This is a genomic window from Mycolicibacterium moriokaense (assembly GCF_010726085.1).
Taxonomy (GTDB): Bacteria; Actinomycetota; Actinomycetes; order Mycobacteriales; family Mycobacteriaceae; genus Mycobacterium; species Mycobacterium moriokaense.
Genome location: NZ_AP022560.1, coordinates 3530811 through 3644645, shown reverse-complemented (window position 1 = coordinate 3644645; position 113835 = coordinate 3530811). Strand labels below are relative to the sequence as shown.

Here is a 113835-nt window from a genome sequence, read left to right as displayed (position 1 = left end):
AGCGCGCGTGCCTCGTCGAGCAGTACGGCCCGCAGCTCCGGTGCGAAGGCGTCGGCGAGATCGGGCTGTGCCGCCACCAGCCGCTGCCACGCCGGATCGACCAGCGCCATCGCGGTGGCGCGCCCGCGCTGGGCCGCGGGCAGCGCGTACAGCTGCTCCAACGCGGCGTGCACGACGGACCCGCGCACCTGGGCCGACGACGACGGTTCGGGCAACCGGTCGATCGCGCGGAACCGATAGAGCAGCGGGCACTGCTTGAAGTCGGCGGCCCGGGACGGCGACAGCGCTGGACGCCGGACGGCGGCGGGATCCGGCGTATCTGTCACGGTCTCAGCGTATGGCGACACCCCGACAAATTTTGGCAACCCCGCGCACCCGTCGCGGCGCGTTGACTGGCAGGCTGAACTGCTGTGAACAGGACCGGACCCTTCGCCATCGGTGATCGAGTGCAGCTCACCGACGCGAAGGGCAGGCACTACACGATGGTGTTGACCCCCGGCGGGGAGTTCCACACACACCGCGGAGTCATCGCCCTCGACTCCGTGATCGGGCTGCCCGAGGGCAGCGTGGTCAAGTCCACCAACGGCGACCAGTTCCTGGTGCTGCGCCCGCTGCTGGTCGACTACGTGATGTCGATGCCCCGCGGCGCACAGGTCGTCTACCCGAAGGACGCCGCCCAGATCGTCCACGAGGGCGACATCTTCCCCGGAGCACGCGTGCTCGAGGCCGGCGCCGGCTCGGGTGCGCTCACGTGCTCGCTGCTTCGCGCCGTCGGACCCGAGGGGCACGTCACCTCCTACGAGGTGCGCGAGGACCACGGTGAGCACGCAGTGCGCAACGTCACGACGTTCTTCGGCGAGCACCCGGCCAACTGGGAGCTGGTGATCGCGGACCTCAGCGACTATTCGGGACCGGAAGTGGACCGGGTGGTGCTCGACATGCTGGCGCCGTGGGAGGTGCTGGAGTCGGTCGCCGACGCGCTTGTCCCAGGCGGCGTGCTAATGATCTATGTCGCGACGGTGACGCAGCTGTCCCGGACGGTCGAGGCGTTGCGCGAACAGAAATGCTGGACCGAGCCCAGGGCGTGGGAGAGCCTGCAGCGCGGGTGGCACGTCGTCGGGCTTGCGGTGCGTCCACAACACACGATGCGCGGCCATACGGCATTTCTGATCAACGTGCGCAAATTGGCGCCGGGCGCCGTTGCGCCAATGCCGTTGCGCCGCAAGCGTCAACTCGGCGGGAGCATCTAATCGTCGGTGCTGCGCCGCACACCGCGCCGCACGGACAACAGCTCCACATCGGGGCGCGACGCCACCAGCCGCTCGGCGGCGTCGAGCACATCCACCAGATGTCCGTGGTCGGCCGCCACCACCGCCATGCCGATGACCGCACGCCGGTACAGATCCTGAGACCCGGTCTCGGCCGCCGACACCGTGAAGCGGCGCTGCAGTTCAGCGATCAGGGGGCGGACGATCGAGCGCTTCTGCTTGAGCGAACGCACGTCCCCGAGCAGCAAGTCGAATTCGAGCCAGCCGATCCACATCCGAGGAATCGCGGTCAGCGCGGGGGTTCCGCGGGTGCGGGCGGTGCAGGCGAAGCCGAACTGCGGCTCGGCGCAGGGGAGTTCTCACCCAGCAGCTCGTCGGCAGTGCGACGCGCCAGCTGCCAGGAGCCGTCGGCCAGGGTGAACTCCATCGGATACGTGAAGTCGCCGGCCTGGGGGTTCTCGGTCTTGAGCGTCACCAGCGCCGACACCCTGTCCGTCGACCCCTGGACCCACCGCAGATCCCTGGCCTCGAAGCTCACCGGGTCGTAGCCCGCCTGGCGCAGCGCGACACCGAACTTGTCCATCGCGGCGGCGTCGGTCGGTGCGGCGTCTTCGATCAGCGCGGTCTTCTCCGCCCCGGGGACGGCGGAATCGGCGATCCGGTTCAAGACGTCGGACAGCGCCGTCGGCGGGGGAAGGGGCGCCACAGGTGCGACCGGCGCCGGCGCGGGCACGACGGGCGGCGGAGCTTCGGCCACCGTTTCAGACGCGAGGTCAGACGCCAGGTCAGACGGTGCGGGCTTCTCGTTGCGGTCGGCACCACATGCGCAAAGCCCGAACGTCGCCGCGATCGCGACGGCGCTCAGGATTGCGGCACTTCGGTGCCCGGACTGCTTAGCCGACAGCAGACATCAACGCCATGAGCGACTGCTTGGACATCTGCCAGCCGGTGGGGCTGGGGCCGGGCACGAACGCGATGTTCTGGCTCGCGACCCCACCGTTGGCGGCGGTTGCGGTGACGTCGGCGGTCACCACGGGACCGTTCTGGTCGATGTTCGCGAGGGTGAACGACAGCGGGAACTTCCCCTCGGCCTGTGCCTCGCGCAGCTTCGTGTCGGCGACGCGGCCTTCGATGCGGCCGATGCCACCCTGGATGTACGGCGCCTTTCCTGCGGACAGACCCGGGCCACCGAGCGCCTGAAGCGTCGCGAGCAGTGGGCCCTCCAGATCGGGTGCGGGCGTCTCGGGCATCGGAATGTCCCAGGAGACCGGCGCAACGCGCGGCGAGTTCATCACATCTGGGGATGCAATGGACGTCACACCCACCGCGGCTCCGGCGATCACCGCGGCGGCTGCCGTGCCGCTAACGAGGGCTTTCAGGGTCACGATTGTCCTTTCGATAGGCCCAACTAAGGAATGAGGCTAACAAGTGCTGCTGGTGTGTCGAATTCCTAGAGCGCACACAATGGCTGAATCGCCGGTAGCGTTGAAGGTGTTACTGCACCAACATTCGGTGCGGGGAGGAGCGCACAATGAGCGAGTCCGAGCGTTCTGAAGGGTTTGGTACACCCCGCGAGTCCGGCATGTCCAGCGACGATGCCGCAGAACTCGAAGAGTTGCGCCGTGAGGCGGCCATGTTGCGTGAGCAGCTGGAGAGTGCCGTAGGGCCGCAGAGCGGTCTGCGCAGCGCGCGCGATGTCCACCAGCTCGAGGCCAGGATCGATTCGCTCGCGGCCCGAAACGCCAAACTGATGGAAACCCTCAAGGAGGCGCGGCAGCAGTTGCTCGCACTGCGTGAGGAGGTCGACCGACTCGGTCAGCCGCCAAGTGGATACGGCGTGCTGCTGTCAGTTCAGGACGACGAGACCGTCGACGTGTTCACCTCCGGGCGCAAGATGCGGCTGACGTGCTCGCCGAACATCGACACCAAGACTCTCAAACAGGGCCAGACGGTCCGGCTCAACGAGGCGCTGACCGTGGTCGAGGCGGGTCACTTCGAGGCCGTCGGTGAGATCAGCACGCTGCGCGAGATCCTTGCCGACGGGCACCGCGCGCTGGTGGTGGGGCACGCCGACGAGGAGCGCATCGTCTGGTTGGCCGAGCCCCTGGTGGCGGCGGAGGGCCTGTCGGACGACGAGACCGGCGACGGCAGCGACGAGCGTCCGCGCAAGCTGCGTCCTGGTGACTCGCTGCTAGTCGACACCAAGGCCGGGTACGCGTTTGAGCGCATCCCGAAGGCCGAGGTCGAGGATCTGGTCCTCGAGGAGGTCCCCGATGTCAGCTACAACGACATCGGCGGCCTCGGCCGGCAGATCGAACAGATCCGCGACGCGGTCGAGCTGCCGTTCCTGCACAAGGAGCTCTACCGGGAGTACTCGCTGCGTCCGCCCAAGGGCGTGCTGCTGTACGGCCCGCCCGGCTGCGGCAAGACGCTGATCGCCAAGGCTGTCGCCAACTCGTTGGCGAAGAAGATGGCCGAGGTCCGCGGCGACGATGCCCGCGAGGCCAAGAGCTACTTCCTCAACATCAAGGGCCCGGAGCTGCTGAACAAGTTCGTCGGCGAGACCGAACGTCACATCCGGCTGATCTTCCAGCGGGCGCGTGAGAAGGCGTCCGAGGGCACCCCGGTGATCGTGTTCTTCGACGAGATGGACTCGATCTTCCGCACCCGCGGTACGGGCGTCAGCTCCGATGTGGAGACGACGGTGGTCCCGCAGCTGCTGAGCGAGATCGACGGTGTCGAGGGTCTGGAGAACGTCATCGTGATCGGCGCCTCCAACCGCGAGGACATGATCGACCCGGCGATCCTGCGGCCCGGCCGGCTGGACGTCAAGATCAAGATCGAGCGTCCGGATGCCGAGGCGGCAATGGACATCTTCAGCAAGTATCTGGTCGAGGATCTGCCGGTGCACGCCGACGATCTTGCCGAGTTCGGCGGCGACCGGGCGGCCTGCCTGAAGGCGATGATCGAGAAGGTCGTCGACCGGATGTACGCCGAGATCGATGACAACCGGTTCCTGGAGGTCACCTACGCCAACGGTGACAAGGAAGTCATGTACTTCAAGGACTTCAACTCCGGCGCCATGATCCAGAACGTCGTCGACCGCGCGAAGAAGAACGCGATCAAGTCGGTGTTGGAAACGGGGCAGCCTGGTCTTCGCATCCAGCATCTGCTCGACTCGATCGTCGACGAGTTCGCCGAGAACGAGGACCTGCCCAACACCACGAATCCCGATGACTGGGCACGGATCTCGGGCAAGAAGGGCGAGCGGATCGTCTACATCCGCACGCTGGTCACCGGCAAGTCGTCGAGCGCCTCACGCGCGATCGACACCGAGTCGAATCTGGGCCAGTACCTGTAAGGGGAACCGGCCCAGATCGAGTCGGCTCAGCAGAGGTTGTTGGCCGCCGCTTCGTAGAACGTCTTCGCGTCCTTCGGTTCCACACCGTCAGTCGTGTTGTCTGAGATCGTCTGCAACGTCTCGGACTCGGGCACACCGTTGGCGATGTCGCTGCAGATCTGGTTACCCAGTGCCACCGCGGCATCGACGGGTCCGTCCCAGCCGTTGTTGGCAAGGTCGACGATGAAACTGTCCTGATCTGCGTAGGCCGGTGCCGCGACAGCGAGGCCCAGTGCCAACGTCGCGAACGAAGCCACCACGAGCTTCTTCATGGTTGTAAATCCCTTCACCCTTGGTTGCGCACCGTTTGCCGAGGCCTGGGCGTGGTCACGAGACCACTCGGGACGTTGCTTGGCGCAGTCTAGAGCAGCGAGTTTTCATCCGCACCCCGAATCAGCGCCGACGTCAATTTCTCGGCATGTGGCGGTTGAGCTGGGCAAACACCCCAGCAAACTTGCCGACCGGTTCGACGCGCTGCGAAAGAACCCGCAATTTGCGCACGCCCGCGGGCTGTGAGGACATAATTTCGCGGTATGCCGCAAGACCCTGGAAACGACGTCACCCTGAGCGGTGACGTATTCGGAAAGCGCTACGGCGAAGTACTTCTGGTCCGGCCCGGGGAATCGGGACCCGAGGCGACCGTGTACAACACGTTTCCACTCAACAACTGTCCGGCCGAACTGTGGGACAAGCTCGATGCGCAGGCCATCGCCACGGAGAACAACGCGGTGGCCGCTCTGCTCAACGGGCCGCGGTACTGGTTGATGAGTGCTATCGGTAAGCGTGACCGAGAGGACTTGGAGCACAAGACTTTCGGTGGTCTGGAGATGATTCGGCAGGCGACGGTGAAACTGTCCTCGATGAATCCGGCGCCATACCAGCCGAACCGGGTGGACCGTAAGGCGCTCTTCGTCTTCGACGCCGGCCGCGAAATCTATGAACTCATCGACCCGGATGGCAGGCGTTGGGTCATGCAGACATACAGCCAGATCGTCGATCCGACGTTGTCGCTGGCCGACCTTCCAGGCCTCGCGGGCCGCCTCTCGCTGCCGCCGGGCTGGCGGTACGAAGCGCGCACGCCGACCGAGACGCTGCGTGTCGACACCACCGGCCGGGATGCCAGCGTGACCCAGGACGATCTGAAGAACAGCTACTCACTGCAGTCGTCCCAGTAACGAAGGCGCGGAGGCTATTCGGAGGGTTTCCTCTTCCCGTCCATCTCGAGATAGGCGTCGCGCCCAGCCAGGCTCACCGCCACATCGGAGACCAGCGGGTCGAAGAACCGCTCTCGGTAGATCGGGTCGACACTGGTGCTGACGGTGAAGTACAGACCCGACAGCACCGCCACGAACAGCGAGACGTGGACAACGGTCTGCGCCACCGGCACATGGATGCCGAACCAGGTTCCCGCGCAAGGTGGTTCACCGACCGGACAGACCGCCTCCGACGCCCACAGCACCGCCACCTCGTCGGGCACCGCGACGATTCCGAGAGCCACGAAGAACGCGAACAGGCCCGTCGTGAAGAGAACCACCTGAATTGCCTGCGCCACCACCATCACCGCGACGACGTTGACCTGCTCGGCCAGCGACAGCGGAGTGCGCGCGGGGGAGTGACCGTCGGCGATGGCCAGTGGCGTGCCCTCGAGGAGTTTCGCCGGGTCCGTCTGCTCGGCCCGATCGTTGCGCAGTGCCATCACCTCATCACGGATGGTGGTCACCATGAAGATGATCGCGACGAAGGCCAGGAATCCGATGGTCTGCCAGAGCCGTTCACGTGTCATCCGAGATGCCAGCTGCCACAGTTCGCCGGTGAAGTACACCACGACGGTCAGCATCAGCAGGGGCAGCGCCCGACTCATCAGGGTGCCGAGCGCACCGAACTGAAGCCAGGCGAACCTGAACGCCCACAGGACAATTGAGCCGATGCCGAGGTACGTCAGCCAGACCGCCAGGACTGCGACCACCACGAAGAAGACCATCTCCGCCGCGGCGATCCCGGAGAAGCCGCTGTCGGCGAACGGCAGCCCGAACACGAACAGCGCCATCACGAGCAGCGCAGCCGACATTCGCCCCGCCTCACCGCGTGTCGTGCCGGATCGGTGCAGCAGGTGGAGAGCGAACGGTGCCGCGACGAGCAGCAGGGTGAGTGCGCCGAGCCGGATCGCGTAGCCGTAGTCGGGTTCGTCCTCCGACAGCTCCGCCAGCGTCATGGTCAGCGCGATCACCGCCCCGATCCCGCTGACCATCGGCGCCGACCGCTCGATCAGTGCGTGGGAGCGCACCCGCCGCGTCAGGACCAGCGGCAGCCCGCGATGGAGAAACCACTCGTGGACGCTCCGCATGTCGGGCACGCGGTTATTGTGCGCGAAATACCGTCGGAGAACGCGTCAGCGCGCCGGAACGGCTGCCCGGTACCGACTTCGGGCGACCAGCGTCAGCCGCAGGTCCTCGCTGAGCGGATCGAGGAACTGCTTGCGGTACTCGCCGTCGCCCGCGGACCTGGCGCTGACGTACATGAACGTCAGCGCGCCGAGAAACATCGTCACGTGAATCAACGGCTGCGGCACCGGGATCGTCATACCGAGGACGGTGCCGTCGCTCGGCCCCTTGCCTTGTGTCAGGGCTCCCAACAGATCCGGTGAGATCAGTATCAGACCGAGCACCAGGAAGATCAGCGCGATGACGACGGCGACCACGAAGATCTGTGCGAGCTGCGAAACGGCCAGCACGAACATGACATTGAGCCGCTCGGCGCGGTTGAGGGCCTGCGTCTGCGACGGATCGGGCATCGCCGAAAACGGCGTACCGGCCAGTCGGGTATCCCGAACGGAAGCATCGGGTGCCTCGATGACCGGCTCGAACCGGTCGACGGTGACGGCGACCACGAACGCGGCCGCGACCAGGCTGAGGAACACGATCGCGAGCCACATCCGGGGGCGTGACACGTTGGCCGCCATCAGCCATACCGGCGAATTGAAGAACACGAGAATGGTCAGCAGCATCACCGGAAGTGCGCGGATCATCAGCGATCCCACGGCCGCGAGATGCGAGATGGTCATCCGTGCGGTCCACGACATGACGGAACCCAACCCGGATGCCGTCAGCGCCAGAATCGCCGCGATCACCACCGCTTCGAAGATGAGATCGGCGAGCAGCCGGTCGCTGGGTCCGCCGATGACGCCGCCTGCGACCCCGACGACCACCGAGACGGCGGCGGCGACAGTGCGGCCGTGCACGGTGGAGATTCTCGACACCAGCCAGCCGACCAACGACGCGAGCGGCAGGACGAGGACAAGCAGCCCCAACACGAACCACTCCGTGCGGGTCGGCTCGCCCTCGATGTTGATCGTGTGCTTGCCGGTCACCTGGACGACGACGGCGGAGTTGACCATGAACACCGCGAAGGCCGCCAGCGCGGGCGCCGATCGGGGCCAGAGTCGACGGACCAGCCGGCCGGGGCGCAGCACGGCGGGCAGACCGTGGTCGAGGAACCAGGCGTCGGCGGCCCGTCGCTGTTCGACGTCAATCATGCAGCGCCCGCCGCCGTGGGTTGCCGGTGAGCTGAATAGCCGCGCGCCACAACACCAATCCGCTCTGGACGCCGACGGCAATGGACATCATCGAGATCAACGTAGCGGTGAACATGGCGGTGCTGTGGGTACCGAGCAGCTGTGTCATGCCCATGAAGCCGAGCGACCCGGGCACGAGTAACCAGAAGCCCGGCAGCACCAGAGACACCGTGGGTGGGGTGTTCGGGCGGTGCGATATCGCCAATGCGAACAGGATCAGGGTCAACCCGCCGCCGAACCCGCTGGCATAGCTGCCGAGCAGGGCATTGCCCAGCCACTGGCCCGCGTAGGCGGTGTAGAGCATGAGCAGCATCCACGGCAGAAACCTAGTCGGCGGGCCGAAGTTCAGCATGGCACCGAGGCCGTAGACGGCCACGCCGAGAAACGGCGCCCAGGGGCCGAGCCGGTTCATCTCGGTCGTGACCAGATTCGAGTCGGCGATCCCGGCGACCTGTGCGGCGATCAGGATGCCGAACGCCAACTGCACGATCTGCATGAAGCCCGCGACGAGCCGGCTCGCCCCCGACACCACATGGCGAGTGGACAATTCGATGACCGCCAGGGTGATCGCCGCCCCGGGCAGAAAGACGGCCAGCGGGGCGGCCAGGGCACGCAGGCTGTCGATACCGACATGCCAGTGCCGGTTGAAGGTGAAGACGATGAGCGCCACCAGGAACGCACAGATCGTCGGCAGCATGTACCCGATGGAGTCGACACGCCTGCCCACCACTGACAGGGCGCCGACCAACAGCCCGAGTACCGCCGCCCCGACCAGGCTCCACGGCGTCGGCTGCAGGATCAGCGCCAGCCCCATGCTCTGCACCGCGTACCCGATGATGGTGAGCCAGACCGGAAATCGCTTGTCCAGGTTGCGGATTCGCTCCAGCTCCGCCATGCCCTCCTCGGGGTTGACCGTTCCGGACGGTGCCCGCGCGACGAGCTGTGCAAGCGGGAACGACTGGTCGTAGCGCAGCACGTAGTCGGTGTTGGCGATGTAGAGGCTGTCACCGAGAGGGCTGCCGACCTGGACGTAATTCGGCAGCGCGAGAAAGTGGTTGTCGAGGCCGTAGGCCTTCGAGGTCCCCTCCATCACGGCGCGCACCATGGTGACCGGGTAGTTGGCCGCCGACATCGTGGCGCCGAGTTCGGCCACGAACCTGCTCGCGGCCGCCCTGCGGTCAGCGGCGAGGTCGTCCTTCTCAGGCGGCACGGTCGCAGGCTACTGCGGGTCCCCGAAACCGGACAGCCTAGGCTGGCCACATGCAGCGGATTATCGGAACCGAGGTCGAGTACGGCATCTCGTCGCCGTCCGACCCCACCGCCAATCCGATATTGACCTCGACGCAGGCGGTGTTGGCGTATGCGGCCGCCGCGGGGATCCAGCGCGCCAAGCGCACGCGCTGGGACTACGAGGTGGAATCACCCCTTCGTGACGCCCGCGGATTCGACCTGAGCCGCTCGGCGGGACCGCCGCCGGTGGTGGACGCCGACGAGGTCGGTGCGGCCAACATGATCCTGACCAACGGCGCGCGACTGTACGTCGACCACGCCCACCCCGAGTACTCCGCACCCGAGTGCACGGACCCGCTGGACGCGGTGATCTGGGACAAGGCCGGCGAGCGGGTGATGGAGGCTGCCGCGCGGCACGTGGCCAGCGTTCCGGGCGCCGCCAAGCTGCAGCTTTACAAGAACAACATCGACAACAAGGGCGCCTCCTACGGGTCCCACGAGAACTACCTGATGTCGCGTCAGACGCCATTCTCCGCGGTCATCGCGGGGTTGACGCCGTTCCTGGTGTCCCGGCAGGTGGTCACGGGTTCCGGGCGGGTCGGCATCGGCCCGTCGGGCGACGAGCCCGGATTCCAGCTGTCGCAGCGGTCCGACTACATCGAGGTCGAGGTCGGCCTGGAGACCACCCTCAAGCGCGGCATCATCAACACCCGCGACGAACCCCACGCCGACGCCGACAAGTACCGGCGGCTGCACGTCATCATCGGCGACGCGAACCTGTCGGAAACCTCGACGTACCTCAAGCTCGGTACCACGGCGCTGGTGCTCGACCTGATCGAAGAGGGCATGGACCTCTCCGATCTGGCGCTGGCCCGGCCGGTGCACGCCGTGCACGTCATCAGCCGCGACCCGACGCTGCGTGCGACGGTCGCACTCGCCGACGGTCGGGAGCTGACGGGCCTTGCGCTGCAACGGATTTACCTGGACCGGGTGGCCAAGCTGGTCGACAGCCGGGACCCCGATCCGCGAGCGGCCGACATCGTGGAGACGTGGGCCAACATCCTCGATCTGCTCGAGCGCGACCCCATGCAGTGCGCGGAGATCCTCGACTGGCCCGCCAAGCTGCGGCTGCTGGAGGGCTTCCGGCAGCGGGAGAACCTCAACTGGTCGGCACCGCGGCTGCATCTGGTGGACCTGCAGTACTCCGACGTCCGCCTCGACAAGGGTCTGTACAACCGGCTGGTGGCGCGTGGGTCGATGAAGCGGCTGGTCACCGAACAGCAGGTGCTCGACGCCGTCGACAACCCGCCGACCGACACCAGGGCCTACTTCCGGGGCGAGTGCCTGCGGCGGTTCGGGGCTGATATCGCCGCGGCCAGCTGGGACTCGGTGATTTTCGATCTCGGCGGCGATTCGCTCGTCCGGATTCCAACCCTGGAGCCGCTGCGCGGGAGTAAAGCCCACGTCGGTGCCCTGCTGGACTCCGTGGACAGCGCCGTCGAATTGGTAGAACAGCTCACCAACTAAGTGCGCTATCCACAGCAAGATGTCCTTCGACCGGTAGGGTGGAGTAGCGGCGGGGCAGGTGGTAGCCCATCCGTCAACGGCACAGACATACGCAGGAGGCCTCGATGGCGCAGGAGCAGACCAAGCGTGGTGGTGGCGGCGGGGAAGACGACGACCTCACCGGCAACGCAGGCGCGGGCCAGGAGCGTCGCGAGAAGCTCGCCGAGGAGACCGACGACCTGCTCGATGAGATCGATGACGTGCTGGAAGAGAACGCCGAGGACTTCGTGCGCGCGTATGTCCAGAAGGGCGGCCAGTGACCTGGCCCCACCGCGAACAGCCGTCCATCTCATCCCCGCTACCAGGAGCACCGCCGCTTCCCGTGGACTTGTCGTCCTTTTCTGAGCTGCTGCGGCGGCAGGCACCCGAGCTGTTGCCCGTGAACCGGTACGCCGTGCCGTCCGACACCCCGTCGGATGCACTGCCGCACGGGACCACGATCGTGGCCCTCAAATACCCCGGTGGCGTCGTCATGGCGGGCGACCGCCGGTCCACGCAGGGCAATATGATCGCGGGCCGCGATGTCCAGAAGGTCTACATCACCGACGACTACACGGTGACCGGGATCGCGGGCACCGCGGCCATCGCCGTGGAGTTCGCCCGGCTCTACGCCGTCGAGCTGGAGCACTACGAGAAGCTCGAGGGTGTGGCCCTGACGTTCGGCGGCAAGGTGAACCGCTTGGCGACGATGGTCCGCGGCAACCTCGGCGCGGCGCTGCAGGGCTTCGTCGCCCTGCCTCTGCTCGCCGGCTACGACCTCGACGACCCCAACCCCGAAGCGGCAGGGCGCATCGTGTCCTTCGACGCGGCGGGTGGCTGGAACTACGAGGACGAGGGCTACCAGTCGGTGGGGTCGGGTTCGATCTTCGCCAAGTCCTCGATGAAGAAGCTGTACTCACAGGTCAGGGACGCCGACTCCGCGCTGCGGGTGGCGGTCGAGGCGCTCTACGACGCCGCCGACGACGACTCCGCGACGGGCGGGCCGGACCTGGTTCGGGGTATCTATCCGACCGCGGTGATCATCGGCGCCGAGGGGGCGGAGGAAGTGCCCGAGCAGCGCATCGCCGACTTCGCCCGGCAGATCATCGAAAGCCGTTCGCGGGCAGACACATTCGGCCCGGATGCCTCCCACCGGTCCACCGACGCACGGGGTGACCAGTGAGCTTTCCGTACTTCATCTCGCCTGAACAGGCGATGCGCGAGCGTTCCGAGCTCGCGCGCAAGGGCATCGCCCGCGGACGAAGCGTCATCGCGCTCGCGTACGCCGACGGTGTGCTGTTCGTCGCCGAGAACCCGTCGCGGTCACTGCAGAAGGTCAGTGAGCTCTACGACCGGGTGGGCTTCGCCGCCGTCGGGCGGTTCAACGAGTTCGACAGGCTGCGCCGCGGTGGCATCCAGTTCGCCGACACCCGCGGCTACGCGTACGCCAGGCGCGACGTCACCGGACGTCAGCTGGCCAACGTCTACGCCGAGGCGCTCGGCACCATCTTCACCGAGCAGGCCAAGCCCTACGAGGTCGAGCTGTGCGTGGCCGAGGTCGCGCATCACGGGGAGACGAAAGCCCCTGAGCTGTACCGGATCACCTACGACGGGTCGATCAACGACGAGCCCCACTTCGTCGTGATGGGTGGCGCCACCGAACCGATCACCGAGAAGCTCAACGAGAACTACACCGAGAACGCCGGGCTTGCGGATGCCGCGAGGGTGGCGATCGAGGCGTTGAAGGCGGGCGCCAACGGCGAGTCCCGTCCCATCGGTCCGTCGACACTGGAGGTGGCGATCCTGGACGCGAACCGGCCACGCCGGGCGTTCCGGCGCATCACCGGGTCAGCGCTGGAGGCGCTGCTGCCCGTCGACGGGACGGACGAGAGCAAGCCGGAGTAGGTCGCTCACGCGGCGTCGCTTGGACGCGCGCGGATGAGGATGAGCTCGGCGAACTGTTCGGGGCATTCGACCGGCGTGAAATGTCCGGCGTCGAAGGCGAAATGCAATGCCACGTCGGTGAAGTACGAGTCCAGCCGGTCGGACCACTCGGGCGGGAACACCGGATCGTGGTGCGGCCACAGCACATCGGTGGGCACGTGGATCTTGATGGCGCGGTCCGGAGGCAGTTCGGTGAGTGACTGGGCGATGGTCCCCGCGCCGGCGCGATACCAGGCGATCGACGCCGTGAAGGCTCCAGGGGCCGCGTAGTCGCCGACCAGCCGGTCCAGATCATCCTCGGAGATCGTGAAATCGGGTGCGGACCAGTGCATCCAGAAGTGCCGCAGATACTCGCGGACGGCGTCGGGATTGCCGTCGAGCAGCTGCGCGGCCACCGGCAGCTGGTGGAAGGCCTGATACCAGAACTCGCTCTGCGCCCGCGCCGTGAGGACGCGATCGCCCGCCCCGGGCAGTGGGGGAGACAGCACCAACGCCGACACGAGGTCGGGTTCCATCCTGGCGATGCTCTGCGCGACGCGGCTGCCGACGTCGTAGCCCCCGAGCACCACGCGGGACAGCCCGAGCTCCTTGATCAGGCCGATGATGCTGGCGGCCTGGGCCGTCGCGCTGTAGAAGTGCCGCACGGCGACGGCGTGTTTGTCCGATCCGCCGAAGCCGCGCAGGTCGGGCACGATGACGTCGGCGGCGTCGCTGAGCAGCGGGACGACGTGGCGGTAGTCGTGGCGGTTGCCCGGCCAGCCGTGCAGCAGTACCACCGGTGGTGCGCCCTTGGTGCCGAATCGGTCATAGGCCAACCGGAACCCGTCCACCGGCGCACTTCGCGACCACATCGGCCCATTCTGGCCGCCGATCGCACGCAATGGCTGGTTTTGCTGCGCGCCTTTCACCCGGCGGGACGGATTCGCGCGCGGTCGCCGGTGATCACGGCGAGGATGTTGCGCCAGGAGTCCGACGGCGAGTTCAGGATGTCGCTGTGTGCCTGCCGGCCCGCCATCACCCGGCCGTCGTCGTAATGACCTGTCGCCAAGGCGATTACGCCGGGCATCTCATCTGGATCCGCACCGTGCGGGCCGCCGGGGATGCCCTGCACCGCCTGGATGAGGTCGCCGGGTGCCGTCATCGAGTAGCGGACCACGTCGGGATTGCGGTTGTGCCAGTCGCCGGGATCGTCGACGCCGACACCCGCACCTGCGGCGGCGATGTACATCGTCTGGTCGGCGGTCAGCCCCATCGCTTCGGCGGTGCCGAGGATCGAGCCCCCGTAGGAGTGGCCGATGTAGGTCACCGGGATGGGTGGTCGGCCCGTGGCTTGCGCGTTTACGGTGCGGTCGACGTCCTCGCTGAATGCCACCAGCCGCGGGGCCATATCCAGCGCATATCGCGGACTGGCCGCGTCGACCACGCCGTTGACGAGGTTCCCGCGGGGAAACGGTCCGCCCAGATACGTCAGGACCGCGACGTCGCCTCGGGTGGCCGCGACGAACCGGCGGGCGGTCGCGGTGTTGGCGGCCGACCCCTCGATGGTCGTGTTCATCCCGGGGACCAGCACGGCGACGCTCGTTGCCGTCCGCAGGTCCCCGTTGAGCTCGACGAGGGAGGCGCGGGCCGGGTCGAACGCCACGATCTGGCGGTCGATACGGCGGCCGCTACCTGCCGGGTCGTCGACCTCGCCGAGCAGGGTGCGGTAGAAGGCCGCCCGGACCGGGTCGGGCTCGTCGACAGCGGCCTGCGCGATGTTGGTCCGGTTCGCGGCGATCCGCATGTCCCATGGCAGCCCGTCGGTGTTGCCCACCTGATGGGGAAACTCGGCGACCAGTCGCCGACGTTGTTCGGGGCTCAGCCCCGCGACCTGGTCGGCGATCCGGTCCTGGCCCATCACCGGCCACCCTGCCACCAGCTCGCCGAGCGGGGTCGACGGTGCCCCGGCGGGCACCGTCGCGGCCGGCCGCATGTCAGGCGTAGCGAAGGCCTCCTCGATGTCGGCCGCGGCGTCGGAATCCGCGGCGCCCAGCCGGTCGAGCGCGTCGCCGATCTGCACCGTCAGCTCCTGGGCGCGCAACGTTTGCAGCCCGCCGGCCAGCCCCACGTCGCCACCGGAAAGAGCGACCAGCAAATCCGATGGAAGATCGTGCACCGAGACGCTGCCGTCATCGGCTACCGCGAACCCCTGCGACTGCGCAGCCGACACCAACTCCAGCACCGCACTGCGGGCGATGGCGATCTGCTCGGCGCCGTCGTGGGCGGCGACCGCGGCGAGCACCATGGCGCGCGCCAACGCATCCGATGTACCTCCGACGCTCAGCACTTCGGAGCGTGCCGCCTCAGCCGCTGAGCCAAGCCAAACCTTGTGCGCGTCGGTCACGCCCTGCACCGTCATCGCGATGTGGGCATGCATGTCCATGGCGGCGGCCTGCCAGCTCTGCGCAGCCTCGCGCAGCGAATCAGGTTGCCACGCTTGCGCTTCGGACACTGTCGGACGCGTCCCGCCCCCCATGCCTCATGCTGACAGATCACGCCGCAGACGCGCTCGAGTTATCCACAGGGGCACACGGACGTCGACCGCCGGGAGTGACAACTACACGGATCGGCGCGGCAGCCCGCCACGTTCGGTTCGCAACAAGTAGTCTCGATCACGTGCAGCGTCGAATCATGGGCATCGAGACCGAGTTCGGTGTCACCTGCACGTTCCACGGTCACCGTCGGCTCAGCCCGGACGAGGTCGCCCGGTACCTGTTCCGGCGGGTGGTGTCGTGGGGCCGCAGTTCCAACGTGTTCCTGCGCAATGGCGCGCGCCTGTATCTCGACGTGGGTAGCCACCCCGAGTACGCCACCGCCGAATGCGACAGCCTCGTCCAGCTCGTCACCCATGACCGGGCCGGTGAACGGGTGCTGGAGGACCTGTTGATCGACGCCGAGCAGCGACTGGCCGACGAGGGCATCGGCGGCGACATCTACCTGTTCAAGAACAACACCGACTCCGCGGGGAACTCCTACGGCTGCCACGAGAACTACCTGATCGTGCGCGCGGGCGAGTTCTCGCGGATCTCCGATGTGCTGCTGCCGTTCCTGGTGACCCGGCAGCTGATCTGCGGCGCGGGCAAGGTGCTGCAGACGCCGAAGGCCGCGACGTTCTGCCTGTCCCAGCGTGCCGAGCACATCTGGGAGGGTGTCTCCTCGGCGACGACGCGGTCCCGGCCGATCATCAACACCCGCGACGAGCCGCACGCCGACGCCGAGAAGTACCGCCGCCTGCACGTCATCGTCGGCGACTCCAACATGTGCGAGGCGACGACGATGCTCAAGGTGGGCACCGTGTCGCTGGTGCTGGAGATGATCGAGGCGGGCGTCGCGTTCCGCGACTTCTCACTGGACAATCCGATCCGCGCGATCCGCGAGGTCAGCCACGATCTGACCGGACGGCGCCCAGTGCGGCTGGCCGGCGGCAGACAGGCCAGCGCGCTCGACATTCAGCGCGAGTATTTCGCCCGCGCGGTGGAGTACCTGCAGAGCCGGGAGCCGAACACGCAGATCCAGCAGGTCGTCGACCTCTGGGGACGACAGCTCGATGCGGTCGAGAGCCAGGATTTCGCCAAGGTCGATACCGAGATCGACTGGGTCATCAAGCGCAAGCTGTTCCAGCGCTACCAGGATCGCTACAACATGGAGCTGTCCGACCCGAAGATCAGCCAGCTCGATCTGGCCTACCACGACATCAAGCGGGGCCGGGGGGTGTTCGACCTGCTGCAGCGCAAGGGTCTGGCCGCGCGCGTGACCACCGACGAGGACATCGAGGCCGCGGTCAACACCCCACCGCAGACCACCAGAGCCAAGCTGCGCGGTGAATTCATCTACGCCGCACAAGAAGCCGGCCGCGACTTCACCGTCGACTGGGTCCACCTCAAGCTGAACGATCAAGCGCAGCGCACCGTGCTGTGCAAGGACCCGTTCCGGTCGGTCGACGAACGGGTGAAGCGGCTCATCGCCTCTATGTGAGCCTCTATGTGAGGCGGTGCACGCTCACCGCGTAGTCCCCGCCCGCAAAGGGCTGCCGGTCCCAGGTGGCCCAGCGATGCACCAGTTGCAGGCCCGCCGCCTCCGCCAGCCGGTCGTACTCCGCCAACGTCAGCCCGCCGGGTCGCAGCGCGAATCCGGCCACCAGCAGCGAATCGGGTCCCAGAAAGGCACCCATCTGCTCGAGCACACGGCCCTCGGTGCCCTCGGCGACGAAGATCATCACGTTGCCGGCCAGTGCGACGACGTCGAACGCCCCGGTCAGATGCTCGGTTGCCGCCGCGAGATCGGCGTGGATCCACCGCAGTTCGGATGCTTTGACGCGGGCCGTCTCGAGCATGTTCGCGTCGAGGTCCATACCCACCACGGAGAAGCCACGCGCCGCGAGTTCGATCGCAACCCTGCCGGTTCCGCATCCCGCGTCCAGAACACGACCCCCGCCGGTTTCGCGAAGCAGGGATTCGATCAGATCGGCCTCGCCGTGGATGCTCTGACCTGCGTCGGCCAGCCGCCGCCAGCGCTCGTCGTACTCGTCCCCGCGGGGCAGCGCGGTGTCGTGCCAGCGACTGCTCACACCTCACCCTAAGCTGTTACGAGTGGCGATTTCCAAAGTCGAACGCTTGATGAATCTCGTCATCGCCTTGCTTTCGACTCGCACCTTCATCACCGCCGAACGTATCCGCGAGACCGTGTCCGGCTACTCCGACAACGCCAGCGACGAGGCGTTTTCCCGCATGTTCGAACGCGACAAGAACGAGCTGCGCGATCTGGGCATCCCGTTGGAGACCGGCCGCGTATCGCAGTTCGACCCGACCGAGGGATACCGGATCAACCGCGACGCCTACGCGCTGCCGCCCGTCGAACTGACCGCCGATGAGGCCGCGGCGGTCGCCGTCGCGACACAGCTGTGGGAGTCCCCGGAGCTCATCACCGCCACCCAGGGTGCACTGCTCAAGCTGAAGGCCGCGGGCATCGACATCGAAGCCGACGACGCCGCATTCGCGATCACCTCGGCAGGCGCGTTGCCGAGCATGCGCGGATCGGAGGAGGTGCTGGGAATCCTGCTGTCCGCCATCGATTCCCGGCATGCGGTCCAGTTCCCGCACCGGTCGTCGCGCAGCGATCCCTACGTCATCCGCACCGTCGAACCGTGGGGCGTGGTCACCACGAAGGGCCGCTGGTATCTGGTCGGCCACGACCGCGACCGCGACGCCGTGCGCACCTTCCGGCTGTCCCGGATCGGGGCCGACGTCAAGACGATCGGACCGCCAGGGGCAGTGCAGCGACCCGAGGGGGTCAACCTGCGCGAGATCGTCGAGCGCGCCGTCGAAGAATCCCCGACCGGCGGGCAGGCGAGAGTGTGGGTCGCCGACGGCCGTGCCACCGCCCTGCGCCGCCGTGCCGAGGTCATCGGCCCGCGCACCTTGGGCGGCCGTGCTGGCGAGGAGATCCAGCTCGAGATCGGGATGCTCGACCGGCTGGCGCGAGAGATCGCGAGCTACGGTGCCGACGCGGTCGCGCTTGAGCCCGACACGCTGCGCGCCGACGTGGTCGAGCGCCTGCGGGCGCAGGCCGGCCAGACGGACGAGGTGCGCGCATGACCGCGATATCGACGCGGCTCGTGCGGCTGCTCAACATGGTTCCGTACTTTCAGGCCAACCCGAAGATCACCTACGCCGAAGCCGCGTCGGACCTCGGCGTCACCGTCAAACAGTTGCGTGACGATCTCAATCAGCTGTGGATGTGCGGCCTGCCCGGCTACGGGCCCGGTGACCTGATCGACTTCGAATTCTCCGGCGACACAATCGAAGTCACCTTCAGCGCAGGCATCGACCACCCGCTGCGGCTGACGTCGCCGGAGGCGACCGGCGTGCTGGTGGCCTTGCGTGCGCTGGCCGACGTGCCCGGGATGGTCGACCCGCAGGCCGCCCGCAGCGCGATCGCCAAGATCGAATCGGCAGCCGGGGTGGTCGGACAGGGCGAGGGCACACCGGCGGCGGTCGACGAGCCCGCGCCGATCGAGAGCGAGGCCGCCGCTGCGGTCCGGGCCGCGGCGCGGGACGGCCGCGCGCTGTCGATCGAGTACTACTCGGCCTCGCACGATGTGCTGTCCAGCCGCATCGTCGACCCGATCAGGGTGCTCCTGGTCGCCGACCACAGCTACCTGGAGGCGTGGTGCCGGTCGGCCGAGGGAGTCCGGCTGTTCCGCTTTGACCGCATCGTCGACGCCCACGTCCTCGACGAACCGTCGGCGCCGCCACCACCGGCGGTCGCGGCCGGACCGGACACGTCGCTGTTCGACGCCGACCCGTCGCTGCCGTCGGCCACGCTGCTCATCGAGCGGTCGGCGTCCTGGATGTTCGACTACTACCCGCTGCGGGAGATCCGTGAGCTACCCGACGGCGCCTGCGAAGCGGCGATGACGTACGCCTCCGAGGACTGGATGACCCGGTTCGTGCTCGGTTTCGGGTCGGCGGTGCGGGTGCTCACCCCCGAGTCGCTGGCCCAGCGGGTCCGGGACTCGGCTGCGGCGGCACTGAGCGCGTACGGAGTGGCCGGGTAGACTGGCCCCGTCGTCTGGAGGTGACCAAATTGGGCGGTCTACAACCCTGGCATTGGGTAATCGTCATCGCGGTGTTCGTGCTGCTCTTCGGCGCCAAGAAGCTCCCGGACGCGGCGCGTTCGCTTGGCAAGTCGATGCGGATCTTCAAGTCCGAGATCAAGGAGATGCAGTCCGACTCCAAGCAGGACACGCCCGGATCCGATGTCGCCGGCCGGGCGGCTCCGGCGGCGACGCCGATCGCCTCGGAACGCGCCGACACTGCGGCCGCACCGGCTCCGGAGGCTGCACCGCCGCCGGACCAGCGACCGGCCTGACCGACGCAGACCCACCGACCGCGGCCTAGCGCCGCGCCATAGACATCGCCGTGCAGACCCCCGGAATCTTCAAGAAACTCGATCCTCGTCGGCGTCGTTCGCGGGTCAACCCCGACGGCACCATGTCGCTCATCGAGCATCTGCACGAACTGCGTACGCGATTGCTGCTCTCGGTCGCCGCCGTCGTGGTGATGACGATCCTCGGCTTCCTCTGGTACACCCACGGTGTCTTCGGGCTGCCCAGCCTGGGGGACTGGCTGCGCGGTCCGTACTGCGCGCTGCCGCCGTCGGCACGCGCCACCATCGCACCCGACGGCGCCTGCCGACTCCTCGCGACCGCGCCGTTCGACCAGTTCATGCTGCGCTTGAAGGTCGCGCTGACGGCGGGGATCGTGCTGTCCTGCCCGATCTGGCTGTACCACATGTGGGCGTTCATCACGCCCGGCCTGTACAAGAAGGAACGGCGATTCGCCGTCGCGTTCGTCACGATTGGCGCCGTCCTGTTCATCGCCGGCGCCGTGCTGGCCTACCTGGTGCTGTCCACAGCGCTGGGCTTCCTGCTGACCGTTGGCAGCGATGTGCAGGTCACCGCGTTGTCCGGCGACCAGTACTTCGGGTTCCTGATCAACCTGTTGTTGGTGTTCGGGTTCAGCTTCGAGTTTCCGCTGCTGATCGTGATGCTGAACTTCGTCGGAGTACTGACGTATGCGCGGCTCAAGTCGTGGCGCCGCGGCATGATCTTCGGGTTGTTCATCTTCGCTGCGTTCTTCACACCCGGTTCGGACCCGTTCTCGATGCTGGCTCTGGCGCTGGCGTTGACGGTGCTGCTCGAGTTCTCCATCCAGATCGCCCGTGTTCGCGACAAGCGCAGGGCGCGTCGCGAGGCTCTCGACGAGGTTCCCGACGAACAGGCGGCGCCGATCGGGGGTGTCGAGCAGATCGACGCGCCCACCGCGGTGCCGACGGCGTCGCGGCTCGTGGTCGATGACGACGCCACCTAGCGGCCCACTCCTCGGCAGCTTCACCGAACGGCTGCCGTTTCGTCTCGATGCCTTCCAAAAGACCGCGTGCGAGGCGCTGGAAAGCGGGCACGGCGTGCTGGTCTGCGCCCCGACCGGCGCGGGCAAGACGGTGGTCGGTGAGTTCGCCGTACATCTGGCGCTGGCGGCGGGCCGGAAGTGCTTCTACACCACGCCCATCAAGGCGCTGAGCAACCAGAAGCACAACGACCTGGTGGCGCGATACGGCCCCGAGAAGATCGGCCTGCTCACCGGCGACCAGTCCATCAACGGCGACGCCGACATCGTGGTGATGACCACCGAGGTCCTGCGCAACATGCTCTATGCGAATTCGCGGGCGCTGGACGGGCTGTCGTACGTCGTGATGGACGAGGTTCATTTCCTGGCCGACCGGATGCGCGGCGCGGTGTGGGAAGAGGTCATCCTGCATCTGCCCGACGACGTCCTGCTTGTCAGCCTGTCGGCGACGGTGAGCAACGCCGAGGAGTTCGGCGGGTGGATCCAGACCGTGCGCGGCGACACCACGGTGGTGGTCGACGAACACCGCCCCGTCCCGCTGTGGCAGCACGTCATGGTGGGCAAGCGGCTGTTCGACCTGTTCGACTACCGGGCGAAAAGTGGGGCCAAAACCAAAACATCCAAAACCTCTGGGCGCGAACTGCTCGTCGATCCGGAGTTGTTGCGCCACATCGCACATCGGCTGGAAGCCGACCGGCTCGCCGACTGGCAACCGCGCGGCCGCGGCCGCAACCGGAGCCGCCCGAGCATCTACCGCACCCCGACCCGGCCCGATGTGATCGCGACGCTGGACCGGGAGGGGCTGCTGCCCGCGATCACGTTCATCTTCTCCCGCGCCGGATGCGACGCCGCGGTCAAACAGTGTCTACGCTCGTCGCTGCGGCTCACCAATAACGAGGAGCGCAAACGGATCGCGGAGGTCATCGACCGCCGGTGCGCCGACCTGCCCGAGGCCGACCTGATCGTCCTCGATTACCACGAATGGCGCGAAGGCCTGCTGCGCGGACTGGCGGCCCACCACGCCGGCATGCTGCCGGTGTTCCGCCACACCGTGGAGGAATTGTTCGTCGACGGACTGGTGAAGGCCGTCTTCGCCACGGAGACACTGGCCTTGGGCATCAACATGCCCGCCCGGACGGTGGTGCTCGAACGCCTGGTGAAGTTCAACGGCGAACAGCACATGCCGTTGACGCCGGGGGAGTACACCCAATTGACGGGGCGCGCAGGCCGTCGCGGCATCGACGTGGAAGGCCACGCGGTGGTGCTATGGACTCCCGACGTCGACCCGGCCGAAGTCGCGGGGCTGGCCTCCACGCGCACCTTCCCCCTGCGCAGTTCCTTTGCGCCGTCGTACAACATGACGATCAACCTGGTGCACCAGATGGGACCGGAGCACGCGCACCGGCTGCTGGAGAGTTCGTTTGCGCAGTATCAGGCGGACCGGTCGGTCGTCGGATTGGTCCGGGGAATCGAGCGCGGCGAGCGGATGCTCGAGGAGATCGCCGTCGAGCTGAACGACGGCAAGCCGCCGGCCAAGAACGGCAGGGAACCGCCGATCCTCGAGTACGTCCGGTTGCGGCAGCAGATCTCCGAACGCGAACGCGCCCAGTCGAGAGCGTCCCGGCTGCAGCGCCGCAGGGCGGCCAACGATGCGCTCGCGGCGCTGCGCCGTGGCGACATCATCACGATCACCCACGGCAGACGCGGTGGTTTGGCCGTCGTCCTGGAACCCGACCGCGACAGCGACGATCCGCGTCCGCTGGTGTTGACCGAACACCGCTGGGCGGGCCGGATCTCGTCCGCCGATTATTCGGGTGCGTCCGCGCCGTTGGGCTCGATGTCGCTTCCCAAGCGGGTCGAGCACCGAAACCCGCGCGCACGTCGCGATCTCGCGTCGGCGCTGCGATCGGCGGCCGCCGGTCTCGAGGTTCCGTCGGCGAAGGGCAAGCGGCGCGGCGAACCCGTCGAACGTGACGTCGACCCCGAATTGGCGTCCCTCCGTGAACAGGTGCGGCGCCATCCCGCACATCAGTTGCCCGACCGCGAGGAGAAGTCGCGCCTCGCCGAGCGCTATCTGCGCATCGAGCGCGACAACGAGCAGACCCGCCAGAAGGTCGCCGCGGCGACGAACTCGCTGGCGCGCACGTTCGACCGGATCGTCGTGCTGCTCACCGAGCGCGGCTTCATCGACGCCGGGCCCGACGGTGGCGATCCGAAGGTCACCGATGACGGCCGCCTGCTCGCGCGGATCTACAGCGAGAGCGATCTGCTGGTCGCCGAGTCCCTGCGCAGCGGTATCTGGGACGGCCTGAACCCCGCGGAGCTCGCCGCGGTGCTGTCGGCCGTGCTGTACGAGTCCCGCGGCGACACGCCGACCGCCCCCGGTGGCGTGGAAGCCCCCACGGGCACGTTGCGACGGGCGTTGAACCAGACCCGCAGGCAGTGGACCGAGCTGCGCGCAGACGAACAGCGACATCGAATCAGTCAGAGTCGCGAACCCGACGAGGGATTCGTGCCCGCCATCTATCGCTGGGCCGCGACCGGCGACCTCACCAGCGCACTGGCGGCGTCGGATTCCGCGGGTTCGGGGTCCCCGCTGTCCGCAGGGGATTTCGTTCGCTGGTGCCGTCAGGTACTTGATCTGCTCGACCAGGTGCGAAACGCCGCACCCAGCCCCACCCTGCGCGCAACCGCGAAACGCGCGATCAACGACGTTCGGCGCGGCGTCGTAGCTGTTGATGCGGGGTAATGTGTGCGCCAGCACGACTGACTACCGAATATTCGCCGTGTATTCGCGGCCCTGCCGCGCGAGCAAGGAGTGAGATGAGCGGACCGCAGGGATCTGACCCGACCCAGCAATGGCCCGGCCAGCAGCCGGACCAGCCGGCGGAGCAGCCGTCGAGCGATCCGTCGGCCAATCAACCACCCAGCCAGCCCTGGCAGCCGTCGAGCAGCGAGCCGACCACCGCCGCGCCGCAGTGGCAGCCCCCCGCGTACGACCCGCAACAGCAGCAGCCACCTGCATACGACCCTCAACAGCAGCAGTACGCCCAGTACCCGCAGCAGCCGGCTTACCAGCCGCCGCAGGAGTATCAGCCGCCCACCGAGTACAGCCCGCAGGCGTACCCGCAGCAGGGCCAGTACGGGCAGCCCGGCTACGAGCAACCCGGTCAGTACACCGCGCCCTACGGTCAGCCCGCTCAGCCGTACGGCCAGCAGCCCGGCCAATACGGTCAGCCGCCCCAGTACGGCCAGCAGCCGGGGCAGTACGGTCAGCCGGGCCAGTTCGGCGCCGCGCCCGCCGACGCGGGGTCCAAGCGCTCATTGGCGGTGATCGGCGGTGTCATCGGCCTGCTGGCAGCGCTCATCGTCGCCGTCGTGCTGGTGCTCGGCTTCTGGAAGCCCGGCTTCTTCGTGACCACCAAGCTCGACATCGACGCCGCGCAGACCGGTGTGCAGCGCGTCCTCACCGACGAGGCCAACGGCTACGGCGCCAAGAACGTCACGAACGTCAAGTGCAACGACGGTCAGAACCCCACGGTCAAGAAGGGCGGCACCTTCAACTGTGAGGTGAGCATCGACGGCACCAAGCGTCAGGTGACGGTCACCTTCCAGGACGACAACGGCACCTACGAGGTCGGCCGCCCCAAGTAACGGGCTAGCGGTTCGGCAGGTCGTCGAGGGCCTTCTGCAGCCGGCCGATCGACGACGTCACGCCGTACTGTTCGGCGAGCTTGACCACCTTGCGCGGATGCGCGGCGGCCAACGGTAGTTCGTCCGACGCCGTCGACCAGTCGATGTCGGCGTCGTCGGCGACCCGCACGACCGGTCCCGCCTTCTCGATGTAGTCGACGGCGCGCAGCAGTTTGGTCCGATACGCCTTGGACATCTTGGATTTCGGGTCGTGCGCCGCGGCGAGGACGTTCTCCAGCGAGCCGTGCTGTGCCAACAGCGTCGCCGCGGTCTTCTCGCCGACGCCAGGCACCCCGGGCAGCCCGTCGGAAGGATCCCCGCGCAGCAGCGCGAGCTCGGCGTAGGCCGGACCGGCGCGGTGGACCGGCACTCCGTAGGTCTCGGCCACCTCCTCCGGGCCCCACTTGGTGGCCTTCGCCAGGCCGCGGCCCAGGTAGAGCACCCGGACGGGTACCGGCTCGTGGCGCACCAGCTGCAACAGATCGCGGTCACCGCTGACCACGACCACGGGATCATGTGTCTCACGGGCTGCCAGCGTGCCGAGGATGTCGTCGGCCTCGCAGTGCGGTGCGCCCGCCGTCGCGATACCGAACGCGTCGAGGATCTCCATGATCATGTCGACCTGCGGCGTCAGGTCGTCCGGCACCTCTTCGACGTCGGGTTCGTCGGCCAGTTCTTCCTCGACACGGTGCGCCTTGTACGACGGGATCAGGTCCACGCGCCACTGCGGCCGCCAGTCGTCGTCGCGGCAGACCACGAGACGACCGGGGCGCTCGCGGGTGATGACGGTCGCGACGGCGTCGAGGAACCCGCGCACGGCGTTGACCGGCCGCCCGTCGGGCGCCGTGATCGACGACGGCACACCGAAGTACGAGCGGAACCACATGCTGGCGCCGTCGAGCAGTAACAGAGGAGCGGACACGGTTTCTGACAGTAGCGTGAGGTATGACCTTCGCCGTCGACCGAATCGACCATGTGGTCCTCAACTGCCGCGACGTGGAGCAGACCGTGGACTGGTACGTGCGGGTGCTCGGCATGCGGCGGGAGGTGTTCGGCGACGGCCGCATCGCGTTGGCGTTCGGCAACCAGAAGATCAACGCGCGGCCCAGTGGCGCACCGAACTGGCCGACCGGTGCCGTCGACACGCCCGGGTCGCTGGATCTGTGTTTCATCGCCGACGTCAGCGCCGAGGACGTCGGCGCGCACCTGCGGACCTGCGGTGTGCAGATCACCGATGGGCCGGTCGCCAAGATCGGTGCGCTGGGCCCGATGACGTCGCACTACTGCCGCGACCCCGACGGCAACCTGATCGAGGTCGCCAGCTATCTGCGCCCCGATTAGCCTGAACGCCATGACCTCCGGCCGATTCGACACCGACGTCTACGCACAACGCCTTCGCGCGGCCGCCGCCGCTGCGGCCGACGCCGGGTTGGCCGGCCTGGTCATCACGCCGGGCTACGACCTGCGATACCTGGTCGGCTCACGAGCCCAGACCTTTGAGCGGTTGACCGCGCTGGTGCTGCCCGTGTCCGGCCCGCCGACGGTCGTCATTCCGCGGCTGGAGCTGGCGTCGCTGAAAGAGTCGGCGGTGACGGAACTCGGCCTCGCGGTGCGGGATTGGGTCGACGGCGACGACCCGTACCGGCTGGTGGCCGACGCGCTCGGCGGTGCGCCGGTCGCGACGGCGGTCACCGACTCCATGCCCGCGCTGCACCTGCTGCCGCTGGCCGACGTGCTCGGCGTCGTGCCCGTGCTCGCGACCGACGTGCTTCGCAGGCTGCGAATGATCAAGGACGCCGCCGAAATCGACGCGCTGCGCAAGGCCGGCGCCGCGATCGACCGGGTGCACGCCCGCGTGCCTGAGTTTCTGGTGCCCGGCCGAACCGAGGCCGACGTCGCCGCCGACATCGCGAAAGCCATTGTTGCCGAGGGGCATTCGGAGGTGGCGTTCATCATCGTCGGGTCGGGTCCGCATGGCGCCGACCCGCACCATGAATGCTCCGACCGTGAACTGCGGGCCGGTGACATCGTTGTCGTCGACATCGGCGGGCCGTACGAACCCGGGTACAACTCCGACTCCACGCGCACGTACAGCATCGGGGAGCCCGACCCCGAGGTTGCGCGCCGCTACGCCGTGTTGCAGCGCGCCCAGAAGGCCGCTGTCGACGCGGTGCGGCCGGGCGTCACCGCCGAACAGGTCGACGCCGTCGCGCGTGACGTACTTGCCGCCGACGGGCTGGGCGAGGCGTTCGTGCACCGCACCGGACACGGCATCGGACTTTCGGTGCACGAGGAGCCCTACATCGTCGCGGGCAACGACCTGCCGCTCGAGGAGGGCATGGCGTTCTCCGTCGAACCCGGCATCTACTTCCCCGGCCAGTGGGGAGCCCGCATCGAGGACATCGTGATCGTCACCGCCGACGGCGCGCAGGCGGTCAACAACCGCCCGCACGAACTCGTGGTGGTGCCTGCGGGTCCGGCTGCGGCGGGTTAGACGGTCGGGCGGTCCAGCAGGTCCGAGGAGCCGAGCACCCGCTCGACGCGGACCTCGATCACGACGCGCTTCGGGTTGGGGCGCGGTGTCCGGTATCGCTGCGCGTAGCGCAGTTCGGCGTCGCGTACCGCGTCGGGGTCGCTGTTGATCTGCGCCTTGCCCTCCAGTGACAGCCACCGCGCGCCGTCGACCTGGCTCAGCACCGCGACGCCCTGATTCTCGGCGTTCAGCGCCTTCTGTGAGCCGCCCGACGTGATCACCCTGGCGATGTGTGTCTTGGGGTCGAAGGTGAACCCCACGGCCACCACGTGCGGCGAATTGTCCGACCGCAGCGTGGTCAACATGGCCAGGTGCCGTTCGGTGAGGAACGCGAGTGCGTCGTTGGTGAGTCGGGCAGTTGCCCGACGACTTGACTGGGCCATCAAGGCCCAACTTAGCGCAGGCGATAATCGCTCCCGTGAAGGACACGGAGCCCGCGGGCCGCGTCGTGGTGATCTTCGGTGGGCGCAGCGAGATCGGCATCGAGGTGGCGACGCGGCTGGCGCCCGGTGCGACCGTCGTGCTGGCGGCCCGCCGTGCCGATGACCTCGCCGAGGAGGTGTCCGCGGTGCGGGCCGCCGGGGCGAAGTCGGTCGCGGTGTGTGAGTTCGACGCCGATGCCCTCGACACGCATCAGGCGGTCGTCGACTCCATCGTGGCCGAGCAGGGGCCGATCGGCACCGCGGTGCTCGCGTTCGGGATTCTCGGCGACCAGGCCCGCGCCGAGAAGGACCCGGCGCACGCGGCGGCGATCCTGCACACCGACTTCGTCGCGCAGGCCAGCCTGCTGACGGTGCTGGCCACCACGATGCGCGCCGCCGGAGCGGGCCGGATCGTGGTGTTCTCGTCGGTCGCCGGTGTGCGGGTGCGGCGGGCCAACTATGTCTACGGTTCGGCGAAGGCGGGTCTTGACGGCTTCTGCTGCGGGCTGGCCGACGCACTGCACGGATCCGGGGTGCACCTACTTGTGGTGCGGCCGGGGTTCGTCATCGGGCGGATGACGGAGGGGATGACGCCCGCGCCGTTCTCCAGCACACCCGCGGCGGTCGCCGCGGCGACGGTGCGGACGCTGTCGCGGGGCGGCCGCACGGTGTGGGTGCCGTGGGTGCTGCGGCCGATGTTCGCGGGGATGCGGTTGCTGCCGCAGTTCGTGTGGCGCAGGATGCCACGATGATGAGCGCTTGCGCGAAGAACCGATGGTCATGATGAAGGGCGGACGGCCATGATCGTCGTCGTAGGGATCGGCGCCGATGGCATGTCCGGGCTCCCGCAGGCATCGCGTGCCGAATTAACCAGGGCCACAGTGATTTACGGATCACAGCGCCAACTGGATCTGCTCGACGACACCGTGACCGCTGCGCGGCGGGCATGGCCGACGCCGATGCTGCCCGCGCTCCGCACGATCCTTGACGGTGCCGACGGCGATGTGCACGTCGTGGCCAGCGGCGACCCGCTGTTGCACGGCGTCGGCAGCTCGCTGATCCGGCTTTACGGCGCCGAGCAGGTCGTCGTGCTGCCACACGTGTCGTCGGTGACGCTGGCCTGCTCGCGGGTCGGGTGGGCCGTGCAGGACACCGAGATCGTCAGCCTGGTGACGAGCGAACCGCACACCGCGGTGCGACGCGGCGGGCAGGCAGTCGTGCTGTCCAGGGATGCGACCACCCCCGCGGCGCTGGCGCGTGTGCTCACCGACACCGGTCGGGGCGACTCGGAGATCACGGTGCTCGAGCAGCTCGGCGGACCCGCGGAGCGGCGCCGCTCGGCGACCGCACGTGAATGGTCTGCGCGCCCACCCGGCGACGTCGACGATCTGAACGTGATCGCCGTGCGCTACCTGCCCGACGAGCGCCGCAACGCCGTGCTGCCCGACGACGCGTTCTCCCACGACGGCCAGATCACCAAACAGTCGATGCGCGCCGTCACGCTCGCCGCGCTTGCCCCGCGGCCGGGCGAACTGCTCTGGGACGTCGGGGCCGGATCCGGCAGCATCGCGATCGAATGGTGCCGCAGCGGACCCGGTTGCCGCGCCATCGCCTTCGAACGCGACGAGCGGCGGCGTAAGCGGATCGAAGATAACGCCACGAGGTTCGGCGTTCACGTCACCGTGACGTTCGATGCGCCGGACAGCTTCGAGTTCGAACCGCCGCCGCACGCCATCTTCGTCGGCGGCGGGCTCACTCAACCGGGATTGATGGAGGCCTGCTGGGAACGCCTGCCGACCGATGGTCGGCTGGTCGCCAACGCCGTAACTGCTGAATCGGAAGCCGCTCTGGCCCAATGGTATTCGCGGCTCGGCGGCGAGCTACAGCGATTTCAGCACTATCGCGGAGAACCGCTCGGCGGGTTCACCGGCTGGCGGCCCGCGATGCCGGTGACGCAGTGGTCGGTGACCAAGCGGTGACGGTCTATTTCATCGGTGCCGGTCCCGGGGCCGCCGATCTGATCACGGTGCGCGGTCAGCGACTGCTCGCACGGTGCCCGGTGTGCCTCTATGCGGGCTCGATCATGCCGAAGGACCTGCTGGCGGAATGCCCGCCCGACGCCCGCGTGGTCGATACCGGCCCACTGACGTTGGACGCGATCATCGCCGAGATCGCCGATGCGCACGCCGCTGGCCACGACGTCGCACGGCTGCACTCCGGGGACCCGTCGATTTACAGCGCAGTGGCCGAACAGTGCCGTCGCTTGGATGAGCTGGGCATCGACTATGAAATCGTGCCCGGTGTACCGGCTTTCGCGGCCGCCGCCGCGGTGCTGGGCCGCGAGCTCACCGTCCCCGGGGTGGCGCAGACCGTCACCCTGACTCGGGTGGCGACGCTGTCGACGGCGATGCCCCCGGGTGAGGATCTGCCGACGCTGTCGGCCTCGGGCGGCACTCTGGTCCTGCATCTCGCAGCCGCGCAGATCGACACGATCGTCCCGCAGCTGCTCGCGGGCGGCCGCGACTCCGAAACACCATGTGCGGTAGTCGCATTCGCGACGTGGCCGCAACAGCAGGTGCTGCGGTGCCGACTCGCCGACCTTGCCGAGCAGATGCACGCCGCCGACATCACCCGTACCGCGGTCATCTTCGTCGGCGATGTGCTTGTCGCCGAGGGGTTCAGCGACAGTTACCTCTACTCCACGCACCGGACCCGCGGGGATCGGCACTGATGCGAATCCTGCTGCTCGGCGGGACATCCGAGGCCCGCGCGCTGGCCGCGCAGCTGTACCCCGACGTCGAGGTGATCAGTTCGCTGGCGGGCAGGGTCCCCGATCCCGCGCTGCCGGTGGGTCAGGTGCGCATCGGTGGGTTCGGCGGCGCCGACGGGCTGCGGAACTGGTTGCGCGAAAACGGCGTCGACGCCGTCGTGGATGCCACCCACCCGTTCGCGGCGACGATGACCGCCACCGCCGCGACGGTGTGCCGCGAGCTGGGCGTCCCCCATCTCGTGCTGGTCCGGCCCGCATGGGCACCCGGCGACGCCATCGTAGTCGCCTCCGACACCGAGGCCGCGGAAACCGTTGCCGACAAGCGATTCTCACGGGTGTTCCTCACCACAGGCCGCTCGGGAACCGCGGCGTTCAAGGACGTCGACGCCTGGTTCCTGATCCGCGCGGTGACGCCGCCCGATCCGCAGGACCTTCCGCGGCACCACCACGTGCTGTTGTCGCGGGGGCCGTACGGCTACGACGGCGAACTCGCGCTGCTGCGCGAACATCGCATCGATGCGGTGGTGACCAAGAACAGCGGCGGCGCGATGACGCGGCCGAAGCTCGACGCCGCCGCGGCGCTCGGGGTTGCGGTGGTAATGGTCGACCGTCCGCCGCTGCCGTCGGGCGTACAGACCGTTGGCACGACCGACGAGGCGGTCGCGTGGGTCAGCGCTGTGAGTACTCGTTGATCAGGTCGAGGGTGTCCAATTCGCGGATCGCCCGGCAGCCGCGGCTGAGCATGACAAGCATCATCTCGTCGCCGCGTTCGGTCGTCGATGCGAATGCGGTGCCCAGCCCGACCAGCAGCGGAACCTGCACCGCGCCGAGACGGTAGTCGCGCCAGCAGGTCTCGGCGTCGTAGTCAGTGATTCCGTAGCCAAGCAGCGCCTGGTGATACACCTCGACGAGGTCGCGCTCGATGGCCGACCGCAGGCCGGGTTCGAGGCTGGTCGCGGTGAAGTAGGCGAGGTCGCGTCCGGGCAACCCGATGCCCACGGTCTGCCAGTCGACGATGGTGATGCGCGTGCGGTCCGGGTCGAACAGCATGTTGTCGAGGCGATAGTCGCCGTGCATCAGGGCGTACCGCTTCGGCTCGGCCCGCAGCCAGGGCGTCACCAAAGACATTGAGGCAACCAGGGTTTCCTGATCCTCGGTGCTAATGTGCGCACCAAGCCTGTCGACCACGATGTCCGCGGCCATCTTCGAGATGTCGCCCAAGCCTTTGGCGGCGTCGTCATCGCCGGGTTTCGGCATCACAATGGCGGCGAGATCCAGCCACTGGGGGTCACACCAACTGGGGCCGTGCAGCCCCGCGAGGGCCTCGACCGCCAGCCGGGCCTCCTGTTCGCTGCAGCCGGCGATCTGGTCGCCCTGCACCGCGGGTGCCATGTCACCGAGCAGCAGCACGACGTCGGCGCCGTCGTCGGAGATGTCGCTGTAGAAGCTGCGGGGGACCGGGATGCGCATCGCATGGGCGATGCGGGAGTAGAACTCGACCTCCGACCGGTAGCCCAGTGCGACGCGCTCGCGGACCGCGTTGTCCTGCGCGGACAACTTGATTGCGAACGACCCCGGCAGGTCCGGCCGAGGTGACGAATACGTCGCCGCCACCCGATACGTGGCGCCCGTCTGGCCGGTTCCGATCGCCGTGACGTCGACCGCGCCCACGTCCACATTGAGCACTGAACTCAACCAGGCCGGCGTTACATCTTCGGGTCCGCGTGGAATGGCCGCAGTCACAGTCACGCGGCGGACATTACCAATGCGCCCCAGATTCTCGAGACTGCGGGGAGATCGCGATTTTGCGTCGAATCGCGATCTCCCCGCACTTTCGACGCGTTGTCAGGTGGGGTAGCGGCGCGGCGTGAAGACGGTGTCGCCGGTCTCGCTCAGATACCACTGGGTCTGCGACGACCCGATGATCAGCAGCGTGCGCATGTCGACGTCGGCCTGGTCGAGGTCGGCCAGCCGCACCACCTTGACCACCTCAGCAGCACCCGACACGTCGCGGCCGATCACCACGGGAGTGCCGGGGTCGCGATGTTCGAGCAGCAGGTCGCGCATCGCCCCGACCTGCCAGGTGCGGCTCTTCGACGCCGGGTTGTAGATGGCCAGCACCAGGTCGGCGGTCGCCGCCGCGGTCAACCGCGTCGCGATCACCTCCCACGGCTTCAGCCGGTCGGACAGCGAGATGACGGCGTAGTCGTGGCCCAGCGGCGCACCCACCCGGCTGGCGACCGCCTGCGCGGCCGTCATCGCCGGAATCACCCGCACCCGGACGCCGGGCCACTGCTTGGCCTCCTCGAGCACCGCGGTGGCCATTGCGAAGACGCCCGGATCGCCGGAGGACACCACCGCCACGGCGCGGCCCTGTTCGGCCAGCGTGCACGCCAACCGGGCGCGGGCGGGCTCGTCGGTGTTGTCGCTGGGATGGCGCCGCTGCCCGTCGCGGCTTCCCACGCGGTCCAGATATGGGCCGTACCCGATGAGATCGGTGGCCGCCGCCAGCTCGCGGCGGCTCTGCGGCGTCATCCAGTCGTTGTCGCCGGGTCCTAGCCCGACCACGGCGACACTGCCGCTGGTCGACTCGGGCCGGGGCGTGCCCGGCAGCATCGCCAGCGAGAAGTACGGCACCGATGTCTCATCCACTTCACCGGCGCCCAGCACCCGCTGCGCCGGCGTGCTCGCACGCTCGACGTAGAACGCCTCATCCAGCCGACCACTCGCCGAAAGTGCCTCCCGCACCGCGGGATAGGAACGCCCGAGCTTGAGGACGACGGCGGCATCGGTGTCGCTCAGCCGACGTTTGAGCTCGCCCACGGGCAGGGTGCCGGGCAGGATCGTCAGCACCTCGTCGCCCTGGACCAGGGGAGTGCCCGTCGCGGCGGATGCGGCGCTCACCGACGTCACACCGGGCACGATCACCGCGTCGAAGCGCTCCGTGAGCCGGGTGTGCATGTGCATGTAGGAGCTGTAGAACAGCGGATCGCCCTCCGCCAGAAGGGCGACGTCGCGGCCGGCCTCGAGATGCGCGGCGATCCGCTCGGCCGATTCGCGGTAGAAGTCCTCCATCGCGCCGGCGTAGCCACCGGGATGGTCGGTGGTCTCGGTGGTCACCGGATAGACCAGATGCTCCTCGATCTGGCCCTCACGCAGATACGGCTCGGCGATACCGCGCGCGATGCTCTTACCGTGGCGGGCGCTGTGGTACGCCACCACGTCGGCCGCACCGATGACCCGCGCCGCCTTGACGGTCACCAACTCCGGGTCGCCGGGCCCAAGGCCGACACCCCACAGCGTTCCTCGCTTCGTCGTCATTCGCGTTCGCTGGCAATCGAATTCACGGCGGCCGCCGCCATCGCGCTACCGCCGCGGCGGCCCGTCACCACCAGATAGGACATGCCGCGGGGCCGCTCGATCAGCTCCTGCTTGGACTGCGCCGAGCCGACGAACCCGACCGGTCCACCCAGCACCGCCGCCGGCGTGGGCGCACCCTCGTCGACGAGCTCGAGGAGGCGGAACAACGCGGTCGGCGCGTTGCCGATGGCCAGCACCGCGCCGCCGAGCCGGTCAGCCCACAGCTCCACACCCGCCGCCGAACGCGTGGTGCCGAGCCGCTCGGCCAGGGCGGGTGCCCGGTCGTCCGCGACGAGCGAGACCACCTCGTTGGCCGCGGGCAGCCGGGACTTCGTGATGCCGGCCGCCACCATCGACGAGTCACACAGCACCGGCGCGCCTGCGACCATCGCGGCGTGGGTCTTGGCGACGACATCGTCGCTGTGGGCGACGTGGTCAGCGACGTCGACCTGTCCGCAGGTGTGGATCAGCCGCACCACGACGCGCGCGACATCCTCGGGAAACCGCGTCAGGTCCGCTTCGGCGCGGATCGTCGCGAACGACTGCCGATATATCTCTGCGGCGTCGCGGATGTAGTCGAGCACTCGCTCACCCTACGGGTGGCTGTCACGCAGCCGGTATCCGTCTCCCGTCGCGACCAGCACGGCACCCGTCGCGGGACTGCCGCATGCGCGGTCGCAGCCGACGAAGTGGCGATGACCTGCGGCGGGCTCATCGATCGCGGCCGCGGCGTCGGACCGCACGTCGGCGGCGGAGTGCTCACACCCGGGGCTTCCGGTGCACGCGCTGACGGCCAGCCAGGGCGAGTTCTCGTCGAACACCAGGCCCATGGGCGCCAGCACCCGCAGCGCGACGTCGGCGACCTCCTCGGTGAGGTCGAACACGAGCAGCGAGCGCCACGGCGTGATGACCATCGGCGCGTTGATCGCCGCGAGGTACTCGGCGACACGGGCGTTGAGCACGCCCAGCGGCACCGCCGCGCCGAGCGCGATACGGCCGTCGTTCTGCTCGATCCATCCGATTGGGCCCCGGGTGACCGGCTCCCACGTCGCACCGGGCCCCGCCGTCACCGCGAGACCGGCCAGAAGCTGATCTGGGCTGTCGAGTTCGCTGACCCGCCAACATGTTCCGCGAGTCTCGACGAACCGGCCCGCCACGGTCAGCAAGGCAGGCACCGCGTCCGGCAGAGGGAGCCGCACGCCGGTGTCGCGGCCGGCGAGCAGAAGGGCCGCCACATCGTCGACGACCTGGATACCGGCATCGGCCGCCAACCCGGTGATGTCGCCCCGTCCGTCGTCGATGCCGAACAGGAACCGTCCGGGAAGCCCGGCCAGCGCGGGCTGCGCCTGAATCGCCCGATCCAGTTCCGTCACCAGGCCGCGGATGTCGGCTTCTGAACCGACGCGACCCGACAACGGCGAGGCCACGATATTGCGCACCCGCTCATGCGTCTCCGACGGCAACAGGCCAGAGGATGCCAATGCCTCAGCGACGGCGTCGGTGTCTGCCACCGCGCGGATCTGGATGTTCCCGCGCGAGGTCAGTTCCATCGCGGGCGACGCCCACCGTGTCGCTGTCAGTGCCAGGGTTTCGAGCTGCGGCGCGGTGATCATCCCACCCGGCAGCCGCACCCGGGCGAGCGGCCCGTCGGCGGCCGGATGCACCTGCAGCGCACCCGGGCACGCGTCCTGATCGCGGGTCCTGGCCACCTGTTCACGGTACGCCGGAGTTGCTGGGGCGGGTATGCATGGCACACGTATCGGCGCACTCCTGCACACACGCGTGACCAGCGTAGATCACGACGGTTAACCAGGAACTGAGGTAGTCGCCTACGCATGTGTGATCGCGTCGGTGCTCGTAATTTTCCTCGTGAAGGGGCCCGAGTCGACGGGCACACACGGTGGGAGAGAACCATGACCGAGCTGATGACCGTCCACCCGACCACCTCGACGGCCGCCGATCCGGTGACCGCGCCCGGTGGTACGACGCTGATCACCGAGCAGGAGGTGCTGTTCGGCACTGCGGCCGCGTTGGCCAAACCGACCGGCCGGACCAACCGCTTCAGCGTCATCGCCAAAGCGCTGTTCACCGCAGCCAGGCCCCGTTACCGGGCGAAGCGATACGTCTACCTCGAAGACGCGCTGATGTCGCGCGAGATGTCTCGGCTGTAGCTCAGCCGGCCAGCCGCACCGGGCTGACCACCTCCGAATACGCCGACGCATCACCCACGATCGCGCGACTGCGCCGACCGTGGATGTCGACCGGGATATCGCCGGCCAGCGTGACCCGGTTGAGTCGCCGGTACTGGTCGTCGTAGTCGGAGACGGCGTAGTGCTGGGTGGCCCGGTTGTCCCAGATCGCGAGGTCACCGAGCTCCCAGTTCCAGCGGATCGTGTTCTCCAGCTTGGTGATCCGGTGCTGGAACAGGTTGAACAACGTCGCGGACTCGGACGTGCTCAAACCGACGAAGTGCTTGACGAACTGGCCGAGCAGCAGCACGCGCTTACCGGTCTCCGGATGCACCCGCACCACGGGATGCTCCGTCTCGTAGTACTCGGACTCGAACTCTTCGCGATACTCGCGCTCCGTTTCGGCGAGCTCATCCGGCCGCCGGTCGACATCGGACGCGTAGTCATAGACGTTGGTGTGCACCGCCCACAGACTGTCGGCGAGGACGCGAAGCGGTTCCGGCAGCAGCTCGTACGCGGTCTCCGTATTCGCCCACGTGGTGGTGCCGCCGTATTCCGGCAGCGAAATCGCACGCAGCAGTGACGCTTTCGGAATCCGGTCGACGAAGGTGACGTCGGTGTGCCAGGCGTCGGCCTTGTTGTATCGCGAGTCGATGGGTAACAGCTTCGCGCCACGGGAGGTCACCGTGGGGTGCGCGCCGGTCGGCGTGCCCAGCTTGGTCGCGAATGCGAGATGACCGTCGTCATCGAGGCCGTGCTGGCCACGGAAGAAGATCACCTTGTGTTCAAGCAGCGCCTCGTTGATCTGTGCGACGCTCACCGGGTCGATATCGGCGCTGAGATCGATACCGTCGATGCGCGCGCCGATATTCGCGCCCAGCTTCACAATCCGCAGCCCTGAACCCACCGGGCTACCTCCCATCTGAATAACGAACCGGGGATACGGTGGTCGTTCGGCGGCGTACGAACAAGTCTTTTCCTCACCCCGAATCGAAACCCCGAATCGAAACCCCGAATCGAAACCCCAAATCGAAACCCCAAATCGAATGGATGCTCCGTTTGGCTGCGCTCGAGGACGGGTAATGACCCGCCGTGAGGGCACTGTGGGAGTACATCGCTGCCCACCATTCGCAGTTGCTGTTCGACTCCTATCAGCACGTCAGCGCGGTGGTGCAGAGCGTGCTGATCGCCACGCTGATCGGCGTCGCGATCGGCGTATTGACCTACCGCAACCCGCTGGCCGCCAACCTCGCGACTGCGACGTCCAGCGTCATCCTCACCGTGCCTGCCTTCGCCCTGCTGGGTCTGCTCATCCCGGTATTTGGCCTTGGCGTGGTGCCCAGCGTCGCGGCGCTGGTGCTCTATTCGCTGCTGCCCATCATCCGCAACACGATCGTGGGGCTGAACGCCGTCGATCCGGCATTGACCGACGCCGCACGGGGTCTCGGCATGGGCAGGCTTTCCACGTTGGGCCGCGTCGAGTTGCGGCTGGTGTGGCCGTCGATCCTGTCGGCGATGCGGGTCAGCACCCAGATGTCGATGGGTGTCCTCGCCATCGCCGCGTACGTCAAAGGCCCCGGCCTTGGCAACCTCATCTTCGCGGGCCTCGCCAGAGTCGGCAGCCCGACCGCCATCCCGATGGCACTCACCGGAACCCTGCTCATCGTCATCCTGGCGCTGCTGCTCGACGCGATCCTGGTGCTCATCGGGCGATTGACCACATCGAAAGGCATTCGGTGACAACACAATCCCAGCCGGTCTCGAGCGGGGCCCGCATCGTCTTGGACCATGTCTCGAAGGTCTATCCGGGTGCCAGGCAACCCGCCGTCGACGACATATCGCTGGACATCCCCGCTGGCGAAATCGTGGTGTTCGTCGGGCCGTCGGGCTGCGGCAAGACGACGATGATGCGGATGATCAACCGGCTGAGCGAGCCGACGTCGGGACGCATCCTCATCGACGACAAGGATGCGTTGTCGATCAAGCCGACCGAGCTGAGGCGTTCTATCGGCTACGCGATCCAGCAGGCGGGGCTGTTCCCGCACATGACAATTCGCCAGAACGTCGGGCTGGTTCCCGGACTGCTGCGCTGGAACCGCAAGCGGATCGACGACCGCGTGGACGAACTACTCGATCTGGTCGGGCTCGAGCCCAGCCAGTACGCGGGCCGGTATCCGCGCCAGCTGTCCGGTGGTCAGCAGCAGCGGGTCGGCGTCGCGCGGGCACTGGCCGCGGATCCACCGGTGCTGTTGATGGACGAGCCGTTCGGCGCAGTGGATCCGATCACCAGGAGCACGCTGCAGGACGAGCTGCTCGGCCTACAATCCGAACTGCGCAAGACGATCGTGTTCGTCACCCACGATTTCGGCGAGGCCGTCAAACTCGGCGACCGGATCGCGGTGCTGGGCCAGCAGAGCAAGGTGCTCCAATACGACACCCCGCAGGCGATCCTGGCCAGCCCGGCCGACGACACCGTCGCCGGGTTCGTCGGGTCGGGAGCATCACTGCGCCAACTCAGCCTGGTGCGGGTCAAGGATGTCGAAGTGCAGGCGCATCCCGCTGTGCATCGCGGCGATTCGGTCGAGGATGCGCGAAACATATTGGCCGACAGCAAGTTCGACTGGGTGGTCGTGCTCGACGATCGAGACCGGCCGGTCAACTGGGTGCGCGCACGCAATCTCCGGCACGCCAACACGCTCGCCGAGGCTTACGAACCGCTCGACGTGGTCAGCACCCAGTCGACGCTCGAGGACGCACTCGAGGCGATCCTCGCAGCACAGCACGCCTCTGCCGTCGTCATCGGGCCCGGCAGCAGGTACGTCGGCGTCGTGACACTGGACACGCTCATCGACACCATCACCCGGTTGCGGGACGAAGCCAAATCGAACGGGAACGGGTCGTGACCACGACAGTCGACAGCACCGCCCCGAAGACGACCCCCGCGGAACGTCTTCGGCTGTTGATCGAGCCTGCGCTGGTCCTCGTCGTCGGCGCCGCGGTCATCTTCTGGGCGTTCGACCGCGATCTCACGGCGACGCAGCAGGAGAACATCAACGTCGGCAACGTCGCGGCGTTGATCTGGCAGCACCTGCTGATCACCTTCGCCGTCACCGCGATCGTCGTTGCTGTCGGCGTCCCGCTCGGGGTGCTGGTGACACGGCCGGGGGCAAAGGCGTTGCGGCCGTTGTTCATCGGGATCGCCAACATCGGTCAGGCGGCGCCTGCGATCGGTCTGCTGGTCCTGCTATTTCTGTGGACGGCGAAGACGGGGTTCTGGATCGGCGTACTGCCGATCGCCCTCTATTCCCTGTTGCCCGTGCTCGCCAGTACGATCCTCGGCCTCGACCAGGTGGACCGATCGCTGATGGATGCCGGCCGCGGTCAAGGTATGTCGCGCAGCAGTCTGTTACTCAGAGTCGAACTGCCACTGGCGATTCCGTACATACTCGGCGGCCTGCGCACATCGCTGGTGATCGCTGTCGGGACGGCCACCTTGTCGTTCCTCGTCAACGCAGGAGGCCTCGGTATCCTCATCGACACCGGCTACAAGCTGCAGGACAACGTCACGCTGATTCTGGGCAGTGTCCTCGCGGTGTGCCTGGCATTGCTGGTCGACTGGTTCGGCGGGTTGGCCGAGTTCTTCCTCAATCCCAGGGGGCTGCGCTGATGCGGGCCGCGCTGGCAGCGGTCGTCGCCGCGATATGTGCACTGACGGTGTCGGCCTGCGGGCTGGGCTCCGGCGGCACGGTGCCCCTCATGGTGGCGCCCGGCTCCATCAAGCCCGACGCCGCGCTCGAGGGCGTGAAGATCACGGTGGGCTCCAAGGAGTACACCGAGCAGGTCATCATGGGCTACATCCTGGAATACACCCTGGCCGCAGCCGGTGCCGACGTCCGTGACCTGACCGGCATCGTCGGCTCCCGCAGCACCAGGGAGGCGCAGCTGCGGGGCCAGGTCGACGTGGCATACGAGTTCACCGGCAACGCGTGGATCAACTATCTCGGACACGAGAAGCCGATACCGGACAGCCGCGAACAGTACGAGGCGGTGCGCGACGAGGACCTCGAGCGCAACGAGATGGTGTGGTTGCCGCCGGGACCCATGGACGACACGTACGCGCTGGCGGCCAGCAAGAGGGTGGTCGAACGCACCGGTGTCCGGACGCTGTCGCAGTACGCCGACCTCGTCAAGACGAACCCGGCGGCGGCGAAAACCTGTGTGGACACCGAGTTCCGCGCGCGCCAGGACGGTTACCCCGGCATGGCCGCGGCTTACGGATTCGATCCGGCGCGGGCGCAGGCACCGGTCCTGCAGGTGGGCATCATCTATCAGGCGACGGCCGACGGCGATCAGTGCGACTTCGGCGAGGTGTTCACCACCGACGGACGCATCGCGGCGCTCGATCTCGTGGTGCTCACCGATGACAAGCAGTTCTTCGCCCACTACAACCCGTCGGTGACCATGAAGCGCGACTTCTTCGACGCGCATCCGGAGATCGCCGAGGTGACGGCTCCGGTGACCGCCGCGCTGACCAACGAGGCGATCATCGAGATGAACAAACAGGTCGACGTCGAGGGCCGCGACCCCGCCGTCGTCGCGCGCGACTGGATGGTGGCCGAGGGCTTCATCACCGCAGACGTGACCGCCGATTAACCCCCCGAATTCGTCAACATCTGCGCTTGCCCGGCGTACCGTCCCGAGCATCGGGAGGCGCGAAACCATGTCGACACAACGAACCGTGCGGGTCGCGATCATCGGTGCGGGCATGTCCGGCATCTGTATGGCGATCAAGCTGCAGGACGCAGGCATTGACGATTTCGTCGTCTACGAGGCCGCCGACGACGTCGGAGGGACCTGGCGCGACAACACCTATCCGGGGCTGAGTTGCGACGTTCCCTCGCGCTTCTACTCGTACTCATTCCGACCGAACCCCACCTGGTCGCGATTCATGGCGCCTGGTCCGGAGATCCATCGGTACTTCCGGCAAGTCGCCAACGAACGCGGCCTCACCCCGCACATCAGGTTCGGCACCGAAGTCACCTCGGCGCGATTCCAGGACGGCCGATGGTGGCTCACCACCGCAGACGGCGAGGAAGCCTTCGATGTGCTGGTCACCGCGACCGGGGTGCTGCGCGTACCTCGCTATCCGGACATCGAGGGGCTCGACACATTCGCGGGGCCGATGTTCCACTCAGCGCGCTGGGATCATTCGGTCTCGTTGCACGACAAGCGGATCGGATTGATCGGCACGGGTTCCAGCGGTGTGCAGATCACCGCTGAACTCGGCGGCAAGGTCCGGGGGCTGACGATCTTCCAGCGCACTGCGCAGTGGGTGTACCCGTCGCCCAACATCCGGTACAAGCGGATCACCAGGGCGGCGCTCGAGCGGTGGCCCGCCCTCAACACGCTGGCATACCGCTTCTGGCAGGCCTATATCGAGAACACCCTGGGCCGTGCGGCAGTCGAGCCGGGCTTGAACCGGTCGGTGATGGCGCTGGCGTGTCGGCTCAACCTGCGGTTGGGGGTGCACGACAAAGAGCTGCGCCGCAAACTCACCCCCAACTATCACGCGATGTGCAAACGGATCATCCTGGCCGGCCACTACTACCGATCGATCCAGCAACCAGGCGTACACCTCGTCACCGAGCCGATCGACCACGTTGAACCCCGCGGCGTCGTGACCGCCGACGGCGTGCTCCACGAACTCGATCTACTCGTGTTGGCGACGGGCTTCGACGCACGCGCGTACGTGCGCCCGATGGCGATCCTCAACGAGGACGGCGTCACTCTCGACGAAGTCTGGGAGGACGGCCCGCACGCCTACCGCTCGATCGCGGTGCCGGGCTTCCCGAACCTGTTCATGATGATGGGACCGCACTCGCCGATCGGCAATCAGTCGCTGGTCCTCATCGCCGAGAACCAGGCCGATTACGCGCTGTGGTGGATCAACAGGATGCGCAACGGCGAGATCCTTGCGGCCGCCCCCACCGAGGTGGCGACCAAGGAATACAACGAGCAGATGAGATCCGCGATGCCGCAGACGATTTGGGTCAGTGGATGCAAGAGCTGGTATCTGGGGAAGGACGGCCTGCCGGAGCTCTTCCCGTGGCGGCCGATCCGTCACCGCGAGCTGCTGGCCGCTCCGGACGTCTCGCATTTCGACGTGCGCACCGCCTGACTGTGACGCCGGGCACACTAGAGGTTCTAGTGATCCGTGCCACACAGAACATCCACTTTTGGCGGCTTGAACAGTACGTTCCTGATACTGCACGCGTGTGTAGTAAGCCTTGTCAGGAAGGACGAACGACGATGTTCGAACTCATCGTTTTCGGCGCTCTGCTGGTCGTACTCATCGGCCTCCTCGGCCTGCCGTACCCGCAGAGCACCTACAGCCGCTGGAACCGCCACTAGGCCCGAACTGCCCGACACCCTCGCAAAGGCGTGGGGTAGTAATGGTGGGTGTCCCAGCCGACCCACGCGCCGACGGTCTTGTTGTTGTCGACGTCCGACACCGACCTGATCACTGCCCGCGCCAGCGGCGCAAACTATCGGTGGGCCAATCCCGCTCGGCTGGTTGACGGCGAGCTCGACGAACTCGTCGGTGCCGCCGACATCGCCATTGCTCGAATCCTCGGCGGTTACCGCGCCTGGCAGGACGGTATCGACTCGCTGGAGGCAAGTGACGTACCGACCGTGGTGGTCAGCGGCGAACAGGCCCCCGATGCCGAGCTGATGGGCCACTCGACGACGCCCGCCGGTGTCGCACTGCAGTCCCACGTCTATCTGGCCCAGGGCGGGGTCGAGAACCTGCGCCAGCTGCACGCGTTCCTTTCCGACACGCTGCTGATGACCGGATTCGGCTTCGCGCCGCCGGCCACCACCCCGAACTGGGGAGTCCTCGAACGCCCCTTGATCGACAACGGGGGACCGACCATCGCGGTGCTCTACTACCGCGCGCAGCACCTGGCGGGCAACACCGCCTACGTCGAGGCGTTGTGCCAAGCGATCGAGGAAGCCGGCGGCAAACCGTTGCCAGTGTTCTGCGCGTCGCTGCGCACCGCCGACCCCGGACTGCTGCAGTTGCTCGGCACGGCCGACGCGCTGGTGACCACCGTGCTTGCCGCGGGCGGATCCACCCCGGCCACCGTCTCGGCGGGCGGCAGCGACGACAGCTGGAATGTGGCGCATCTCGCCGCCCTCGACGTCCCGATCCTGCAGGGTCTATGTCTGACCAGTTCGCGGTCGCAGTGGTGCGACAACGACGACGGGCTCTCGCCGCTGGACGTCGCAACCCAGGTCGCCGTTCCCGAGTTCGACGGACGCATCATCACAGTCCCGTTCTCGTTCAAGGAGATTGACGACGAGGGGCTGATCTCCTACGTCGCCGACCGCGAGCGCTGCGCACGTGTCGCAGGCCTCGCGGTGCGGTATGCGCGGTTGCGGGCGATCGCTCCGCCGGAGAAGCGGGTGGCGCTGGTGTTCTCCGCGTATCCCACCAAGCACGCCCGCATCGGCAACGCCGTCGGCCTCGACACGCCCGCCAGTGCGGTCGCGTTGCTGCGCGCGATGCGCGAACACGGTTACCGCATCGACGACGTGCCCGGGCTCGATGCGGGCGACGGTGACGCGTTGATCCACGCGCTGATCGAACGCGGCGGCCAGGACGCCGATTGGCTGACCGACGGTCAGCTCGCGGGCAATCCGATCCGGGTGTCCGCCAAGGAGTATCGCGACTGGTTCGCCACGCTGCCCGCAGAGCTGCGGGACGCGATGGTCGAGCACTGGGGCCCGCCGCCCGGCGACTTGTTCGTCGACCGCAGCCGCGACCCCGACGGCGAGATCGTCATCGCCGCGATGCAGGCGGGCAACGTCGTTTTGATGGTTCAGCCGCCGCGCGGATTCGGGGAGAACCCGGTCGCGATCTACCACGACCCCGATCTGCCGCCCAGCCATCACTATCTGGCCGCCTATCGATGGATCGACACCGTCTTCGGCGCGGACGCCGTCGTGCACCTCGGCAAGCACGGCAACCTGGAGTGGCTGCCGGGCAAGACCCTCGGCATGTCGGCGGCCTGCGGCACCGACGCCGCGCTGGGTGATCTGCCGCTGATCTACCCGTTCCTGGTCAACGATCCGGGGGAGGGCACCCAGGCCAAGCGCCGGGCCCACGCCACCCTCGTCGACCATCTCATCCCGCCGATGGCGCGGGCCGAAACCTACGGTGACATCGCGCGTCTGGAGCAGCTGCTCGACGAGCACGCCAACATCGCCGCGCTCGACCCGGGCAAGTTGCCCGCGATCCGTCAGCAGATCTGGACGCTGATGCGGGCGGCGAAGATGGACCACGACCTCGGGCTCGAGGATCGGCCCGACGAGGACTCGTTCGACGACATGCTGCTGCATGTCGACGGGTGGCTGTGCGAGATCAAGGATGTCCAGATCCGCGACGGTCTGCACGTCCTGGGCGAAAAGCCCATGGGGGAAGCGGAAATCGATCTGGTGCTGGCAATCCTGCGCGCCCGGCAGCTGTTCGGCGGCGACCAGAGCGTTCCCGGCCTCCGCCAGGCGCTCGGGCTCGCGGAGGACGGCCACGACGAGCGTGCCGCGGTGGACACCGCGGAGGCGCAGGCCCGTGAACTCGTTGTCGCGCTTGCGGACTCCGGATGGCATCCCGACGCCGTCGACACCATCACCGACAACCCCGACGTGGCCGCGATTCTGCGGTTCGCGGCCACCGAGGTGGTGCCACGCCTGGCGGGCACCACGGACGAGATACCCCAGATCCTGCGGGCGCTCAACGGCGGCTTCATCGCGGCGGGCCCGTCGGGTTCACCGCTGCGCGGCCTTGTCAACGTGCTGCCCACCGGACGCAACTTCTACTCCGTGGACCCGAAGGCGGTCCCGTCGCGGCTCGCGTGGGAAACCGGTGTCGCGATGGCGGATTCGCTGCTGGCGCGCTACCGCGAGGATTACGGCGAATGGCCGAGGTCGGTCGGTCTGTCCGTGTGGGGTACGTCGGCCATGCGCACCGCGGGTGACGACATCGCCGAAGTGCTTGCGCTGCTCGGCGTCCGACCGGTGTGGGACGACGCGTCGCGGCGGGTGGTGGATCTGGAACCCATCCCGCTCGCCGAACTGGGCCGCCCGCGTATCGACGTCACCGTGCGCATCTCGGGCTTCTTCCGCGACGCGTTCCCGCATGTGGTGACGATGCTCGACGACGCGGTGCAACTGGTCGCCGGCCTCGACGAGCCGGCCGAGGACAACTTCGTCCGCGCGCACGCCCAGGCCGACCTGGCCGACCACGGTGATCAAAGACGCGCCACGACAAGGATATTCGGCTCCAAACCTGGAACGTACGGCGCGGGCCTGCTGCAACTGATCGACAGCCGCAACTGGCGCGACGACGCCGACCTCGCCGAGGTGTACACCGCATGGGGCGGTTTCGCTTACGGCCGCGGACTCGACGGCCGCCCCGCGGCCGACGACATGAACCAGAACTACCGGCGCATCGCCGTCGCGGCCAAGAACACCGATACCCGCGAACATGACATCGCCGACTCCGATGACTATTTCCAGTACCACGGCGGCATGATCGCGACCGTGCGGGCGTTGACCGGCAAGGCGCCGGCCGCCTACATCGGCGACAACACCAGGCCCGACGCCGTGCGCACCCGCACACTCTCGGAGGAGACCGCCCGGGTGTTCCGCGCCAGGGTGGTCAACCCGCGCTGGATCAACGCGATGCGCCGCCACGGCTACAAGGGCGCCTTCGAGATGGCCGCGACCGTCGACTACCTGTTCGGGTACGACGCCACGGCAGGCGTCATGGCCGACTGGATGTACGAGCGGCTGTCCGCCGAATACGTCCTCGACGACGAGAACCGCAAGTTCATGGCCGAGTCGAACCCGTGGGCCCTGCACGGCATGTCCGAACGCCTGTTGGAGGCCGCGGGCCGCGGTATGTGGGCAAAACCCGAACAGGCCACCCTCGACGGTCTGCGCCAGGTGCTGCTGGAGACCGAAGGCCAGCTGGAGGGCTGAGCCGTCTGGCATCTCAGCCAGCGTTGACTCTGCGAGCAGCGCGGTGATTCCGCCCAGAATTCAGCCCTGAGCGCATAGTCGATTCCAGCGGCTAGGTTTGGCGTATGCCCACGACCTTTGCCGACCTCGCGAAGTCGGAATACATCCTGCTGACCACCTTCACCAAGGACGGCCGACCCAAGCCCACCGCAGTGTGGGCCCCACCGGACGGCGACCGGCTGCTCGTCATCACCCAGGAGAAGTCGTGGAAGGTCAAGCGCATCCGCAACACTCCACGGGTGACCATCGCGGAGTGCGACCGCAGCGGCAACCCGAAGAGTGAGGCGATCGAGGCGGTGGCGACGATCCTGGACAAGTCGGCCAACGGCAGGACCTACGACGTGATCGCCAAGCGCTACGGCCTGATGGGCAAGACGTTCGGGTTCTTCTCGAGGCTGCGCGGTGGCATGAAGAACAACGTCACCATCGAAATCAAGGCCTCTTGATGGCTGCGCCGACGTTCGCGGAGATCGCCGCCGCCCGTTACATCCTGCTGACCACGTTCACCAAGGACGGTAAGCCCAAGCCGACGGCGATCTGGGCGGCGCCCGACGGCGATCGCCTGCTGGTCATGACCGAGGAAGACTCGTGGAAGGTCAAACGCATCCGCAATACTCCACGGGTCACCCTGGCCATCTGCGATGTCCGCGGCAACCCGAAGAGCGAGAGCATCGAGGCGACCGCACGGGTACTCGACAAGTCCGAGGCGCCCGCGGTGATAGACGCTGTGAAAAGGCGCTACGGCCTGCTCGGCCGGCTGTTCATCCTTTACATGAAGGTCCGCGGCCTGGACAAGAAGAGCGTCGGCCTCGAGCTGAAACCTGCCTAACCGGTTTTTGCGGTCTCTGCGACGGGTATCTCACGCTCAATCATTTGTGCATCGAGAGAACTGGATCCATGGCAGACACCTTCGAAGACGTGGCGCGCTCCAAGTACCTACTGCTGACGACGTTCACCAAGGACGGCAGACCGAAACCGACGACCGTATGGGGTGTGCTGCACAGCGGCAAGCTGCTGATCTCCACCGACGACGGGTCGTGGAAGACCAAGCGCATCAACAACACACCGCGCGTGACCATTCAGCGGTCCACCGCACTGGGAAAGCCGAAGGGCGAGCCGGTCGAGGCGCTGGCCCGAAACCTGCCGAAGTCCGAGAACCGCCGCGTCTTCGACATGGTCACCAGGAAGTACTGGTGGCACGCGTGGTGGTGGATCCCGCAGGCCCTCATCCGCGGGGGCATCGACAAGGTGCACAGCGCAGTCGAGGTCAGCCCGGCCTGATTCGCGGCGAGGATCAGATTCGCTGCGCGCCAAGCCCATCGATCGTTACACCGAGTCTGCTTCCCTTCACAAATGTTTATCGAAGAACGCGAAGACTCGCGCGTAGGCGTCCTCGGTCGCCGCATCGTCATATCCGAAACCGGTGATGCGCAGGAAGGCCTGACCAGGCAGCTTGTTGGCGAAGCTGTGGCCGACATCCGGGTAGACCTTGATATCGGCCGGTATGCCTTTCTCCACGACGACCTTGCGCAGCTTCGCAGGCGCACCCACGCCGATCGGATCACGGCGACCGAAGCTGGCCACGATCGGGCAGGCGCCGTCCAGCGTCTCGCTCAGATGCCGGGGCAGGGGAGTGCCGTAGAACGATGCCGACGCACCAAACCCCTTGGGCGACATGACAAGAGCGAATTGACCGCCCATGCAGAATCCGACGATGCCGACCGAGCCGGTGCACTCCGGCATGGCCAGCACATGATCGCGCGCCGCGAGGATGTCATCGAGCGCGCGACCGCGTTGGGTGAGCAAATCCCGAAAGACTCTGCTGATGCAGCGGGCGCGACCCCCGCGGGCATACATATTCGGAGTGATCGCGATGTACCCCGCCGCGGCGATCCGCGCCGACGTGGCCGCGTTGTCGGGGCCGTATCCGATGGCGTCGTGCACCACCACGACTCCCGGCCACGGCCCCTGACCTTCGGGCAGATCCAGCAGTGCGTCGATTCGGCCGTCCGGGGTTTCGATCTCGATAGTGGGCACGTCGTCAATGTACGGAACCCATCGGCGGCTTCGCTCGTTCTGCATTACATGGCGATGCGGCTGTTCCTCCTCTATACGGTCATCGAGCTCGCGGTCATCGTGGCGCTGGCCTCGGCGATCGGCTTCAGCTGGACCGTATTGCTGCTGCTCGGCACCTTCATGCTCGGCATCGCCTTGGCCGGCTCGCAGGTCAAGCGGCATATCCGGCGCCTGCGCTCGGGCGTTGACATGGAGTCGGTGCAGGGTGCGGCGGCCGACAGCGTGCTCGTTGCGCTGGGCACGGTACTGGTCGTCATCCCGGGGCTGGCCAGCTCGGTCCTCGGCGCCCTGCTCCTGCTGCCGCCGACCCGTGCGGTGGGCCGTCCGCTGGTGAAGGCCATGGCCGCGCGCCGCATGGCGCTTATCACGGTCGCGGGTCCTGTCGGTTACAGCGCCGCGCGTGGTGACTACATTGACGGCGAGGTCATCGACGTAACGGACGTCGAGCCTCCTGCCGTGGAGCGCAAACCCGACTAAGTGACCATCCTCCTGTTGAACGGCCGGGTACACAGCCCGGCGATGCCCGACGCGTCCGCTATGGCCGTGCGCGACGGTGCCGTCGCATGGCTGGGCAGCGATGACGTCGGTCGAGTGCAGTTCCCTGACGCGCAGATCGTCGACCTCGAGGGCGCCTTCGTCGCCCCGGCGTTCGTCGACAGCCACATCCACCTCACCGCGACCGGGCTGACGGTGGCCGGCCTGGACCTGCGGCCCGCCACCTCGCTGCGGCACTGCCTGCAACTTCTCGCCGACTTCGTCGCGGCCAATCCCGACGGCACGGTGTGGGGCCACGGCTGGGACGAATCGGGCTGGCCGGAACGAACCGCGCCGACCACCGCCGATCTCGACGGCGTCGCCGGCGAACGACCCGTCTACCTGGCCCGAGTCGATGTCCACTCGGCGGCCGCATCGACCGCGCTGCGCCGGCTCGCACCCGGCCTGGCCGATGCACACGGTTTCTCGGCTGAGCAGCCGTTGACCAGCGACGCCCACCACCTCGTGCGCGCGGCGGCCCGCGACGGCCTGACAGCTCAACAGCGCCGACAAGCCCAGGTGGCCGCGCTCGACGCCGCCGCCGCCCTCGGCATCGTCGCAGTGCACGAATGCGCCGGACCCGAGATCGGCGGACTGGCCGACTGGAACGAGGTGCAGGCCGTCGGACACGGCGTCGAGGTCGTCGGCTACTGGGGTGAACCGGTGAACACCGCCGACCAGGCGCGAGAGTTGGTCGCGCGCACCGGCGCCCGCGGGTTGGCCGGTGACCTGTTCGTCGACGGCGCGCTCGGGTCACGCACCGCCTGGCTGCACCGGCCCTACGCCGACGCGCCGGACTGCTGCGGCAACACGTATCTCGATGCCGACGCGATCGCGGCGCATCTGCGGGCATGCACCGAGGCGCAGATCACCGCGGGGTTCCACGTGATCGGCGACGCGGCGGTCAGCGCCGTGGTCGACGCGTTGGGGCGCGTCGTCGAGGAGTTCGGCGCCCCGGCCGTGGCCCGTTGCGGACACCGTCTCGAGCACCTCGAAATGGTGACCGAAGAGCAGGCGCACAACCTCGGCGCCTGGGGTGTGCTCGCCAGCATGCAGCCCAGTTTCGACGCGCTGTGGGGCGGAACCGAGGGGATGTACGCCCAGCGCCTCGGGCCCGAACGGGCCGGCTCGTTGAACCCGTTTGCGCTGCTAGCATCCCAAGGCGTGCCACTCGCGTTCGGCTCGGACAGCCCCGTCACCAGCATGAATCCCTGGGCCATGGTAAAGGCAGCGACACAGCACCAGACTCCGGGCAGCGCACTGTCCGCGCGCGCCGCGTTCGCGGCGGCCACCCGCGGCGCCTGGCGGGCGGCCGGCGTACGCGACGGCGTCACCGGCACCCTGGTTACCGGCGCCCCGGCGAGCTACGCCGTGTGGGAGGCCGACGAGTTCGAGGTCAGTGCCCCAGCCGACGCTGTGCAGCGCTGGTCTACCGATGCGCGCTCCCGGGTGCCCGCGCTTCCTCGACTCGACGACGAATTGCCACGCTGCCGCCAGACGGTGCACCGAGGTGTCGCGATTTATGGCTGACAACGAAGCCGCCGAGGCCAACGACACAGACACCGAAGAGCCGCCGGTAGCGCCCGCCGCGCCGTCGCGCGCAAAGCGGTTCGGCCGGGCGGTGGTCGACCGGCTACCGCAGTTGAGCGTCGCGATCGTCGCGGGTCTCGGGCTGTGCCTGAGCTTCCCGCCGTTCGGATGGTGGTACCTCGCGTTCATCGCGTTCGCACTACTCGCCTGGGTGCTTACCCGCGAATCCACCACTGTCGCAGGCGGATTCGGGTACGGATTCCTTTTCGGGCTGGCGTTCTACCTGCCGCTGCTGCCCTGGATCAGTGGACTCGTCGGCGCGGTGCCGTGGATCGCTCTGTCGGCGCTGGAGGCGTTGTTCGTCGCGTTGTTCGGCGCGCTCGCGGTCACGGTCCGCCGGTTACCCGGATGGCCGTTGTGGTTCGCCGGGCTGTGGGCGGGCCAGGAGTGGCTGAAGTCGACGGTGCCGTTCGGCGGATTCCCCTGGGGCGGTGTGGCGTTCAGCCAGACCAACGGGCCGCTGCTGTCGATGGCGCAGGTGGGCGGCGCGCCGTTGCTGGCGTTCGCCGTCGTGGTGGTCGGATTCAGTTTGGCCGCAATCACTCTCGAGATCGTGAAGTGGTGGCAGTCCGACACCCGGCCGTCGGGACCGCCCGCGGTGGTGGTTCCGGGGGCCTGCATCACCGCCGTGCTGTTGCTCACCGCACTCACGTGGCCTCAGGTCCGGCACTCCGGGCTGGGCGTGAACGACGAACAGGCGATCACGGTGGCCGTCGTGCAGGGCAACGTGCCCAGACTCGGCCTGGAGTTCAACGCTCAGCGCCGCGCCGTGCTCGACAACCATGTCCGCGAGACGATGCGGCTGGCCGCGGATGTTCGCGCGGGGCGGGCACCGCAGCCGATGTTCGTCGTCTGGCCGGAGAACTCGGCGGACATCGACCCACTGGCCAACCCCGACGCGAAGGCCGAGATCTCGGCCGCGGCGGCGGCTATCGACGCCCCGATCCTGGTCGGAGCGGTGGTCGAGGCACCGGGCGCCACACCCGACAACCCGCTCTCGAACAACTCGGTGATCGTGTGGGACCCGGAGACCGGCCCGGCCGACCGCCATGACAAGCAGATCATCCAGCCGTTCGGCGAGTACCTGCCATGGCGCAGCTTCTTCAGCCACCTGTCGTCGTACGCCGACCGCGCCGGCTATTTCGTCCCCGGCAGCGGAAACGGCGTCGTGAATGCCGCAGGCGTGCCCGTGGGTGTCACCACCTGCTGGGAGGTGATCTTCGACCGTGCTCCCCGCGAGGCCGTGCGCGCCGGTGCGCAGCTGCTGACCGTCCCGACCAACAACGCGACGTTCAACGAGCCGATGAGCGAGCAGCAGCTCGCCTTCGCCCGACTGCGCGCCGTCGAACACGACAGATACGTCGTCGTAGCGGGAACCACCGGCATCAGCGCGGTCGTCGCCCCCGATGGACGTGAGCTTGCCCGCACCGCGTTCTTCGAACCGGCCTATCTGGACACCCAGGTGCGGCTGAAGACCCAGCTCACAGCCGCGACACGCTGGGCTCCGGTGGTCGAGGGCCTACTGGTGGCCCTCGGCGTTGGGGCTGTGTTCGCGGCGATGCTGCACAATGGGAGTTTCGTGCGCCGGCTAGGAACGGCGACGAAAAACAGAGGAGCGAAATGACGACGGGCCCGGGCCCGGGGGAACGCCCAAGCCAGCGCACGCTGGTCATCATCCCCACCTACAACGAGCGGGAGAACCTGCCGCTGATCGTTGGACGCGTCACCGAAGCGTGTCCCGACGTGCACATCCTGATCGTCGACGACGGCAGTCCCGACGGCACCGGCGAGCTGGCCAACGAGCTTGCGCTTGCCGACCCCGATCGGCTGCACGTCATGCACCGCGCCGGCAAGGGCGGTCTCGGCGCGGCATACCTGGCCGGCTTCGAGTGGGGCCTTGGGCGCGGCTACTCGGTCCTGGTCGAGATGGACGCCGACGGCAGCCATCCGCCCGAACAGCTGCACCGCCTGCTCGACGCCATCGACGGCGGCGCCGACCTGGTGATCGGCTCGCGCTACGTCAAGGGCGGCGAGGTCCGCAACTGGCCGCGGCGTCGCATGCTGCTGTCCCGGACCGCCAACGGCTATTCACGCGTCCTGCTCGGCGTCGACATCCACGACATCACCGCGGGATACCGGGCCTATCGGCGCGAGGTGCTGGAGAAGATCGACCTGTCGGCCGTCGACTCGAAGGGCTACTGCTTCCAGATCGACCTGACCTGGCGCACGATCAACGCCGGTTTCGTCGTCGTCGAGGTACCGATCACCTTCACCGAACGCGAGTTCGGTCAATCCAAGATGAGCGGATCCAATATCCGCGAAGCCCTGTTCAAGGTCGCAGAGTGGGGTCTGCGCGGGCGCCTGGATCGCGCCCGCGGCGTGGGAGTGACCCGCTAACAGCGGCGAACGTCAGCCGCGGCGGCGAGCCTTGATGATCTCGAGGCGCTCCTTGAGCAGTTCCTCGAGCTCCTCGATGGACCGGCGCTCCAGGAGCATGTCCCAGTGGGTGCGCGGCGGCTTCACCTTCTTGGGCTCCGGCGCGTCGCCCTCGATCAGCGTGCCCTCCATACCGTTGCGGCACAGCCAGGTGTGAGGGATCTCGGCGTCGTCGGCGAAGGGGACGTCGAACTCCTCGCCGTTGTCAGTGCGGTACCTGGCGACCTGACGCGGCGCCAGATCGTGGTTGCGGTCGGTCTCGTAGCTCACAGCCCCGAGGCGACTGCCCCTCAAGACGCGATCAGCCATGGTTTGCACTCCTCAATCAACAAGTCATCCGGAGAATCAACGCAGCGGCACGACACGCAGTTCCCGACTCGGCCCATCATGATACCGGGATTCCCACGTCGGCCGGTTTACAGTCGGGTCCGTGGTACGTCGGCTGCGTTCTCAACCCTGTCGCTGGTGTGGTCGTGAAGTCGCGGACGCCGGTTTGGGCAGACGCAGGCAGTACTGCAGGCAGTCGTGTCGGCAGCGGGCCTATGAACAGCGATCCCTCGTCAAGGGCACCTCGCTGGCTGCCGATGCCGTGGTCTTGACCGCCGACGAGGCCGCAGAACTTGCGGACCGCGTCTACCAGGTCAGATGTGCCGCCGAGGACGTCTCCACCGCAGTCGACGAAGGCGCGGACGCGGCGGAATTGCGCCAACTGTGCGACGCGCTGATGCGCGCGGCCAAAGCGGCCGACGGCTGGCGCTAGCTGCGGATATTCGAACTTTCGAACCTTCGGGGCGGGTCGCTCGTCGTTAGGACGACCTGCAAATCTCCCGATGGGAAACGCCGTGACGCTGTCCACGCCTGAGTCTTCAGCCGCTCTGCCCACCTCGCCTGGTATCTGGCGATTCGGGGACTTCGTACTCGACACCCACCGCTACGAGCTGCGCGGCGGTGGTGAGGTGATCCGTGTCGAGCCCCAGGTGTTCGACGTGCTGACCCAACTCGTCAGCAACGCCGACCGGTTCGTGTCGAAAGAGGAGCTGTTCGACTCCGTGTGGGGCGGACGCTTCGTCACCGAGGCCGCGCTCACGAGCCGCATCAAGGCAGTGCGTCGCGCACTCGGTGATGACGGCGAATCGCAGCGATTCATCAGAACCGTTCGCGGACGCGGTTATCAGTTCGTCGGCACCCTCATTGCCGACGCTCCCGGACCGGCAGCGCCGAAGATCGCGGACCGCGAGGAGCCCGAGGACGCACCGCCGCCGCGCCAGCACATCGCGTTCTGCAAGGCGGCCGACGGCGTCCGGCTGGCGTACGCCGTCGCGGGGGAGGGGCCGTCGTTGGTGCGGGCCGCGAATTGGATGACCCACCTCGGGTACGACATCAGGAGCCCCGTATGGAAGCACTGGGTGCGCGATCTGTCGCAGAAGCGCCGGTTCATCCGCTACGACGAGCGCGGCTGTGGTCTATCCGACTGGGATACAACGGATTTCACCTTCGACGACTGGGTGACCGATCTGGAGTCGGTGGTCGACTCGCTTGGCCTGGAACGCTTCCCGCTGCTGGGCGTGTCCCAGGGTGGGGCCGTCGCCGTGGCCTACGCGGCCCGTCATCCCGAGCGCGTCAGCCATCTGGTGCTGTGCGGTGCGTACGCGCAGGGACGCGCGGTGCGCGCCACGAGCGAGGACGAAAAGCGCGCCGCCGCGCTCGATCTCGAACTGGCCCGAGTCGGTTGGGGCCGTGACGACCCCACGTTCCGCCAGGTGTTCGCTGCGCAGTTCCTGCCGGACGGCAGCCGCTCCGACTGGGCGGCGTTCGACCGGTTGCAGCGGCGCACCACCTCGCCGGAGAACGCGGTGCGCTTCCTCGAGGAGTTCGGCCGCATCGATGTGCGCGAACTGGCGCGTGAAGTGTCCTGCCCGACGCTGATCATGCACTCGCGTGACGATCACCGGGTCCCACTGCGTTTCGGCGAGGAGCTGGCGGCGCTGATTCCGGATTCCCATCTCGTCGCGCTCTCGAGCAACAACCATCTGCTGACCGCATCCGAGCCGGCGTGGCAGGTGTTCCGTGCCGAGATCGACGCGTTTCTGGCTGTCTGAATCAACCGGCCGTCCGATATCTCCATGCAATCTCCATCCAATCTCCAAGTACCGCCGCAAACAGCCGTTCATGCTGGTCACATGAGAAAACTCACCCGCACACTGCTCGTGGGTATCAGCGCAATCGTCGCGCTAGGCACCCTGTCCGCCTGCTCGGGCGGCTCATCGAATCAAGCGACCTCCGCGTCGGAGTCGCCGACCACGACTGCGGCTACGCCCAGTGACGGTCCGCAGTCCGCGCGCTACATCGCCGATATGTCCGCCGCCGACGGCAAGACCATGACCATCGGGATCGCCGTCGAGGGCGACCAGGTTGCGGCCTACGCGTGCAACGGAACTGACGACGAAGCCTGGTTCTTCGGCAACCGGACCGACGGTGCGATCGACATCAAGTCCCGGTTCCGCGACACCCTGCAGGCGGAGTTCGACGGCGGCAACGTCGACGGCACACTCACGATGAATGGTCTCGCCTATCAGTTCTCAGCGAAGCCGGTGACCGGCGATGCGGGGATGTACACCGCCGATGTCGACGGTGTCCGGGCCTCCTGGGTGGTCCGGGAGGACGGCTCGGCGGTCGGCGTGCAGCTCAACGGTGCCGTCCTCGACGCCGTGGACGTGCAGCAGCTCAACGACGCGCAGTTCCGTGCCGAGGTGCGCAACAAGCGCCAACTTCAGCAGGCCCAGCAGATCACCCGGCTGTCCAACGGCAAGATGAGCTCGAAGATCAACGGCAAGGACGTGACGCCGACGCTGGTGACCGGCAGCTTCCGGCCCAACTGACACCTGAAAATCATTGCTGTTCAACGGCCCTGCCGGTGTGCTGGATCACATCGGCAGGGCCGATGTCTTTGCATCATCGAGAATCAAAACCTATTGCCCCGGCGCCCGTCTGCGTAGCGTCGACGCACCGTGACTAGTCCTGCCGAGCTGGCAGCGCCGATAGCGCCTGCCCGTACCTCCAATGCTGGGTGGCGGCAGCGCAAATGGGGACTGATCCGGCTGGCCTCACCCATCGTGCTCGTCGCTCTGTGGCAGTTGGGCAGCGCGCTGGGCCTCATCCCTCAGGATGTGCTGCCCGCCCCGTCGCTGATCGTCGAGGCCGGCATCGAGGTCTTGCAGAACGGGCAGCTGGCCGACGCGCTTCGGGTGTCGGGCATTCGAGTGGTCGAGGGCCTGCTGCTCGGCGGGATCCTTGGCGTTGCGCTCGGCACCGCCGTCGGCCTGTCCCGGTGGTTCGAGGCCACGGTCGACCCGCCCATGCAGATGGTGCGGGCGCTGCCGCACCTCGGTCTGATACCGCTCTTCATCCTGTGGTTCGGCATCGGCGAGCTACCCAAGGTGTTCCTCGTGGCGCTCGGCGTGAGCTTCCCGCTGTATCTGAATACCTTTTCGGCGATCCGCCAGGTCGATCCGAAGTTGTTCGAGACCGCTCAGGTGCTCGGGTTCTCGTTCTGGCAGCGGTTCCGCACCATCATCGTGCCCAGCGCCGCGCCGCAGGTTCTGGTGGGGCTGCGCCAGTCGCTGGCGATCGCATGGTTGACGCTGATCGTGGCCGAACAGATCAACGCCGACAAGGGAATCGGCTTCCTCATCAACAACGCACGCGACTTTCTGAGGATCGACATCATCATCTTCGGATTGATCGTGTACGCCCTGCTGGGCATCGGCACCGACGCCATCGTCCGCGAACTGGAACGACGAGCATTGAGGTACCGCACATGACACTGACGGCCGCACGCTCCACGGACGTCGCAGGCGAGCTCAAAGATGTGAACAAGTGGTACGGCGATCACCATGTGCTGGCGGACATCTCGGTGCGGATCGGCGGCGGTGAGATCGTCGCGCTGATCGGGCGCAGCGGGTCCGGCAAGTCGACGGTGCTGCGGGTACTGGCTGGGTTGTCGACCGACCACACCGGCCACCGCGCGGTGCAGGGTGCGCCCGCCATTGCCTTCCAGGAGCCACGGCTGTTCCCGTGGCGCGACGTGCGCACCAACGTCGTCTACGGGCTCACCCGCAATCGGCTGCCCAAGGCACAGGCGCAACAGCGCGCGGACCGGGCGCTGGCCGACGTCGGACTGGCCGACCGCGCGCAGGCATGGCCGCTGACGCTGTCCGGCGGTCAGGCCCAACGTGTTTCGCTGGCGCGGGCGTTGGTGGCCGAGCCGAAGCTGCTGCTGCTCGACGAGCCGTTCGGCGCGCTGGACGCGTTGACGCGGTTGAGCATGCGGTCGCTGCTGCTGGATCTGTGGCGTGAGCACGGCTTCGGCGTGCTGCTCGTGACTCACGACGTGGATGAAGCCGTCGCGCTCGCCGACCGGGTGCTGGTGCTCGAGGACGGCCGGATCACCCACACGCTGGAAATCGACGACCCCCGGCAGTCCACCAACGCCGAGCACTACCGCGCCGAGCTGCTCGATCAGCTCGGTGTGCAGATCTGACCTTCAACGAAGAGGAATTCATGCGAAAACTCGCTGCCGTAATTGCGCTGCTCACTCTGTTGCTCGCGGGATGCGTTTCCCGACAGAGCAGTTCGGGTCCTTCCGAAGCCCCTGAGACGGTGGCGCTCTCGGAGCTGTCCGGCCTGACGCTCAACGTCGGCGATCAGAAGGGTGGCACCGAATCGCTGCTGCGGGCAGCGGGCGCGCTGGACAACCTGCCGTACAAGGTCTCCTTCTCGACCTTCACCTCAGGGCCGCCGCAGGTCGAGGCGGCCACCGCGGGCAAGATCGACTTCGCGATCACCGGGAACACGCCGCCGATCTTCGGCGCCGCCTCCAACGCGAAGATCAAGGTTGTCTCGGCGTACGACGGCAGCGGCAGGGGAGACAAGGTGCTCGTCCACGCCGATTCCTCGATCCGCGCGGTGGAGGACCTGCGCGGTAAGAAGATCGCCGTCGGCAAGGGCAGCTCGGCGCACGGCAACGTGCTCGCGCAACTGCAGCGCGTCGGGTTGACGCCGTCGGACGTCGTTCTGGTCTTCCTGCAGCCGGCCGACGCGCTCGGGGCCTTCACGCAACGACAGGTCGACGCGTGGGCGATCTGGGACCCCTACACAGCCCAGACCGAAGCGGACATCCCGGTGCGCAGCATCGCCGAGGCTGCGGGTGTCACGAACGGTGCCGGTTTCGGCATCGCCTCCGATGCCGCACTGGCCGATCCGAAACGGAACACGGCGCTCAACGATCTGCTCGTGCGGTACGCCAAGGCGACGCGATGGGCGCAGGACAACCCCGAGCAGTGGGCGCATAGTTACGCCGACGCAGTGGGTCTGGATCTCGAGGTGGCCACCGCCGCGCAGGGGCGCAGCCTGCGGTTGCCAGTCGCGCTGTCCGACGACCTCATCGCATCGGAACAGAAACTCGCCGACCTGTTCGCGGAATCCGGCCAGATCGCCGACAAGCCGGAGTTCAAGAACTGGGTGGATACCCGGTACAGCGAATCGCTTGCGCCCCTTTACCTCAACCGCAATTAGGAGCACTCGAAGTGTCACAACAGCCGTCTTCGCCGTCGTCAACCGCAAAGTTCTTCTGGTTCCTGCCCACCAACGGTGACAGCCGATCCATCGTCGGCGCATCGCACGCATCGTCGCATCACATCGTGCCCACCAACTACCGCGCACCCTCACGCAGGTACCTCGCCGAGGTCGCGCGCGCCGCGGACCGCCTCGGGTACGAGGGTGTGCTGACCCCGACGGGCACGTGGTGCGAGGACGCGTGGTTGACGGCATCGGCTCTGCTCGCCGAGACCGAACGCCTGAAGTTCCTGGTCGCCTTCCGGCCCGGTCTGGTACCGCCGACGCTGGCCGCGCAGCAGACCGCGACGCTGCAGCGGTTCTCCGAGGGGCGGGTCCTGCTCAACATCGTCACCGGCGGCGACGACGTCGAACAGCGTCGGTTCGGTGACTGGCTGAGCCACGACGAGCGCTACGCGCGCACAGGCGAATTCCTGCACATCGTCAACAAGGTCTGGCACGAAGAGTCGTTCGACTTCGAGGGTAAGTACTACACCGTGAAGGACGCACGGGTCTCGGCGCCGCCGAATCCGTTGCCGCAGATCTACTTTGGTGGCTCGTCGGCGGCCGCTTTGCCGATCGCCGCCGAACATGTCGACGTCTACCTGACGTGGGGTGAGCCCCCGCAGGCCGCGGCGGCCAAGATCGAGCGGGTGCGCAAACTCGCCGAGGAACGCGGCCGCAAGGTGCGCTTCGGTATCCGATTGCACACGATCAGCCGCGACACCTCCGCTGCGGCGTGGGCGGTTGCCGACGAACTGCTCGCCGAGCTGAGCCCCGAACAGATCGCCAAACAGACCGAACTGCATGCCAAGTCGGAATCCGAAGGTCAGCGGCGCATGACCGCCCTGCACGGCGGCCGGGTGGACAAGCTGGAGATCTACCCCAACCTGTGGGCCGGTGTCGGACTGGTGCGTGGAGGCGCGGGCACTGCGCTGGTCGGCAGCCACGAGGAGGTCGCGAACCTGATCTACGAGTACCACTCGCTGGGCTTCGACGAGTTCATCCTCTCCGGCTACCCGCATCTGGAGGAGGCCTACTGGTTCGCCGAGGGCGTGCTGCCGCTGTTGAGGCAGAAGGGCGTCGCCTAAGTGACCTGAGGTCTTGCGCCGAACGTGCGCTCAGCAGCTGAACTTCTCGCCGGTCTGCGGTGGTGCCGTCACGGGTTCCAGACATCCGAAGGGTTCGATCCCGGCCTCGCTGTAGCGCACCGCGGTGTCGTGGGCGCGGTTGGCGCAAAACAGGCCGGCCTGATCGGCGCGGCACTGGTAGTCGCCGAAGCCCAGCGACCGCCCGTAGGGCAATTCGGGACCCTTGCCTGCGGTGAACGGTCCGGGGTCGCCGTGCACGGATCCCACAGTGACACTTGGCCCGTCATAGTCGACCCAGCCGCCCTTCCACTCGCCGTATGCGTCGTCCGGCCGCGGCGGCGGGTCGGCCAGGTCGACTAGGCACGCCAACGCTCCATCGCTGTAGCGGGAGTCGGTCATGCAGGTGGTCGTGCCCGAGGGCGTGACGAACGCGACGTCCTCGCCCAGGTCGGTGGCCACGCCGTCGCGGGTGGCGACGTGGAACTCCGCGGCGTCGGCCGTGTCGCCCGCCTCGATCCAGGCGATGACGTCGGCCATCGGCGCACCAGGCGCGGGCGGCTTGGCCGGAGCGGTGCTCGACGGGGTGGTGGCCGACGCAGACCTGCTGGTGTTGGGCGGTATCGGGGTGATCCGCTCGGCCTGGCTGTCGGTGGTGGAGGAACACCCGGCCACCAGCAACACGATCGCGATCAGCCCGGCCCTTCCCATAGCGGCCAGGCTAGCGGGCCGACGCGCCGATCCCGTCCAGGCGCGGCGGCGGGTGCCATTCGCTACCGTCGGGACATGCACAAACACACGGTCCGCGCGACGATCGCCTCCGGCACCGTTGAGGGCTTCACCCGTGATGGGGTGAACCGGTGGCGCGCAATTCCGTACGCCCGTCCGCCGGTGGGCCCGCTGCGACTGCGTGCGCCGCAGCCCGTCGAGCCGTGGCCAGGGGTGCGGTACTGCCACGGAATCGGCTACTGCGCGCCGCAGCGCCGCATGTACACGATCCTCGCGCCGGGCCGCTACCAGCCGATGAGCGAGGACTGCCTGACACTCAACGTCGTCACCCCCACGTCACCGCCGGACACCCCCATGCCGGTCATGGTGTTCATCCACGGCGGCGGCTACTTCATGGGAACTTCGGCGACGCCGATCTACGACGGTGCGTCGCTGGCGCGCCAAGGCTGCGTCTACGTGTCGGTGAACTATCGCCTCGGCGCGCTGGGATGTCTTGACCTGTCGTCGTTGTCCGACACCGAGCACACCTTCGACGATAACCTCTACCTGCGCGACCTGGTGATGGCGTTGCGTTGGGTGCGCGAGAACATCGCCGTCTTCGGTGGCGACCCGGACAACGTGACGATCTTCGGAGAGAGCGCCGGCGCCCATGCCGTGGCAACGCTGCTGGCCGTCCCCGCCGCCAAAGGTCTGTTCGCCCAGGCGATCTCCGAGAGCCCCGCCGCCGGGATGGTGCGCACGAAAGAGATCGCCGCGGAGTACGCCGTCAAGTTTGCCGAGCTGCTCGGTGCCGGCCCGGGAGAGCGGGCGGCCGCCGTGATGGCGGCCAGGCCGACGGAGTTGGTGACCGCGTTCGAACAGCTCATCGTCGCCGGCCAGCGCGACATGCTGGGCGCCTTCGCCGCAGGCCCCACCAGCGGCAGCGAGTATCTGCCCCTGGACCCGGTCGACGCGATGCGCGACGGCCACGCCCACCGGGTACCGCTCATCGTGGGCACCAACGCCGAGGAGGCTAGGCTGTTCGGCCGGTTCCTCAAGCTGCTGCCGATGACCGAGTCGACGATCGAGCGGCTGCTGTCGTTGGCGGAACCCGCTGAGCGGGAACGCATCACCTCCGCATACCCCGGCTATCCCGACCCCGCCGCGTGCATCCAGTTCGGCGGCGACTTCGCGTTCGGTTCGGCGGCGTGGCAGATCGCCGAGGCGCACAGCCGACACGCCCCGACCTACCTCTACCGCTATGACTACGCGCCGCGGACGTTGCGCTGGTCGGGTCTGGGCGCCACCCATGCGACGGAGTTGCTCGCGGTGTTCGATGTCTACCGAACAGCTTTCGGGAAGCTGCTCACCGCCGCAGCGGACCGCAGGACGGCCCTGCGGGTCAGCGACGACATCCAGTCACGCTGGCGTGCCTTCGCCAGGACGGGGGCACCCGGCGACGACTGGCCAGCCTACACGATCCCCGAGCGGGCGGTGCAGGTCTTCGACAGCCGACCGCGCATCGAATACGACCCGCACGCGCCGCGCCGGGAAGCGTGGGAAGGCTTCACCCTGGCCGGCCGCTGAATCCGTTGCGCTACCCCAAACCGCTGCGCGTCGTGGCGCATTTGTGATTGCGTAATTCCCGTGGTTTACCCTCTGGATCCGCTCAGCGGCGACGAGTTCACAGCCGTCGCGGCTCTCCTGCAGCGCGAGCACGGTGTCGGCGACGGTTGGCGGTACGCCTCCATCGAATTGATCGAGCCCAGCAAGGCCGAGTTGCGGGCGTTCGACGACGGGGGAGCGGCGCCGCCGCGCCGCGCGAAGGTGATCTGCTTCCAACGCTCGGCCAACGCGACGTACAAGAGCACGGTGTCGCTGACCGACGAGCGGGTCGAGTCGTTCGAGCACATTCCCGGGGTGCAGGCCAACTTCACCGTCGACGAGTTCGCCGAATGCGACCAGCTGCTGAGGTCGCATCCGGACGTCGCAGCGGCGTTGGCCAAGCGCGGTATCACCGATATCGACCTCGTTTTCTTCGACACCTGGACCTACGGCAACGCGGTCGCGCCGCCGGAGTACCGCGACCGCCGGATCGGCTGGTCCGACACCTGGGTGCGGGACGAGCCCGGCGGCAGTCCATACGCGAACCTCGTCAGCGGTCTGCACTGCGTCATCGACCTCAACGCCATGGAGCTGCTGCGCGTCGAGGACAGCGGTCCGTTCTCCGGCGACGGCCTCGAGAAGCCCAACGTGATGGGCGAGTACGTGCCGAGCGTTATCCCCGAGGCCATCCGGTCCGCATCGCGCCGGGAACCGCTCAAGCCGTTGCACATCGAGCAGCCCGAGGGCCCGTCGTTCACCCTCGACGGCAATCTGCTGCGGTGGCAGAACTGGTCGCTACGGGTCGGCTTCAATTACCGCGAGGGCATGACGCTGCACACCATCACCTACCGCGACGGTGACCGGGAACGCTCTGTGGCACACCGGATATCGCTCGCCGAGATGATCGTCCCGTACCGGGACTCGTCGGAGGACCACTACCGGCGCACCGCGTTCGACATCGGCGAGTGGGGCCTCGGATTCATGACCACGTCGCTGGAATTGGGCTGCGACTGCCTCGGCGAAATCCGCTACCTCGACGCGGTGCTGCACAACAGCAAGGGCGAGCCATACACGATCACCAACGCCATCTGCATCCACGAGGAAGACAACGCCGTCCTGTGGAAGCACGTGGACCACGCCATCGGTGCCGAGGTGCGCCGGATGCGCAGGCTCACGGTGTCGTCACACGTGACGGTCGCCAACTACGAGTACCTGATCTACTGGCGGTTCTACCAGGACGGCAACATCGAGTGCGAGATCCGGGCCACCGGGATCATGGTCACGACGCCGCTCGCGCCCGGTCAGCCGCACCCTAACGGCACCCTGGTCGACGAACGCACCTACGCGCCGTACCACCAGCACTTCCTGGTGGCCCGCCTCGACATGGACATCGACGGCACCGACAACACCGTCGTCATGACCGAGTCGCACGCCGAGCCCATGGGGCCGGAGAATCCCTACGGCCTCTCACTGGTGACGCGCAGCTTCCCGTTGCGCACCGAGAGCCAGGGCAAACAGGAGGTCAACTACGCGACCCAGCGCACCTGGAAGATCGTCAACCCCAACGTCGTCAACGGGCTCGGCACCCACCCGGCGTACAAGCTGGTGCCCAGCGGCGCGATACCGCCCATGTTCGATCCCGACTCCCCGGTGATCGAGCGGGCCAGCGTCATCGGCCATACTCTGTGGGTGACGCCGAATCATCCCGACGAACGTTGGCCTGCGGGCGAATTCGTCAACCAGTCCTCGCGGGACACCGGGCTCGCGAAGTGGACGCTGGCCAACCGTTCCATCGACAACACCGACGTCGTGATGTGGTACGTGTTCGGCATCCACCACATCACCCGGCCGGAGGACTGGCCGGTCATGCCCGTCGACATCGTGTCGTTCTGGCTCAAACCGTTCGGCTTCTTCGATCGCAACCCGGCCCTGGACGTCGCGGGAACGCCGCCCGACATGTGCCACACCACCTCGACCAGTGCGCACCACTGAGGTCTTGGAGCGGCCGTCGGATCTGACGGCCGATTGGTTGAGCGCAGCGCTCGGTTTCGCCGTCACGGGTTTCACGTTCGAGCGCATCGGCACCGGGCAGATGAGCGAGTGCTACCGCGTCGAGCTGACCCGCGACTCCGATGCCGACGGGCCGTCATCGGTCGTGCTGAAGGTGGCCGCGACCGATCCGGTGAGCAGGCAGACCGGGCTGGCGCTCGGACTCTACGAGCGCGAGGTGCGGTTCTACACCGACATCGCGCCGACCATCGGCGGCGGACCGGTCGCCGCGTGCTATTCGGCCGGCTTCGAGCCCGATACGGGCGCCTTCCACCTCCTGCTGGGCGACGCGCGGCCCGCGGTCGTCGGCGACGAACTGCGCGGCACGACAGTCGAACAGGCCACGCTGGCGTTGGCCGAGCTGGCGCGGCTGCATGCGCCCGCGTTCGGGGACGCGTCGATGGCGCAGGCGGACTGGCTCAACCGCGACGCGCCGGTGACCCAGGGGCTGATCGAGCAGCTGTACGCCGGGTTCATCGACCGGTACGCCGAGCAGATCGCGCCGGAGCATCGCGCGGTGTGCGAGCGTCTCGTCGGCAGTTTCGATGCCTATCTGGCGGCCGAGGGCGCCGACGACCGGATCATGGGCCTCGTCCACGGCGACTACCGGCTGGACAACATGCTCTTCGGTCAGGCGGGTGCGGACCGGCCGTTGACAGTGGTGGACTGGCAGACCGTCACTTGGGGACCGGCCATGACCGATGTGGCCTACTTCGTCGGATGCGCCCTGCCGAGTGAAGTGCGCCGACAGCACTACGGCGACCTGCTGCGGGCGTATCACGAGGCACTCGGTCCAGGGGTGGCGATCAGCCTCGACGACGTCCGCGAGGGGGTGCGACGGCAGAGCTTCTTCGGGGTGATGATGGCGATCGTTAGCTCGATGCTCGTGGAGCAGACCGAGCGCGGCGACCAGTTGTTCATGACGATGCTGTCGCGGCACGCCGATCACGTGCTCGAAACTGGAGCGCTGGATTTGCTACCGAAACCCGTTGTGGCTCAACCGCTTACCCCCGATCCCGCCGACGAGGAAGCCCACGCCGCGGGTACCGAGCCGCTGTGGAGCGAGAGCTGGTATTTCGACTTCGCGGATCCGCAGCAGGGCATCGGCGGATGGGTGCGGCTGGGTCTGATGCCCAACGAGAACACCACCTGGGTCAATGCGCTGCTGTGTGGCCCGGACATGCCGACCATCGCCCTGCTCGACTTTCACAACACCGGCGCGATCGCGCTGAACCTCGCCGCCACCGAACCGCTGAAGACGTACACGGTGACGGTGCGGGGTGCCGGCGAGGCGTTCGACGATCCGTCGGACCTGCTGCACGGAAACCCGGGCCGGCCGGTCGAAGCGACGATGGACCTGGTCTGGACGACCGTCGGTGTTCCGTACCAGTACCGGATCACGCCTCGATATGAGATGCCGTGCACGGTGTCGGGCACCGTGACCGTCGACGGTCGCGAGTATGCGGTGACCGGGGTGCCGGGCCAGCGCGATCACTCCTGGGGCGTGCGCGATTGGTGGTCCATGGACTGGGTGTGGAGCGCACTGCATCTCGACGACGGCACCCACCTGCACGGCGTGGACATCCGGTTACCCGGAGCGCCGCCGATCGGCATCGGCTATACGCAACGGGTAGGGGAGCCGCTTGTCGAACTGCAGGGTGTGACGGCGGTGGCGACGTTCGGCGACGACGATCTGCCGACCTCGACAACGATCACCTACAACCCCGGCGGGGTCGTCGCGACTATCGACATTCGCGGCCACGCACCGGTGCTGCTGACGGCGCCCGACGGGCGGATCAGCCACTTCCCGCGCGCATGGGCGACGGTCGCCACGGCCGACGGTCGCAGCGGCGTCGGCTGGGTGGAGTGGAATCGCAACACGCCCCACCCATAGCGATTTGTGTGCGTTTCGGCGCGCTCACCGCTCCTCGATGCACACAAATCGCCGGGGTCAGCGCGGCGCGTACATGATCAGGGCGACGCCGAGGAGTGCGACGACTGCGCCTGCAACGTCCCAGCGGTCGGGCCGGAAGCCGTCGGCGACCATGCCCCAGACCAGTGATCCGGCGATAAACACGCCGCCGTATGCGGCCAGCACCCTGCCGAAGTGGGGGTCGGGCTGAAACGCCGCGACGAATCCATACCCGCCGAGCGCGATGATGCCGGCACCGATCCACAGCAGCCCGCGATGTTCGCGTACGCCCTGCCAGACGAGCCACGCCCCGCCGATCTCCAGCAGCGCAGCCAGCACGAACAGGGCGACCGATTTCAGCACCATCACGGCCCCAAGCGTGCCCGATCAGGGGTGATTTCGGCGTGCTGGGTCACCCTCAGCGAGACTGAGCACGCCGAAACCACTACAAATGCGAGCTGTCGTCGTCCAGGTCGTCGCGACCCAGGCCCATCGGCGTGAACTGGGGAACATCGCCGGCGGCCACCACTTTCCGGGTGATCGGCGTCAAGCTGCGGAACAACGCCTCCACCTCGCCGTCGTCGAGCGCCTCCAGCCCGCCGAGGGCCAGCTCGTCGGTGGTGTCCTCGATGCGCTGTTTGAGTTCGCGTCCCGCCGCCGTGAGTTCGTCGTTGTCGTCGAGCAGCCCCCGCGCGACGAGTCGGTCGCGGTGGAGAGCCCATTGTTCGTCGTCGTAGTCGCGGCTGCGCATGATCATCTCCTTGGGCACCTTGCCCGCCGCCGCGTGCAGGACGTTGGACTCGCGGCCGGAGATCCCGAGCGACGCCAACACGGCCACATGCCCGTCGCCGCGCTGTTCGCGCAGCAATGTCGTCGCGTGCCACAGCTTGGCCACCGGTTCGTCGGGCCAGTTCAGCGCCAGGTTGGCCGCGAATAACGGGCGCCCATCCAGCGGAGCGCCACGCGCCGCCTTGGCCGCCAGCTCCGCGGCCGTCTCCACGTCATCGTCAGTGCCGACGCCGTAGCGGCGCAGCGCTTCCACCGCCGATTGTTCGCGGGCTCGCAGCGCATCGGCGGGGGAGACGATCTCCCACGCCGCAGGCAACGCCTTCGCGACCCGCTGGGCGGCGAAGTTGTAAAACGTCGCGGTGACGACTTCCGCAGGCACCACGCCGATCGGCGCCGACCGCGCCGCGAAGTAGCCCATCCAAAAGCCACGGAAGCCGAGCCCGTCGAGCGCGGCACGGGCCTCCGGCGCGAAATACGTCACCGCGTGCACCGGTTCGAGCCGATCGAAGAAGCGCCGTGCCAGAATTGGTTGCCTGCCCACAATCAACCTTTCCTCGAAACTACGAAAACTCTTCGCTCACAGCGGATGCCGCCTCGTCGATGATTGCACGCATCGCTCGCTCGGCGGCCGCTTCGTCACGCAACCTGATGGCGCGCGCAACCTCGTCGTGCAACTCGATGGCCGCCGGATTGGGGGTGGTGGGCATCATCCCGTGATGAGTGCGGCCGGTGAGCACTTCGGCCACCACGCCGTTGAGCGCACGGAACATCTCGTTGCCGCTGGCCTCGAGCATGGTCTGGTGGAACAGCTTGTCCGCCAACAGGTATGCCTCGAGATCACCGGACCGGCCGTGCACCACCATGTCCGAGACCGCCGCTGCCATGAGCCTGCACTGATGGGGATCGGCGCGCCGCGCCGCAAGCGCCGCCGCGGCGGGTTCGAATCCCCGGCGTAGCTCCGACAGCGACAGCAATTGCGCGGCGCGGTCGCCCGACTCGAGTCGCCAGCGAATCAACCTGGGGTCGAAGACGTTCCACTTGGTCGCGGGCTGGACCGTGACGCCCACCCGGCGCCGGGACTCGACCATGCCCATCGACTCCAGCACGCGCACGGCCTCGCGGACGACGCTGCGCGAGACCTTGTATTCGGCGCTGACTCCGTCGAGCGTGATGACCTGCCCCGCGGAGTAGTCCCCGGACACGATGGCCGCGCCCAGCGCCTCGAGCAAACTGCCGTGCAGTGCACCGACGTTTGAGTGTGACGCCACTCATACATCTTGTCATAGCTTTGCTGGCATTACTAAAACCATATGATTTAGAAATCTTCTTGCAATCATATGATTATTGAGGCATGCTGTGTGACGTCAAGCACAACCGGGTAGGTGGAGGGGATGGCGTCACCAATCGTCGCGATGGGCGTCTCAGGCTCAGGTAAATCGACCGTGGGAGCGGCGCTGGCGCAGCGTCTGCGCGTACCGTTCGCCGACGCCGACGACTTTCATCCACCCGCCAACATCGCCAAGATGACCGCCGGGGAACCGCTCAACGACGACGACCGGTATCCGTGGTTGGAAGCCATCGGGGAGTGGTTGGCCGAGCGGTGTCACACCGGCGGTGTGATGAGCTGCTCGGCGCTCAAGCGCAAGTACCGCGACCAGCTTCGCCGCCACTGCCACGATGTCGAGTTCCTCCATCTCAGTGGCACTCCCGACGTCATCGCCAAACGCCAGGCCAGCCGTCCCGGCCACTTCATGCCCGCATCCCTGCTCACTTCTCAGTTCGAGACGCTCGAGCCGCTGGGCGACGACGAGCGCGGCATCACAATCGATGTCGACCAGAGCATCGATTCCATCGTCGAAACCTACGTCGAAACCCAAGTAGCCCAAACCGGCGCGCGCCCAACCGAACAGGAGAACCGATGACCTCAGACATAGGGGCGGCGATCACCGTCCTGGCGGCCGAGCCCGAGTTGGCCGAACCTGTTGCCGCCGGTTGGCAGCTGATTGTCGCGGCGCTGGCGGGTATCGCGCTCATCGTCGTGCTGATCACCGTCGCCAAGCTGCACCCGTTTCTCGCGCTCATTTTCGGCGCGATCACGGTCGGGATCGTCGCACAGGGCTGGAACAATCTCGCCGACGTATTCGACTCGTTCAGCTCCGGATTCGGCACCACCGCTGCGGGGGTAGGCATTCTGATCGCGCTCGGCGCGATGTTCGCCAAGCTACTCGCAGACTCAGGGGGCGCCGACGAGATCGTCGACACCATCGTCGGACATGCCTCGCCGCGGGCATTGCCGTGGGCGATGGCACTGGTGGGCTCCATCATCGGGCTCCCGATGTTCTTCGAGATCGGTCTCGTGCTGCTGATGCCGGTCATCTACTTGGTCGCCAAGCGGTCGCAGCTGTCGCTGATCACCGTCGGAATCCCGGCCCTGGCCGGTCTTTCCGCGATGCACGGGCTGGTGCCGCCGCACCCGGGACCGCTGACCGCGATCGACCTGCTCGGTGCCGATCTGGGTATCACACTGGCAATGGGTGTAGCAGTGGCGATTCCGACCGTCATCGTGGCCGGACCACTGTTCGGGCGCCTGGCGGGCAAGTGGGTGGTCCTCGAGGTGCCGGACCGCTTCGACGCAGACGACTTCGCGCGCAACGGCGGCGGCGCGACGGCCGTGGCATCCGCCGAGGGCGATACGACGACCGCCACCCAGACGGTCACCCGACAACGGCCGAGTTTCGCCATCACCATGTTCTCGGTTCTGCTGCCTGTCGCACTGATGATGGGCAAGGCGCTCGCCGACATCTTCATCGCCGATGAGACCAACGTCGTGCGCCAGACCTTCGACCTCCTCGGCCGCCCGCTGGTAGCGCTTCTCATCGCCGTCGTCGTCGGCATCTTCACGCTGGGCCGCGGTGCGGCGATGACCCGCGATCAGATCGTCAAGTGCATCGAGTCGTCGCTTCCACCGGTGGCTGGCATCATCCTGATCGTCGCCGCGGGCGGTGGCTTCAAGCAGGTGCTGGTCGACACCGGCATCGGCACGATGCTCGCCGACTGGGCGAAAACGACCGGCGTCTCGACGATTCTGCTCGCCTGGATTCTCGCCGTATTGATCCGTCTCGCAACGGGTTCCGCGACCGTGGCGACCATCACCGCATCAGCATTGATGCTCGGGCTCGTCGAGGGTATGAGCAGCGGTCAGGTGTCCTTGATCGTGCTGGCGGTCGGCGCGGGATCCGTGTTCTTCTCCCACGTGAACGACGCCGGCTTCTGGCTGGTCAAGGAGTACTTCGGCATGAGCGTCGGCCAGACCATCAAGTCGTGGTCGCTCATGGAGACCGTGCTGTCGGTCGTCGGCCTGGTGTTGGTGCTGCTGCTCGGGATCTTCGTCTGACCCCGCGCCGCGTCAGCCCTTGACGACCTGCGTGCCGCCCGCGAGCTCGTCGTGCTTGCCCTGTTTGGTCGCGCTGCCGTTGATCGTCACCGCGATGACGACGATCGCGATGACACCGAGCAGGCCACCGATGAACGGGATGATCGGCAGCAGCGTCCATGAGTTACGGATCGCCGATTGCGCCGCAGTCGGCTTGGGTGCGCCACCGGGTCCGTGGACGCTGAGGCCCAGCAGCTTCTTGCCCGGAGTCGCACCGATGGAGGTCTCGAAGGCCACAAAGTACACGAAGGTGAGCAGACCGGTGAACAACCCGGTCACGAAGTAGTTCGACAAGGTGTCCGTGGCGAAGATCAGGGCATAACTGACGATCGCGACCAGAATGCCGTCGATGATCCTGGCAAGCCAGCGAATCAGCAGCCCGCCGGGCTGTTGACCGCCTGCGGTCGGGTAGGCGCCCTGCTCACCGTATTGGCCAGGCTGGGGATTGGTCGTCATCTGGACTCCTCGCGTCTACGCGGTCGGCGGATCCGACCGCGCGGATGGTGGAGTCAATCTACCGCTGACGCGGCAGTTCAGAAGGAGTTTGACGCGCCCTGATCACGAACCCCAGCGGCGGCGGCGACGCTTGGCTTCCGAGCGCGCCGTATCGGCGAGATCTGTTGCGCGCTCACGTGCGGTGTCGGCCAGTTCCGGTGCGCGCTGCCGCGCGGCATCGGCCCATTCCCAACCACGATCGCGCGTCACGTCGACGATCTCGGCGCCGCGCTTGCGTGCCAACTCCGCCAGTTCCGGTCCGCGTTCGCGTGCGACGTCGGCGATCTCGGCGCCGCGCTTGCGTGCCAACTCGGCCACCTCCGGCGCCCGTTCGCGAGCGACCTCGGCGAGCTCGGCGCCGCGTTCGCGTGCGACATGGGCCAGCTCCCGGCCACGTTCGGCACCGACCTGCAGGCCATGGCCGACCTTTTCGGCGAGTTCGCTGTCGACGAGACTGCCGCCCGCTGCGGCGCCGACCGGCAGTGCGGCGCTGACCGCCTCGGATACCTTGTGTGCGGCGCGACGTCCACGCCATCCCAGCGACGGCTTGCCCTCGGTGTCCACGGCAGCGATGATCAGCCCGCCGATGAGACTGATCTCGGCAAGGAAGGCGCGACGTTCGTCGGCCTTCCGCTGCGGGTCGGACTCATTCCAAAAAGCATGTGCGCCAAGGCTGCCCGGCACCACACTGAGCGCGAGCGCCGCCGATGCCAGCCGCGGCAGCTTGCCGGTTGCGAGGAGCAGGCCGCCGCCGATCTGCACGGCAGCGTTCACGCGTGCGACCGTCTCGGCATCGGAGGGCACCTTGGTGCCGACGGGATCGGGCAGCTTGGACAGGCCCTCGAGGGTGGGGCGCGCTGCGTCGGCGGCCGGTTTCGGACTACGCAGGGTATCGACGCCACGGGCGATGAAGGCCGCTGACAACATCGGGCGGGCAACACGTCGGATCAACATGGCTGCGGAGTTCCCCGGCCGTCGAGGTCACAAACGTCAGTACGACGTATCGCGCAGGTTCCTATCCCGCAAGGGCAGCGCGTACCAGAACGCGACGAGCGCAACCAGCGTGCACCCGCCGGCGATCCAGGCACCGGGCCTGCCGACCACGGTGTCGAAGATGACGACGGCGACACCGGTGAGGGCCGCGCCGAGCAATATCGTCCCGACGATGGCGTACTTGTGCGAAACAACCACCAATGTCCGCAGCCGGTGCCTACGAAACAGCACCCGGTGCATGCTCGCCGGCGCGACCAACAACACGGTCGCGCCGATCGAGCAACCCACGGTCACGAGGTAGACGATGCGCATGACGCTGTCGAGTGCGGCGAAGCGTGGTTGGAACGGCAGGATCAGAAGAAAGCCGGTCAGTAACTGGACGCCGGTCTGGGCCACCCGCAGCTCCTGCAGCAGACTCGACCAGTTTCGGTCCAGCCGTTGAGCTTCCGTCTCACCGCGATCGTCATCCCAGCGCGGGCTTTCGCTGTCCACAACGCATTGTCCCACCGTGGCAGGCCGTCTGTGCCTGATTGGCAGTTCAGGCCGAGTGCTACCCAGCAACGTGGTGCCCCCGAACCTCATCGGCGTAGCGTCGGCTGCGTGGCTCTGGTCGCTGGCATCGACTCGTCAACCCAGTCGTGCAAGGTCGCCATCTGCGACGCGGACACCGGCTCGATCGTGCGGTCGGCAACCGCACCGCACCCCGACGGCACCGAGATCGATCCTCAGCGGTGGTGGTCGGCACTGCAGACCGCGATTAAAGCCGCGGGTGGTCTCGACGACGTGGCGGCCATGTCCGTAGGCGCACAGCAGCACGGCATGGTGTGTCTGGACAGGGCGGGTGCCGTCGTGCGAGATGCCTTGTTGTGGAACGACACTCGCTCAAGCGTCGCCGCAGACGCGCTGGTTTCCGAGCTGGGAGCCGATGAGTGGGCGAAACGCGTCGGCGTGGTGCCCGTAGCGGCGATCACCGCGGCGAAGCTGCGCTGGCTCGCCGATCATGAACCCGCACACGCCGATGCGACGGCGGCGGTCTGCCTCCCGCACGACTGGCTGACCTGGAGACTAGGCGGTTCGGACGATATCGCCGACCTGCGCACCGACCGCAGCGACGCGAGCGGCACCGGGTACTTCTCGTCGGAGTCCGGCAGTTATCACCTAGACCTGCTCGAAATGGCGATGCGCGGTCGACGACCGCAGGTACCCACGGTCCTCGAGCCGTCGCAGGAAGCCGGGCGCACGTCGACGGGTGCGGTGCTCGGACCGGGTGCGGGGGACAACGCGGGAGCCGCCCTGGGACTGGGCGCAGAACCGGGGGACTGCATCATCTCGCTCGGCACATCGGGTGTCGTGAGCGCAGTCGGAGACGTCGCACCCCACGACCCGGAGGGCATCGTGGCGGGTTTCGCAGACGCGACCGGGCGACAGCTATCGCTCGTCTGCACACTGAACGGCGCTCCGGTGCTCGCTGCCGCCGCTTCGATGCTCGGGGTCGACTTCGACGAACTCGACCGGTTAGCCCTCTCGGCGCCGGCCGGGGCCGACGGACTCACGCTGGTGCCGTATTTCGCCGGTGAACGGTCGCCGAACCTGCCCCAGGCCGCGGGCGCCCTGCACGGGATGACCGGACGAAATCTCAGTGCTGCTAATGTCGCTCGCGCGACCGTCGAAGGCCTGCTTAGTGCGATGGCGTATTGCATCGACAGGATCAACGCCCACGGCGTCAACGTGAATCGCATCATCCTCGTGGGCGGGGGAGCGCGGTCAGAGGCGGTCCGGCGGATCGCGCCTGCACTGCTGGGAAAGCCGGTGCACGTGCCGGCGTCCGCTGAGTACGTCGCACTCGGCGCCGCCCGGCAGGCAGCATGGACGCTGTCACAGGCTGATTCACCGCCCGCATGGTCGTTCGGCGACACCGTGACATACACCGCCGATCCCACCCCGCACGTGCTCGAGCGGTATCAGGCCGCGCAGCCGCTCACACTGGGTCAATGAACTTTGAGTGGGAGTCCTTGGCGGACGGCGTTTCTCGTTGCCGTCTCCCGTTCCTCGACGTCACGATCGGATTGGCGTGGAGCCACGCAGGGGCGTTGCTCGTCGACACCGGGACCACCCTGACCGAAGCGGCGGCGATCCGCGCCGACGCCGAGGAGCTGGCGGGCCGCGAGGTTAGCCACATCGTGCTGACGCACAATCACTTCGACCACGTGCTCGGAGCTGCGGCGTTCGACGGCGCCGCCGTGTACTGCGCGCCCGCGGTCGCGACGACGATGACCGGCCGCGCGGACTGGCTGCGCGCAGATGCGGTGCGGTTCGGCGCGAATCCGCGCGAGGTTGACAACGCCATCGCTGCGTTGCGCGCACCCGATCGCGTGGGGGATGCGGCCGTCATCGATCTCGGCGAGCGCGTCGTCTCGGTCAGCCATCCTGGCCGCGGCCACACCGACCACGACCTCATCGCCGTCGTCGAGGGCGCCGATAAGACCGTCGTGTTCTGCGGCGACCTGGTCGAGGAATCCGGCGACCCCGCCATCGACACCGATTCCGACACTGCGGCGTGGCCGGCGACTCTCGATCGGCTGCTGGCGTTCGGTGGTGACGACGCCCGCTACGTACCCGGCCACGGCGCGACCGTCGACGCCGGATTCGTGCGTCGTCAGCGGCTCTGGATTTTTGAACGCATGTGACGCATTCGCCCCGTCGACTGTGACGGGCGTCATTGTCTGACCTCATTTAGGTCACCCTTACCGTTCGCTTTGCTTACGAATGGCTGGAGGTGCCATGAGGCACCCGGAACGGTGCGCGGCGACAGCGCGGCGCCGCCTGATTAACCCTCGGCCTCAGGCCGCGGCCACTGCCGACGCGGGAGTGGGACGCCACTCGGAGGGCGCATCCGGTCCAGGACCGCCCTCAGCGGTGGCCAGTCGGCGCGTCCGCGGCGCGTCACCGCATAGGCGGTCAGCACCACTTCGGGTTGGGCCAGTGGGAGCACCTTGACGCCTCGTCCGGTCGGCCTGCCGATGGGCAACAACCCGACGCCGAAGCCGGCCGTGATGAGGTCCTCGACAAGGTCCAGGCTGTCGATCTCATGCCCGATGCGCGGCGTGAAGCCCGCAAGCGATGCCAAGGTACGCACAGCGGTTTCGTCAGCTGTGTTGCGGGAGTTGACAATCCACGTCTGCTCCGCGTACGCCGCTACGTCAGCGGGTCCGCCGGGAAACGATGACGGCACACCGAGTCCCCATGTGATCGACCAGAGCGGTTCGGTCTGTAGCACCTGGCCGGGTGAGGCCGGCGCGAGGTTGTAGTCGTAGGTGAGTGCCAGATCGAGATCGTCGTCGGTGAGCAGACCGAAGGCCTCGATGGGCTCGTACTCGCTGATGACCAAGCGGACATCCGGATAGCGTTCGGCCAGGTCAGCGACGACCGGAAGCAGCGACACCCGGATGCCGGTGGCGAATCCGCCGACCCGCACAGTGCCCGACGGCTCGGCGTCGGGATCGAGGTCCAGGCGGGCACTGTCGATCGCCGCGAGGATCGTCACCGCGTGGTCCGCCAGCCGTACGCCCGCGGGCGTGAGCCGGACCCGGCGACCGTCCGGCTCGATCAGCTGCGCGCCGACTTCCTTTGCGAGGGCGGCGATCTGCTGTGACACCGTCGACGTCGTGAGGTGGTGGGCATCGGCCACCGCCCGCATCGAGCCCAGGCGCGAGAGCGAAAGCAGAAGTGAAAGCCGCCGGGTGTCCATTGGCGAATTGCTCACGACGGACGAGCAGACACCGCGAAATGAAAGCGCGGCACGCGAGCGATGGGGGGTAGCGCTCGCGTGCCGCCTAACCGGGGTGGCCGGAAACGGCCACCTTTCTGGTCGCACCGCAGCCCCTCCGAGCCTTCGGGGGCGCAGCTCGTCAGGGCATTGGCGTGACACAGCAAACGTAAGTCCACCGGTTGAGAGCGAGCTAAACGAAGCCTGGGAAGTTGATATGTAACCCCTGGGGAACCCGTGGGAAGGCGAGCGGACAGGCCGGCGCGATTGTTCATGATTCATGAACGATATATCAGGTGAAATCACGTGGACGTGAACGGTGTCGGTCCCGTTCAATGCAGGAGTGATCACGAACCAGGCACGCACCGGGGCCTTCATGGCGATGGGCTCGATGCTCTGCGTTCAAGTCGGCCTTGCAATCGCGGTGACCCTGATCGACCGCATCGGTGTCGAGGGAGCGGCGTGGCTGCGGCTGGCGTGGGCCGGAATTCTGCTGCTGCTGATCGTGCGGCCCAAACGTGCCGCCTTCACGAGATCCAGCTTCGCGATGTGCGTCGTGCTCGGGGTGGTCACCGCGGCCATCACGCTGCTGTTCATGGCGGCCCTCGACCGCATTCCACTCGGCACGGCGAGCGCGTTGGAGTTCCTCGGTCCCCTCGGCGTCGCGGTGGCACATGGCAAGGGCAGGCAGCGGTTCGTCTGGCCGGGACTGGCCGGACTCGGTGTCGTGCTGCTGACCCAGCCGTGGGCGGGCGTCATCGATCCCATCGGCGTCATGTTCGCGCTGGGGGCGGCGGTGTGCTGGGCGACCTACATCCTGCTGACCCAGCGCGTCGGTGACCAGGTGGCCGGCATCAACGGTCTCGCGGTGTCAATGCCGGTCGCCGCGGTCGTGGCCACCGCCACGGTCGGTCCCGCGGTGTTCGAACGGATGACCCGCGACATCCTGCTGATCGGCATCGGCCTGGCCATCCTGTTGCCGGTGGTGCCGTTCGCTCTCGAGCTACTGGCGTTGAGGCGCTTGACCGCGGCCGCATTCGGGACGCTGATGGCGCTCGAACCGGCATTCGCGATGATCGTCGGGCTCATCGTGTTGCATCAGATGCCCGGCGCCACAGGGGTCATCGGGATCGGCTTCGTGGTGGCCGCCGGGATCGGGGCGGCGCGCAGGGGTGCGCGCACGCAGGCGCCCGTACCCGCCGAGGTCAACTCCTGACTACCCTCGGGCCCATGGCAAGTGGATTCTTCAATTCACCGTTAATCGGACCCATGAACAAGATGTTCGGCGCGCTCATCGATGCGCCGGTCCTCGGACCGCTGGTGCGACGCGCCATGATCAACATCCGCTATGTCGGACGACGTTCCGGCAAGACCATCGAGACGCCGATCGGTTACCGACGCACTCCCGAAGGGATAGTCATCAACGTCATGTCGCCCGACAGCAAGACGTGGTGGCGCAACTTCCTCGGCGACGGTGCCCCGATCACCCTCGTGAAGTTCGAGGGGGATCAGGACCCCACCGGCCATGCCGTCGCCCACCGCGACGCCGCCGGCCGCGTGACGGTGGCCGTCACGCTGTAGTCAGCCCTCGAACCTCTTGCGGCGCAGCAGGGTTCCCGCCGCGAGCAGGAGCAGACTGATCACCAGGATCGCAGTGGCCAACACGTTGATCTGCGGTGGCACCGCGGCCTTGACGGCGGCGTTCACGTACAGCGGATAGGTTACCGTCGACCCGCTGACGAAGTACGTGATGATGAAGTCGTCCAGCGAGAGTGCGAACGACAGCATCGCGGCCGCGACGATGCCCGGAATGATCAGCGGCAGAGTCACTTTGAAGAACGTGCGCAGCGGGCTGGCACCGAGGTCCAGCGACGCGTCCTCCAGAGTCCAGTCGAACCCTCGCACCCGGGCACGCACCGTCATTGCGATGAAGCTGACCTCGAACGCGATGTGGGCGATCAGAATCGTCGTATAGCCTGCGGCCCAACCGAAGTCGAGGAACAGCGTCAACAACGCCGCACCCATCACGACTTCCGGCGCGGTGAGCGGAAGGATGAGGAAGGTGTCGACGGCTCGCTGGCCCCGCCAGCGTTGACGTACCAGGGCGATGGCCACCAACGTGCCCAGCACCAGCGCGATCGCGGTCGACACCGCCGCGACGTTGATGCTCAGTTTGAGCGCCTCGGTCAGGGCGGGGTACTTGAACGGGTTCGCCCAGTTCTCCAGGGTGAAACCCTGCCACGAGTAGTTGAACTTGCCCGCCGGCTTGTTGAACGAGAACAGGATGATGACGAATATCGGCAGGAACAGGTAGAGCAACACCAACCCGGCGACGATCCGCAACAGCAGGTCGCCCCACCGTGGATTGCCCTTGACCTTTTTCGCCGGTGTCGGACTCGTGGTGGCCTCCATGGCAGCGAGTGTCATACGAGATCCTCCGTGCCCATCGCCCGCGTATACAGCAGCACGCCGCCCAGAATGATGAGCATCAACACCAGGCTCAGCGCCGCCGCGGCTGGGTAGTCCTTGACCACGAGGAACTGTTTCTGGATGACGTTTCCGATCATCGTGGTCTGCGTACTCCCCAGATAGTCGGCGTTGATGAAGTCACCGACGGCGGGGATGAAGACGAGCATGCTGCCCGCCAGCACACCGGGCATCGACAGCGGCAAAATGACTTTCGTGAAGCTGCGCACGTTGGACGAGTAGAGATCCTTGGACGCCTCGATCAACCGCGGATCGATCTTCTCCAGGCTGACGTAGAGCGGCAGGATCATGAAGATGATCCAGTTGTAGGTGAGGCCGCCGATCACCGCCCAACTCGTGGACAGCAGCCTGCCCTCCTCAGGAAGCAGACCGATGGTGCCCAGCACGTCGACCACCCAGCCCTCGTCCGCCAGGATCGTCTTCCACGCGATGGTCCGGATCAGGAACGTCACGAAGAACGGCAGGATCACCAAACCGAGGATGAGGTTCTTGTAGCGACCCGCCTTGAACGCGATGACGTACGCCAGCGGAAACGCCAGCACCAGACACAACACCGTGGCCACCAGGGCGTAGGTGAAGGACCGGATGATCTGGTCCTGGTAGTGGCTGAACGCGTCCACATAGTTGCGGAAGTTCCACGAGAACGTCAGCGTCGGCAGATACACCGACCCACCCGACGACGACAGCGACGTCCGCGCGAGGGTGAAAAACGGTATGACGAAGAAGATTCCGAGATATACGAGCGCGGGCAGAACCATCAAATACGGAGCGACCTTGCTCCGCTGCCGACTGCTGGAGGCGACACCTGCCATCGATCAGCCGCCGGTGACTGCTGCGTACAGCGTGTTGTACTCCTGGGTCTGCTCATCGGTGAGCGCAGGCCACGACTTCACGTTGTCCAGGGTGGACTGCGGCGGGTTGATCAACGGATTGTCCGCCGCCGCGGGGTCGACCTTGCGGAGTTCCTCGGTCATATCGGACAGCACCGGAACGAACTGGGTGAACGCGACGAGCTTGGCGTAGTTGGCCCGGTCGTAGATGTAGTTGATCCACGCCTCGGCGGCAGGCTGGTTCTTCGTGGTGTACGGAATCACCATGGTGTCGATGAACGTCGTGCCGCCCGACTCCGGAACGATGAACTCCAGATCGGGATTATCGGCCTGCAGCTGCACCACGTCACCCGAATACGCCTGGGCGATCGCCACATTGCCGGAGGCAAGGTCGTCGGCGTAGTCGTTGCCGGTGAACCGTCGAATCTGGCCGTTGTCCTTCTGCTCCCGGATCAGGTCGACGGCCTTCTGCACGCTCTCGGTACTCGGATCTTCGGGGGAATTCCCTTGGGAGAGCATGATCATGCCGAGCCCGTCCTGCGTATCGGACAACATACTGACCCTGCCCTTGAACGCGGGATCCCAGAGATCCTCGATCTTGGTGATCTCGCGGCCCGTCGCGGCCTTGTTGTAGGCGATACCGACGAGACCGGACATGTAGGGCGCGAGGTACTTTCGGCCGGGGTCCACCTTGGATTCGAGCAGGTCCTTACGCAGGTTCTTGCGGTTGGGCACACCGGCATCACTGATCTCGTTCAGCCAACCCAGGCCATGGACACGCGCACCCATGAACTCGGTGGGAACCACGAGGTCGGCGCCGATGTCCTGTTTGCGCGAGAGTGGCTCCTTGACCTTGGCGAACCACTGCTCGTTGTCGTTGAAGTCTTCCTTGTAGTCGACAGTGACGCCGGTCGCGGTCTGGAAGGCCGCGACGAATCCGTCAGCCATGTAGAGCGGCCAGTTCGAGACCCGCAAGGTGCCGGTCGCGGGACCGCCGGTCTGCGCGGCGGTTTCGCCCGATTCGCCGCCGTTCGAACCGCAGGCGGCGAGGAAGGACGGGCCCAGAGCGAGTGCGGCGGCGGCTGCGGCGCCGCCACCGATGAAGCGGCGGCGGGAGGTTCGGTTGGCGGCGAGTCTTGCTGCCAGCTCGAGGTCGATGTTCTTGGAGGACATGGCGACTGTGCCTTTCGTCGATGGGGAAGAGGGGAGGCGGTCGAGACGATCGGGTCGATCAGGAGTCGTCGAGCATCTCTTCGAGGTCTTCGGCGGTGGGGATATCCGCCGCAGGAAGGACCAGTGAGGCATCGGGCGCCCACGCCACGTGCACAGAATCGCCCGGCCTCAGCATCGGCAGATCCTGCTCCGGGCCGACATGGGCGATGATCGTCGAATCGTCGGGTGCCGCCAGCAGCAGCCGCACCACCGGACCTTGGAAGGTCAGATCCTTGACCGTCGCGCTGACCGTCGCGACGTCGCCGGTCGGGCCGTCGACCGACACCCGGACGCGCTCTGGTCGCACCATCAGCGTGGCGTGGCCACCCGGCTCGATCGTGGTGTCACCGGGTCGGGCCTTCAACGTGGTTCCGAGCACCTCTACCTCGACGAAGTCCCGGTTGGCACGCCCGGTCTGCCGACCGGCCCACAGGTTGGCCTGCCCGATGAAGTTGGCGACGAACACCGTGGCCGGGCGATCGTAGATCTCGGTCGGCGAGCCGATCTGGTCGACGTTGCCGGCGTTCATGACCGCGATCCGGTCGCTCATCGTCAGCGCTTCCTCCTGGTCGTGGGTCACATAGATGAACGTGATCCCGACCTCGCGCTGGATGCGCTTGAGCTCGAACTGCATCGCATGACGCAGTTTGAGATCGAGCGCGCCGAGCGGTTCGTCGAGCAGCAGCGCGCTGGGGTAATTGACGAGGGCGCGCGCCAGCGCGACGCGCTGCTGCTGGCCACCCGACAGCTGGGCAGGCTTGCGCTCGGCGAAGTCGGTCAGCCGCACGACCTCCAACAGTTCGTCGACCCGCTTACGAACCTCGCCCTTGTCCATCTTCTTGCTACGCGGGCCATAGGCCACGTTGTCCCACACCGACATGTGCGGGAACAGCGCGTAGTGCTGGAACACCGTGTTGACGTTGCGTTTGTGCGGGGGCACGCGCGAGACGTCGACCCCTTCGAGGCGGATGGCGCCTGCGGTCGGGCTCTCGAAGCCCGCGATCATCCGCAACGTGGTCGTCTTGCCGCAGCCGGACGGACCGAGCAGCGAGAAGAACTCGCCCGCGGCGATGGAGAAGTCCGCGTCTGCCACCGCGACATAGTCGGAGAAGCGTTTGGTGACGTGGTCGATCTCGATGACTGGGCCGCCCTTGGCAGGGTCAGTCCCGTGGTTGCCCGTCGATTGATCTACGGCGGTGGTGTGTGAGCCGGTCAGAACGGATCCTCCTCAGAACAAACCCCCCAAACCTGTGGATAAACAATCGCCGATCAAGCCGACCTTCGCAAGTGATTCCGCAACGAATTTACATATCGACAATGGAATCCTTCGTCACATACGCCGAAAACCGCAAGAATCCGCTGAAGGGCGCGTAGACACCCACCGCCGGGCCAGTCGTGGGCCGGGTGCTGGGAGAGGACACGGTGCTCGCTCGTTCAGTCTCGCAGCCGTTCGCTGTCCAGTCGGCGAAATCCAATCACTCGTTTACCGCCTGCGCACGTCCGGGTAGTGAACTGCCATGGCCACAGTGGATGTTTCGGTGTCGTCTGACCTCAGCCCGGAGGCGGCGTGGCAGCTCGCGTCGGATCTGAGCAGGTTCGACGAATGGCTGACAATCTTCGGCGGGTGGCGCAGTCCGGTGCCCAGCGAGGTCGAGGTCGGCACCACCGTGTCGTCCGCGATCAAGGTCAAGGGTTTTCGCAATGTCATCCACTGGCGGGTCACCCGCTACGACGAGCCCAAGGCGATCGAGATGGTCGGCCGCGGTAAGCCGGCGGTCTGCATCGCGCTGCGGCTGTGTGTAAAGGAGGTCCCGGGGGCCGCGCCCGACGCCGAATCGGGTTCTGTTTTTCAGGTCACCGCCGAGCTCACCGGCGGCCTGCTCAACACACGTATCGGCAACCTGGTTGCCAAGGTGCTCGAGTCCGACGTCCGTCGGTCGGTGTCGAACCTCGCCGCGCTGCGCTGAGGCCGGGTCTGGTCAGCCCCATTCGTGGTTCATGGCGCGGGATTCGTAGCGCGCCTCGACGGATTCCGGCGGACGGGCCGGCGCATGTGAGAAGGCGATCAGCACCATCGCCAGCACGGCTGTCGCGGCGCCGCCGATGAAGATGACGAAAAAGCTGCTCTCCATCGGCAGGTCGGTACCCGCGATGAAGCGACTGAGCAGCACCGCGACCAGAGCTGCGGCGGTCGAGCTGCCGATCGTGCGGGCGATCGCGTTCATGCTCGTGGCGACACCCGTCTCGTTGGCGTCGACCTCACTGACCACCAATGCCGGCAGCGCACCGTAGCCGAGGCTGATGTACGCGTTGGTCAACACGCCCGCGACCATCACCTGCCACGTCTGCGAATGGGCGAATGCGATGAACAGGAACCCCGCGATACCGGCCAGAGCGGCGATGACGAGCACGGGGCGAGCCCCGTATCGGTCGATGACCCTGCCGCTGAACAGGGCGACGAGGAAACCCGCCACCACACCGGGTAGCAGGAAGACCACGCTGGCCTCAAGGACCGTGGCGCCGAAGCCGTAACCCGCTGTTTCCCTGGGAATTTGGACGAACTGAGTCAGGCCTAGGAAGGCGAAATACAGCCCCATACCGACGAATACGGTGGCGAGGTTGGTGAGCAGGATCGGGCGGCGCTTCAGCATCGCGGTCGAGACCAGCGGCTGCTTGGCGCGTCGCTCCCACATCCACCAGCCGACGAGCACCGCCACACCGACGCACGCGCTGGAAAGCGTCGCGGGCGATGTCCAGCCCCACGTCTGGCCCTGCGTCAGCGCCAGTAGGACCGCCGACAGTCCGATGGCGATCCCGAGCGCACCGAGCCAGTCGATGGTTCCGGTGGTGCTGCGCGGTCGCCGGGGGACCACGACCGCCGCGATCACGAGGACGACGGCGGAGAAAGCGGTGGTCAGCCAGAACACCCGGTGATAGCCGGCGTCGCCCTGCATCAACAGACCCACCACGACGAGCCCGGTGCCACCGCCGAATCCCAGCGTCCCCGAAAGCACCGCCATCGCCGACATCAGCTGGCTCTCGGACAGCTCGTCACGCAGGATCGCGATGCCGACGGGATAGAGGGCGTACGAGGCCGCCTGGAGAACGCGACCGACGATCAGCAGCGGCAGGGACGCGGTGGTGGCCGCGAGTAGTGAGCCGACCAACACGACGGCGAGCACGATCAGCAGGACCGGCTTCTTGCTGTACAGGTCGGCGAGCCTGCCGATCAACGGGGTCGCCGCGATCGCGGCCAGCAGGTTGGCGGTGACCGCCCAACTCACGCCGACGTCGGAGGCGTGCAGCTGGTCGGCGATGACGCCCAGCACCGGCACGACGGCGGTCTGCAATACGGCGACCGTCAGAACCACGACACTCAAACCCGCGACCAGCAGCCTCGACCGCATGCTCCTGGCCCCGGACTCGGTCGACCGGTTCGCATCGGTCTTGACCACCCGGCGCTCCGATCGTTAGCTCATCTTTGGTTCGCTCATCGATTATGTTCCCCGGCGCCTGCGGACCGTTGACCGGGCGTCATGATCGAATGGACCCCATGCCGAACGAGGGCGCCAAGAGTGCACTGACGGAATCGACATTCAGCGGGCATCGTCCCGTGCGGGCCGGGGATCTGTCGGTCGAGACGCATGGCATCGCGCCCATCGGTGAGGACCAGCGGTACGGCACACCGGGCCGGCTCTTCACGGTGTGGTTCGCACCGCAGGTGAACATGGCCGGCGTCTTCAGCGGAACGCTGGCGATCGTCCTCGGGCTCGGGTTCTGGTTGGGCCTGCTGGCGATGGTGATCGGGACGGTGCTCGGTGCGGTCATCGTCGGCTATCTGTCGACATGGGGACCGCGCACCGGTACCGGTCAGCTGCCGAACTCGCGTATGGCGTTCGGCGGGGCGGTCGCGATTCCCGGTGTCCTGCAATGGTTCTCGTCGATCGCGTGGACGGCACTGGTGGGTCTGTTCGGCGGGGAGGCATTGGCCGCGCTGCTCGGCGTCCCGTTCTGGGCGGCCGTGCTGATGGTGCTCGGGGTGCAGGGCGCGGTCGGGTTCTTCGGCTACGAGGTGATTCACCGCGTGCAGGCGGTGCTCACCGTGGTGTTGTTCGTGACGTTCATCGTGTTCGCGGTGAAGCTCGTTGCCGGACACGAGATCGTCACGCCGGCTCTGGTCTCGGGCGCCGACCTGGCCGGTGCCTTCGTGCTCGAGGTCACCATCGCTTTCAGCCTCGCCGTGTCGTGGGCGAGCTACGCCGCCGACTTCAGCCGCTACCTCCCTGCCGACTCGTCGAGGGGCCGGGTATTCGGCTTCACGGTCGCCGGACTCGTGTTGTCCTACACCTTCATTCAGGGCATCGGGATCGCAGCCGCCGATGCGATCGGCGAGCACACCGCCGAAGGCGTGCGGGCGGTGATCGGCGGTGGTGTGCTGGGCGCGTTCGCACTGGTGATCATCACCGTCGCATCGATTGCGTCGGGTGTCATGAACGACTACAGCGGGTCGCTCGCACTGCAGACCATCGGGGTCAGAGTGATCCGACCGGTGTCGGCGGTGATCGTGACCGCCCTGGCGTTCGGGCTCATCCTCTGGCTGCACGCCGCGGACACCGCGACGCGATTCCTCGACGTCGTGCTGCTCGTCAGCTACTGGATTCCCGGGTTCGTCGCGATCGTCGTCATCGACTGGGCGTTGCGCGTCGGCGGACGAGCCAGCATCAATCCCGCACTGGAGGCGACCGATGGACGCGACGCCGCCGTCGCGGTCGTCGTCTTCGTGGTGTCGTACGCGGCGGCCATCCCGTTCATGAACACGTCGATGCTGCAAGGACCGATCGCTGCGGCGTGGCACGGCGCCGACATCGCCTACTTCGTCAACCTGTTCGTCGCCGCGGTGCTGTACGGCGGCTACCGGTATACGCGCAGGCGTCGCGCCGTCGGCTGAGTCAGGATGGTGGTATCGGCACCGCAGACGAGTTCTCGGCCTACGGCCCGTCGCATTGGGTCGTACTGGCCGTCTTCGTCGTGGGTGCAGTGTTTTTGGTGTGGCTCGGCCGCAGACAGACCGAGCGTCAGGCGCGTCGCTTCGGCCGGGTCGTCGGCGCGATCACAGCGGCGATCTACGCCACCGCGTTCGTCGACGCGTTGATTCCGCCCGATGTGCGGTGGTCGGTCCCGCTGCACCTGACCGACCTGGCGACGGTCGTCACCGCCTACGCGATGTGGTCGCAGCGGCAGTGGGCCTACGTGCTGACGTACTACTGGGGTCTGGTACTCAGCGTGCAGGCGCTGGTGTCGCCGGTGCTGAGGGGACCGGACTTCCCGAACTACCAGTTCCTGGGGTTTTGGGCGATACATCTGCTGGTCGTCTGGGCGGCCATCTATCTCACGTGGGGACGCGGTATGCGGCCGGGTTGGCGCAGCTACCGGTTCGTGGTGGCGGTGACGCTGACGTGGGTGGTGGTCACGATGACGTTCAACAGCATCGCCGGAAGCAACTACGGCTTCCTCAACGACAAACCGGAGACCGCATCGCTGCTCGATGTGATGGGGCCGTGGCCGTGGTACGTGGTGGTCGGCGCCGTGGCCGTCGCGGCCGTGTGGGCCGCGATGACATGGCCCTGGGAACGGAGTCAGCGATCTTCGCGCCCCGCGCCAGCGTGACGACGTCCTCGCTTGTGCGAGGATGCGCGAATGGCCGAACCTGCGCATTTCACCCAAACGGCGGACGGCGAGTTCATCCCGAGCCGCTTCGCGCTGAGCCATTGGGGCGACGACCATCTCAACGGACCCGCCGTCGTAGGACTGTCTGCGCAGGTGCTCGAGAATCACTTCGGATCGCCGGACTTCATGCCCACACGCCTCACCGTCGACCTGTTCAGGGCCGCACGGTCAACGGCGACCACCGTGGATGTGCGGGCTGTACGCGACGGTCGCCGCGTACGCAGCTCGGAATGCGATGTGATCCAAGACGGTCGGGCTGTCGCGCGGGCGACGCTAGTTCAGTACCGACGCTCGTCGGCACCGCCCGGCCGCGAGTGGATCGCACCGATCCCGCACCCGCAGCCGCCCGCGCCCGACGACCAGGTGATGCCGTACGTCGGCAGTTCGGCCGGCTGGACGCGTAGTCCGGCAGAGCATCAAAACGACTCCCGCAAAACTTTCTGCTACCGGGGCCTCGCTGTCATTGCGGGGGAGAAGGTTTCGCCGTTCGTGCGAGCCGTGATGGTCGCCGAGGCGACCAGCCTCGTCACGAACCTCGGCACCGAGGGCATCGGCTATATCAACGGTGACCTGACGGTGGCGTTGTCCCGGCTACCGGTCGACGACTTTATCTGCGTCCAAGCCGATTCACATTGGACTGCAGACGGAATCGCGGTGGGAACCGCAACACTGTTCGACCACCAAGGGCCGTTCGGTACGGGGATGACGACCGCGGTGGCCAACCCCGCCGCCCAGATCGACTTCTCGACAAGGACGTTCTCCACCGAAGGTCTCAACTACGAGTAGTGCGGTTCGCCTCGTAGCGCAACAGGACCGTGCCACCCGGGAACGTGCGGTTCTCCAACAGCCGCAACGAGATCCATGACGGCAGTGCCGGGAAGAACGGGGTGCCGCCACCGACGGCGATGGGCGCGAGGACGATCCGGAATTCATCCACCAGTCCGGCCGCCACGATCGGTGTAGCCAGCGTCGCGCCGGCCACCTCCAGCTGGCCGTCGGTTTCGGCCTTGAGCTTCGTCACCACCTCGACCGGGTCGCCGCGTTCCAGGCGGGAGTTCCAGTCGACGGACTCCAGGGTGCGCGAGAACACCGCCTTGGGCATGTCGCGCCAGATGCGGGCGTAGTCGACGATCAAAGGGGTGGCGTCCGGGGCCTGGTCGGCGGTCGGCCAGTACGCGGACATCAGTTCGTAGAGTCGCCGCCCGTAGATCGACAGGGCGGTGTCCCGCTCGAAGTCGTTCCAGTACTGGTGCAGTTCTTGGCTCGGTTCGGACCAGTCGATGCTGCCTTGTGCGTCGGCGATGTACCCGTCGACCGACACGTTGAAGCCATAGATGAGTTTGCCCACGCAGATCAGACTGCGCCGCAGGGCGAAACTCATCGCGGGTTATTGTGAAAATCGACTGGCGCCAGCGGCATTCAGGGGTGTCGCCAGCTCGCGACGTACGATCTGTTACGTGACCAGCGGGGGACCGGTGGACGAAAATCGCCTGAGGGACTTGCGGCTGCTGCGCAAGGTCCGCGACCGGATGGACCGCGAGTACGCCCAACCGTTGAATGTCGAGGCGCTGGCGCGCGGGGTGAACATGTCGGCCGGACACCTGTCACGCCAGTTCAAGGAGGCCTACGGTGAGTCGCCGTACTCGTATCTGATGACCAGGCGTATCGAACGGGCGATGGCGTTGCTCCGTCGGGGCGACATGTCGGTGACGGAGGTGTGCTTCGCGGTCGGCTGTTCGTCGCTGGGCACGTTCAGCACCCGGTTCACCGAGCTGGTCGGAATGCCGCCGAGTGTCTACCGGCGCGAGGCGACGGACGATGTCGCCGGCCTGCCGTCGTGTATCGCCAAACAGGTCACCAGACCGATCAGGAATCGAGAAGCTTCCGTCTCCGCGTCGCAATTACCGTGACAGTCATGGACATCAGCATCAACTGCAGCTACCTACCGCACACCGACCCGGAAGCCTCTCTCGCGTTCTACCGCGACGCCCTGGGCTTCGAGGTGCGCAAGGATGTCGGCCGGGGAGACATGCGCTGGATCACCGTCGGACCGGTCGGCAGGCCCGACATGAACATCGTGCTGACGCCACCTGCCGCCGACCCGGCCGTCACCGACGAGGAGCGCAAGGTCATCGCCGAGATGATGGCCAAGGGCACCTACGCGGGCATCATGCTGGCCACGCCCAACGTCGACGCCGTCTTCGAGCGTGTGCAGGCCAGCGGGGCTGAAGTGATGTCCGAGCCCGCCGACCAGCCGTGGGGGATGCGCGACTGCGCGTTCCGCGACCCCGCAGGCAACACCGTCCGCATCCAGGAGGTGGCCTGACGGTGGCTGACGGTCTCCACCGGGGTTTCGGGGTCGGGTAATTCCGTCGTCGTCATCGAGCACCATCAAGTGGTCATGACGCACGCCGACAGGATCATCGACGTCGGTCCCGGCGCCGGTCACGACGGTTGCCGGGTGGTCTTCGAGGGCACGCCGGCCGACCTGGCGTCGAAACGGTCCACCGTGACGGGCAAACATCTCGCGGATTACGTCAACGCCTGACTGCGATTCCGGCAAGATGCCGGGCGTGGTGTTCGACGTGGACGCGCTGCGGCGGCGCTACGCCGTCGAGCGGGAGCGTCGCCTGCGCCCCGACGGGATCGCGCAGTACGTCGAGATCGCGGGCCCGTTCGCCGACTTCGCCCGGGACCCCTGGTGCGATCAGGAATTCACCCGCGAACCACTGTCGGACGAGGTCGATGTCGCGGTCATCGGCGCCGGCTTCGGCGGCCTGCTGACCGGCGCCCGGCTCCGTGAACTCGGTGTGCAGCGCATCCGGCTGATCGACAAGGCCGCCGACGTCGGAGGCACCTGGTATTGGAACCGCTATCCGGGTATCGCGTGTGACGTCGAGTCGTATGTCTACATGCCGCTGCTCGAGGAATTGGGTTACATCCCGACGGAGAAGTACGCCAAGGGGCCCGAGATCTTCGCGCACTGCCGCCGCATCGCTGAGCACTACGACCTGTACCGCGACATCTGCCTGCAGACGGAAGTCCACGAGATCCGTTGGGATCCCGAATTTTCGCGCTGGATCATCGCCACCAACCACGGTGACGCGATCCGCGCCCGCTTCGTGGCGATGGCCAACGGCTATCTGCAGAAGCCGAAACTTCCCGGCATCGACGGGATCATGGCGTTCGAGGGCCACACGTTTCACACCAGCCGATGGGACTACGCATACACGGGCCCGGATCTGGAGAACCTGTCGGACAAGCGGGTCGGGATCATCGGCACCGGTGCCACCGCGATCCAGTGCGTACCGCATCTCGCCAGAGCGGCCCGGCGACTGCTGGTGTTTCAGCGCACACCGTCAACCGTTGATGTGCGAGGTAACCAGCCGACCGATCCGGCATGGGCGACGTCCCTGCCGCAGGGGTGGCAACGACGTCGCATCGAGAACTTCCAACTGCTCACCGCCGGCGGTGAGGCCGACGAGGATCTCGTTGACGACGCATGGACGAGTATCGTCAAGAAGCTATTCGTGATGCGGCAGACCGCGGTCGCCGGAATGTCCGACCAAGAGCGTTTACGCACAGTCGAATTGGCCGACTTCGCCAAGATGGATGACATCCGTGCTCGGGTGGACGCTATCGTCACTGATCCCGCGACCGCCGAAGCGCTCAAGCCTTGGTACGGCTACTTCTGCAAGCGGCCCTGCTTTCACGACGAGTACCTGCAGACGTACAACCGCGACAACGTCACTCTCGTCGACACCCAGGGCAAAGGGGTCGAGCGCATCACCCACGAGGGTGTCGTGGTCAACGGGGTCGAATACAAGCTCGACTGTCTGATCTTCGCAACAGGTTTCGAGGTGGGCACCGACTACTCACGACGCACCGGCTTCGAGGTGATCGGGCGCGGTGCCCTCACGCTCACCGATGCGTGGCGAGACGGGGTGCGGACGCTGCACGGGCTGACGGTCAACGGATTCCCGAACTGCTTCGTCCTCTCCATCGCGCAATCGGGCTTCACCGTGAATTTCCCGTATCTGCTCGACGTGCAGGCGCGTCACACCGCGGAGGTGATCGCGTGGGGGCTGCGCCACGGAGCCACCGAACTGGAGCCGTCGGTCGACGCCGAATCGGCGTGGGTCGAGACCGTGGTCGCCCGCTCCGCGGCCAGCGCGGACCGGGCCAAGTCCTGCACGCCGGGTTACTACAACCGGGAAGGCCAGGCGAACGCCAAGACACGTCAGGGCAGCTTCTTCTACGGCACGCCGACCGAATACGCCGAGATACTGCGGGCGTCCCGCGCGAACGGCGCCCCGGAGGGCTTCGAGATCCGCACAGGTAGCCGTCGATGAATCCGCGCGGCCGATACCTCGCTGGTCGTCTTCACGCCCTGACCCGCCGTGGGACCCCGCCGCGGGTGGTGATCATCGGTGCGGGCTTCGGCGGCCTCGGCGCCGCGGTCGCATTGCGCCGCAAGGGTATCGACGACCTGACGATCGTCGAGCGATCCGACGGTGTCGGCGGCACGTGGCGGCAGAACACCTATCCCGGCGCAGCATGCGATATCCAAAGCCATCTGTACTCGTTCTCGTTCGCGCCGAACCGCCAGTGGACGCGCACCTACGCCTATCAGCCCGAGATCCTGGCCTACCTGGAGTCGGTGGCCGACCGCTTCGACCTGCGTCGTCACCTGATGCTGGGCACCAGCGTGCGCAGACTGGTGTGGAATGCATCGCACTGGGACGTCGAGCTCAGCGACGGTCGGACGTTGGTCGTAGAGGTCGTCGTCAGCGCGGTCGGGTTGTTCGGCGCCCCAAGGTATCCCGACATCCCAAGCATCGCGGAGTTCACCGGGGACCTGATGCACACCTCGCGATGGGATGCAGGTATCGACCTGACAGGCAAGCGGGTAGCGGTCGTCGGTACAGGTGCGAGTGGTGTGCAGGTCGTTCCCGAACTCGCCGATACGGTGGCACGCCTGACAGTCTTTCAGCGCACCCCTCCGTGGATGGTGCCCAAGGAGGACCGGCCGTACACCGGCGAGGAGCTCAACCGATTCCGACGGATCCCGTGGGCCGCGGCGCGGGAACGGTGGCGGCTGTGGAAGCTGCAGCACGACAACACGGCATTGACTCCCGAGCATCCCAAAATGACTGTGGTTCAGGAGTTGTCGGAGAACTTTCTGCGTCGCCATGTCAGTGACGATTCACTGCGCGACGCGTTGACGCCGCGCTATCCCTTCCGGTGCAAGCGCGTGCTGCTCGGGGAGAAGTACTACCTGGCACTGCAGCGCCCGCACGTCGAGCTGGTGACGGATCCAGTCTCACGGATCACCGAATCGGGCGTGGTCACCGCGGGAGGCCGTGTCGTCGACGTCGACGCGATCGTGCTGGCGACGGGCTTCGAGACCAGCAGCTATCTGTCGGGCCTCGAGGTCATCGGAGTCGGCGGCGAACGGCTGCACGACCGTTGGGGTGAGGATCCTCGGGCGTACCTCGGCGTCGCGGTGAGCGGGTTCCCCAACTTCTTCATGCTGTACGGCCCCAACACCAACCAGGGCGCGAACTCGATCATCTACATCCTCGAGGCCGGTGCCCGGCTGGTGGCCAGTGCCGTCGCTCGGCTGGCACGGCATGGCGGCCATCTCGACGTGCGTCCGGACGTCGAAGCACGCTTCAACGAGCAGATCGCCGCAGACCTGGAGCGGACGATCTGGACACAGTGCGACAGCTATTACCGATCGCCGACGGGACGGATCGTCACGCAGTGGCCGCACTCGGAACTCGACTACGCGCGGGCGACCTGGCGGGTGCGCCGACGCGACTGGGTACACGCGACGTAAGCGGCTACTTCGTCTTCTTCGGTGCCGCCTTGCCTCGCGACGTTCTCTTGGTCGCCGCCGCGGTACCCCGATTGGCCAACCGCCCCAGGGTGGCGACACCGGGCAGCGACGACACCGCGCCGTAGACCTCGTTGCCGGTGGCCACGAGCGCCTCGAGCTGCGGCAGGATCGCGTCCATCGTCCGAATCATCGGGTCTGCGAGCGCGAGGTACCGCTCGGCGCGGTCGATCGCCTGGTTGAGTCGCTCCGTCGCCGTCGCCAGATTCTCGATCAGGTCGGGCAGCTGGGTTGCCAGCTGTATCGACGCAGGTGGGATGCGCAACGCACTTCCCGCGACGGCCTGCGCGGCCTCCGCAGCCGCTTGCGCGGCGGCTTGCGCAGAGTCGGCCGCTGCCTGGGCTGCAGCCTTGATGTCCTTCGGTCTGGGAACCTTGGGGTTCGTCATCTCCCAACTGTCCCGCACGTCGAATGCACTGTCTGTGCCTTTGGCCAATCGGCAGGGTCCTGGCTGGACGCGGCGGCGTAGGACTCCGCGCGAGCAGACGTGAAGGCCCCCTTTTCTCGCGGAAATAGGGGGAGTTCGCGTCTGCTCGCGTGCAGCGTCTCGAGAAGAATCCGATGCTTGCCGGGATACTTGGAGGACTTCACCGTCGTCGACACTTGAAACTAGGGGCCGCGCATGACAGTAGTCGCCATATATCTCGTCATCACTTTCGGCCTCGGCGGCCTCGCCATGGCGTTCCGACTGCCTCCGCTGGTCGGGTTCCTGGCCGCAGGGTTCGTGATCAACGCCCTCAACGTCGAGGACGTGCCGCAGCTGGAAGTGCTGGCAGATCTGGGCGTCACGCTGTTGCTCTTCGCAATCGGCCTCAAACTCAATCCGCGCATCCTGCTGCGCCGCGAGGTCTGGTTGACCACGTCGGTGCACATGCTGGTCAGCGTTGTCCTGGGAAGTGTTGTCATGTGGCTGGCCGCCGTGGCGGGGGTGGCCATGTTGGCCGGCCAGAGCGTGCAGACGATCGCCCTGCTCGCCTTCGCGCTGTCGTTCTCCAGCACGGTTTTCGTGGTCAAGGTCCTGGAGGAACGAGGCGAGTCGCACGCGCTCTACGGCCGCGTCGCCATCGGCATCCTGGTCATGCAGGACATCGTCGCCGTGGTCTTCCTGACTGCCACCAGCGGCCATCTGCCGAGCCCGTGGGCGCTGACACTGGTGCTGCTGTGGCCGTTCACCCGGTTCGTGCGCAAGATCTGGACCCGGTTGGGCCACGGCGAGATGCAGTCACTGTTCGGCATCGTGATGGCGCTGGTGCCGGGGTACGCCCTGTTCTCGGCGGTCGGGTTGAAGGGTGACCTCGGCGCCCTGGTCGTCGGTGTGCTGTTGGCGTCGCACTCGGCGTCCTCCGAACTGTCGCGTTCCCTGTTCCACATCAAGGAACTGCTGCTCGTCGGGTTCTTCGTCTCCATTGGCCTGACGGGACTGCCGGACCTGCCGACGATCGGCGTCGCGCTGCTCATGATGCTGCTGCTGCCGTTCAAGGCGGGCTGGTACGTGCTGCTGCTGTCGCGGATGCGGCTGCGGTACCGCACCGCGTTGCTCGCCGGACTCAGCTTGATGAACTATTCCGAGTTCGGGCTGATCGTCGTGTCGGTCGGGGTCTCGGCGGGGCTGCTGGCGCCGGCTTGGCTGGTCGAGATGTCGATCGCGGTGGCGTTCAGCTTCGTGCTGTCGGCACTGGTCAACGGGCGCGGGCACCTGATGGTGGAGAAGATCGCGGCGCGGTTGCCCGCACAGGACGAGGCGACCCTGCATCCCGAAGAACGGCCGGCCGACGCCGGCGACGCCGAGGTGGTGGTGATCGGTATGGGGCGTGTCGGGTACGCCGCCTATCAACGACTGACTACTCACTACGGGCTGCCCGCCGTGGGAGTTGACTACGACGGACCGCGAGTCCAGCGCCTCGCCGAGGAGGGCCTGAATGTCATCGAAGGCGATGCCACCGACCTCGACTTCTGGAACCAGATGCGGCACTCGGAGTCGGTGCGCATCGCCGTGCTCGCCATGCCGCGTCACGGCGCCAACGTCACCGCGCTGGCGTGTCTGCGCGAGTCGGGGTTCAGTGGCAGAGTCGCCGCGGTCGCGAGATACGAAGACGAGGTGCAGTGGGCCAAGGAGCACGGCGTCGACATCGCCTTCAACGTCTACGCGGGTGCCGGACTCGAGTTGGCCGATCAGGTGGCCGGAGGGTCCCGCGGTCCTGTTCGCCCGGCCGAGGAGGAACCCAGCGGCGGTGCTCAATAGCTGTTGCCCGCCAAGGTAATTCATCACTGAGATGGCTAGGCGCAGGGGAGCCGGAACGCGTCGAGGTCGATGTTCTTGATGAGCGTGGATAAACCGAGCGGCTCGGTCACGGCACATACCTCGGGAAGTCGGTCGCGGTTGACGTACTCCGCATGGAACACGGCCTTGTTCGCGGCGAGGAAGTTGTCTCGGTACTGCGCACATTCGTCGTAGGCGAAGCATTCCTCGTTCAGCGCCCAGTCGAAATCGGGCTCGAGATCGACGAGTTGGTCGACGTCGTTCTTGAGACCGACTGAGAGCCCGCGTACGCGCGCTTCGGCGGCGAGGAAGCGGTTGTAGTCGAGTTGGTCGGCCGCTGTCAGGTCGAAGCCGGTGTCGTTGGTGTAGCCGTCCACGTTGTCGGGCTCGACGGCGTCGCAACCGCGTTCGGCCGCGACGTCGAGTCGTCGCTGCATGAGCGTGCGAACGTCGGCGTTGCGGATGTCGAGCCAGAGCTCATCCTGGAAGGGAGCGTCGAGCGGGTTGCCGTTGGCGACGGCGGGGAAGTCGGCGGCGTCGGGGCGGAACTCCTCCCAGCTGCCGGCGCTGAAGTAGCAGATGACCTTGCGGCCGTTGGCTTTCAGTGTCGCCAGCTCCTCGTCGGTGGTGGTGAACAGATCGACGTCATAGGCGTCGACGTCCAACGATGTATCGATGGGTAGGCCCGACAGCTGCCATTGCCACGTGGTGCCGACGGGTGGTCGCCAGATTTTTCCGCCGCTGGTGGCGGTGGGCGACGTGATCGACGCGGTATCGGGATCACCTCCGCCGCACGCGGTCAAGGCCGCGAGTGCGATGGCGCTGAGCAGAATGCGTGGCGCGATGCGCATGCGGTCCACTCTGACACGGGTCCCACGGCCGGTGTGCGAACGAGTGATTGCAGGATGCGAGCATGGTGTGCTCTGGGTCTGTCGCGTCACAGTTAAGTTTTGCGGGTGTATCGCGGGACGAGCGTGAAATCAGTTATGTATCCAGATATTTCACGATGAACCCGTCGCGGTTCCGCCACAGCGTGGGCTGGGGGAGCGTCAGCCCTGACCAGGACCGACCTGCAGGGTGTGATCGACTTCAGCCTCGGGTAGCTTTATCGACAGGCCACAAGCGGTGACCGCGCCGCGGGTGTGCGGTCGCCCGCCACGTCGGCGACGATCCGAGGTGCAAGGCAAGCCTCGAGGAGGTGAATCGGTGTTCCGTATGCGGTCACGCGATCGGTCGATCGAGGCGACGCTGAAACACATCGAACACCGGGTGCTCGACGAGGTCCATCTGGCATCGTGGGCACGTCGCGTGGCGTGGGTGGTGTCGACGGTGCTGGTGGTGGCCGGGGTCACGGTGTGGGCCGTCGGCGTGGGTGTACCGCTGGCCACATCCGCGCTGGGTGTGGCGGCGGCGGCCTGTTCGGTCGTCGCGCTGCGGCGCCGCCGGTTCCGGTGGTGTGTCGCGGCGGCCTACCTGTCGGGGTTGTCCACAGTGGCCGCGATCGGCGCGTTCTGGTGGGTGCTGACCAGTTCAGCGGAAGCGATCCTGGCCGTCTTGGCCGGGGTGTCGGCGGTCGCCGCGGCGGCGCTCATGGCGGTGTGGGTATCGGTGGCGATCACGCCAGTGAAGGATTCACACCCGGACATGCGCAGGACTCGAGAACGCAGGCGGGGTGTCCGCAAGACCGGCGGCACGATCACCTGGCCGCCACCGTCCGCGGGGCCGTTCCCGCCCGAGCAGAAGTAGCCGGGAACGCCCACCTTCGAACGGTATTGCTCGGCCCCTTCGACCTGCAGTTGACCGTCAGCCCCCACCTGGCGCCATGCCTTACCGAGAAGGAAGCGGCTGAGCGGTTCGGCCTGCCACGCCTACCGTTCCTGTTCTACATCGATGCCGCCAAGGGCCACGCCGGCGTGTTGTATCACCGCTACGACGGGCATTAAGGGTTGATCAGGATGACGTATTACTCCGTCCCGGGTCAGCGGAACGCATCGCCGCGAACGAGGACGCCGACCAGCGTGACCGCGACCAGCGCGGCCGTTGTCAACAAGATCGCCGTGACGCCGAGGTGGTCGTAGGTGACGCTGCCGACCAGAGATCCTGACAGGATGCCGCCTTGGAATGCGGTGACGTACAGCGCCGAGGCTTGCTCCGCCCCGTCCGGCGACGTGCGGATGGCGGCCGACTGCAAAATGGGTGGCAGCACCGCCGCGGACGCCCCCCACACGACGATCGCGCTAACGCCCATAAACGTTGCGACAGCATCAAGGGGGAGGGCCGATATCGCGCCCAATAAGAAGACCGACAGGCAGAAGACACCGAGGCCGCCCACCAGGGTAGCGCGTCGCCGGCGGTCCATGGTGCGAGCCGCTGCGGCCAAGGCCACCAAGCCGGCGACACCGTAGCCGATCAGGACCAAGGCCGCGCTCGCATCGTCGAGACCTATGTCGTCGATGATCGGAACGATGAACGTGTAAGAGACGAAATGCGCCGTCACACCGATAAGCGTCACAGCACACACAGCGCGTAGCCGACTGTTGCGGTAAGGCAGCGACTTTCGCGTCGCAGTAGCTTCGGACTCGGCCGTGCTGACAGCCATGGTGACAAGTGAAAGCTACCAAGAGATTTCCAAACACCGGGATGACGCTTTAGAGCGTGGCGACCTGATCGCCACAGCTGATTGGGATTTCACATAGAGGCTTCCGTCAGCGTATAGCGTCACAGTGACGTTTTGTGGGTGTATCGTCGGGAGGGGCGAAATCATCTATGTGTCATGATATTTCGCGATGCCCTCGGTGGCTCCGCCAGAGCGTGGACGGGGGAGCGTCAACCCTGACTAGGAGGCGGCGTCCCGCTAGTGATCAAAATGAAAGAGCCGGCGCCCTGGTGGGGCTGCCGGCTCCGGAACGGTGAGATGCCTGTTAGGCGTTCTCGCGCTCGTAGCGCTGTGCGATCGCAATCAGCTCTTCACGCACCGTCGAATCCGGCAGTGCGCAAATGCGGGCGTGCATGCGCCGACGTTCCATCTCGCGCTTCTTCTTCTCGCGGAATTGCGCGAACGACATAAATATCACTCCTATATGGCCCCGGGTCGCGGGGAGTTCTTTGGGTTGTGCACGGGCGAGGGTCACTCGATTTGTGCAACACCCACATCCTCCGTGTTAATTCCGTGTAACGCAAAATTCTGAGATGTGAGTTTGGGTACACCCCAGGGAGTTTCGCACACAACCGAGTGACGGCCGTCACGCTATGCGCGTGGCCGCGGTCACGGCAGACTAGCCGCTGCGGCCCGGACCACATTCGCGTGCACGGTGTCGCGCCGGTAGTCGGTGACTCGGATGCTGAACAGCCGCGGGCACGCGACACCCGGGTCGCTCAGGTCACGCACGATCTCGCCGGACGACGGCGCCTCTATGGATATTCCCGCCAAATATGCTCGTGCCGTCTCCCGTTTTGTCACAGTGATGTTTTGTCGCCTAGTTTGCGCGCCGCGCAAGGGGAGTGCCATCGCGCCCTATTGGCGAGCAACCTCTGTGCTGCCGGTCGGCCGCGAACCCGATGGTGCAATGCTGGAGTCGCACCTGGGCGAGACCAGGTCAAACCCGCGGCGACAGATACGTCGGTCGCGTTACGCCACCAGACGCCAATGCATTTCACATCCAGCCGCAACGACGCGATTCGTCACCGTGACGCTTGAGCGCACCCGTGCGATCGATCGAACGAGGGGGTCACGCCTCTCCCTGGTGACACGCCGCTCCGAAGCTGCGGTCCCATTTGCCGTTCGGAACAACTACCGCGGGATGAACCGCTGATGCCGAAAAGGGCAGCGCTGCAGGTGAATACGTCACAGTGACAGAACGCAGTGGTGTTGCCGGGAGGCGAACTGGCCGACCTCAGAAAGGAGGCATGAGCGACAGAGCCCGTACGAACGGTGGCACACGAGCATTCGCAGACGTGACGTACAGGTGTAACGCGAGACTTGTCGCAATGTCGACGACCGCGCCTGACACGCGACAGGGGGTCGACCACGTATCCGACGACGAGCCGAGCGGCGGACTGAGTACGGCAGCTCCAACCGGCCCAACGGTCCGGGTAGAGCCCCTTCCGGACTTCGGGCCCAGGTCGCCAAAGTGCCGATAAGCCACATTATGTCAGGTAAGCTACTGCATACTGCATCAGATGAATCAATGTTTAGCGGCTTGTCGGCCCCTCGCCTGGCGCTGCCAGATGAGTTGACCAGAGCCTTGAGGCCAGCAGCTAGCTGGATACGCGAATTTCCCCGTCCGTGAACAGTTTCCAGGGCTTCATGTCGAGGAGGCGAGCGAGATGGCCTTGCATCTGGACGCCGGCCGGCATCGGGCGCCACCAGATGGTCACCTCGGCGATCTTGCCGTTTGCGTCGAGCCGGATGTAGTCCATCCCGTCGACCACGGTGTCTTCAATCTGCAGCCGGAAGTACGCGGCGTGGTGCGTCTCGCCGCTGAGAACTTCCTTGTACCTGAGATCGGTGGCAGCCGTGCCGACCGCGCGCATGGCTTCCAGGACTTCTTCGCGGCCGCTGAGTGGCTCATCGCCGAGCGGGCCGTACAGCAGCACGTCCTCGGCGAGAATTTCGGAAAGAGTGTCTTTGTCTGCGCCGCCGTGCATGCAGTCGACGAAGTCCTTCACCGTGTTGCGGTGCGGGGCGAAGGTGATCATGGTTACTCCCTTTGGCCTTTATTGCCTGGATTTGTCAGACCTGATCGAACGGCCCGTACATGTCGTTGTCCCTCGCTCAGATCGCCGTGGTTCCGCCGTCGGCTACCAGCTCCATGCCGTTGACATAGCTCGAGTCGTCGGAGGCGAGAAACAACGCGGCCGACGCGATCTCCTCGGGGCGGCCCATCTCTCGCCGCGGGATCACGGACTCGAACTGCGCCTTCGTTTCCTCGTCCATCACCGCCGCCAACATCGGTGAGGCGACCTGGCCGGGGGTCAACACGTTCACTCGGATCCTCCTGTCCCTCAGCTCAGACACCCACGCCCGTGCGTAGGCGGGCAGCACGGCCTTGCTTCCCGCGTACACACTCCAATTCGGGTAGCCCCGTAGCGATGCGTTCGACCCGGTCATGAAGATCGAGCCGCCATCGTTGAACAGCGGTAGTGCCTTCTGGACCGTGAACAACGTGCCACGCGCGTTCAGCCAGAAGGCGGCATCGAACTGCTCCTCGGTGATTTCGCCGAGCCTGCCCTGCTCCCCCGTGCCGGCGCTCGCCCACAACACGTCGATCGCACCCCGTTCCCGTTCGACCGTGTCGAACAGACGGTCCAAGTCGTCTAGGTTGGCCGAATCTCCCTGCACGCCAGTAACATTCCGTCCGATCTGTTCGACCGCGAGGTCCACCGCGTCCTTCCGTCGGCCCGAGATGAATACGTGGGCTCCCTCGTCTACGAACAACTTGGCGCCGGCCAGCGCCATACCACTTGTCGCACCGGTGATTACCGCGACCTTGCCATCGAGCTTTCCCACGATTGTCTCCATTCATTTGATTGTGTCGGTGCTATCTACACCGATCTGAGTTAATACGTGTGCAACTAGTGAATCGCGGGATCGGAAACCTGTTGTCCCACCGGACGTTCAGTGGACACGGCGCCACCCCCATCTGTGCGCAGTTCCCGAGGGTGGCATGCCGGTGATCGGCTCATCGCCGAACGGGCCGTACAGAACCACATCCGCGGCAAGCAGACGAGTGAGGGTGTTCTCGTCTGCGCCGGCGTGCATGCAGTCGACGAAGCGCTCCAAAGTGTCGCGATGCGGGGCGAACATGGTCATAGTTACTCCTCGTAGGGGTTCTGTTGGCGCGCTAGGCCGTCAGCCGGCCCGAGAAGTAATTGCCGTTGTCCAAATCGGCGAGCAGGCTCGGTTGAGCGGGTTCCCAGCCCAGGGTTCGCCGCGTGATGATGTTGGACGCCGGCACAGACATGGTGACCAAGTTCGTGAACATCCCGAAGTAGGCCGGCAGCATCAGCACGTCGACAGGCACACTCACGATGGGCAGGCCCAGGCGGCTGCCGATGGCTTTGGCGATCTCGTGGAACGGGATGCCCCCGTCCGCGACCGCGTGCCAGCGACGGCCGGCCGGACCCTTCTCCAGCGCCAAGCGAAACAAGGAGGCGACATCACGGATGTGCACTGCGCCCCAAAGGTTCTCGCCGTCTCCCGGGTAGCCGACGAAGCCCTTCTCCTGCGCGAGCGCGATCAGCCCCGGGAGGAAGCCTGCGCGATCGGTCGCGCTGTGCGCGATGGTGGGAAGTCGCACGATCGACGACCGCACTCCCCGCTCGGAAAGGCCGACGACGGCAGTCTCCACCGCGTTACGGAACCGCAGGGTGCCTTTGTGCTCGTCGCCGCTGGGAAGTGCCGGGTCCAACTCGGTGGTCGGCCGGTTCAGATTCCCGGGCGCGGCCATACTCCCCGCCGCGACCAGTGGCTTTCCGGTTCCCGCGAGGGCCTCGCCGTACGCGAGGACGACCAAGACCTCTGCGTTGGTGACGGCGTCGATCCCGCCGGACGGAAGGAGGTCTTGTCGGTGCGCAACGTGGATGACGCCGTCGGCGTCGGCAGCCGCCTTCTTGAGCCCGTCGAGATCCTGCAGGCTGCCGCGCAGCACCTTCGCGCCGAGCGCGGACAGGGTCGCTGCGGCGGCATCCGACCGAGCCAGACCGGTGACCTGGTGCCCGGCAGCGATGAGTTCGGGGACGATGTACGAACCGGAATGGCCGGTCCCGCCAGCGACGAAAACGCGCATGTGACTGCCCTTCTGAGGTAGGTGGAGACGCTGGTGCCAGCGCGCTCAGTCGAAAATGCTGACGCCGAGGGCGAAGTTGGTGTGCTTGACGGAGCGGGTCATCAGGCCCAGCTGCATCAGGGCGACGCTTTCCAATGTCCGCGCCATTGGCAGCGGCCCGGTGTCCATCGCGCGCAATCCCAGGCTCTCAACGAACTCCGACACGCGTGCCTTTGCCTGCGCGTCATCGCCGGCGATGAAGACATCCAACCGGCGACCCTCGACTGAGCCGGCCGCCAGAACATCGGAGAAAAGGGTGTTGAACGCCTTCACCACGTGTGCGCCGGCGGGGGCGGCACCGGCGATCTCCTGCGCACCGGAACTGCCCTCGGGAGTGACAAACCCTGTGAAATCGGGGGTGACGGGATTGGTGATGTCGAGAATGACCTTGCCCTCTAGCGCAGACCCGTAGTCGTTGACGACTGCCTTCGCGCCGGCGTACGGAATGGCGAGGACAACGATGTCCCCTGCCGGGACGGATCCGGCCGTCCCGACCGTGGCGCTGTCAAGCGCGGCGGCCAGTTCCTTGGCCTTCACCGGATCACGGCCGATGATTTCGACTGCGTTGCCGCCCGCGAGCGCCCGGTCGGCCAACGCGCGGGCCATGTTCCCCACGCCGATGATGCTGATACTGATCATGAAATATTCCGTCTCAGTCGACAAGCAAAAAGGTTGATGTCTCAACCATACGGAAGTTTGGCTGACGCGTCAACCAAATGGGTAGGATGGCTGTCGATGAAACCGAATTGGCTGAACGCTCGTGAAGACCGCGCCTGGCGTGTCTTCGTGCACTCGCATCAACAAATCGAACTCCACCTGAGCCGGAGCCTGCAGAAATCGGGCCTCTCCGGGGCCGACTACGAGGTCTTGGCTGTGCTGTCGGGCCTCGACGGGGATCGCATGTCTGCCCGCGACCTCGGCGAAGCCCTGAGTTGGGAGAAAAGCCGTCTCTCCCACCAGTTGCGGCGCATGCAGGCCGACGGGTTGATCAGCCGCGAGCCCAACCCCGACGACGCCCGCAGCACCATGGTCCGCCTGCTGCCCGCCGGCCGCGCCGCTATTGAGAAGGCGGCGCCCGGGCACGTGGAGGACGTCCGCCGGAACTTCATCGACCTCTTTACCCCGGCCGAACTCGACATGCTCGCCGACCTCAACGAACGTGTCCTGCACCACCTGGCCGAGATCGACCACCCCGCTAGAGGCAAGCCTTAATGACCTCCCATTGTCGTGGCGATTCGCCGCAGCCGGACTATTGCACCCGTGGGACTGTCAGATCACACAGCCGGTATATGCACCGAGTTGCCATACTTATTGCCACATAACGCGAAAACCGGTTCGGCGCTGCGCCACCTCGGCCGTTTATTCCCCTTGCGGCAAACGGTCCGCACATAAGCGGCGAACTACCTCTGCGCGTCGGGCGCGCCACGCAACGCTCCGCTTGGGCCCGACCTCGCGAGATCCCAGGCGTCCGCCTGACGTCATTCCTGACTGGCAATACGGCACGATCGAATATGTTACCCGCAACACACGTCGTATTACCGTTGCAGTTCAACGGTTTTCGTTCGTTGACTGGCTGTCTCGCTCTATCTGGCGGTTCTCGCAAAATGCCTGGCTGCTTCGTCTTTTAACCAAGCATTCGGGGGCGTCGAGCACACCCCTTGACTATTGGGACGGTGCCGCCATGGCGCCTCTCGGCGAGTGGTCGCTCGCAGCGACAGAATGGTTGGGGCCGGGGCATGCCCGACACCGTCGGTCGCTGGCAACGCGACCGACCGTCGCGCCGTGAATTCCCCACCCGAGTCACCCTCACCGAGCGATCGATCAGAGTGACCGGGGCTGATACGCGCACGGCTATTTTTAAGGTGGTCAACGTCTAGGTCGCCGATGATCATCAAGAACCGTGGCCAGCAATGATGACACCTGGGTGAGTGCGTACCTCAGTTTCGCCGACAGCGACTACGACGCAGGGGTGAAACTCTGGCGTGAGCTAACCGGATATCCGTTGTCGGACGACGGCGGCTTCTTGCGCGCGCGACGACACGACTCCGGACCGAGCGGAGTGCACCTCGACGTCCACGTGCCGAATGTCGGAGCCGCCGTTGGTCAGATCCGACGGTTGGGCGCCACTATCGACGAAGGCGATGAGCGTCTGGTGGGTCGTTCTCCCGGCGGCCTACCGTTTCGGCTCGTCGGGGATAGTGAACTCAGCGCATCCGCGCCGAGCCAATGGCCAGGCGGGCACACCAGTCTGGTTGACCAGATCTCGATCGACATCCCGCAGGAGCACTGGGACATCGAGTCGGCCTTCTGGGCCACCCTGACCGGATGGGAGACACAGACCATTCCAGGGTTGGCCGAGTACGCGTTCCTCATCCGTCCGCCCGGCGCGCCACTACGGATCATCCTGCAGAAGCTCGGCGAACCTACCGGTACGGTACGCGCACACATCGATTGGGCCGTGTCTGATCGCGTCGCGGAGACCGAGAGACATGTCACCGCAGGCGCGCGGGTGATTCAGGTGAACCCGATCTGGACCGTACTGGACGGTGTAGTCACGTACTGCGTCACCGATCGCGATCCGGCTACGGGCCTGCACTACGAGAAGTGAACTTCGGCAGAGGGCTGATGCCCACCAGGCAGGTTCCAGCAGGGTTACCAGTAGCGGGTTGCAGACATCACAGGTGCTTTCGCACCCACTCCTCCGTGGTGGTGGTGGGTATGCCACGAGCTGCGTTGAACGTGTCGGCCTTCGGCCATGCGACACCCCTGCCCTGAGCGAAGACGGCGCGGTACTTACGCATCACGTCGTCGGGGTGTCGCTCGAGATCGTCGAGCAGGTGAGCGACGGTCCACTCGTTCCGGGTGACGTGTGCGTCCCTGGTCCGCTCGAGCAACTCGGCAAGTTGGCCGTAGGTGATCATGTCGCCTGCCACATAGACGACCTGATTGGCGATACGGGGTCGGGTTTGGACGATCTCCGCGGTCAATGCGCCGATGTCCTCCGGCGTGGTGACGGTGACCGCGTTGTCCCAGCCGCCCAGTGCGTTGACGGTGTTGGTGGCGAGGTCGACGACACCGAAGTCGGGTTCGAAGAGGAAGCTGGTGAACATTCCGGTCGACACGATCACCCAGTCGGTGTTGCTCTGGGCGCGCAGCATGTCACGGACGTCGAGTTGCTCGTCGAACAAGTCTTGCGGACTCCCGCGTCCGATCGCGTCGTAGTCGACACCGAACTGCCATGGCAGGTAACGGGAAACCCCTGCCACCAGAACGGCTTCGGTGATCCTGCGCTGGGTTCCCGGCCCCGCCGCGAAGCCGATACAACTGATCACCGTGTCGAATCGGCCGAAGATCGCAGCCAGTTCGGCCACCTCGGCCGTCGCCACCTCGGCCTCCACGATCCCCACACCGCGGGCGGTGAGCTCCTCCCACAGTCGGATATGCCGGGGCGTGCTGGACGGCCGCAGCAGCACCGACACCACCGGCGCATCGTCCCGTTGGGTCAGCGCGGCCACGACGCTCCCGCCGAGCTCTCCGGCGCCGATGATCAGAACCCGTTCCTTGTCTGATGGTTGCTCCGAAGTCATGATCGGGAAACACGCATCCGCAGTGCAGCATTCCCGCGGCCGAGGTTCATCGAAGGCCACTTCCCTACTTCGGCCGCGCGAGGTCACGTCTCGATCTCGGGCCACCCTCCTCCCGCGGCGATCGGCATCCTCATCATCGCGGGCTGTCCGACGGGAATGGTCCGTACCCGCCGTAGGCTCACGGCATGCAGAACGTGACGCTGGCCAGCTCTACGACATCGGCGATCCTGACCGTCGGACTGTCGGCCTATGCGGCGTTGATCCTTGCCAGCCTCGCGGTCGCGATCGACAGCGCAGTTCGGCACCGGCGCCGCCGGGCCATTGTCGCTGCGGTGGTTGTTGGAGTGCTGACCTTAGGCGGGCTTGTCGTGGCCATCGTCAGTAGCGTCATGTAAATCCGCACAACCCGGTGCTGGTTGGCCGGGTCGGCAACTGACATAAGTATCCCGCCGAACTTTCGCCTTATCGGCGGGTCCGCTGCCCTATCACGTTTCAACGTGAATGCCGAGAGCGTCAGGGATCCGTGCATAGCGTCACCGCAAAGTGGCTCTGGGGTGGGGCATTCCACACACTCCACGAGGCAACCTGACTTTAATCTGCAGGAAACCCACCGCATGTTTCCTCCGGGCAGACTTCGTTTCATCCCGAGAGTTTCCCTGGAGGACGCATGACAACTGTTTCGGTTCCCCCATTCTTGGTCACTTCCGGTTTCTGGCAAAACCTTCCGCAGATGCCGCTGGACAAGTACCCGGGCACCAAGGGCTACATCGACGACGTCTACGCCAATCCGTACGACGTGCCGATGTGCTCCGGCTACTTCGAACTGCTCCACACCGACGCACCGCTGGACTATTACTACGACTACGACGAAATGAAGATCGTCCTCGAGGGTGAGTTCCGGTTGGAGAACGTCGACACCGGTCAGGTCGAGATCGCCCGCGCCAAGGACGCCATCTTCTTCCCGAAGGGTTCGCGCATTCTGTTCTCCACGCCCGACCGGGCGTTGGCGTTCTACGTTGGGTATCGCTCATTCGCGCCGTAATGCTGTTGCAGGCCAACGCCGAACGCTATCGGGTCCGGCCCGGCGGGGTCACCGCGGTCAAGGTGTTCGGCGGTGACCGGATTGACGTCGTCGACCCCTTTGGCCGCCAGGCCGCCGAGTTCACTGTGCTGTCCGCCGACCCGCGGGCCGTGTCCGACGCGGCACCCAACTCGCCGGCCACCGTACTGCGACACCTAATCGGCGACAAGGACACCGAGGAGGGTTACGCCGCTTCTATCATCCTCGCGAAGCTGGCCGACTACGGCGTCGATCAGTCTGAGGTGACGGCAACCCGTCTGTTCGATGACGACTCTCCCGCGGGTGCACGAGAAAGTTTCGCCGTCGACTCCGACGCCGTCGTATTGGTCGCCGCACCCGCACCGCCCATGCACGTCGACAGCGACCAGCAGAACCCACCGTCGGATCTCTTCGTCGAGGTGATGCGGGCGGCGACATCGCCACGCGAACAGCCCGAACTGTCCGCGCCCCTGGCAGAACCGCTGTGGGAGGCGAGGATTGACGCGGCAACCGCTGCTGCTTATGAGGTGCGGGCCGGTCAGTTCATCCAGATCATCGACGTGGCGGGACGCCAGTGCTCCGATCTGCTGGCGTTCGACGCTCATGGCCTGAGCGACGGCCGCGAGTACGGTCTCGACGCCACCATGACCCGCACCGTGCTGGGCGCGGCCTATCCCACGCCCGGCCTGTCGGGGAAGTTCTTCGACGCCCGGGGCCGCCCGCTGTTGGAAGTGGTGCGAGACACCGTCGGCCGCCACGACACGTTCGCACTGGCCTGCACTGCCAAGTACTACGCCGACATGGGCTATCCGGGGCACGTCAACTGTACCGACAACTTCAACGCGCAACTCGCGAAATACGGCGTCGCGGCCCGCGCCGGGTGGCCCGCACTGAACCTCTTCTACAACACAGCCTTTGATGCCGATCTCCAACTCGTTTCCGAGGAGCCGTGGTCACGGCCCGGCGACTACGTCCTGTTCCGCGCCACCGCTGACCTGGTGTGCGCCTCGTCGGCCTGCCCCGACGACATCGACCCCGCCAATGGCTGGCAGCCCACCGACATCCATGTCCGCGTGTACGACTCGACGAGGAGGTTCGCTGTGGCGGTCGGACATCGACTCACTCCCGACGCCGAGCCTGTGCTCACCAAACGCACCGGCTTCGCCGACCGTACCGAAGCCTTGACCCGCCGCTTCGTCGACTACCAGGGCTACTGGCTTCCCGAGTGCTTCGACAACTACGGCCCGCAGCACGAGTACTGGGCGTGCCGCGAACGGGTGGCGGTGATGGACCTGTCGCCACTGCGCAAGTTCGAGGTCCTCGGCCCCGATGCCGAGACGCTTCTGCAGGCCACCGTGACCCGCGACATCCGCCGCCTCTCCCAAGGGCAAGTGGTGTACTCGGCGATGTGCACCGAATCCGGCGGTGTGGTCGACGACTGCACCGTGTTCCGGCTGGACGACAACAACTTCCGCTTCGTCGGCGGCGATCCGCACGACGGCCAATGGCTGCGCCTACAGGCCCAGCGGCTGGGTCTGGAGAAGGTGTGGATCAAGGACTCATCCGACCAACTGCACAACATCGCGGTGCAGGGTCCGTCGAGTCGCGCTCTGCTGAACGAACTGATCTGGTCGCCGCCCACCCAGCCGCAGCTGTGGGACCTGGGCTGGTTCCGGTTCCTCATCGGGCGGCTCGGCGCACCCGATGGTCTGCCACTGCTGGTGTCTCGCACCGGATACTCCGGTGAGCTGGGCTACGAGGTGTGGGTGCACCCGTCCGACGCGCCCGCCCTGTGGGACGCGGTGTGGACCGCCGGAGAGCCCCACGGCTTGGCGCCCCTCGGTCTGGAGGCGCTCGAGATGCTGCGCGTGGAGGCCGGATTGGTCGCGGCCGGGCACGAATTCGACGACCAGACCGATCCCTTCGAGGCCGGCATCGGCTTCACCGTGCCGCTGAAGACCAAACTCGACGACTTCATCGGCCGCGACGCACTCATCGAACGCAAGGCACATCCCCAGCGTGTCCTGGTTGGGCTGCGCATCGACGGCAATGAGGTTGCGGCACACGGTGACTGCGTGCGCATCGGGCGCACCCAGGTGGGCGTGGTGACCAGCGGTGTGCGCTCCCCCATCCTGCGCGCCAGCATCGCGTTGTGCCGCATCGCCGTCCAGCACAGCGCGCCCGGGACCGCGGTGGAGGTCGGCAAGCTCGACGGCCACCGGAAGCGGTTGCCCGCCACCGTGGTTTCCATTCCGTTCTACGACCCCGAGAAGACCCGTCCGCGATCCTGAGGAGGAATCCATGACACGAACCGCCATCATCGGTGCCGGCCCCTGCGGGCTGGCGCTCCTCGACGCCTTCGAAAAGGCCCGTGCCGACGGGGCCGACATCGGTGAGGTCGTGTGCTTCGAGAAGCAGAGCGACTGGGGTGGACTGTGGAACTACACCTGGCGGACGGGACTGGACGAACACGGTGATCCCGTGCACGGCAGCATGTACCGCTACCTGTGGTCCAACGGACCCAAGGAGTGCCTGGAGTTCGCCGACTACACCTTCGACGAGCACTTCGGGACCGCGATCCCGTCGTTCCCGCCACGAGAGGTGCTCTACGACTACATCGTCGGCCGAGCCAAGAAGATCAATGTCCGAGAAGCCATCCAATTCGACACCGCCGTGCGCGGAGTCAGCTTCGACTCCGATACCCAGACCTTCTCCGTCACCACTGAATCTTTCCCGGACCGCAAACTGACCACCGAGTCCTTCGACTACGTCGTGGTCGCCACGGGCCACTTCTCGGTGCCCAACGTGCCGGAGTACCCGGGTTTCGAGTCATTCCCGGGACGCATCCTGCACTCGCACGACTTCCGCGACGCCGCCGAATTCACCGGCAAGGATGTGCTGATCCTGGGCAGCAGCTACTCGGCCGAGGACATCGCGCTGCAGACGTTCAAGTACGGCGCCAAGTCGGTGACCATCTCATACCGCAACGCGCCCATGGGATTCGGCTGGCCTGAGGGGATCACCGAGGTGCCCGCGCTGCAGGGCGTCGACGGGCGCACCGCGACGTTCGCGGACGGCACCACCCGCGACGTCGACGCGGTGATCCTGTGCACGGGCTATCTGCACCACTTTCCGTTCCTCGACACTGAACTGCGCCTGACGACCGCCAACACGCTGTATCCGGGTGGGCTCTACAAGGGAGTGGTGTGGGCGGCCAATCCCAAGCTGCTGTATCTCGGTATGCAGGACCAGCACTACACGTTCAACATGTTCGACGCGCAGGCGTTCTATGCGCGCGACGTCATTCTGGGGCGGACACAGCTGCCCGACCCCGAGATCATGGCCGCAGACATCGACCACTGGCTGACCAAGCTCGACGGCGTGTCCGGCTGCATGGAACAGATCGACTTCCAGACCGATTACGTGCGTGACCTATTGGCGTTGTCGGACTACGCCGACTTTGACCTGGAGTTGGTCCGGCAGCACTTCATCACATGGGAGCACGACAAGGACGAGAGCATCCTCGGCTACCGCAACAAGTCGTTCTCGTCGCCCTGCACCGGCACGGTCGGACCGGCGCCGCACACACCGTGGTGGGATGAGATGGACGACAGCCTGTCGAAGTTCCTGCAGAGGTGAGCGGCCCCCAGGACCTACGGTGTTACCTTCTGCATCGGGCTACCACAACAAATCTCGGCATGTCCGCACTGTTCCCCGCATGAACACGTCACCTCGTAGACCAGAGACGTATCGCAGTGCGTGCATTGGTAGCGGTCTCCAGCGTGGCGCTGATCGTCGGCCGCTGCTTCTGGCAACCACGCGATCCTTTGTGTGGGCAACGCTATCGGCATGACCAGTAGCGGCTGCGCGCCGCGAAACGGTCTGATGTACGGCATCCCCGTCGTCGTGTCGTGTCCGATGCCCTTGGTCAGGTCACCGGCGCTGGCGGGAAACACCATCATCAGGTGTGGCCCTGCGCGGAACCAGTCCTTGCCTTCAGGCGGAACAGTCGCCTCGGGATGATCGAAGTCGGCTCCGGCCTCACCCAGCAGCATGTAGGAGATTCCGATTCGGTCGATGTCCGGCGTTTTGCCTGCGAACCAATCACTGAACCACTGCATTGTGGTCGGGTCGCCACACATCGGTGCCGGCCAGGGGGCGCCGGGAAGAGTTGGCATGCATGTCCACTCCGAGCTGCCTTCACGCAGGACAGTCATGTCGTAGTCGACCACGGTCGCCGACGCGGCAATGTGTGGAGGCGCCGCACGCAGCGCATCGGCGATCTTTTCCTCGACAGTGACTGGGGTCTTGTACGGCATAGTGGCTTCCGTTCGGCTCGGCGACTTCAGCGACCGACGAACTGCGCCGGCTGACGGGTGAGGAAGGATTCCAGGCCGACGCGCGCGTCCTCGGTACCGAAGAGCTTGACGACGGTTGGGACGAGTTCGGCTGCGGCTGCCGCTTCACCTTCCCGCTGGGCCAGCCGGGCGCTATAAAGAGTGGCCTGGACTCCTAGCGGTGCTTGCGCGGCGATCACCTGCGCGAGCTGAACCGCGCGTGCGACGTGTGCGCCGTCGGCCACGACCTCCTGGACGATGCCGATACGATGTGCTTCCGCGCTGTCGAACTCCTCCGCAGTCAGCATCCAGCGCATCGCGTTCCCCCACCCGGCAGCGCGCGGGAAGCGCAGCGTCGCACCGCCGAACGGGTATATGCCCCTGGCAATCTCGAGCTGCGCGAACGTCGCGCTTTCTGCCGCCACAACGATGTCGGAAGCCAGCAGCAACTCGATCCCCAGCGTGAGGCACTTGCCGTGCACGGCGGCGACGAGCGGTTTCGTCAACCGCCGACCGTCCACCAGCCAGGGGTTGATCCCCCCTTCGGGGACCTGCAGTGAGCCATCCTGCAGGCTGGGGACGACATCGGGCAGGTCGAGTCCGGAGGTGAACCCCTTCCCCTCGCCGTAGAGCACCCCGGCGCGCAGACCGTCGTCACTGTCGAGCTTGCCGAGAGCGTCGGCGAGCTCGCTGATCATCGCCCTGTTGAATGCGTTTCGCTTGTCGGGCCTGTTGAGACCGATGACGAAGACAGCGCCGTCACGCTTCACGGTCAGGGTTTCGTAACTGTCAATGCTCATGCGACGTACCTACTTTCGGATGGTCCCTGCGACCGAGAAGACGTTTCATGACTCTCTTCAGCAGTTCCCCGATCTGGCGGGTGGAAATTCGAGGCGGTTTGGTCAACAAATGCTAGACTAAATCGTCTAGACTGAATCGTCAACAATCGAATCCAGGGAATGCTCCCGAGGGCGGTCGCCCTACACTCGGGAACGGGCATGGGAACCCATGAAAGGCGGGAAGATGGCGATTTCGCAGAAGACTGCTCTCCCCCATAAGGAGGCTCTCCTGCGTAGCGGAACGAAGCTGTTCTACGACTACGGCTTCCACGGCACGACAGTCGATGCGGTACTCGCCGACGCCGGTGTGCCGAAAGGCTCGTTCTATCACCACTTCGGCTCCAAAGACGCGTTCGGCCAAGCCGTAGTCGACCGCTACATGGAGTTCCAACGCAATCTGTTCCACAAGTGGTCGTCGAAGAAGGACCTCTCGACGTCCGACAAGCTGGTCGGCTATGCCAAAGAGATGTCGCAGATGTGCGTCAAGTCCGGGTTTCAACGCGGGTGCTTGGTAGGCAAGTTCTCAACGGAGGTCGCCGCTACGTCCGACGTGTTCCGCCAGCAGCTGAGCAGTCATATCGAAGCGTGGACTACGGACCTCACGACGCTGCTCGCGACCGGCCAGGAGCAGGACGACGTCCGGACCGACCGCTCGGCACGGGAGATCGCCGAGGCGGTGCTGTCGCTCATTCAGGGAACATTCGTGTTGGCGCTATCCACTCGCAACAAGCACACTATCGCGTCGCTTGTGACAACTCTGCGACTGCTCGTCGAACGACCCGCTTAACCGGGACTCGCCGTCCTATAGTCATTGCACGGCTGCAGGTTTCGGATATATGCAGGAATCGAATTTGGCGATCCGTGGTGCGTTGTCACAGCTTTTCGTCGCCGTCGGATCGGCGCAGAGTGTCGTCGAGCAGATCTAGCACCGCCCGCCACGCCCGTCGCGCGTGGGCAGCGTGGTGACCTACTCCGGGGACTGTGGCCGCTGGGCGGTCCGGGGTGCCACCATCGGACAGTGCATCGGCCGATGACATCGGAGCGGCCCAGAAGGCGTGTTGAGCGCCACCGTAGATGTTGACGCGCCAGTCCCGTCCAGCCCCCTGCAATACGGATGCGAACGCCATGAGCTGCTCAGGGGTACACAAGGGGTCCTCGGAACCCGTGCACAACAGAAAGGCGGCGCCGACGTCGGTCCAGTCCTCGGCGCGAGAAGCCGGCAAGGCCGGGTGCACGACCGCGACCGCCGCGAACGGCGTTCCCATTCGGGCAAGTTCGAGAACGATGCGGCCACCGGCGCCGTATCCGATCGCCGCGAGACGCCCCGTGTCGACGCCCGGAACGGCTAGAAGAGCGTCGAGCCCCGCACGCCCTATCGCGCGCATACGCTCGGGGTCGGCCAGTAGCGGCATGACCCGGTCCAGCATTGCCTGCGGCTGGCCAAAATACGTTTTGCCCGCGTGGTAGTCCAACGCGAACGCGACGTATCCCCGCTCGGCGAGGATGTCGGCACGGCTGCGTTGATAATGCTCCAGACCGACTCCATCGTGGCCGATCAGCACAGCCGGCCACGGGCCCTCGCCGTCGGGATGAGCCAGGTGGGCGATCATTGTCAGTCCGTCGACGTGGTAACTGACTTCCCGTACCACGACCATGTACTGACGGTATCGCGCGACCACCGACTTCCTTGTCGGCTTCGCGCTCGGCGAATCGCACTCTCACACCTAGTCCCCAACGTGAGCACCGCGGAATGCGCTTGCAGGACGCGGCCATCACGCACACTAGGACACGTGCCAGATAGGAACCCCGTGGCCGAATTCGACTACATCATCGTGGGCGCAGGCAGCGCGGGTTGCCTCCTCGCCAATAGGCTCAGCGCCAACCCTGACCACCGTGTGCTCTTGATCGAGGCCGGCGGCAAGGACAACTGGTTCTGGATCAAGATCCCGGTGGGCTATCTGTTCACCATTGCCAACCCCCGCACCGACTGGTGCTTCAACACCGAGCCCGACCCGGGCCTGGCCGGCCGCAGCATCATCTACGCGCGCGGCCGCGTCGTCGGCGGCTGCTCATCGATCAACGCAATGATCCACATGCGCGGGCAGGCAAGCGATTACGAACTCTGGGCGAAAGCCACCGGTGACGAGCGGTGGCTCTGGGGTGGCCCGCATCGTCCCGGCGAGACGCTGGCGATATACAAGGGGTTGGAGAACTACTTCGGCGGAGCCGACGACTGGCACGGCGAAGATGGTGAGATCCGCGTCGAGCGGCCGCGGGTCCGCTGGAAGATTCTGGACGCCTGGCAGGCCGCCGCTGCCGAGTTCGGCATCACGCCGATCGATGAGTTCAACCGCGGCGACAACTCCGGCAGCGCGTACTTCCATGTCAATCAACGGCGCGGCCGGCGCTGGTCGATGGCCGACGCGTTCCTCCACCCCGTCTCCCACCGGCCCAATCTCACCGTCTACACCCAGACGCAGGCGCTAAAACTGCTGATGGATGACGAGGTCCGCGACGATCAGCGTCGCGGTGCCTGGACCACGGCGCAGCATCACGTCACCGGCGTGCGTCTGCTCAAAGACGGCCAGATCGTCGACGTTCGAGCCCGCCGCGAGGTGATCCTGAGCGCTGGAGCCATCGGCTCGCCGCAGCTCATGCAGGTCTCGGGCCTGGGCCCGGCCGAGCTACTCAACCAGCATCAGGTACCGGTGGCCGTCGACCTGCCTGGAGTGGGTGAAAACCTCCAAGACCATCTGCAGCTGCGAATGGTCTACCGCATCCGGGGCGCGCGAACCGTCAACACGCTGTACCGGAACTGGATCACCCGCGCAGGCATGGGAATTCAGTACCTGCTGCTGCGATCAGGACCGATGACCATGCCGCCGTCCACGCTGGGCGCCTTCGCCAAGAGCGACCCCGCGCTCGCCAGCCCCGATTTGGAGTGGCATGTGCAGCCGTTGTCTCTGCCGAAGTTCGGCGAACCACTGCATCCCTTCGGCGCCATCACTCCCTCGGTCTGCAATCTGCGACCCAGCTCGCGCGGCCATGTGCGAATCGCCGATGCGGATCCGCTGTCCAAGCCAAAGATCTTCTGCAACTACCTGTCCACTGAGGACGACTGCGAAATCGCCGTGCGAGGTCTCCGGATGACCCGGCAGATCATGGCAGCGCCGACCCTGACCCGCTACTCCCCGGAGGAGTTTCTGCCCGGCCCCCAACTTGAGAGCGACGAGGATCTGCTGCAGGCGGCCCGTGAACTGGGCACCACCATCTTCCACCCGGTAGGCACCTGTGCGATGGGAGCTTTCGACTCACACGGCTCGCCCCGGTCGCCAACCACGGTGCTCGACACCGACTTCCGCGTGTTTCGTGTCGCCGGCCTTCGAGTGGTTGACGCGTCGGCGATGCCCACCATCACTTCTGGGAACACCAATGCGCCGGTGATGCTGATCGCAGAGCGCGCCGCGCGGGCGATCCTAAAATGAGTGCTCGCTTGTCAGGCGAAGTAGTGTCCGGCATTCAGGTCTTCGAGCAGCGTCGCTTGCTCGGGGGTCCAGCCAAGCACTTTTCGAGTGATCGCACTGGATGTGGGATTATCCAGCGACGCAACCCATCCGATGAAGCCAAGCTGTTCCGTCGCTTCGTCCAGCGAGACGCTAACGGCCGGTACGTTCAGTTGCTTGCCGATGGCTTCGGCGATGTCCCGGAACGGAATCCCTTCCTCGGCGG

114 protein-coding genes and 3 pseudogenes (2 of these 117 running past the window's edge) are annotated in these 113835 nt (G+C 66.5%); 69 read left to right on the top strand and 48 right to left on the bottom strand.

The window, feature by feature from the left end:
* A protein-coding gene (locus tag G6N43_RS17815; RefSeq protein ID WP_083151506.1) for a RecB family exonuclease crosses the window boundary here: on the bottom strand, positions 1-326 show its beginning. 565 nt of this gene lie to the left of the window's left edge; the window shows 326 of its 891 coding nt (coding positions 1-326); the start codon lies at positions 324-326; the stop codon falls past the left edge of the window.
* A gap of 84 nt (positions 327-410) precedes the next feature.
* On the opposite strand from G6N43_RS17815, the gene G6N43_RS17810 reads away from it, so the two are divergent.
* Positions 411-1250: a tRNA (adenine-N1)-methyltransferase gene (locus G6N43_RS17810; protein WP_179967884.1), complete on the top strand. Its 840-nt coding sequence runs from the start codon at positions 411-413 to the stop codon at positions 1248-1250.
* Here G6N43_RS17810 and G6N43_RS17805 read toward each other — a convergent pair.
* The 3 genes from G6N43_RS17805 to G6N43_RS17795 all read right to left on the bottom strand — a co-directional run bounded on the left by G6N43_RS17805 (position 1247) and on the right by G6N43_RS17795 (position 2653).
* Entirely contained in the window at positions 1247-1543 is a 297-nt protein-coding gene (locus G6N43_RS17805; RefSeq protein ID WP_083151173.1) for a DUF503 domain-containing protein, read from the bottom strand. The genes G6N43_RS17810 and G6N43_RS17805 overlap by 4 nt on opposite strands.
* Before the next feature lie 14 nt (positions 1544-1557).
* The gene (locus tag G6N43_RS17800) at positions 1558-2025 is read right to left on the bottom strand and encodes a lipoprotein LppK (protein ID WP_234810082.1); all 468 of its coding nucleotides are present in this window, start codon (positions 2023-2025) and stop codon (positions 1558-1560) included.
* Positions 2026-2161: 136 nt separating this feature from the next.
* Entirely contained in the window at positions 2162-2653 is a 492-nt protein-coding gene (locus tag G6N43_RS17795) for an MTB12 family secreted protein (protein WP_083151179.1), read from the bottom strand.
* A gap of 146 nt (positions 2654-2799) precedes the next feature.
* On the opposite strand from G6N43_RS17795, the gene arc reads away from it, so the two are divergent.
* Complete coding sequence (gene arc / locus G6N43_RS17790; RefSeq protein ID WP_083151182.1) at positions 2800-4629, top strand: proteasome ATPase; 1830 nt, start codon at positions 2800-2802, stop codon at positions 4627-4629.
* Between the two features lie 26 nt (positions 4630-4655).
* Here arc and G6N43_RS17785 read toward each other — a convergent pair whose 3' ends face one another.
* The gene (locus tag G6N43_RS17785; RefSeq protein WP_083151185.1) at positions 4656-4940 is read right to left on the bottom strand and encodes a DUF732 domain-containing protein; all 285 of its coding nucleotides are present in this window, start codon (positions 4938-4940) and stop codon (positions 4656-4658) included.
* A 261-nt stretch (positions 4941-5201) separates the two neighbouring features.
* Here G6N43_RS17785 and G6N43_RS17780 point away from each other — a divergent pair, with 261 nt between their 5' ends.
* The gene (locus tag G6N43_RS17780; RefSeq protein ID WP_083151188.1) at positions 5202-5843 is read left to right on the top strand and encodes a hypothetical protein; all 642 of its coding nucleotides are present in this window, start codon (positions 5202-5204) and stop codon (positions 5841-5843) included.
* A gap of 14 nt (positions 5844-5857) precedes the next feature.
* Here G6N43_RS17780 and G6N43_RS17775 read toward each other — a convergent pair whose 3' ends face one another.
* The 3 genes from G6N43_RS17775 to G6N43_RS17765 are packed head-to-tail and all read right to left on the bottom strand — an operon-like array spanning position 5858 to position 9449.
* Positions 5858-7012, bottom strand: coding sequence for a hypothetical protein (locus tag G6N43_RS17775; RefSeq protein ID WP_083151512.1), 1155 nt, complete (start codon positions 7010-7012; stop codon positions 5858-5860).
* A 45-nt stretch (positions 7013-7057) separates the two neighbouring features.
* Entirely contained in the window at positions 7058-8200 is a 1143-nt protein-coding gene (locus tag G6N43_RS17770; protein ID WP_083151191.1) for a hypothetical protein, read from the bottom strand.
* On the bottom strand, positions 8193-9449 hold the full coding sequence (locus G6N43_RS17765) for a threonine/serine exporter family protein (RefSeq protein ID WP_083151193.1): 1257 nt from the start codon (positions 9447-9449) through the stop codon (positions 8193-8195). The genes G6N43_RS17770 and G6N43_RS17765 overlap by 8 nt, the downstream gene beginning before the upstream one ends.
* 50 nt (positions 9450-9499) lie before the next feature.
* On the opposite strand from G6N43_RS17765, the gene dop reads away from it, so the two are divergent.
* The 4 genes from dop (at position 9500) to prcA (ending at position 12919) form a co-directional block, all read left to right on the top strand.
* Positions 9500-10996: a pup deamidase/depupylase gene (gene dop, locus G6N43_RS17760; protein WP_083151196.1), complete on the top strand. Its 1497-nt coding sequence runs from the start codon at positions 9500-9502 to the stop codon at positions 10994-10996.
* 104 nt (positions 10997-11100) lie between these two features.
* Complete coding sequence (locus G6N43_RS17755) at positions 11101-11295, top strand: ubiquitin-like protein Pup (RefSeq protein WP_083151197.1); 195 nt, start codon at positions 11101-11103, stop codon at positions 11293-11295.
* A complete protein-coding gene (prcB, locus tag G6N43_RS17750) occupies positions 11292-12197 on the top strand; it encodes a proteasome subunit beta (protein WP_083151199.1) in 906 nt (301 codons plus the stop codon). Before G6N43_RS17755 ends, prcB begins: the two co-directional genes overlap by 4 nt.
* Complete coding sequence (prcA, locus tag G6N43_RS17745) at positions 12194-12919, top strand: proteasome subunit alpha (protein WP_083151202.1); 726 nt, start codon at positions 12194-12196, stop codon at positions 12917-12919. Before prcB ends, prcA begins: the two co-directional genes overlap by 4 nt.
* Before the next feature lie 5 nt (positions 12920-12924).
* On the opposite strand, the gene G6N43_RS17740 is transcribed toward prcA, so the two are convergent.
* Both G6N43_RS17740 and G6N43_RS17735 read right to left on the bottom strand, forming a co-directional pair.
* Complete coding sequence (locus G6N43_RS17740) at positions 12925-13809, bottom strand: alpha/beta fold hydrolase (protein ID WP_083151205.1); 885 nt, start codon at positions 13807-13809, stop codon at positions 12925-12927.
* Positions 13810-13862: 53 nt separating this feature from the next.
* Positions 13863-15473, bottom strand: a complete 1611-nt coding sequence (locus G6N43_RS17735; RefSeq protein ID WP_083151208.1) for an alpha/beta hydrolase — start codon at positions 15471-15473, stop codon at positions 13863-13865.
* A 140-nt stretch (positions 15474-15613) separates the two neighbouring features.
* Between G6N43_RS17735 and pafA the strand changes: the two genes are divergently transcribed.
* Positions 15614-16972 (top strand): Pup--protein ligase, encoded by a 1359-nt coding sequence (gene pafA, locus G6N43_RS17730; RefSeq protein WP_110810368.1) that lies wholly within the window; start codon positions 15614-15616, stop codon positions 16970-16972.
* 4 nt (positions 16973-16976) lie between these two features.
* Here the strand turns inward: pafA and G6N43_RS17725 are convergent, their stop codons facing one another.
* A complete protein-coding gene (locus G6N43_RS17725; protein ID WP_083151214.1) occupies positions 16977-17564 on the bottom strand; it encodes a class I SAM-dependent DNA methyltransferase in 588 nt (195 codons plus the stop codon).
* A 22-nt stretch (positions 17565-17586) separates the two neighbouring features.
* On the opposite strand from G6N43_RS17725, the gene G6N43_RS17720 reads away from it, so the two are divergent.
* The 6 genes from G6N43_RS17720 to G6N43_RS17695 all read left to right on the top strand — a co-directional run bounded on the left by G6N43_RS17720 (position 17587) and on the right by G6N43_RS17695 (position 24558).
* Positions 17587-18591 (top strand): helix-turn-helix transcriptional regulator, encoded by a 1005-nt coding sequence (locus G6N43_RS17720; protein ID WP_179967883.1) that lies wholly within the window; start codon positions 17587-17589, stop codon positions 18589-18591.
* Positions 18588-19553, top strand: coding sequence for a helix-turn-helix transcriptional regulator (locus G6N43_RS17715; RefSeq protein ID WP_083151217.1), 966 nt, complete (start codon positions 18588-18590; stop codon positions 19551-19553). Before G6N43_RS17720 ends, G6N43_RS17715 begins: the two co-directional genes overlap by 4 nt.
* Before the next feature lie 29 nt (positions 19554-19582).
* Positions 19583-19867 carry a Sec-independent protein translocase subunit TatA gene (gene tatA, locus G6N43_RS17710; RefSeq protein WP_083151517.1) on the top strand — a complete coding sequence of 95 codons (285 nt, stop codon included), beginning with the start codon at positions 19583-19585 and terminating at the stop codon, positions 19865-19867.
* 50 nt (positions 19868-19917) lie between these two features.
* Entirely contained in the window at positions 19918-20868 is a 951-nt protein-coding gene (gene tatC / locus G6N43_RS17705; RefSeq protein ID WP_083151220.1) for a twin-arginine translocase subunit TatC, read from the top strand.
* Positions 20852-23653 (top strand): DEAD/DEAH box helicase, encoded by a 2802-nt coding sequence (locus G6N43_RS17700; RefSeq protein ID WP_083151223.1) that lies wholly within the window; start codon positions 20852-20854, stop codon positions 23651-23653. The genes tatC and G6N43_RS17700 overlap by 17 nt, the downstream gene beginning before the upstream one ends.
* Positions 23654-23727: 74 nt before the next feature.
* Positions 23728-24558: a DUF4333 domain-containing protein gene (locus tag G6N43_RS17695; RefSeq protein ID WP_083151226.1), complete on the top strand. Its 831-nt coding sequence runs from the start codon at positions 23728-23730 to the stop codon at positions 24556-24558.
* Positions 24559-24562: 4 nt separating this feature from the next.
* Here the strand turns inward: G6N43_RS17695 and G6N43_RS17690 are convergent, their stop codons facing one another.
* Positions 24563-25519 carry a 5'-3' exonuclease gene (locus G6N43_RS17690; RefSeq protein WP_083151229.1) on the bottom strand — a complete coding sequence of 319 codons (957 nt, stop codon included), beginning with the start codon at positions 25517-25519 and terminating at the stop codon, positions 24563-24565.
* Positions 25520-25542: 23 nt separating this feature from the next.
* Between G6N43_RS17690 and G6N43_RS17685 the strand changes: the two genes are divergently transcribed.
* Complete coding sequence (locus G6N43_RS17685) at positions 25543-25938, top strand: VOC family protein (RefSeq protein ID WP_083151232.1); 396 nt, start codon at positions 25543-25545, stop codon at positions 25936-25938.
* 10 nt (positions 25939-25948) lie between these two features.
* Entirely contained in the window at positions 25949-27091 is a 1143-nt protein-coding gene (locus G6N43_RS17680; RefSeq protein ID WP_083151235.1) for a M24 family metallopeptidase, read from the top strand.
* Here G6N43_RS17680 and G6N43_RS17675 read toward each other — a convergent pair.
* Complete coding sequence (locus G6N43_RS17675; RefSeq protein WP_083151238.1) at positions 27088-27513, bottom strand: F420-dependent biliverdin reductase; 426 nt, start codon at positions 27511-27513, stop codon at positions 27088-27090. The two genes, G6N43_RS17680 and G6N43_RS17675, sit on opposite strands and share 4 nt — an antisense overlap.
* Before the next feature lie 35 nt (positions 27514-27548).
* Between G6N43_RS17675 and G6N43_RS17670 the strand changes: the two genes are divergently transcribed.
* The 4 genes from G6N43_RS17670 to G6N43_RS17655 are packed head-to-tail and all read left to right on the top strand — an operon-like array spanning position 27549 to position 31014.
* Positions 27549-28304 (top strand): decaprenylphospho-beta-D-erythro-pentofuranosid-2-ulose 2-reductase, encoded by a 756-nt coding sequence (locus G6N43_RS17670; protein WP_083151241.1) that lies wholly within the window; start codon positions 27549-27551, stop codon positions 28302-28304.
* 48 nt (positions 28305-28352) lie between these two features.
* Positions 28353-29531, top strand: a complete 1179-nt coding sequence (gene cbiE / locus G6N43_RS17665) for a precorrin-6y C5,15-methyltransferase (decarboxylating) subunit CbiE (protein WP_083151244.1) — start codon at positions 28353-28355, stop codon at positions 29529-29531.
* Positions 29528-30283 (top strand): precorrin-4 C(11)-methyltransferase, encoded by a 756-nt coding sequence (gene cobM / locus G6N43_RS17660; RefSeq protein WP_083151520.1) that lies wholly within the window; start codon positions 29528-29530, stop codon positions 30281-30283. The genes cbiE and cobM overlap by 4 nt, the downstream gene beginning before the upstream one ends.
* Positions 30283-31014: a cobalt-precorrin-6A reductase gene (locus tag G6N43_RS17655; protein WP_083151247.1), complete on the top strand. Its 732-nt coding sequence runs from the start codon at positions 30283-30285 to the stop codon at positions 31012-31014. The genes cobM and G6N43_RS17655 overlap by 1 nt, the downstream gene beginning before the upstream one ends.
* Here G6N43_RS17655 and G6N43_RS17650 read toward each other — a convergent pair.
* The 4 genes from G6N43_RS17650 to cobG all read right to left on the bottom strand — a co-directional run bounded on the left by G6N43_RS17650 (position 30992) and on the right by cobG (position 35391).
* A complete protein-coding gene (locus tag G6N43_RS17650; RefSeq protein WP_083151250.1) occupies positions 30992-32065 on the bottom strand; it encodes a phosphotransferase family protein in 1074 nt (357 codons plus the stop codon). The genes G6N43_RS17655 and G6N43_RS17650 overlap by 23 nt on opposite strands.
* Before the next feature lie 102 nt (positions 32066-32167).
* Positions 32168-33643 carry a precorrin-2 C(20)-methyltransferase gene (locus tag G6N43_RS17645; protein ID WP_083151253.1) on the bottom strand — a complete coding sequence of 492 codons (1476 nt, stop codon included), beginning with the start codon at positions 33641-33643 and terminating at the stop codon, positions 32168-32170.
* Positions 33640-34266, bottom strand: coding sequence for a precorrin-8X methylmutase (locus G6N43_RS17640; protein WP_083151256.1), 627 nt, complete (start codon positions 34264-34266; stop codon positions 33640-33642). The genes G6N43_RS17645 and G6N43_RS17640 overlap by 4 nt, the downstream gene beginning before the upstream one ends.
* A 9-nt stretch (positions 34267-34275) precedes the next feature.
* Positions 34276-35391: a precorrin-3B synthase gene (cobG, locus tag G6N43_RS17635; RefSeq protein ID WP_083151259.1), complete on the bottom strand. Its 1116-nt coding sequence runs from the start codon at positions 35389-35391 to the stop codon at positions 34276-34278.
* A gap of 204 nt (positions 35392-35595) precedes the next feature.
* Between cobG and G6N43_RS17630 the strand changes: the two genes are divergently transcribed.
* Positions 35596-35853, top strand: coding sequence for a hypothetical protein (locus G6N43_RS17630; protein WP_083151262.1), 258 nt, complete (start codon positions 35596-35598; stop codon positions 35851-35853).
* A gap of 1 nt (position 35854) precedes the next feature.
* Here the strand turns inward: G6N43_RS17630 and G6N43_RS17625 are convergent, their stop codons facing one another.
* The gene (locus tag G6N43_RS17625; RefSeq protein WP_179967882.1) at positions 35855-36778 is read right to left on the bottom strand and encodes a TauD/TfdA dioxygenase family protein; all 924 of its coding nucleotides are present in this window, start codon (positions 36776-36778) and stop codon (positions 35855-35857) included.
* 185 nt (positions 36779-36963) lie between these two features.
* Here G6N43_RS17625 and G6N43_RS17620 point away from each other — a divergent pair, with 185 nt between their 5' ends.
* The 9 genes from G6N43_RS17620 to G6N43_RS17580 all read left to right on the top strand — a co-directional run bounded on the left by G6N43_RS17620 (position 36964) and on the right by G6N43_RS17580 (position 47235).
* Positions 36964-37611: an ABC transporter permease gene (locus tag G6N43_RS17620; protein ID WP_083151268.1), complete on the top strand. Its 648-nt coding sequence runs from the start codon at positions 36964-36966 to the stop codon at positions 37609-37611.
* Positions 37608-38774, top strand: coding sequence for an ABC transporter ATP-binding protein (locus G6N43_RS17615; RefSeq protein ID WP_083151271.1), 1167 nt, complete (start codon positions 37608-37610; stop codon positions 38772-38774). Before G6N43_RS17620 ends, G6N43_RS17615 begins: the two co-directional genes overlap by 4 nt.
* Positions 38771-39538, top strand: a complete 768-nt coding sequence (locus G6N43_RS17610) for an ABC transporter permease (protein WP_083151274.1) — start codon at positions 38771-38773, stop codon at positions 39536-39538. Before G6N43_RS17615 ends, G6N43_RS17610 begins: the two co-directional genes overlap by 4 nt.
* Positions 39538-40524, top strand: coding sequence for a glycine betaine ABC transporter substrate-binding protein (locus tag G6N43_RS17605; RefSeq protein WP_083151277.1), 987 nt, complete (start codon positions 39538-39540; stop codon positions 40522-40524). The genes G6N43_RS17610 and G6N43_RS17605 overlap by 1 nt, the downstream gene beginning before the upstream one ends.
* A 67-nt stretch (positions 40525-40591) precedes the next feature.
* On the top strand, positions 40592-42049 hold the full coding sequence (locus G6N43_RS17600) for a flavin-containing monooxygenase (RefSeq protein WP_083151280.1): 1458 nt from the start codon (positions 40592-40594) through the stop codon (positions 42047-42049).
* Between the two features lie 281 nt (positions 42050-42330).
* Positions 42331-45915, top strand: coding sequence for a cobaltochelatase subunit CobN (gene cobN, locus G6N43_RS17595; RefSeq protein ID WP_083151283.1), 3585 nt, complete (start codon positions 42331-42333; stop codon positions 45913-45915).
* 104 nt (positions 45916-46019) lie between these two features.
* Complete coding sequence (locus G6N43_RS17590) at positions 46020-46400, top strand: PPOX class F420-dependent oxidoreductase (RefSeq protein ID WP_083151286.1); 381 nt, start codon at positions 46020-46022, stop codon at positions 46398-46400.
* A complete protein-coding gene (locus tag G6N43_RS17585) occupies positions 46400-46783 on the top strand; it encodes a PPOX class F420-dependent oxidoreductase (protein WP_083151289.1) in 384 nt (127 codons plus the stop codon). The genes G6N43_RS17590 and G6N43_RS17585 overlap by 1 nt, the downstream gene beginning before the upstream one ends.
* Positions 46784-46851: 68 nt before the next feature.
* The gene (locus G6N43_RS17580) at positions 46852-47235 is read left to right on the top strand and encodes a PPOX class F420-dependent oxidoreductase (RefSeq protein ID WP_083151291.1); all 384 of its coding nucleotides are present in this window, start codon (positions 46852-46854) and stop codon (positions 47233-47235) included.
* Between the two features lie 66 nt (positions 47236-47301).
* On the opposite strand, the gene G6N43_RS17575 is transcribed toward G6N43_RS17580, so the two are convergent.
* On the bottom strand, positions 47302-47991 hold the full coding sequence (locus G6N43_RS17575; protein WP_083151522.1) for a dienelactone hydrolase family protein: 690 nt from the start codon (positions 47989-47991) through the stop codon (positions 47302-47304).
* A gap of 48 nt (positions 47992-48039) precedes the next feature.
* Between G6N43_RS17575 and G6N43_RS17570 the strand changes: the two genes are divergently transcribed.
* The 3 genes and pseudogenes from G6N43_RS17570 (at position 48040) to lnt (ending at position 52551) form a co-directional block, all read left to right on the top strand.
* Positions 48040-48507, top strand: a complete 468-nt coding sequence (locus G6N43_RS17570; RefSeq protein WP_083151293.1) for an FxsA family protein — start codon at positions 48040-48042, stop codon at positions 48505-48507.
* Positions 48508-50094, top strand: a complete 1587-nt coding sequence (locus G6N43_RS17565; RefSeq protein ID WP_083151295.1) for an amidohydrolase — start codon at positions 48508-48510, stop codon at positions 50092-50094.
* A pseudogene (lnt, locus tag G6N43_RS17560) lies at positions 50087-52551 on the top strand (apolipoprotein N-acyltransferase). Before G6N43_RS17565 ends, lnt begins: the two are co-directional and overlap by 8 nt.
* Before the next feature lie 12 nt (positions 52552-52563).
* On the opposite strand, the gene G6N43_RS17550 reads toward lnt, so the two are convergent.
* Positions 52564-52899, bottom strand: coding sequence for an RNA polymerase-binding protein RbpA (locus G6N43_RS17550; protein ID WP_083151302.1), 336 nt, complete (start codon positions 52897-52899; stop codon positions 52564-52566).
* Between the two features lie 121 nt (positions 52900-53020).
* Here G6N43_RS17550 and G6N43_RS17545 point away from each other — a divergent pair, with 121 nt between their 5' ends.
* The 7 genes from G6N43_RS17545 (at position 53021) to G6N43_RS17515 (ending at position 59294) form a co-directional block, all read left to right on the top strand.
* Entirely contained in the window at positions 53021-53350 is a 330-nt protein-coding gene (locus G6N43_RS17545; RefSeq protein WP_083151305.1) for a hypothetical protein, read from the top strand.
* A 70-nt stretch (positions 53351-53420) separates the two neighbouring features.
* Positions 53421-54689 carry an alpha/beta hydrolase gene (locus G6N43_RS17540; RefSeq protein WP_083151308.1) on the top strand — a complete coding sequence of 423 codons (1269 nt, stop codon included), beginning with the start codon at positions 53421-53423 and terminating at the stop codon, positions 54687-54689.
* An 81-nt stretch (positions 54690-54770) separates the two neighbouring features.
* Positions 54771-55469, top strand: coding sequence for a hypothetical protein (locus tag G6N43_RS17535; protein ID WP_083151311.1), 699 nt, complete (start codon positions 54771-54773; stop codon positions 55467-55469).
* Between the two features lie 213 nt (positions 55470-55682).
* Positions 55683-56411 (top strand): ABC transporter permease, encoded by a 729-nt coding sequence (locus G6N43_RS17530; RefSeq protein WP_407664916.1) that lies wholly within the window; start codon positions 55683-55685, stop codon positions 56409-56411.
* The gene (locus tag G6N43_RS17525; RefSeq protein WP_083151313.1) at positions 56408-57130 is read left to right on the top strand and encodes an ABC transporter ATP-binding protein; all 723 of its coding nucleotides are present in this window, start codon (positions 56408-56410) and stop codon (positions 57128-57130) included. Before G6N43_RS17530 ends, G6N43_RS17525 begins: the two co-directional genes overlap by 4 nt.
* Positions 57131-57150: 20 nt before the next feature.
* Complete coding sequence (locus G6N43_RS17520; protein WP_083151316.1) at positions 57151-58164, top strand: ABC transporter substrate-binding protein; 1014 nt, start codon at positions 57151-57153, stop codon at positions 58162-58164.
* A gap of 11 nt (positions 58165-58175) precedes the next feature.
* A complete protein-coding gene (locus G6N43_RS17515) occupies positions 58176-59294 on the top strand; it encodes an LLM class flavin-dependent oxidoreductase (RefSeq protein ID WP_083151319.1) in 1119 nt (372 codons plus the stop codon).
* A gap of 30 nt (positions 59295-59324) precedes the next feature.
* Here G6N43_RS17515 and G6N43_RS17510 read toward each other — a convergent pair whose 3' ends face one another.
* Complete coding sequence (locus tag G6N43_RS17510) at positions 59325-60002, bottom strand: hypothetical protein (protein ID WP_083151321.1); 678 nt, start codon at positions 60000-60002, stop codon at positions 59325-59327.
* A 75-nt stretch (positions 60003-60077) separates the two neighbouring features.
* Between G6N43_RS17510 and G6N43_RS17505 the strand changes: the two genes are divergently transcribed.
* From G6N43_RS17505 to G6N43_RS17495, 3 genes are read left to right on the top strand one after another with little or no spacing between them, the layout of a single operon-like run.
* A complete protein-coding gene (locus G6N43_RS17505) occupies positions 60078-61586 on the top strand; it encodes a carboxylesterase/lipase family protein (RefSeq protein WP_083151324.1) in 1509 nt (502 codons plus the stop codon).
* Between the two features lie 60 nt (positions 61587-61646).
* Complete coding sequence (locus G6N43_RS17500; protein ID WP_083151326.1) at positions 61647-63596, top strand: primary-amine oxidase; 1950 nt, start codon at positions 61647-61649, stop codon at positions 63594-63596.
* A complete protein-coding gene (locus G6N43_RS17495; protein WP_083151329.1) occupies positions 63583-65547 on the top strand; it encodes a DUF7064 domain-containing protein in 1965 nt (654 codons plus the stop codon). Before G6N43_RS17500 ends, G6N43_RS17495 begins: the two co-directional genes overlap by 14 nt.
* Positions 65548-65604: 57 nt before the next feature.
* Here the strand turns inward: G6N43_RS17495 and G6N43_RS17490 are convergent, their stop codons facing one another.
* The 3 genes from G6N43_RS17490 to G6N43_RS17480 form a co-directional block, all read right to left on the bottom strand.
* On the bottom strand, positions 65605-65931 hold the full coding sequence (locus tag G6N43_RS17490) for a YnfA family protein (protein WP_083151332.1): 327 nt from the start codon (positions 65929-65931) through the stop codon (positions 65605-65607).
* A 79-nt stretch (positions 65932-66010) separates the two neighbouring features.
* Positions 66011-66895, bottom strand: coding sequence for an SCO6745 family protein (locus tag G6N43_RS17485; RefSeq protein WP_083151346.1), 885 nt, complete (start codon positions 66893-66895; stop codon positions 66011-66013).
* 19 nt (positions 66896-66914) lie between these two features.
* Positions 66915-67622 carry a FadR/GntR family transcriptional regulator gene (locus G6N43_RS17480; protein ID WP_083151348.1) on the bottom strand — a complete coding sequence of 236 codons (708 nt, stop codon included), beginning with the start codon at positions 67620-67622 and terminating at the stop codon, positions 66915-66917.
* A 123-nt stretch (positions 67623-67745) separates the two neighbouring features.
* Here G6N43_RS17480 and G6N43_RS17475 point away from each other — a divergent pair, with 123 nt between their 5' ends.
* Together G6N43_RS17475 and G6N43_RS17470 are read left to right on the top strand one after the other, a co-directional pair.
* The gene (locus G6N43_RS17475) at positions 67746-68276 is read left to right on the top strand and encodes a gluconokinase (RefSeq protein ID WP_083151351.1); all 531 of its coding nucleotides are present in this window, start codon (positions 67746-67748) and stop codon (positions 68274-68276) included.
* Positions 68273-69748 (top strand): GntP family permease, encoded by a 1476-nt coding sequence (locus G6N43_RS17470; RefSeq protein WP_083151354.1) that lies wholly within the window; start codon positions 68273-68275, stop codon positions 69746-69748. Before G6N43_RS17475 ends, G6N43_RS17470 begins: the two co-directional genes overlap by 4 nt.
* Before the next feature lie 12 nt (positions 69749-69760).
* On the opposite strand, the gene G6N43_RS17465 is transcribed toward G6N43_RS17470, so the two are convergent.
* From G6N43_RS17465 to G6N43_RS17455, 3 genes are all read right to left on the bottom strand, one after another.
* Positions 69761-70243: an RDD family protein gene (locus tag G6N43_RS17465; protein WP_083151356.1), complete on the bottom strand. Its 483-nt coding sequence runs from the start codon at positions 70241-70243 to the stop codon at positions 69761-69763.
* Positions 70244-70345: 102 nt separating this feature from the next.
* Positions 70346-71236, bottom strand: a complete 891-nt coding sequence (locus G6N43_RS17460) for a DoxX family protein (protein WP_083151359.1) — start codon at positions 71234-71236, stop codon at positions 70346-70348.
* A 36-nt stretch (positions 71237-71272) separates the two neighbouring features.
* Positions 71273-71767: a DUF6328 family protein gene (locus G6N43_RS17455; protein WP_083151362.1), complete on the bottom strand. Its 495-nt coding sequence runs from the start codon at positions 71765-71767 to the stop codon at positions 71273-71275.
* A 108-nt stretch (positions 71768-71875) separates the two neighbouring features.
* Here G6N43_RS17455 and G6N43_RS17450 point away from each other — a divergent pair, with 108 nt between their 5' ends.
* Positions 71876-73270: a xylulokinase gene (locus tag G6N43_RS17450; RefSeq protein ID WP_083151365.1), complete on the top strand. Its 1395-nt coding sequence runs from the start codon at positions 71876-71878 to the stop codon at positions 73268-73270.
* A complete protein-coding gene (locus G6N43_RS17445; protein ID WP_083151368.1) occupies positions 73267-73962 on the top strand; it encodes an MBL fold metallo-hydrolase in 696 nt (231 codons plus the stop codon). The genes G6N43_RS17450 and G6N43_RS17445 overlap by 4 nt, the downstream gene beginning before the upstream one ends.
* A gap of 140 nt (positions 73963-74102) precedes the next feature.
* On the opposite strand, the gene G6N43_RS17440 is transcribed toward G6N43_RS17445, so the two are convergent.
* On the bottom strand, positions 74103-75023 hold the full coding sequence (locus tag G6N43_RS17440; protein ID WP_083151370.1) for a LysR family transcriptional regulator: 921 nt from the start codon (positions 75021-75023) through the stop codon (positions 74103-74105).
* A gap of 361 nt (positions 75024-75384) precedes the next feature.
* Here G6N43_RS17440 and G6N43_RS17435 point away from each other — a divergent pair, with 361 nt between their 5' ends.
* Together G6N43_RS17435 and G6N43_RS17430 are read left to right on the top strand one after the other, a co-directional pair.
* Entirely contained in the window at positions 75385-76257 is an 873-nt protein-coding gene (locus tag G6N43_RS17435; RefSeq protein WP_083151528.1) for an EamA family transporter, read from the top strand.
* 14 nt (positions 76258-76271) lie between these two features.
* Positions 76272-76622: a hypothetical protein gene (locus G6N43_RS17430; RefSeq protein ID WP_083151372.1), complete on the top strand. Its 351-nt coding sequence runs from the start codon at positions 76272-76274 to the stop codon at positions 76620-76622.
* On the opposite strand, the gene G6N43_RS17425 is transcribed toward G6N43_RS17430, so the two are convergent.
* The 4 genes from G6N43_RS17425 to G6N43_RS17410 are packed head-to-tail and all read right to left on the bottom strand — an operon-like array spanning position 76623 to position 80708.
* On the bottom strand, positions 76623-77468 hold the full coding sequence (locus G6N43_RS17425) for an ABC transporter permease (RefSeq protein ID WP_083151374.1): 846 nt from the start codon (positions 77466-77468) through the stop codon (positions 76623-76625). It lies immediately after the preceding gene.
* A complete protein-coding gene (locus G6N43_RS17420; protein WP_083151376.1) occupies positions 77465-78340 on the bottom strand; it encodes an ABC transporter permease in 876 nt (291 codons plus the stop codon). The genes G6N43_RS17425 and G6N43_RS17420 overlap by 4 nt, the downstream gene beginning before the upstream one ends.
* 3 nt (positions 78341-78343) lie before the next feature.
* Positions 78344-79531 carry a polyamine ABC transporter substrate-binding protein gene (locus tag G6N43_RS17415; RefSeq protein WP_083151378.1) on the bottom strand — a complete coding sequence of 396 codons (1188 nt, stop codon included), beginning with the start codon at positions 79529-79531 and terminating at the stop codon, positions 78344-78346.
* A 58-nt stretch (positions 79532-79589) separates the two neighbouring features.
* Complete coding sequence (locus tag G6N43_RS17410) at positions 79590-80708, bottom strand: ABC transporter ATP-binding protein (RefSeq protein WP_083151380.1); 1119 nt, start codon at positions 80706-80708, stop codon at positions 79590-79592.
* A gap of 379 nt (positions 80709-81087) precedes the next feature.
* Between G6N43_RS17410 and G6N43_RS17405 the strand changes: the two genes are divergently transcribed.
* Positions 81088-81537 (top strand): type II toxin-antitoxin system Rv0910 family toxin, encoded by a 450-nt coding sequence (locus G6N43_RS17405; protein ID WP_083151383.1) that lies wholly within the window; start codon positions 81088-81090, stop codon positions 81535-81537.
* A 12-nt stretch (positions 81538-81549) separates the two neighbouring features.
* Here G6N43_RS17405 and G6N43_RS17400 read toward each other — a convergent pair whose 3' ends face one another.
* The gene (locus G6N43_RS17400; protein ID WP_083151531.1) at positions 81550-82977 is read right to left on the bottom strand and encodes an MFS transporter; all 1428 of its coding nucleotides are present in this window, start codon (positions 82975-82977) and stop codon (positions 81550-81552) included.
* Between the two features lie 146 nt (positions 82978-83123).
* On the opposite strand from G6N43_RS17400, the gene G6N43_RS17395 reads away from it, so the two are divergent.
* Genes G6N43_RS17395 through G6N43_RS17385 form a run of 3 tightly spaced genes read left to right on the top strand, consistent with a single transcriptional unit; the run spans position 83124 to position 86083 of the window.
* Positions 83124-84518, top strand: coding sequence for a purine-cytosine permease family protein (locus G6N43_RS17395; protein WP_083151533.1), 1395 nt, complete (start codon positions 83124-83126; stop codon positions 84516-84518).
* A 14-nt stretch (positions 84519-84532) separates the two neighbouring features.
* Positions 84533-85237, top strand: coding sequence for a YwaF family protein (locus tag G6N43_RS17390; protein ID WP_083151536.1), 705 nt, complete (start codon positions 84533-84535; stop codon positions 85235-85237).
* A gap of 30 nt (positions 85238-85267) precedes the next feature.
* The gene (locus G6N43_RS17385; RefSeq protein WP_083151386.1) at positions 85268-86083 is read left to right on the top strand and encodes an acyl-CoA thioesterase domain-containing protein; all 816 of its coding nucleotides are present in this window, start codon (positions 85268-85270) and stop codon (positions 86081-86083) included.
* Here G6N43_RS17385 and G6N43_RS17380 read toward each other — a convergent pair.
* The gene (locus G6N43_RS17380; protein WP_083151539.1) at positions 86070-86645 is read right to left on the bottom strand and encodes a dihydrofolate reductase family protein; all 576 of its coding nucleotides are present in this window, start codon (positions 86643-86645) and stop codon (positions 86070-86072) included. The two genes, G6N43_RS17385 and G6N43_RS17380, sit on opposite strands and share 14 nt — an antisense overlap.
* 109 nt (positions 86646-86754) lie before the next feature.
* On the opposite strand from G6N43_RS17380, the gene G6N43_RS17375 reads away from it, so the two are divergent.
* The 5 genes and pseudogenes from G6N43_RS17375 to G6N43_RS17355 all read left to right on the top strand — a co-directional run bounded on the left by G6N43_RS17375 (position 86755) and on the right by G6N43_RS17355 (position 91139).
* Positions 86755-87207 carry a helix-turn-helix transcriptional regulator gene (locus G6N43_RS17375; protein ID WP_234810084.1) on the top strand — a complete coding sequence of 151 codons (453 nt, stop codon included), beginning with the start codon at positions 86755-86757 and terminating at the stop codon, positions 87205-87207.
* Positions 87208-87212: 5 nt separating this feature from the next.
* Positions 87213-87623, top strand: coding sequence for a VOC family protein (locus G6N43_RS17370; RefSeq protein ID WP_083151389.1), 411 nt, complete (start codon positions 87213-87215; stop codon positions 87621-87623).
* A 33-nt stretch (positions 87624-87656) separates the two neighbouring features.
* Positions 87657-87845: pseudogene (locus G6N43_RS17365) on the top strand (hypothetical protein); the annotation flags it as partial.
* A 16-nt stretch (positions 87846-87861) separates the two neighbouring features.
* The gene (locus tag G6N43_RS17360) at positions 87862-89649 is read left to right on the top strand and encodes a flavin-containing monooxygenase (RefSeq protein WP_083151392.1); all 1788 of its coding nucleotides are present in this window, start codon (positions 87862-87864) and stop codon (positions 89647-89649) included.
* A complete protein-coding gene (locus G6N43_RS17355; protein WP_083151395.1) occupies positions 89646-91139 on the top strand; it encodes a flavin-containing monooxygenase in 1494 nt (497 codons plus the stop codon). Before G6N43_RS17360 ends, G6N43_RS17355 begins: the two co-directional genes overlap by 4 nt.
* A gap of 4 nt (positions 91140-91143) precedes the next feature.
* Here G6N43_RS17355 and G6N43_RS17350 read toward each other — a convergent pair whose 3' ends face one another.
* Entirely contained in the window at positions 91144-91584 is a 441-nt protein-coding gene (locus G6N43_RS17350; RefSeq protein ID WP_083151397.1) for a hypothetical protein, read from the bottom strand.
* Between the two features lie 234 nt (positions 91585-91818).
* Between G6N43_RS17350 and G6N43_RS17345 the strand changes: the two genes are divergently transcribed.
* Positions 91819-93438: a cation:proton antiporter domain-containing protein gene (locus G6N43_RS17345; protein WP_083151399.1), complete on the top strand. Its 1620-nt coding sequence runs from the start codon at positions 91819-91821 to the stop codon at positions 93436-93438.
* A 35-nt stretch (positions 93439-93473) separates the two neighbouring features.
* Here the strand turns inward: G6N43_RS17345 and G6N43_RS17340 are convergent, their stop codons facing one another.
* Positions 93474-94307 (bottom strand): endo alpha-1,4 polygalactosaminidase, encoded by an 834-nt coding sequence (locus tag G6N43_RS17340; RefSeq protein WP_083151545.1) that lies wholly within the window; start codon positions 94305-94307, stop codon positions 93474-93476.
* A gap of 364 nt (positions 94308-94671) precedes the next feature.
* Between G6N43_RS17340 and G6N43_RS17335 the strand changes: the two genes are divergently transcribed.
* Entirely contained in the window at positions 94672-95202 is a 531-nt protein-coding gene (locus G6N43_RS17335) for a hypothetical protein (RefSeq protein WP_234810085.1), read from the top strand.
* Positions 95203-95231: 29 nt separating this feature from the next.
* Positions 95232-95399, top strand: a pseudogene (locus G6N43_RS17330) (HPF/RaiA family ribosome-associated protein); the annotation flags it as partial.
* A gap of 35 nt (positions 95400-95434) precedes the next feature.
* Here G6N43_RS17330 and G6N43_RS17325 read toward each other — a convergent pair.
* From G6N43_RS17325 to G6N43_RS17300, 7 genes are all read right to left on the bottom strand, one after another.
* The gene (locus tag G6N43_RS17325) at positions 95435-96055 is read right to left on the bottom strand and encodes an MFS transporter (RefSeq protein ID WP_083151411.1); all 621 of its coding nucleotides are present in this window, start codon (positions 96053-96055) and stop codon (positions 95435-95437) included.
* A 322-nt stretch (positions 96056-96377) separates the two neighbouring features.
* Complete coding sequence (locus G6N43_RS30430) at positions 96378-96521, bottom strand: hypothetical protein (RefSeq protein ID WP_165761868.1); 144 nt, start codon at positions 96519-96521, stop codon at positions 96378-96380.
* Positions 96522-97713: 1192 nt separating this feature from the next.
* On the bottom strand, positions 97714-98154 hold the full coding sequence (locus tag G6N43_RS17320) for a nuclear transport factor 2 family protein (protein ID WP_083151413.1): 441 nt from the start codon (positions 98152-98154) through the stop codon (positions 97714-97716).
* 76 nt (positions 98155-98230) lie between these two features.
* Positions 98231-98965: an SDR family NAD(P)-dependent oxidoreductase gene (locus tag G6N43_RS17315; RefSeq protein ID WP_083151548.1), complete on the bottom strand. Its 735-nt coding sequence runs from the start codon at positions 98963-98965 to the stop codon at positions 98231-98233.
* Between the two features lie 108 nt (positions 98966-99073).
* Positions 99074-99268 carry a hypothetical protein gene (locus G6N43_RS17310; RefSeq protein ID WP_083151416.1) on the bottom strand — a complete coding sequence of 65 codons (195 nt, stop codon included), beginning with the start codon at positions 99266-99268 and terminating at the stop codon, positions 99074-99076.
* Between the two features lie 31 nt (positions 99269-99299).
* A complete protein-coding gene (locus G6N43_RS17305; protein WP_083151418.1) occupies positions 99300-100244 on the bottom strand; it encodes an SDR family oxidoreductase in 945 nt (314 codons plus the stop codon).
* A 45-nt stretch (positions 100245-100289) separates the two neighbouring features.
* Entirely contained in the window at positions 100290-100922 is a 633-nt protein-coding gene (locus G6N43_RS17300) for an NADPH-dependent F420 reductase (protein ID WP_083151419.1), read from the bottom strand.
* A 96-nt stretch (positions 100923-101018) separates the two neighbouring features.
* Here G6N43_RS17300 and G6N43_RS17295 point away from each other — a divergent pair, with 96 nt between their 5' ends.
* On the top strand, positions 101019-101495 hold the full coding sequence (locus G6N43_RS17295; RefSeq protein WP_083151420.1) for a MarR family winged helix-turn-helix transcriptional regulator: 477 nt from the start codon (positions 101019-101021) through the stop codon (positions 101493-101495).
* A gap of 688 nt (positions 101496-102183) precedes the next feature.
* Positions 102184-102891: a VOC family protein gene (locus G6N43_RS17290; protein WP_083151421.1), complete on the top strand. Its 708-nt coding sequence runs from the start codon at positions 102184-102186 to the stop codon at positions 102889-102891.
* A gap of 67 nt (positions 102892-102958) precedes the next feature.
* Here the strand turns inward: G6N43_RS17290 and G6N43_RS17285 are convergent, their stop codons facing one another.
* The gene (locus tag G6N43_RS17285) at positions 102959-103870 is read right to left on the bottom strand and encodes an aromatic alcohol reductase (RefSeq protein ID WP_083151551.1); all 912 of its coding nucleotides are present in this window, start codon (positions 103868-103870) and stop codon (positions 102959-102961) included.
* Positions 103871-104055: 185 nt separating this feature from the next.
* Here G6N43_RS17285 and G6N43_RS17280 point away from each other — a divergent pair, with 185 nt between their 5' ends.
* From G6N43_RS17280 to G6N43_RS17265, 4 genes are all read left to right on the top strand, one after another.
* Positions 104056-104265, top strand: a complete 210-nt coding sequence (locus G6N43_RS17280) for a hypothetical protein (protein ID WP_083151422.1) — start codon at positions 104056-104058, stop codon at positions 104263-104265.
* Between the two features lie 272 nt (positions 104266-104537).
* Positions 104538-104912 carry a cupin domain-containing protein gene (locus tag G6N43_RS17275; protein ID WP_083151423.1) on the top strand — a complete coding sequence of 125 codons (375 nt, stop codon included), beginning with the start codon at positions 104538-104540 and terminating at the stop codon, positions 104910-104912.
* On the top strand, positions 104912-107221 hold the full coding sequence (locus tag G6N43_RS17270; protein WP_083151424.1) for a trimethylamine N-oxide demethylase: 2310 nt from the start codon (positions 104912-104914) through the stop codon (positions 107219-107221). The genes G6N43_RS17275 and G6N43_RS17270 overlap by 1 nt, the downstream gene beginning before the upstream one ends.
* Before the next feature lie 10 nt (positions 107222-107231).
* Entirely contained in the window at positions 107232-108569 is a 1338-nt protein-coding gene (locus G6N43_RS17265; protein ID WP_083151425.1) for a trimethylamine monooxygenase, read from the top strand.
* A 14-nt stretch (positions 108570-108583) separates the two neighbouring features.
* Here the strand turns inward: G6N43_RS17265 and G6N43_RS17260 are convergent, their stop codons facing one another.
* Both G6N43_RS17260 and G6N43_RS17255 read right to left on the bottom strand, forming a co-directional pair.
* The gene (locus G6N43_RS17260; RefSeq protein ID WP_083151426.1) at positions 108584-109249 is read right to left on the bottom strand and encodes a hypothetical protein; all 666 of its coding nucleotides are present in this window, start codon (positions 109247-109249) and stop codon (positions 108584-108586) included.
* A gap of 26 nt (positions 109250-109275) precedes the next feature.
* Positions 109276-110061 (bottom strand): crotonase/enoyl-CoA hydratase family protein, encoded by a 786-nt coding sequence (locus G6N43_RS17255; protein WP_179968039.1) that lies wholly within the window; start codon positions 110059-110061, stop codon positions 109276-109278.
* 229 nt (positions 110062-110290) lie between these two features.
* Between G6N43_RS17255 and G6N43_RS17250 the strand changes: the two genes are divergently transcribed.
* A complete protein-coding gene (locus G6N43_RS17250; RefSeq protein ID WP_083151553.1) occupies positions 110291-110893 on the top strand; it encodes a TetR/AcrR family transcriptional regulator in 603 nt (200 codons plus the stop codon).
* An 85-nt stretch (positions 110894-110978) separates the two neighbouring features.
* Here the strand turns inward: G6N43_RS17250 and G6N43_RS17245 are convergent, their stop codons facing one another.
* Positions 110979-111761, bottom strand: coding sequence for a dienelactone hydrolase family protein (locus G6N43_RS17245; protein WP_083151555.1), 783 nt, complete (start codon positions 111759-111761; stop codon positions 110979-110981).
* A gap of 153 nt (positions 111762-111914) precedes the next feature.
* Here G6N43_RS17245 and G6N43_RS17240 point away from each other — a divergent pair, with 153 nt between their 5' ends.
* On the top strand, positions 111915-113591 hold the full coding sequence (locus G6N43_RS17240; RefSeq protein WP_083151429.1) for a GMC family oxidoreductase: 1677 nt from the start codon (positions 111915-111917) through the stop codon (positions 113589-113591).
* An 11-nt stretch (positions 113592-113602) separates the two neighbouring features.
* On the opposite strand, the gene G6N43_RS17235 is transcribed toward G6N43_RS17240, so the two are convergent.
* Positions 113603-113835: the final stretch of an SDR family oxidoreductase gene (locus G6N43_RS17235; protein ID WP_083151558.1), read on the bottom strand. It continues 664 nt past the right edge of the window; the window shows 233 of its 897 coding nt (coding positions 665-897); its start codon lies beyond the right edge, outside the window; its stop codon occupies positions 113603-113605.

Bases quoted from the DNA above. Each gene is read 5' to 3' on its own strand.
- G6N43_RS17780 (WP_083151188.1), top strand. From the start codon at position 5,202: ATGCCGCAAGACCCTGGAAACGACGTCACCCTGAGCGGTGACGTATTC.
- G6N43_RS17415 (WP_083151378.1), bottom strand. From the start codon at position 79,531: ATGTCCTCCAAGAACATCGACCTCGAGCTGGCAGCAAGACTCGCCGCC.
- G6N43_RS17310 (WP_083151416.1), bottom strand. From the start codon at position 99,268: ATGACCATGTTCGCCCCGCATCGCGACACTTTGGAGCGCTTCGTCGAC.
- G6N43_RS17355 (WP_083151395.1), top strand. From the start codon at position 89,646: ATGAATCCGCGCGGCCGATACCTCGCTGGTCGTCTTCACGCCCTGACC.
- G6N43_RS17305 (WP_083151418.1), bottom strand. From the start codon at position 100,244: ATGCGCGTTTTCGTCGCTGGCGGGACCGGCCATTCCGGTTCGTACATC.
- G6N43_RS17785 (WP_083151185.1), bottom strand. From the start codon at position 4,940: ATGAAGAAGCTCGTGGTGGCTTCGTTCGCGACGTTGGCACTGGGCCTC.
- G6N43_RS17685 (WP_083151232.1), top strand. From the start codon at position 25,543: ATGACCTTCGCCGTCGACCGAATCGACCATGTGGTCCTCAACTGCCGC.
- G6N43_RS17550 (WP_083151302.1), bottom strand. From the start codon at position 52,899: ATGGCTGATCGCGTCTTGAGGGGCAGTCGCCTCGGGGCTGTGAGCTAC.
- G6N43_RS17540 (WP_083151308.1), top strand. From the start codon at position 53,421: ATGGGAAACGCCGTGACGCTGTCCACGCCTGAGTCTTCAGCCGCTCTG.
- G6N43_RS17630 (WP_083151262.1), top strand. From the start codon at position 35,596: ATGACCGAGCTGATGACCGTCCACCCGACCACCTCGACGGCCGCCGAT.
- G6N43_RS17680 (WP_083151235.1), top strand. From the start codon at position 25,949: ATGACCTCCGGCCGATTCGACACCGACGTCTACGCACAACGCCTTCGC.
- G6N43_RS17600 (WP_083151280.1), top strand. From the start codon at position 40,592: ATGTCGACACAACGAACCGTGCGGGTCGCGATCATCGGTGCGGGCATG.
- G6N43_RS17270 (WP_083151424.1), top strand. From the start codon at position 104,912: ATGCTGTTGCAGGCCAACGCCGAACGCTATCGGGTCCGGCCCGGCGGG.
- G6N43_RS17395 (WP_083151533.1), top strand. From the start codon at position 83,124: ATGCCGAACGAGGGCGCCAAGAGTGCACTGACGGAATCGACATTCAGC.
- G6N43_RS17245 (WP_083151555.1), bottom strand. From the start codon at position 111,761: ATGGTCGTGGTACGGGAAGTCAGTTACCACGTCGACGGACTGACAATG.
- G6N43_RS17445 (WP_083151368.1), top strand. From the start codon at position 73,267: ATGAACTTTGAGTGGGAGTCCTTGGCGGACGGCGTTTCTCGTTGCCGT.
- G6N43_RS17715 (WP_083151217.1), top strand. From the start codon at position 18,588: ATGACCGCGATATCGACGCGGCTCGTGCGGCTGCTCAACATGGTTCCG.
- G6N43_RS17510 (WP_083151321.1), bottom strand. From the start codon at position 60,002: ATGGGAAGGGCCGGGCTGATCGCGATCGTGTTGCTGGTGGCCGGGTGT.
- G6N43_RS17645 (WP_083151253.1), bottom strand. From the start codon at position 33,643: ATGACGACGAAGCGAGGAACGCTGTGGGGTGTCGGCCTTGGGCCCGGC.
- G6N43_RS17605 (WP_083151277.1), top strand. From the start codon at position 39,538: ATGCGGGCCGCGCTGGCAGCGGTCGTCGCCGCGATATGTGCACTGACG.
- G6N43_RS17535 (WP_083151311.1), top strand. From the start codon at position 54,771: ATGAGAAAACTCACCCGCACACTGCTCGTGGGTATCAGCGCAATCGTC.
- G6N43_RS17735 (WP_083151208.1), bottom strand. From the start codon at position 15,473: ATGGGGGGCGGGACGCGTCCGACAGTGTCCGAAGCGCAAGCGTGGCAA.
- G6N43_RS17505 (WP_083151324.1), top strand. From the start codon at position 60,078: ATGCACAAACACACGGTCCGCGCGACGATCGCCTCCGGCACCGTTGAG.
- G6N43_RS17475 (WP_083151351.1), top strand. From the start codon at position 67,746: ATGGCGTCACCAATCGTCGCGATGGGCGTCTCAGGCTCAGGTAAATCG.
- G6N43_RS17770 (WP_083151191.1), bottom strand. From the start codon at position 8,200: ATGATTGACGTCGAACAGCGACGGGCCGCCGACGCCTGGTTCCTCGAC.
- G6N43_RS17700 (WP_083151223.1), top strand. From the start codon at position 20,852: ATGACGACGCCACCTAGCGGCCCACTCCTCGGCAGCTTCACCGAACGG.
- dop (WP_083151196.1), top strand. From the start codon at position 9,500: ATGCAGCGGATTATCGGAACCGAGGTCGAGTACGGCATCTCGTCGCCG.
- G6N43_RS17440 (WP_083151370.1), bottom strand. From the start codon at position 75,023: ATGGACACCCGGCGGCTTTCACTTCTGCTTTCGCTCTCGCGCCTGGGC.
- G6N43_RS17385 (WP_083151386.1), top strand. From the start codon at position 85,268: ATGGCCGAACCTGCGCATTTCACCCAAACGGCGGACGGCGAGTTCATC.
- arc (WP_083151182.1), top strand. From the start codon at position 2,800: ATGAGCGAGTCCGAGCGTTCTGAAGGGTTTGGTACACCCCGCGAGTCC.
- G6N43_RS17525 (WP_083151313.1), top strand. From the start codon at position 56,408: ATGACACTGACGGCCGCACGCTCCACGGACGTCGCAGGCGAGCTCAAA.
- G6N43_RS17275 (WP_083151423.1), top strand. From the start codon at position 104,538: ATGACAACTGTTTCGGTTCCCCCATTCTTGGTCACTTCCGGTTTCTGG.
- G6N43_RS17265 (WP_083151425.1), top strand. From the start codon at position 107,232: ATGACACGAACCGCCATCATCGGTGCCGGCCCCTGCGGGCTGGCGCTC.
- G6N43_RS17250 (WP_083151553.1), top strand. From the start codon at position 110,291: ATGGCGATTTCGCAGAAGACTGCTCTCCCCCATAAGGAGGCTCTCCTG.
- G6N43_RS17430 (WP_083151372.1), top strand. From the start codon at position 76,272: ATGGCAAGTGGATTCTTCAATTCACCGTTAATCGGACCCATGAACAAG.
- G6N43_RS17400 (WP_083151531.1), bottom strand. From the start codon at position 82,977: ATGCGGTCGAGGCTGCTGGTCGCGGGTTTGAGTGTCGTGGTTCTGACG.
- G6N43_RS17425 (WP_083151374.1), bottom strand. From the start codon at position 77,468: ATGACACTCGCTGCCATGGAGGCCACCACGAGTCCGACACCGGCGAAA.
- G6N43_RS17350 (WP_083151397.1), bottom strand. From the start codon at position 91,584: ATGACGAACCCCAAGGTTCCCAGACCGAAGGACATCAAGGCTGCAGCC.
- G6N43_RS17280 (WP_083151422.1), top strand. From the start codon at position 104,056: ATGCAGAACGTGACGCTGGCCAGCTCTACGACATCGGCGATCCTGACC.
- G6N43_RS17695 (WP_083151226.1), top strand. From the start codon at position 23,728: ATGAGCGGACCGCAGGGATCTGACCCGACCCAGCAATGGCCCGGCCAG.
- G6N43_RS17460 (WP_083151359.1), bottom strand. From the start codon at position 71,236: ATGTTGATCCGACGTGTTGCCCGCCCGATGTTGTCAGCGGCCTTCATC.
- G6N43_RS17300 (WP_083151419.1), bottom strand. From the start codon at position 100,922: ATGATCAGTATCAGCATCATCGGCGTGGGGAACATGGCCCGCGCGTTG.
- G6N43_RS17370 (WP_083151389.1), top strand. From the start codon at position 87,213: ATGGACATCAGCATCAACTGCAGCTACCTACCGCACACCGACCCGGAA.
- G6N43_RS17675 (WP_083151238.1), bottom strand. From the start codon at position 27,513: ATGGCCCAGTCAAGTCGTCGGGCAACTGCCCGACTCACCAACGACGCA.
- G6N43_RS17775 (WP_083151512.1), bottom strand. From the start codon at position 7,012: ATGCGGAGCGTCCACGAGTGGTTTCTCCATCGCGGGCTGCCGCTGGTC.
- G6N43_RS17585 (WP_083151289.1), top strand. From the start codon at position 46,400: ATGGCTGCGCCGACGTTCGCGGAGATCGCCGCCGCCCGTTACATCCTG.
- G6N43_RS17805 (WP_083151173.1), bottom strand. From the start codon at position 1,543: ATGTGGATCGGCTGGCTCGAATTCGACTTGCTGCTCGGGGACGTGCGT.
- G6N43_RS17465 (WP_083151356.1), bottom strand. From the start codon at position 70,243: ATGACGACCAATCCCCAGCCTGGCCAATACGGTGAGCAGGGCGCCTAC.
- G6N43_RS17320 (WP_083151413.1), bottom strand. From the start codon at position 98,154: ATGATCACCTTCGCCCCGCACCGCAACACGGTGAAGGACTTCGTCGAC.
- G6N43_RS17520 (WP_083151316.1), top strand. From the start codon at position 57,151: ATGCGAAAACTCGCTGCCGTAATTGCGCTGCTCACTCTGTTGCTCGCG.
- G6N43_RS17655 (WP_083151247.1), top strand. From the start codon at position 30,283: ATGCGAATCCTGCTGCTCGGCGGGACATCCGAGGCCCGCGCGCTGGCC.
- G6N43_RS30430 (WP_165761868.1), bottom strand. From the start codon at position 96,521: ATGTCGTTCGCGCAATTCCGCGAGAAGAAGAAGCGCGAGATGGAACGT.
- G6N43_RS17420 (WP_083151376.1), bottom strand. From the start codon at position 78,340: ATGGCAGGTGTCGCCTCCAGCAGTCGGCAGCGGAGCAAGGTCGCTCCG.
- G6N43_RS17580 (WP_083151291.1), top strand. From the start codon at position 46,852: ATGGCAGACACCTTCGAAGACGTGGCGCGCTCCAAGTACCTACTGCTG.
- G6N43_RS17360 (WP_083151392.1), top strand. From the start codon at position 87,862: ATGCCGGGCGTGGTGTTCGACGTGGACGCGCTGCGGCGGCGCTACGCC.
- G6N43_RS17260 (WP_083151426.1), bottom strand. From the start codon at position 109,249: ATGCCGTACAAGACCCCAGTCACTGTCGAGGAAAAGATCGCCGATGCG.
- G6N43_RS17285 (WP_083151551.1), bottom strand. From the start codon at position 103,870: ATGACTTCGGAGCAACCATCAGACAAGGAACGGGTTCTGATCATCGGC.
- G6N43_RS17740 (WP_083151205.1), bottom strand. From the start codon at position 13,809: ATGTGGTCGCGAAGTGCGCCGGTGGACGGGTTCCGGTTGGCCTATGAC.
- G6N43_RS17590 (WP_083151286.1), top strand. From the start codon at position 46,020: ATGCCCACGACCTTTGCCGACCTCGCGAAGTCGGAATACATCCTGCTG.
- G6N43_RS17325 (WP_083151411.1), bottom strand. From the start codon at position 96,055: ATGGCTGTCAGCACGGCCGAGTCCGAAGCTACTGCGACGCGAAAGTCG.
- G6N43_RS17570 (WP_083151293.1), top strand. From the start codon at position 48,040: ATGGCGATGCGGCTGTTCCTCCTCTATACGGTCATCGAGCTCGCGGTC.
- G6N43_RS17405 (WP_083151383.1), top strand. From the start codon at position 81,088: ATGGCCACAGTGGATGTTTCGGTGTCGTCTGACCTCAGCCCGGAGGCG.
- G6N43_RS17335 (WP_234810085.1), top strand. From the start codon at position 94,672: ATGCGGTCACGCGATCGGTCGATCGAGGCGACGCTGAAACACATCGAA.
- G6N43_RS17340 (WP_083151545.1), bottom strand. From the start codon at position 94,307: ATGCGCATCGCGCCACGCATTCTGCTCAGCGCCATCGCACTCGCGGCC.
- G6N43_RS17470 (WP_083151354.1), top strand. From the start codon at position 68,273: ATGACCTCAGACATAGGGGCGGCGATCACCGTCCTGGCGGCCGAGCCC.
- G6N43_RS17755 (WP_083151197.1), top strand. From the start codon at position 11,101: ATGGCGCAGGAGCAGACCAAGCGTGGTGGTGGCGGCGGGGAAGACGAC.
- cbiE (WP_083151244.1), top strand. From the start codon at position 28,353: ATGATCGTCGTCGTAGGGATCGGCGCCGATGGCATGTCCGGGCTCCCG.
- G6N43_RS17295 (WP_083151420.1), top strand. From the start codon at position 101,019: ATGAAACCGAATTGGCTGAACGCTCGTGAAGACCGCGCCTGGCGTGTC.
- G6N43_RS17345 (WP_083151399.1), top strand. From the start codon at position 91,819: ATGACAGTAGTCGCCATATATCTCGTCATCACTTTCGGCCTCGGCGGC.
- G6N43_RS17490 (WP_083151332.1), bottom strand. From the start codon at position 65,931: ATGGTGCTGAAATCGGTCGCCCTGTTCGTGCTGGCTGCGCTGCTGGAG.